The 115,343-nt window shown below is 38.9% G+C and carries 123 protein-coding genes, 1 tRNA gene, 1 riboswitch and 3 other annotated features (2 of these 128 running past the window's edge); of the genes, 55 read left to right on the forward strand and 69 right to left on the reverse strand.

Annotated features, from left to right (window positions below):
- Positions 1 to 302: the end of a DUF6574 domain-containing protein gene (locus tag BN1068_RS19050; RefSeq protein WP_077604411.1), read on the forward strand. The gene continues 571 nt to the left of window position 1, outside the view; only the last 302 of its 873 coding nucleotides appear in the window; the start codon falls outside the window, past its left edge; the stop codon is at positions 300 to 302.
- 133 nt (positions 303 to 435) lie between these two features.
- On the opposite strand, the gene BN1068_RS19055 is transcribed toward BN1068_RS19050, so the two are convergent.
- Entirely contained in the window at positions 436 to 1,047 is a 612-nt protein-coding gene (locus BN1068_RS19055) for a TraR/DksA C4-type zinc finger protein (RefSeq protein ID WP_077604412.1), read from the reverse strand.
- A 224-nt stretch (positions 1,048 to 1,271) separates the two neighbouring features.
- Here BN1068_RS19055 and BN1068_RS19060 point away from each other — a divergent pair, with 224 nt between their 5' ends.
- Entirely contained in the window at positions 1,272 to 2,168 is an 897-nt protein-coding gene (locus tag BN1068_RS19060) for an NAD(P)-dependent oxidoreductase (RefSeq protein WP_077604413.1), read from the forward strand.
- Between the two features lie 101 nt (positions 2,169 to 2,269).
- Here the strand turns inward: BN1068_RS19060 and BN1068_RS19065 are convergent, their stop codons facing one another.
- From BN1068_RS19065 to BN1068_RS19080, 4 genes are all read right to left on the reverse strand, one after another.
- Positions 2,270 to 2,470 (reverse strand): cold shock domain-containing protein, encoded by a 201-nt coding sequence (locus BN1068_RS19065; protein WP_204799054.1) that lies wholly within the window; start codon positions 2,468 to 2,470, stop codon positions 2,270 to 2,272.
- A gap of 628 nt (positions 2,471 to 3,098) precedes the next feature.
- Complete coding sequence (locus BN1068_RS19070; RefSeq protein WP_077604415.1) at positions 3,099 to 3,530, reverse strand: spore coat protein; 432 nt, start codon at positions 3,528 to 3,530, stop codon at positions 3,099 to 3,101.
- 34 nt (positions 3,531 to 3,564) lie between these two features.
- On the reverse strand, positions 3,565 to 4,098 hold the full coding sequence (locus BN1068_RS19075; protein ID WP_077604416.1) for a spore coat protein: 534 nt from the start codon (positions 4,096 to 4,098) through the stop codon (positions 3,565 to 3,567).
- A 258-nt stretch (positions 4,099 to 4,356) separates the two neighbouring features.
- Positions 4,357 to 4,569, reverse strand: a complete 213-nt coding sequence (locus BN1068_RS19080; RefSeq protein ID WP_077604417.1) for a spore coat protein — start codon at positions 4,567 to 4,569, stop codon at positions 4,357 to 4,359.
- Between the two features lie 227 nt (positions 4,570 to 4,796).
- On the opposite strand from BN1068_RS19080, the gene trhO reads away from it, so the two are divergent.
- A complete protein-coding gene (trhO, locus tag BN1068_RS19085) occupies positions 4,797 to 5,774 on the forward strand; it encodes an oxygen-dependent tRNA uridine(34) hydroxylase TrhO (RefSeq protein WP_077604418.1) in 978 nt (325 codons plus the stop codon).
- A gap of 56 nt (positions 5,775 to 5,830) precedes the next feature.
- Here the strand turns inward: trhO and BN1068_RS19090 are convergent, their stop codons facing one another.
- Positions 5,831 to 6,511: a GNAT family N-acetyltransferase gene (locus tag BN1068_RS19090; protein ID WP_175637232.1), complete on the reverse strand. Its 681-nt coding sequence runs from the start codon at positions 6,509 to 6,511 to the stop codon at positions 5,831 to 5,833.
- A 156-nt stretch (positions 6,512 to 6,667) separates the two neighbouring features.
- Between BN1068_RS19090 and BN1068_RS19095 the strand changes: the two genes are divergently transcribed.
- Positions 6,668 to 7,150, forward strand: coding sequence for a glutathione peroxidase (locus BN1068_RS19095; RefSeq protein ID WP_077604419.1), 483 nt, complete (start codon positions 6,668 to 6,670; stop codon positions 7,148 to 7,150).
- 79 nt (positions 7,151 to 7,229) lie between these two features.
- Here the strand turns inward: BN1068_RS19095 and BN1068_RS19100 are convergent, their stop codons facing one another.
- The 7 genes from BN1068_RS19100 to BN1068_RS19130 form a co-directional block, all read right to left on the reverse strand.
- Entirely contained in the window at positions 7,230 to 7,952 is a 723-nt protein-coding gene (locus tag BN1068_RS19100) for an amino acid ABC transporter ATP-binding protein (RefSeq protein ID WP_077604420.1), read from the reverse strand.
- Entirely contained in the window at positions 7,945 to 8,604 is a 660-nt protein-coding gene (locus BN1068_RS19105; protein ID WP_077604421.1) for an amino acid ABC transporter permease, read from the reverse strand. The genes BN1068_RS19100 and BN1068_RS19105 overlap by 8 nt, the downstream gene beginning before the upstream one ends.
- A gap of 30 nt (positions 8,605 to 8,634) precedes the next feature.
- Positions 8,635 to 9,408, reverse strand: coding sequence for a substrate-binding periplasmic protein (locus BN1068_RS19110; protein WP_077604422.1), 774 nt, complete (start codon positions 9,406 to 9,408; stop codon positions 8,635 to 8,637).
- Positions 9,408 to 10,583, reverse strand: a complete 1,176-nt coding sequence (locus tag BN1068_RS19115) for a M20 family metallopeptidase (RefSeq protein ID WP_077604423.1) — start codon at positions 10,581 to 10,583, stop codon at positions 9,408 to 9,410. The genes BN1068_RS19110 and BN1068_RS19115 overlap by 1 nt, the downstream gene beginning before the upstream one ends.
- Before the next feature lie 319 nt (positions 10,584 to 10,902).
- Positions 10,903 to 12,339, reverse strand: a complete 1,437-nt coding sequence (gene proS / locus BN1068_RS19120) for a proline--tRNA ligase (RefSeq protein WP_077604424.1) — start codon at positions 12,337 to 12,339, stop codon at positions 10,903 to 10,905.
- Between the two features lie 77 nt (positions 12,340 to 12,416).
- Positions 12,417 to 12,673: a binding site (T-box leader), on the reverse strand.
- Positions 12,674 to 12,766: 93 nt separating this feature from the next.
- Positions 12,767 to 13,249: a DUF456 domain-containing protein gene (locus tag BN1068_RS19125; RefSeq protein WP_254846835.1), complete on the reverse strand. Its 483-nt coding sequence runs from the start codon at positions 13,247 to 13,249 to the stop codon at positions 12,767 to 12,769.
- Positions 13,250 to 13,322: 73 nt separating this feature from the next.
- Complete coding sequence (locus BN1068_RS19130) at positions 13,323 to 13,943, reverse strand: glycerol-3-phosphate acyltransferase (RefSeq protein ID WP_077604425.1); 621 nt, start codon at positions 13,941 to 13,943, stop codon at positions 13,323 to 13,325.
- A 169-nt stretch (positions 13,944 to 14,112) separates the two neighbouring features.
- Here BN1068_RS19130 and BN1068_RS19135 point away from each other — a divergent pair, with 169 nt between their 5' ends.
- Positions 14,113 to 14,670: a M15 family metallopeptidase gene (locus tag BN1068_RS19135; protein WP_077604426.1), complete on the forward strand. Its 558-nt coding sequence runs from the start codon at positions 14,113 to 14,115 to the stop codon at positions 14,668 to 14,670.
- A gap of 203 nt (positions 14,671 to 14,873) precedes the next feature.
- Here BN1068_RS19135 and BN1068_RS19140 read toward each other — a convergent pair whose 3' ends face one another.
- From BN1068_RS19140 to ytzI, 3 genes are all read right to left on the reverse strand, one after another.
- The gene (locus BN1068_RS19140) at positions 14,874 to 15,182 is read right to left on the reverse strand and encodes a hypothetical protein (protein ID WP_077604427.1); all 309 of its coding nucleotides are present in this window, start codon (positions 15,180 to 15,182) and stop codon (positions 14,874 to 14,876) included.
- Positions 15,183 to 16,265: 1,083 nt separating this feature from the next.
- Positions 16,266 to 17,603: a right-handed parallel beta-helix repeat-containing protein gene (locus tag BN1068_RS19145; RefSeq protein WP_077604428.1), complete on the reverse strand. Its 1,338-nt coding sequence runs from the start codon at positions 17,601 to 17,603 to the stop codon at positions 16,266 to 16,268.
- 19 nt (positions 17,604 to 17,622) lie between these two features.
- Positions 17,623 to 17,805, reverse strand: a complete 183-nt coding sequence (gene ytzI / locus BN1068_RS19150) for a YtzI protein (RefSeq protein WP_077604429.1) — start codon at positions 17,803 to 17,805, stop codon at positions 17,623 to 17,625.
- A 343-nt stretch (positions 17,806 to 18,148) separates the two neighbouring features.
- Here ytzI and ehuB point away from each other — a divergent pair, with 343 nt between their 5' ends.
- From ehuB to ehuA, 4 genes are all read left to right on the forward strand, one after another.
- Positions 18,149 to 19,009 carry an ectoine/hydroxyectoine ABC transporter substrate-binding protein EhuB gene (gene ehuB / locus BN1068_RS19155; protein WP_077604430.1) on the forward strand — a complete coding sequence of 287 codons (861 nt, stop codon included), beginning with the start codon at positions 18,149 to 18,151 and terminating at the stop codon, positions 19,007 to 19,009.
- Positions 19,010 to 19,141: 132 nt separating this feature from the next.
- The gene (locus BN1068_RS19160) at positions 19,142 to 19,819 is read left to right on the forward strand and encodes an amino acid ABC transporter permease (RefSeq protein WP_077604431.1); all 678 of its coding nucleotides are present in this window, start codon (positions 19,142 to 19,144) and stop codon (positions 19,817 to 19,819) included.
- On the forward strand, positions 19,819 to 20,532 hold the full coding sequence (ehuD, locus tag BN1068_RS19165) for an ectoine/hydroxyectoine ABC transporter permease subunit EhuD (RefSeq protein WP_077604432.1): 714 nt from the start codon (positions 19,819 to 19,821) through the stop codon (positions 20,530 to 20,532). The genes BN1068_RS19160 and ehuD overlap by 1 nt, the downstream gene beginning before the upstream one ends.
- Entirely contained in the window at positions 20,532 to 21,302 is a 771-nt protein-coding gene (ehuA, locus tag BN1068_RS19170; protein ID WP_077604433.1) for an ectoine/hydroxyectoine ABC transporter ATP-binding protein EhuA, read from the forward strand. Before ehuD ends, ehuA begins: the two co-directional genes overlap by 1 nt.
- A 94-nt stretch (positions 21,303 to 21,396) precedes the next feature.
- Here ehuA and BN1068_RS19175 read toward each other — a convergent pair whose 3' ends face one another.
- From BN1068_RS19175 to BN1068_RS19195, 5 genes are all read right to left on the reverse strand, one after another.
- Positions 21,397 to 22,032 (reverse strand): queuosine precursor transporter, encoded by a 636-nt coding sequence (locus tag BN1068_RS19175; protein ID WP_077604434.1) that lies wholly within the window; start codon positions 22,030 to 22,032, stop codon positions 21,397 to 21,399.
- Between the two features lie 47 nt (positions 22,033 to 22,079).
- Positions 22,080 to 22,577 carry a preQ(1) synthase gene (gene queF / locus BN1068_RS19180; RefSeq protein WP_077604435.1) on the reverse strand — a complete coding sequence of 166 codons (498 nt, stop codon included), beginning with the start codon at positions 22,575 to 22,577 and terminating at the stop codon, positions 22,080 to 22,082.
- A gap of 75 nt (positions 22,578 to 22,652) precedes the next feature.
- Positions 22,653 to 22,699, reverse strand: a riboswitch (PreQ1 riboswitch).
- A 114-nt stretch (positions 22,700 to 22,813) separates the two neighbouring features.
- Entirely contained in the window at positions 22,814 to 23,737 is a 924-nt protein-coding gene (murB, locus tag BN1068_RS19185; protein ID WP_077604436.1) for a UDP-N-acetylmuramate dehydrogenase, read from the reverse strand.
- Positions 23,738 to 23,788: 51 nt separating this feature from the next.
- A complete protein-coding gene (locus BN1068_RS19190) occupies positions 23,789 to 24,595 on the reverse strand; it encodes an alpha/beta fold hydrolase (RefSeq protein ID WP_077604437.1) in 807 nt (268 codons plus the stop codon).
- Between the two features lie 251 nt (positions 24,596 to 24,846).
- Positions 24,847 to 25,893 carry a metal-binding protein ZinT gene (locus BN1068_RS19195; RefSeq protein ID WP_077604438.1) on the reverse strand — a complete coding sequence of 349 codons (1,047 nt, stop codon included), beginning with the start codon at positions 25,891 to 25,893 and terminating at the stop codon, positions 24,847 to 24,849.
- A 243-nt stretch (positions 25,894 to 26,136) separates the two neighbouring features.
- Here BN1068_RS19195 and BN1068_RS19200 point away from each other — a divergent pair, with 243 nt between their 5' ends.
- Genes BN1068_RS19200 through BN1068_RS19210 form a run of 3 tightly spaced genes read left to right on the forward strand, consistent with a single transcriptional unit; the run spans position 26,137 to position 28,623 of the window.
- Positions 26,137 to 26,928, forward strand: a complete 792-nt coding sequence (locus BN1068_RS19200) for a MerR family transcriptional regulator (RefSeq protein ID WP_175637203.1) — start codon at positions 26,137 to 26,139, stop codon at positions 26,926 to 26,928.
- Positions 26,921 to 27,856, forward strand: coding sequence for an ABC transporter ATP-binding protein (locus BN1068_RS19205; protein ID WP_077604440.1), 936 nt, complete (start codon positions 26,921 to 26,923; stop codon positions 27,854 to 27,856). Before BN1068_RS19200 ends, BN1068_RS19205 begins: the two co-directional genes overlap by 8 nt.
- Entirely contained in the window at positions 27,853 to 28,623 is a 771-nt protein-coding gene (locus BN1068_RS19210; RefSeq protein WP_077604441.1) for an ABC transporter permease, read from the forward strand. Before BN1068_RS19205 ends, BN1068_RS19210 begins: the two co-directional genes overlap by 4 nt.
- A gap of 79 nt (positions 28,624 to 28,702) precedes the next feature.
- On the opposite strand, the gene BN1068_RS19215 is transcribed toward BN1068_RS19210, so the two are convergent.
- Positions 28,703 to 29,137: a universal stress protein gene (locus BN1068_RS19215; RefSeq protein WP_175637204.1), complete on the reverse strand. Its 435-nt coding sequence runs from the start codon at positions 29,135 to 29,137 to the stop codon at positions 28,703 to 28,705.
- Between the two features lie 96 nt (positions 29,138 to 29,233).
- Positions 29,234 to 30,022: a histidinol-phosphatase HisJ family protein gene (locus BN1068_RS19220; RefSeq protein WP_077604443.1), complete on the reverse strand. Its 789-nt coding sequence runs from the start codon at positions 30,020 to 30,022 to the stop codon at positions 29,234 to 29,236.
- A 308-nt stretch (positions 30,023 to 30,330) separates the two neighbouring features.
- On the opposite strand from BN1068_RS19220, the gene hisZ reads away from it, so the two are divergent.
- The 11 genes from hisZ (at position 30,331) to BN1068_RS19275 (ending at position 40,673) form a co-directional block, all read left to right on the forward strand.
- Complete coding sequence (gene hisZ, locus BN1068_RS19225; protein WP_077604444.1) at positions 30,331 to 31,542, forward strand: ATP phosphoribosyltransferase regulatory subunit; 1,212 nt, start codon at positions 30,331 to 30,333, stop codon at positions 31,540 to 31,542.
- Positions 31,542 to 32,192: an ATP phosphoribosyltransferase gene (gene hisG, locus BN1068_RS19230; RefSeq protein WP_077604445.1), complete on the forward strand. Its 651-nt coding sequence runs from the start codon at positions 31,542 to 31,544 to the stop codon at positions 32,190 to 32,192. The genes hisZ and hisG overlap by 1 nt, the downstream gene beginning before the upstream one ends.
- On the forward strand, positions 32,173 to 33,477 hold the full coding sequence (gene hisD, locus BN1068_RS19235) for a histidinol dehydrogenase (protein ID WP_077604446.1): 1,305 nt from the start codon (positions 32,173 to 32,175) through the stop codon (positions 33,475 to 33,477). Before hisG ends, hisD begins: the two co-directional genes overlap by 20 nt.
- Positions 33,464 to 34,048 (forward strand): imidazoleglycerol-phosphate dehydratase HisB, encoded by a 585-nt coding sequence (gene hisB, locus BN1068_RS19240; RefSeq protein WP_077604447.1) that lies wholly within the window; start codon positions 33,464 to 33,466, stop codon positions 34,046 to 34,048. The genes hisD and hisB overlap by 14 nt, the downstream gene beginning before the upstream one ends.
- 36 nt (positions 34,049 to 34,084) lie before the next feature.
- A complete protein-coding gene (hisH, locus tag BN1068_RS19245) occupies positions 34,085 to 34,690 on the forward strand; it encodes an imidazole glycerol phosphate synthase subunit HisH (RefSeq protein WP_077604448.1) in 606 nt (201 codons plus the stop codon).
- On the forward strand, positions 34,687 to 35,409 hold the full coding sequence (hisA, locus tag BN1068_RS19250) for a 1-(5-phosphoribosyl)-5-[(5-phosphoribosylamino)methylideneamino]imidazole-4-carboxamide isomerase (RefSeq protein WP_077604449.1): 723 nt from the start codon (positions 34,687 to 34,689) through the stop codon (positions 35,407 to 35,409). Before hisH ends, hisA begins: the two co-directional genes overlap by 4 nt.
- Positions 35,399 to 36,160: an imidazole glycerol phosphate synthase subunit HisF gene (hisF, locus tag BN1068_RS19255; RefSeq protein WP_077604450.1), complete on the forward strand. Its 762-nt coding sequence runs from the start codon at positions 35,399 to 35,401 to the stop codon at positions 36,158 to 36,160. Before hisA ends, hisF begins: the two co-directional genes overlap by 11 nt.
- Entirely contained in the window at positions 36,160 to 36,792 is a 633-nt protein-coding gene (hisIE, locus tag BN1068_RS19260) for a bifunctional phosphoribosyl-AMP cyclohydrolase/phosphoribosyl-ATP diphosphatase HisIE (RefSeq protein WP_077604451.1), read from the forward strand. Before hisF ends, hisIE begins: the two co-directional genes overlap by 1 nt.
- Positions 36,785 to 37,843, forward strand: a complete 1,059-nt coding sequence (hisC, locus tag BN1068_RS19265; protein WP_077604452.1) for a histidinol-phosphate transaminase — start codon at positions 36,785 to 36,787, stop codon at positions 37,841 to 37,843. The genes hisIE and hisC overlap by 8 nt, the downstream gene beginning before the upstream one ends.
- Positions 37,844 to 38,340: 497 nt before the next feature.
- Positions 38,341 to 39,279, forward strand: coding sequence for an agmatinase family protein (locus BN1068_RS19270; protein ID WP_077604453.1), 939 nt, complete (start codon positions 38,341 to 38,343; stop codon positions 39,277 to 39,279).
- A 173-nt stretch (positions 39,280 to 39,452) separates the two neighbouring features.
- Positions 39,453 to 40,673, forward strand: a complete 1,221-nt coding sequence (locus BN1068_RS19275; protein ID WP_077604454.1) for an Nramp family divalent metal transporter — start codon at positions 39,453 to 39,455, stop codon at positions 40,671 to 40,673.
- Positions 40,674 to 40,764: 91 nt separating this feature from the next.
- Here BN1068_RS19275 and BN1068_RS19280 read toward each other — a convergent pair whose 3' ends face one another.
- The 13 genes from BN1068_RS19280 to fni form a co-directional block, all read right to left on the reverse strand.
- Positions 40,765 to 41,493, reverse strand: coding sequence for a SurA N-terminal domain-containing protein (locus BN1068_RS19280; protein ID WP_077604455.1), 729 nt, complete (start codon positions 41,491 to 41,493; stop codon positions 40,765 to 40,767).
- Positions 41,494 to 41,859: 366 nt separating this feature from the next.
- Complete coding sequence (locus BN1068_RS19285) at positions 41,860 to 43,365, reverse strand: tripartite tricarboxylate transporter permease (protein ID WP_077604456.1); 1,506 nt, start codon at positions 43,363 to 43,365, stop codon at positions 41,860 to 41,862.
- Positions 43,366 to 43,383: 18 nt separating this feature from the next.
- Positions 43,384 to 43,905, reverse strand: coding sequence for a tripartite tricarboxylate transporter TctB family protein (locus BN1068_RS19290; protein ID WP_368483298.1), 522 nt, complete (start codon positions 43,903 to 43,905; stop codon positions 43,384 to 43,386).
- Positions 43,906 to 43,919: 14 nt separating this feature from the next.
- Positions 43,920 to 44,930, reverse strand: coding sequence for a tripartite tricarboxylate transporter substrate binding protein (locus tag BN1068_RS19295; RefSeq protein WP_077604457.1), 1,011 nt, complete (start codon positions 44,928 to 44,930; stop codon positions 43,920 to 43,922).
- A gap of 184 nt (positions 44,931 to 45,114) precedes the next feature.
- Positions 45,115 to 45,789: a response regulator gene (locus BN1068_RS19300; RefSeq protein WP_077604458.1), complete on the reverse strand. Its 675-nt coding sequence runs from the start codon at positions 45,787 to 45,789 to the stop codon at positions 45,115 to 45,117.
- A gap of 7 nt (positions 45,790 to 45,796) precedes the next feature.
- A complete protein-coding gene (locus BN1068_RS19305) occupies positions 45,797 to 47,491 on the reverse strand; it encodes an ATP-binding protein (RefSeq protein WP_254846836.1) in 1,695 nt (564 codons plus the stop codon).
- An 89-nt stretch (positions 47,492 to 47,580) separates the two neighbouring features.
- The gene (locus tag BN1068_RS19310) at positions 47,581 to 48,636 is read right to left on the reverse strand and encodes an iron chelate uptake ABC transporter family permease subunit (RefSeq protein ID WP_077604459.1); all 1,056 of its coding nucleotides are present in this window, start codon (positions 48,634 to 48,636) and stop codon (positions 47,581 to 47,583) included.
- Between the two features lie 4 nt (positions 48,637 to 48,640).
- Positions 48,641 to 49,630 carry an ABC transporter permease gene (locus BN1068_RS19315; RefSeq protein WP_139344920.1) on the reverse strand — a complete coding sequence of 330 codons (990 nt, stop codon included), beginning with the start codon at positions 49,628 to 49,630 and terminating at the stop codon, positions 48,641 to 48,643.
- A 44-nt stretch (positions 49,631 to 49,674) separates the two neighbouring features.
- Positions 49,675 to 50,730 carry a siderophore ABC transporter substrate-binding protein gene (locus BN1068_RS19320; protein ID WP_077604461.1) on the reverse strand — a complete coding sequence of 352 codons (1,056 nt, stop codon included), beginning with the start codon at positions 50,728 to 50,730 and terminating at the stop codon, positions 49,675 to 49,677.
- A 464-nt stretch (positions 50,731 to 51,194) separates the two neighbouring features.
- Positions 51,195 to 51,965 (reverse strand): iron ABC transporter ATP-binding protein, encoded by a 771-nt coding sequence (locus BN1068_RS19325; RefSeq protein ID WP_077604462.1) that lies wholly within the window; start codon positions 51,963 to 51,965, stop codon positions 51,195 to 51,197.
- 418 nt (positions 51,966 to 52,383) lie between these two features.
- A complete protein-coding gene (locus tag BN1068_RS19330; RefSeq protein ID WP_077604463.1) occupies positions 52,384 to 53,100 on the reverse strand; it encodes a DsbA family oxidoreductase in 717 nt (238 codons plus the stop codon).
- 124 nt (positions 53,101 to 53,224) lie between these two features.
- The gene (locus tag BN1068_RS19335) at positions 53,225 to 53,674 is read right to left on the reverse strand and encodes a DUF2188 domain-containing protein (protein ID WP_077604464.1); all 450 of its coding nucleotides are present in this window, start codon (positions 53,672 to 53,674) and stop codon (positions 53,225 to 53,227) included.
- 94 nt (positions 53,675 to 53,768) lie between these two features.
- On the reverse strand, positions 53,769 to 54,818 hold the full coding sequence (gene fni, locus BN1068_RS19340) for a type 2 isopentenyl-diphosphate Delta-isomerase (RefSeq protein ID WP_077604465.1): 1,050 nt from the start codon (positions 54,816 to 54,818) through the stop codon (positions 53,769 to 53,771).
- A gap of 217 nt (positions 54,819 to 55,035) precedes the next feature.
- Here fni and BN1068_RS19345 point away from each other — a divergent pair, with 217 nt between their 5' ends.
- Positions 55,036 to 55,578 (forward strand): HD domain-containing protein, encoded by a 543-nt coding sequence (locus BN1068_RS19345; RefSeq protein WP_077604466.1) that lies wholly within the window; start codon positions 55,036 to 55,038, stop codon positions 55,576 to 55,578.
- Between the two features lie 73 nt (positions 55,579 to 55,651).
- On the opposite strand, the gene BN1068_RS19350 is transcribed toward BN1068_RS19345, so the two are convergent.
- The 3 genes from BN1068_RS19350 to BN1068_RS19360 form a co-directional block, all read right to left on the reverse strand.
- Positions 55,652 to 56,476 carry an aldo/keto reductase gene (locus BN1068_RS19350; RefSeq protein ID WP_077604467.1) on the reverse strand — a complete coding sequence of 275 codons (825 nt, stop codon included), beginning with the start codon at positions 56,474 to 56,476 and terminating at the stop codon, positions 55,652 to 55,654.
- 171 nt (positions 56,477 to 56,647) lie between these two features.
- Positions 56,648 to 57,214, reverse strand: coding sequence for a DNA-3-methyladenine glycosylase I (locus BN1068_RS19355; RefSeq protein ID WP_077604468.1), 567 nt, complete (start codon positions 57,212 to 57,214; stop codon positions 56,648 to 56,650).
- Positions 57,207 to 58,049, reverse strand: coding sequence for a sulfurtransferase (locus BN1068_RS19360; protein WP_077604469.1), 843 nt, complete (start codon positions 58,047 to 58,049; stop codon positions 57,207 to 57,209). The genes BN1068_RS19355 and BN1068_RS19360 overlap by 8 nt, the downstream gene beginning before the upstream one ends.
- 284 nt (positions 58,050 to 58,333) lie before the next feature.
- Between BN1068_RS19360 and pepT the strand changes: the two genes are divergently transcribed.
- From pepT to mnmH, 4 genes are all read left to right on the forward strand, one after another.
- Entirely contained in the window at positions 58,334 to 59,563 is a 1,230-nt protein-coding gene (gene pepT, locus BN1068_RS19365; protein ID WP_077604470.1) for a peptidase T, read from the forward strand.
- A 253-nt stretch (positions 59,564 to 59,816) separates the two neighbouring features.
- Entirely contained in the window at positions 59,817 to 60,845 is a 1,029-nt protein-coding gene (locus BN1068_RS19370; RefSeq protein WP_077604471.1) for a D-alanyl-D-alanine carboxypeptidase family protein, read from the forward strand.
- Between the two features lie 147 nt (positions 60,846 to 60,992).
- Positions 60,993 to 62,045: a selenide, water dikinase SelD gene (selD, locus tag BN1068_RS19375; RefSeq protein WP_077604472.1), complete on the forward strand. Its 1,053-nt coding sequence runs from the start codon at positions 60,993 to 60,995 to the stop codon at positions 62,043 to 62,045.
- Positions 62,046 to 62,068: 23 nt separating this feature from the next.
- Positions 62,069 to 63,121 carry a tRNA 2-selenouridine(34) synthase MnmH gene (gene mnmH / locus BN1068_RS19380; protein ID WP_077604473.1) on the forward strand — a complete coding sequence of 351 codons (1,053 nt, stop codon included), beginning with the start codon at positions 62,069 to 62,071 and terminating at the stop codon, positions 63,119 to 63,121.
- A 77-nt stretch (positions 63,122 to 63,198) separates the two neighbouring features.
- Here the strand turns inward: mnmH and BN1068_RS19385 are convergent, their stop codons facing one another.
- The gene (locus BN1068_RS19385) at positions 63,199 to 63,702 is read right to left on the reverse strand and encodes an LURP-one-related/scramblase family protein (RefSeq protein ID WP_077604474.1); all 504 of its coding nucleotides are present in this window, start codon (positions 63,700 to 63,702) and stop codon (positions 63,199 to 63,201) included.
- Between the two features lie 401 nt (positions 63,703 to 64,103).
- Here BN1068_RS19385 and BN1068_RS19390 point away from each other — a divergent pair, with 401 nt between their 5' ends.
- From BN1068_RS19390 to BN1068_RS24225, 14 genes are all read left to right on the forward strand, one after another.
- Entirely contained in the window at positions 64,104 to 65,717 is a 1,614-nt protein-coding gene (locus BN1068_RS19390) for a spore germination protein (protein ID WP_077604475.1), read from the forward strand.
- The gene (locus tag BN1068_RS19395) at positions 65,707 to 66,933 is read left to right on the forward strand and encodes a Ger(x)C family spore germination protein (protein ID WP_077604476.1); all 1,227 of its coding nucleotides are present in this window, start codon (positions 65,707 to 65,709) and stop codon (positions 66,931 to 66,933) included. Before BN1068_RS19390 ends, BN1068_RS19395 begins: the two co-directional genes overlap by 11 nt.
- Before the next feature lie 18 nt (positions 66,934 to 66,951).
- Entirely contained in the window at positions 66,952 to 68,043 is a 1,092-nt protein-coding gene (locus tag BN1068_RS19400; protein WP_077604477.1) for a GerAB/ArcD/ProY family transporter, read from the forward strand.
- Positions 68,044 to 68,095: 52 nt separating this feature from the next.
- On the forward strand, positions 68,096 to 68,314 hold the full coding sequence (locus tag BN1068_RS19405) for a YczF family membrane protein (RefSeq protein WP_139344891.1): 219 nt from the start codon (positions 68,096 to 68,098) through the stop codon (positions 68,312 to 68,314).
- Between the two features lie 257 nt (positions 68,315 to 68,571).
- Positions 68,572 to 69,120: a nitroreductase family protein gene (locus BN1068_RS19410; RefSeq protein ID WP_077604479.1), complete on the forward strand. Its 549-nt coding sequence runs from the start codon at positions 68,572 to 68,574 to the stop codon at positions 69,118 to 69,120.
- A 106-nt stretch (positions 69,121 to 69,226) separates the two neighbouring features.
- Positions 69,227 to 69,464: a binding site (T-box leader), on the forward strand.
- A gap of 37 nt (positions 69,465 to 69,501) precedes the next feature.
- Positions 69,502 to 69,758 (forward strand) — a binding site (T-box leader).
- 82 nt (positions 69,759 to 69,840) lie between these two features.
- The gene (trpE, locus tag BN1068_RS19415) at positions 69,841 to 71,241 is read left to right on the forward strand and encodes an anthranilate synthase component I (RefSeq protein WP_077604480.1); all 1,401 of its coding nucleotides are present in this window, start codon (positions 69,841 to 69,843) and stop codon (positions 71,239 to 71,241) included.
- On the forward strand, positions 71,225 to 71,821 hold the full coding sequence (locus BN1068_RS19420; protein WP_077604481.1) for an anthranilate synthase component II: 597 nt from the start codon (positions 71,225 to 71,227) through the stop codon (positions 71,819 to 71,821). The genes trpE and BN1068_RS19420 overlap by 17 nt, the downstream gene beginning before the upstream one ends.
- On the forward strand, positions 71,818 to 72,843 hold the full coding sequence (gene trpD / locus BN1068_RS19425; protein ID WP_077604482.1) for an anthranilate phosphoribosyltransferase: 1,026 nt from the start codon (positions 71,818 to 71,820) through the stop codon (positions 72,841 to 72,843). Before BN1068_RS19420 ends, trpD begins: the two co-directional genes overlap by 4 nt.
- A complete protein-coding gene (gene trpC / locus BN1068_RS23740) occupies positions 72,844 to 73,635 on the forward strand; it encodes an indole-3-glycerol phosphate synthase TrpC (RefSeq protein ID WP_077604483.1) in 792 nt (263 codons plus the stop codon).
- A 1-nt stretch (position 73,636) separates the two neighbouring features.
- Positions 73,637 to 74,257 (forward strand): phosphoribosylanthranilate isomerase, encoded by a 621-nt coding sequence (locus BN1068_RS23745; protein ID WP_077604484.1) that lies wholly within the window; start codon positions 73,637 to 73,639, stop codon positions 74,255 to 74,257.
- A 1-nt stretch (position 74,258) separates the two neighbouring features.
- The gene (gene trpB, locus BN1068_RS19440; RefSeq protein ID WP_077604485.1) at positions 74,259 to 75,470 is read left to right on the forward strand and encodes a tryptophan synthase subunit beta; all 1,212 of its coding nucleotides are present in this window, start codon (positions 74,259 to 74,261) and stop codon (positions 75,468 to 75,470) included.
- Entirely contained in the window at positions 75,457 to 76,233 is a 777-nt protein-coding gene (gene trpA / locus BN1068_RS19445) for a tryptophan synthase subunit alpha (RefSeq protein ID WP_077604486.1), read from the forward strand. The genes trpB and trpA overlap by 14 nt, the downstream gene beginning before the upstream one ends.
- Positions 76,234 to 76,609: 376 nt before the next feature.
- Positions 76,610 to 77,212 carry a TetR/AcrR family transcriptional regulator gene (locus tag BN1068_RS19450; RefSeq protein WP_077604487.1) on the forward strand — a complete coding sequence of 201 codons (603 nt, stop codon included), beginning with the start codon at positions 76,610 to 76,612 and terminating at the stop codon, positions 77,210 to 77,212.
- 76 nt (positions 77,213 to 77,288) lie between these two features.
- Positions 77,289 to 77,420, forward strand: a complete 132-nt coding sequence (locus BN1068_RS24225; protein ID WP_260051907.1) for a hypothetical protein — start codon at positions 77,289 to 77,291, stop codon at positions 77,418 to 77,420.
- Positions 77,421 to 77,493: 73 nt separating this feature from the next.
- On the opposite strand, the gene BN1068_RS19455 is transcribed toward BN1068_RS24225, so the two are convergent.
- The 5 genes from BN1068_RS19455 to BN1068_RS19475 form a co-directional block, all read right to left on the reverse strand.
- Complete coding sequence (locus BN1068_RS19455) at positions 77,494 to 77,916, reverse strand: VanZ family protein (protein WP_139344892.1); 423 nt, start codon at positions 77,914 to 77,916, stop codon at positions 77,494 to 77,496.
- A 183-nt stretch (positions 77,917 to 78,099) separates the two neighbouring features.
- Entirely contained in the window at positions 78,100 to 79,347 is a 1,248-nt protein-coding gene (locus BN1068_RS19460; RefSeq protein ID WP_077604489.1) for a hypothetical protein, read from the reverse strand.
- Positions 79,348 to 79,352: 5 nt separating this feature from the next.
- Positions 79,353 to 80,183, reverse strand: coding sequence for a hypothetical protein (locus tag BN1068_RS19465; RefSeq protein ID WP_077604490.1), 831 nt, complete (start codon positions 80,181 to 80,183; stop codon positions 79,353 to 79,355).
- Entirely contained in the window at positions 80,180 to 80,869 is a 690-nt protein-coding gene (locus BN1068_RS19470; protein WP_077604491.1) for an ATP-binding cassette domain-containing protein, read from the reverse strand. Before BN1068_RS19470 ends, BN1068_RS19465 begins: the two co-directional genes overlap by 4 nt.
- A complete protein-coding gene (locus BN1068_RS19475; RefSeq protein ID WP_077604492.1) occupies positions 80,862 to 81,254 on the reverse strand; it encodes a GntR family transcriptional regulator in 393 nt (130 codons plus the stop codon). The genes BN1068_RS19470 and BN1068_RS19475 overlap by 8 nt, the downstream gene beginning before the upstream one ends.
- 1,097 nt (positions 81,255 to 82,351) lie before the next feature.
- On the opposite strand from BN1068_RS19475, the gene BN1068_RS19480 reads away from it, so the two are divergent.
- Positions 82,352 to 83,116: an exodeoxyribonuclease III gene (locus BN1068_RS19480; RefSeq protein WP_077604493.1), complete on the forward strand. Its 765-nt coding sequence runs from the start codon at positions 82,352 to 82,354 to the stop codon at positions 83,114 to 83,116.
- A 265-nt stretch (positions 83,117 to 83,381) separates the two neighbouring features.
- Here the strand turns inward: BN1068_RS19480 and BN1068_RS19490 are convergent, their stop codons facing one another.
- Positions 83,382 to 84,323, reverse strand: coding sequence for an MBL fold metallo-hydrolase (locus BN1068_RS19490; protein WP_077605172.1), 942 nt, complete (start codon positions 84,321 to 84,323; stop codon positions 83,382 to 83,384).
- A gap of 256 nt (positions 84,324 to 84,579) precedes the next feature.
- Here BN1068_RS19490 and BN1068_RS19495 point away from each other — a divergent pair, with 256 nt between their 5' ends.
- Entirely contained in the window at positions 84,580 to 85,050 is a 471-nt protein-coding gene (locus tag BN1068_RS19495) for a YueI family protein (protein ID WP_077604495.1), read from the forward strand.
- Positions 85,051 to 85,187: 137 nt separating this feature from the next.
- Here BN1068_RS19495 and BN1068_RS19500 read toward each other — a convergent pair whose 3' ends face one another.
- Positions 85,188 to 86,285: a YkvI family membrane protein gene (locus tag BN1068_RS19500; protein WP_397334282.1), complete on the reverse strand. Its 1,098-nt coding sequence runs from the start codon at positions 86,283 to 86,285 to the stop codon at positions 85,188 to 85,190.
- Between the two features lie 223 nt (positions 86,286 to 86,508).
- Here BN1068_RS19500 and BN1068_RS19505 point away from each other — a divergent pair, with 223 nt between their 5' ends.
- The 5 genes from BN1068_RS19505 to BN1068_RS19525 all read left to right on the forward strand — a co-directional run bounded on the left by BN1068_RS19505 (position 86,509) and on the right by BN1068_RS19525 (position 93,112).
- The gene (locus BN1068_RS19505; protein WP_077604497.1) at positions 86,509 to 87,756 is read left to right on the forward strand and encodes a helix-turn-helix domain-containing protein; all 1,248 of its coding nucleotides are present in this window, start codon (positions 86,509 to 86,511) and stop codon (positions 87,754 to 87,756) included.
- Positions 87,757 to 87,877: 121 nt separating this feature from the next.
- The gene (gene ald / locus BN1068_RS19510) at positions 87,878 to 88,990 is read left to right on the forward strand and encodes an alanine dehydrogenase (RefSeq protein ID WP_077604498.1); all 1,113 of its coding nucleotides are present in this window, start codon (positions 87,878 to 87,880) and stop codon (positions 88,988 to 88,990) included.
- A gap of 147 nt (positions 88,991 to 89,137) precedes the next feature.
- A complete protein-coding gene (locus BN1068_RS19515; protein WP_077604499.1) occupies positions 89,138 to 89,668 on the forward strand; it encodes a type 1 glutamine amidotransferase domain-containing protein in 531 nt (176 codons plus the stop codon).
- A 23-nt stretch (positions 89,669 to 89,691) separates the two neighbouring features.
- Positions 89,692 to 90,858, forward strand: coding sequence for a conserved virulence factor C family protein (locus BN1068_RS19520; RefSeq protein WP_077604500.1), 1,167 nt, complete (start codon positions 89,692 to 89,694; stop codon positions 90,856 to 90,858).
- Between the two features lie 280 nt (positions 90,859 to 91,138).
- On the forward strand, positions 91,139 to 93,112 hold the full coding sequence (locus tag BN1068_RS19525; protein ID WP_077604501.1) for an acetoacetate--CoA ligase: 1,974 nt from the start codon (positions 91,139 to 91,141) through the stop codon (positions 93,110 to 93,112).
- Positions 93,113 to 93,130: 18 nt separating this feature from the next.
- Here BN1068_RS19525 and BN1068_RS19530 read toward each other — a convergent pair whose 3' ends face one another.
- From BN1068_RS19530 to mntA, 13 genes are all read right to left on the reverse strand, one after another.
- Positions 93,131 to 93,619 carry a GNAT family N-acetyltransferase gene (locus tag BN1068_RS19530; protein WP_254846837.1) on the reverse strand — a complete coding sequence of 163 codons (489 nt, stop codon included), beginning with the start codon at positions 93,617 to 93,619 and terminating at the stop codon, positions 93,131 to 93,133.
- A gap of 55 nt (positions 93,620 to 93,674) precedes the next feature.
- A complete protein-coding gene (locus BN1068_RS19535) occupies positions 93,675 to 94,145 on the reverse strand; it encodes a hypothetical protein (protein ID WP_077604502.1) in 471 nt (156 codons plus the stop codon).
- 260 nt (positions 94,146 to 94,405) lie between these two features.
- The gene (locus BN1068_RS19540; protein ID WP_077604503.1) at positions 94,406 to 94,741 is read right to left on the reverse strand and encodes a hypothetical protein; all 336 of its coding nucleotides are present in this window, start codon (positions 94,739 to 94,741) and stop codon (positions 94,406 to 94,408) included.
- 185 nt (positions 94,742 to 94,926) lie between these two features.
- Complete coding sequence (locus tag BN1068_RS19545) at positions 94,927 to 95,391, reverse strand: hemerythrin domain-containing protein (protein ID WP_254846838.1); 465 nt, start codon at positions 95,389 to 95,391, stop codon at positions 94,927 to 94,929.
- Positions 95,392 to 95,493: 102 nt separating this feature from the next.
- Positions 95,494 to 96,927: a sodium/pantothenate symporter gene (gene panF / locus BN1068_RS19550; RefSeq protein WP_077604504.1), complete on the reverse strand. Its 1,434-nt coding sequence runs from the start codon at positions 96,925 to 96,927 to the stop codon at positions 95,494 to 95,496.
- A gap of 42 nt (positions 96,928 to 96,969) precedes the next feature.
- The gene (locus tag BN1068_RS19555) at positions 96,970 to 97,245 is read right to left on the reverse strand and encodes a YhdT family protein (RefSeq protein WP_077604505.1); all 276 of its coding nucleotides are present in this window, start codon (positions 97,243 to 97,245) and stop codon (positions 96,970 to 96,972) included.
- 109 nt (positions 97,246 to 97,354) lie between these two features.
- Positions 97,355 to 97,465, reverse strand: a complete 111-nt coding sequence (locus BN1068_RS24370) for a pyridoxine 5'-phosphate oxidase C-terminal domain-containing protein (RefSeq protein WP_077604506.1) — start codon at positions 97,463 to 97,465, stop codon at positions 97,355 to 97,357.
- 129 nt (positions 97,466 to 97,594) lie between these two features.
- Positions 97,595 to 98,587 carry an LLM class flavin-dependent oxidoreductase gene (locus tag BN1068_RS19565; protein WP_077604507.1) on the reverse strand — a complete coding sequence of 331 codons (993 nt, stop codon included), beginning with the start codon at positions 98,585 to 98,587 and terminating at the stop codon, positions 97,595 to 97,597.
- A gap of 99 nt (positions 98,588 to 98,686) precedes the next feature.
- The gene (locus BN1068_RS19570; protein WP_077604508.1) at positions 98,687 to 100,063 is read right to left on the reverse strand and encodes a DHA2 family efflux MFS transporter permease subunit; all 1,377 of its coding nucleotides are present in this window, start codon (positions 100,061 to 100,063) and stop codon (positions 98,687 to 98,689) included.
- 39 nt (positions 100,064 to 100,102) lie between these two features.
- Complete coding sequence (locus BN1068_RS19575) at positions 100,103 to 100,537, reverse strand: GNAT family N-acetyltransferase (RefSeq protein WP_077604509.1); 435 nt, start codon at positions 100,535 to 100,537, stop codon at positions 100,103 to 100,105.
- Between the two features lie 187 nt (positions 100,538 to 100,724).
- The gene (locus BN1068_RS19580; RefSeq protein ID WP_077604510.1) at positions 100,725 to 101,912 is read right to left on the reverse strand and encodes a DUF4317 domain-containing protein; all 1,188 of its coding nucleotides are present in this window, start codon (positions 101,910 to 101,912) and stop codon (positions 100,725 to 100,727) included.
- Positions 101,913 to 102,115: 203 nt separating this feature from the next.
- Positions 102,116 to 102,532 (reverse strand): type VII toxin-antitoxin system HepT family RNase toxin, encoded by a 417-nt coding sequence (gene hepT / locus BN1068_RS19585; RefSeq protein WP_077604511.1) that lies wholly within the window; start codon positions 102,530 to 102,532, stop codon positions 102,116 to 102,118.
- Positions 102,522 to 102,908, reverse strand: coding sequence for a type VII toxin-antitoxin system MntA family adenylyltransferase antitoxin (mntA, locus tag BN1068_RS19590; protein WP_077604512.1), 387 nt, complete (start codon positions 102,906 to 102,908; stop codon positions 102,522 to 102,524). The genes hepT and mntA overlap by 11 nt, the downstream gene beginning before the upstream one ends.
- A 97-nt stretch (positions 102,909 to 103,005) precedes the next feature.
- On the opposite strand from mntA, the gene BN1068_RS19595 reads away from it, so the two are divergent.
- Together BN1068_RS19595 and BN1068_RS19600 are read left to right on the forward strand one after the other, a co-directional pair.
- A tRNA-Ala gene (locus BN1068_RS19595) sits at positions 103,006 to 103,076 on the forward strand.
- A gap of 322 nt (positions 103,077 to 103,398) precedes the next feature.
- Entirely contained in the window at positions 103,399 to 103,710 is a 312-nt protein-coding gene (locus BN1068_RS19600) for a hypothetical protein (RefSeq protein WP_254846839.1), read from the forward strand.
- Positions 103,711 to 104,062: 352 nt separating this feature from the next.
- On the opposite strand, the gene BN1068_RS19605 is transcribed toward BN1068_RS19600, so the two are convergent.
- From BN1068_RS19605 to BN1068_RS23750, 3 genes are all read right to left on the reverse strand, one after another.
- Positions 104,063 to 104,344: a hypothetical protein gene (locus BN1068_RS19605; RefSeq protein WP_077604513.1), complete on the reverse strand. Its 282-nt coding sequence runs from the start codon at positions 104,342 to 104,344 to the stop codon at positions 104,063 to 104,065.
- Positions 104,345 to 104,718: 374 nt separating this feature from the next.
- On the reverse strand, positions 104,719 to 105,189 hold the full coding sequence (locus BN1068_RS19615; RefSeq protein WP_077604515.1) for a peptide-methionine (S)-S-oxide reductase: 471 nt from the start codon (positions 105,187 to 105,189) through the stop codon (positions 104,719 to 104,721).
- A 205-nt stretch (positions 105,190 to 105,394) separates the two neighbouring features.
- The gene (locus BN1068_RS23750; protein ID WP_175637205.1) at positions 105,395 to 105,568 is read right to left on the reverse strand and encodes a DUF6440 family protein; all 174 of its coding nucleotides are present in this window, start codon (positions 105,566 to 105,568) and stop codon (positions 105,395 to 105,397) included.
- 310 nt (positions 105,569 to 105,878) lie between these two features.
- Here BN1068_RS23750 and BN1068_RS19620 point away from each other — a divergent pair, with 310 nt between their 5' ends.
- The 4 genes from BN1068_RS19620 to BN1068_RS19635 all read left to right on the forward strand — a co-directional run bounded on the left by BN1068_RS19620 (position 105,879) and on the right by BN1068_RS19635 (position 110,503).
- The gene (locus tag BN1068_RS19620) at positions 105,879 to 106,796 is read left to right on the forward strand and encodes an AEC family transporter (protein WP_077604516.1); all 918 of its coding nucleotides are present in this window, start codon (positions 105,879 to 105,881) and stop codon (positions 106,794 to 106,796) included.
- A gap of 824 nt (positions 106,797 to 107,620) precedes the next feature.
- Positions 107,621 to 108,229 carry an NADPH-dependent FMN reductase gene (locus BN1068_RS19625; protein WP_077604517.1) on the forward strand — a complete coding sequence of 203 codons (609 nt, stop codon included), beginning with the start codon at positions 107,621 to 107,623 and terminating at the stop codon, positions 108,227 to 108,229.
- Positions 108,230 to 108,247: 18 nt separating this feature from the next.
- Complete coding sequence (locus BN1068_RS19630; RefSeq protein ID WP_077604518.1) at positions 108,248 to 109,435, forward strand: NAD(P)H-dependent oxidoreductase; 1,188 nt, start codon at positions 108,248 to 108,250, stop codon at positions 109,433 to 109,435.
- 126 nt (positions 109,436 to 109,561) lie between these two features.
- A complete protein-coding gene (locus tag BN1068_RS19635; RefSeq protein ID WP_077604519.1) occupies positions 109,562 to 110,503 on the forward strand; it encodes an FAD:protein FMN transferase in 942 nt (313 codons plus the stop codon).
- Positions 110,504 to 110,633: 130 nt separating this feature from the next.
- On the opposite strand, the gene BN1068_RS19640 is transcribed toward BN1068_RS19635, so the two are convergent.
- From BN1068_RS19640 to BN1068_RS19665, 6 genes are all read right to left on the reverse strand, one after another.
- A complete protein-coding gene (locus BN1068_RS19640) occupies positions 110,634 to 110,939 on the reverse strand; it encodes a hypothetical protein (RefSeq protein ID WP_077604520.1) in 306 nt (101 codons plus the stop codon).
- A gap of 228 nt (positions 110,940 to 111,167) precedes the next feature.
- Positions 111,168 to 112,088, reverse strand: coding sequence for a hypothetical protein (locus tag BN1068_RS19645; RefSeq protein WP_077604521.1), 921 nt, complete (start codon positions 112,086 to 112,088; stop codon positions 111,168 to 111,170).
- Between the two features lie 103 nt (positions 112,089 to 112,191).
- A complete protein-coding gene (locus BN1068_RS19650) occupies positions 112,192 to 112,614 on the reverse strand; it encodes an NUDIX hydrolase (RefSeq protein WP_077604522.1) in 423 nt (140 codons plus the stop codon).
- 29 nt (positions 112,615 to 112,643) lie between these two features.
- Positions 112,644 to 113,192 carry a nucleotidyltransferase domain-containing protein gene (locus BN1068_RS19655; protein ID WP_077604523.1) on the reverse strand — a complete coding sequence of 183 codons (549 nt, stop codon included), beginning with the start codon at positions 113,190 to 113,192 and terminating at the stop codon, positions 112,644 to 112,646.
- 18 nt (positions 113,193 to 113,210) lie between these two features.
- Complete coding sequence (locus BN1068_RS19660; protein ID WP_077604524.1) at positions 113,211 to 114,125, reverse strand: phosphotransferase family protein; 915 nt, start codon at positions 114,123 to 114,125, stop codon at positions 113,211 to 113,213.
- A gap of 68 nt (positions 114,126 to 114,193) precedes the next feature.
- A protein-coding gene (locus tag BN1068_RS19665) for an MDR family MFS transporter (RefSeq protein WP_077604525.1) crosses the window boundary here: on the reverse strand, positions 114,194 to 115,343 show its 3' portion. Its footprint extends 272 nt past the window's final position; 1,150 of the gene's 1,422 nt are visible here — the last part of the coding sequence; its start codon lies off the right edge, out of view; it ends in the stop codon at positions 114,194 to 114,196.

Consider the following 115,343-nt stretch of genomic DNA (forward strand, 5'->3'; position numbering starts at 1 on the left):
TTAGTACAACTGCAAAAACCGGCGGTTATCTTCTTCCTTATACAGTGCTTTTTCTTGCAGTGTATTTGTTAGCAGGCATTGGGCTGGATTTCATGATTTATGTCATGTTTTTGGCTATTCTTGCACCAATTTTAATTATACCGACTTATGTATTAATGGAATCCCTCCCAAGAGAAATTGATAAGGTATACGCACTTATGGTTGTTTACTTAATACAGCTGATCTCCGGTTACTATTTGTTCCTGAGGACGTTTTTTGTTACTATATTTGAAAGTATGATGGGTTCCTTCCCTTTTTTCTAAATTGCCTTTATTAGTGAAAGCAGTCATTTATTTTTTTCATTTGTGAACAAAAACTGCTCCTCTACATATAAGTTGAGGAAGCAGTTTTTTTTGTGCACCTTCTAATCCAGCTGGTTTTCGGGCACTTTTCAGTTTATTCTTCATCGTCAATTCTCTGTTCATATGCCTCATGATTAGGCATCACACCTGTATACTTTCCTTCTATGTCTGCTGCCAGAAAGTCTTCTGGGTCAATTTCTTTTTCTTCTTCATCTCCAAATTCATTGAAATTCCCTGCATACTCTATAGAAGAACTGGATGTTCCATATTGTCTGACGTCTTCCCAGCTATTTTCTCCACCATCATCTCTGCCTTTAAATACTTCTTTGGGCGGTGTATCCCCATGATAAGCTGGCTTCTCTGCATGCTCCACACAACAATCAGCAGTCGGCAAGGCTTCTAAGCGCTCCGGGTCAATATTTCCTCCACACACCTTACAGATACCATATGTCCCTTCCTCCATTGCATGAAGAGAATTGTTTATCTCTTCCAGTTCTGATTCCGCAAGTCTTCGTAAAGCACTGTCCCTCTCTTTGTCAAAAAGCTCTGTTCCAGTATCAGCGGGATGATTATCGTAATTAGATAATTCTCCTGATACTTCTTGACTGAATTCATATATTGCCTCTGTCTCCTGGTTTATTTTTTCGATTAATTCCTCCTGCCTGGCAAGAATACGTTTTTTCAGCTGATTTATATTGATCTTCATTGTTCTCCTCCCCCTATATATATTCATAAGCAACTGCTGTTTTAATGTGAAATCATTTTATACTATATGTATCCTGCATGATTCAATGCAAGGCAATCGTTGCCAAGTTAAATAAGAATAATTTTATGTAAAGTTCTAAAATCCAATTAACTGAAAATAGTTGCGTTTCGCAAATTTTCGTGACAAACTCAAGGTAAAGCATCTATACAAAGGAGATGGATATAATGATAACTGCAGAAACAGCAACAATTGGCTTTATTGGTTTAGGTGTTATGGGGAAAAGCATGGTAAAAAATTTAATGGATGCCGGCTATCGCCTGCATGTTTACACAAGAACAAAATCGAAAGCGGAAGAGCTGTTAGAAATCGGTGCAAATTGGCACGAGGATCCGGCCAGCTTAGCAAAGGCAAGCGATGTCATTATTACGATGGTCGGTTATCCTGCAGATGTAGAAAAAGTCTATTTTGGAGATAACGGCATTTTAAAAAATGCGAAAAAAAATACTTATGTTATTGATATGACAACCTCCAAGCCCAGCTTAGCAATTGAAATTTATAAAGCAGCAAAAAAAGAGGGGCTGGCAGCTTTAGATGCCCCTGTCTCCGGTGGAGATATCGGGGCAAAAAATGGTACATTGGCAATCATGGCCGGCGGAGATAAAAAAGCTTTTGATGAAATTGCTCCAATATTTCGCGTTTTAGGTGAAAGAATTCATTTACTTGGACCTGCCGGGGCAGGACAGCATACGAAAATGGCAAATCAAATTGCTATCGCAACCAATATGATCGGAGTTTGTGAATCAATTATATATGCAAAAAAGGCCGGATTAAATACAGAAGAAGTACTCGCAACCATTTCTACCGGAGCTGCTGCCAGCTTTTCTTTATCCAATTTAGGTAAAAGAATGCTTGAACGGGATTATGAGCCCGGATTTTATGTGAAGCATTTTATTAAGGACATGGAAATCGCTTTAGAATCTGCCCATACTATGGGGATGCCGGCGCCCGGGCTGGAATTATCATTAAAGCTCTATAAAGAATTAGCTGACATGGGTGAAGCTGACAGCGGAACACAGGCCCTGATTAAATTACTTGCGCATGAAGCAGAGCTGACATTATAAGAAAGCTCATTTTCAACATTAAAAAACCTCGAATGTCTCTAGAAAACATTCGAGGTTTTTTAACAGGTTAACCCTGGCTTTTTATATTACTCATATTTGAATTAAATACGAACAACGTTTGCCGCTTGTGGGCCACGGTTGCCTTCAACGATTTCGAATTCAACATCTTGACCTTCTTCAAGAGTTTTGAATCCTTCAGCTTGAATTGCAGAGAAGTGTACGAATACGTCGTCTCCGTCTTCACGCTCGATGAAACCAAAACCTTTTTCTGCATTAAACCATTTTACTTTACCAGTCATTATCATGACCTCCTTATACAAGATATGCAAAGTCATTGAAACCTAAATACTTTTACACCGTCTTGGAAAAGAGATCGTAAAGTATTCTTGTAACTCCAATTACCTTTTGCAAGTATTATTTTAACCCCTTTCATAAAAAAATGCAAGTGAATATCAGTGAGTATTATTAAACAAAATTCGACGTTTTTCAATGGAAGAAGCGTTTTCATAAAACTGCAGCTACGGCTTCAATAAAATCCATATTCTCTTATAATTACCAAAAATAACAAACATATATTTTTTTCTGTTAAAAATGGGAGAAAATACTGATAGAGCGTGTTCAAAAAGTGCTATAAGTGCATTCTTGCTCGTATGATGTGCTGAAATACGAAGTTGATCCATTCGTGTGAATGGTAATTCACACGCCTTTCAGCAGAGCTGAAAGGTAGCAGTATAGTGAATCAAGAGCGCATCTAGATGAAAGAATAGTCATTTAGGCACTTTTTGAACACGCTCTAATATAAAAGGAAATTTATTCAACGGCAATCTTTCATCCAGTTCCATTACACTAAATTAAACTCCCCTTATATATTATATAAAGGGAGTTCGGATAAGTGACTTGCTTCTTTTTTTATTTTTACTGCAGCAGTTTTTATAAAATATCCAGACTTACTACAATCGCCAGCAGCAATTGAATTAACAGCTGAATATTAATTGCAATATCAACATCTGTTGTTGTTATATTAACATTTTTCGATTTTTCAACAATGGTTTTTTGACGGTTGCTTTGTTTCGTTTTCATCACTTGTTCTAAATCCTGGAAAACAGCCTTTGCCTTATCTGAATCACCTAATGAAATACTGAGGACTAGAGCAATAGCCACTTCAATACCTACCTGTAAGCTGATGGCTGCTTGTGTATCAGTTGTTGTTACAGTAACTCCCTCGGAGTCTTTAATAATTATCCATTCCTCGGAGGACTGCTTCGTTACGTTCTTTTGTTTTGCATCCTGCTCTACATCTGCTTGATTGTTACGGTCGTCATCACAGTAGTCTAAAGCTCTCCACTCTTTTTTGTGCATCATTTTATTTTACACTCCTTTCTATACCATATTGGGATTACAGAATATCAATCATGATTACCAGAGCAATGAGTATTTGTAAAAGCAGCTGAATATTTACCGAAATATCAGTGTCCGTTGTTGTAACAGTTGCATCTTTTGTATTATAGATAAATATTTTTTGTTTATTTACTTGACTGGAACTGATTGTTTGCATTAATTCTTGTTCGACTGCTTCTTCATCTGCAGAATCAGCAATAGATAAACGAATAACAATGGAAATAGCTAATTGTAAAGCGGCTTGCAGAGAGGCACTGATCTGAGTGTCTGTTGAGTTCACTGTGATATTGCATGATTCTTTTACCCAGATAACCTCTGCAGATTCCTGCTCCATATACGAATATTCATCGCCATCCTGAACAACACTTGCCTCACCAAAATTCGGGCTAAAGGAATTTTCAAAATAAGCTGGTGCAGATTGGTAATTATTTGTATCGCAGTCTGTTTCTTTAGGTTGACACGCATAATCGTCTCCATATAAATCTTCATGGAAACGATTTGTTCCTTCTGTTTTACTTCTGTAGACAGACATCAATTAACACTCCTTTCTAAAAGTACTAAAATAATTTATGGTATTGATAACTATACTTCCTGTACACCTGCACAAAGAACACGGAAAATAACAAAATCACCTAGTCCAAATTTAGGGAATATGCAATAAAAGAAGCCTTATAAAGAGAAAATTTCTTTTCATCTTTAATCTAATACAAACAGGAATAGCATCATGGCGTTTTTACTGCCACATAAAAATGTGAAGAAATAATTGATTTTCTCCACATTTTCAAAATCACTATTCTTCCGTTTTAGATTCGTTCCTTTTTTGCTGAAACTCCTCCACTTGCTGTTTTAGATCTGCAACCATTTCCTTCAGCATTTCGCGCTGCTTTTCAGAAAGATTATTTTTGACCTCTTCCGGTTTGATACCATTTTTACGAAAAACACTGTCTACCATTACCTCAACCAATTTATCCGGCATATTTACTTTTTTTGATGATTCACTCATTGTTTTATCCTCCTTCCATCATAGATACTTCATTTTATGGAGAGCAGGACCAGATTGATTATGCTCAAGTCCAAGGGCTTCTAAATAATGGTGGAGACATTTCATTGTTATAGACTGGAATCAAGCAGAAAAACATGCTAAAATAAAAAATTGCAAGACGAAAAATGAATAAACGAAACCAGACTCATTTGTATCTTGCAAATATAAATGAACAGGTGGTAAACCAAATGGAAACAAAACAAGATTATCAGGTTTTACTTTATTACAATTATGTACACATTGAGGACCCGGAAGCATATGCTGCGGAGCATCTTAAGTATTGTAAGGAGCTTGGACTGAAGGGGCGTATTCTGGTCGCTGAGGAAGGTATTAACGGAACAGTTTCAGGCACTATTGATCAGACAAATACCTACATGGAGCATATGCACGCAGATCCCCGCTTTGAAGATATGGTATTCAAGGTGGACGCTCATGATAAACATGCTTTCAAAAAAATGCATGTACGCCCAAGAAATGAATTAGTTACGCTTCGTTTAGAGGATGATATTAACCCGCTGGAAACAACCGGTAATTACTTAGAGCCGAAAGAATTCTATGAAGCATTAAAGGACGAAAATACTGTCGTATTGGATGCCCGCAATGATTATGAATTTGATTTAGGCCATTTCCGGGGAGCAATCCGTCCGGATATTCAGACCTTCCGTGAATTGCCGGATTGGGTACAGGAAAATAAAGAAATGCTCGAAGATAAAAAAATTGTAACTTATTGCACAGGAGGCATTCGCTGTGAGAAATTCAGCGGCTGGCTCAAGGATGAAGGCTTTGAAGATGTAAGTCAATTACATGGCGGTATCGTTACCTATGGAAAAGATCCTGAAGTTCAAGGCGAATTATGGGACGGCCAGTTATATGTATTTGATGAGCGTATCAGCGTTCCTGTTAACCAAAAAGAGCATGTTATTGTCGGAAAGGATTACTTTGACGGAGAGCCTTGTGAAAGATATATAAACTGTGCAAATCCAGAATGTAATAATCAAATTCTTGCTTCTGAAGAGAATGAACATAAATATTTACGCGGATGCACACATGAATGCCGCATCAGCCCGCGTAACCTTTATGTGAAAGAACATAATTTATCTGCAGAAGAAGTTAAAGAGCGTTTAGCGGCTATTGGCGAAACACTTCCGGAAACAACAACGGTTTAAATAAATATATATACGAAAACAGGCTGGAGACTTGAATTTCCAGCCTGTTTTATATTTTATTTCTGATAGATAACCATCCATTCATTTCCGACTATTTCCATTTTTGTACCAATATAGCCGGCTTCGATAAGTTTTATTTGGCCATCAATATCCTTCATATCAATTTCTCTTTGGTCTTTAACACTGACATTGCTTTTTTGTAGGTCTTTACAAAAAATATAACGCAGCTTCTTGCCATACTTTTCCTTCACTTTATAAATCCGCATTCCCAGAGCAAATTTATCCTTCATACTCGGAATATTTCCCGGGGCTACTGTAGCTAAAACATAGCGGTAGGCAGTTGCATCCAGCTGCTCCATAATAATTTTCCCCATTGTTGTTTGCAAATGATTCCCCCGAAAATCAGGATGTACATTAGAAATCTCCGAATAGATAATTTGCGCATAATCTTCTTCTGTCAGACCGATATCTCTTCCTAATCCTTCTTCATCAGCAGCCGGATTTAGAAAAGCTCGAAACGCGATCAGCTTCTTCTGATGGAAAATGCCGACCATCAGCGGATCTCCCTCTAATATGGTAAGGAACTCATCCTCGTCTAAAGGCTCGAGTCTATCTTTATCCTCCAGAGCTTCATAAACTGTCGTTTGCAGCTCTAAAATTTCGGGTAAATCGGTAGTAGTAAGGTAGCGTAAATAAGTATTCTTATCTTCCCCGTTTAAAGGGATATATTTTATCATTTCTGTCACAGGTAAACGTCCTTTCTTGCTATAATACAATTAAATCAGATGGAGCTATTCTTTTAGAGGGTGTTCAAAAAGTCCGATGATCAGGACTTTTTGAACACACACTTTTAGATGCATTTACATCTTATCATTTTTTTGAGGAGGAGTAATATGACAAGTATATACGATTTTTCAGCAAAAACAATTGAGGGTGAAGTGAAGCCACTGTCAGATTATAAGGGGGATGTGCTGCTCATCGTAAACACAGCCAGTAAATGCGGCTTTACTCCTCAATTTGACGGACTGCAGAAATTATATGACCAATATAAAGGGCAAAGCTTTGAAGTGCTTGGTTTTCCATGCAACCAGTTTGGTCATCAGGATCCTGGAGCGGATGAAGAGATTAATGAATTCTGTCAAAAAAAATACGGGGTTTCCTTTCAAATGTTTTCTAAAGTAAATGTAAAAGGAAAAAATGCACACCCTCTTTTTGCTTTTTTAACAAGCGAGCAAAAGGGGATACTTGGTGAACAAATTAAATGGAATTTTACGAAGTTTCTTATTGATAAGGATGGACAAGTTGTAAAACGGTTTGGTCCGCAAAAGAATCCGGATATAATAGAGAAGGATGTAGAAGCACTTCTAAAGGGATAAGCAATAAAAGCGCAGAGGATATATTAAGAACATGACTTAGTTTAAATCATGTCCAACCTATCCCTCTGCGCTTTTACCTTTAGAGTACTTTTTCCAAAAAGCTTTGTGCACGTTCGGTGCTTGGATTAGTGAAGAATGCATTTGGCTCCGTTTCCTCCAGCAATACACCATCATCTAAAAAGAGTACCTTATCTGCAACTTCCTTTGCAAAATTCATTTCATGCGTAACAATTACCATCGTCATGCCTGTCTCCGTCAAGCCTTTCATAACGTCGAGTACCTCTTTTACCATTTCTGGATCAAGTGCGGAAGTCGGTTCATCAAAAAGCATAATTTCCGGTTCCATTGCGAGCGCTCTGGCGATGGCAACACGCTGCTTCTGACCGCCAGACAGACGATTGGGATATGCTTTTTCTTTATCTGTCATGCCAACTCTTGCCAGCAGGTTTTTGCCAATCTGTTCTGCCTCTTTTTTTGACAGGCCTTTTACTTTTTGTGGTGCGTACATTACGTTCTCCAAAGCAGTCATATGGGGAAAAAGATGAAAATGCTGGAATACCATTCCGATATTCTTCCGTATTTCCATTTTGTTAACCCGTGGAGAAGTAATTTCCTCATCATTTATATAGATTTGTCCAGAGGTCGGTTCTTCCAATAGATTAAGACAGCGCAGAAAGGTTGACTTTCCAGATCCGGAAGGGCCGATAATTGTCACAACCTCCCCTTTTCCAACTGTTGTACTGATACCCTTTAACACTTCATTCTTACCAAATACCTTTGTTATATTATCTGCTTTAATCACTCTGTCTCATCCTCCGTTCAACATACCTTCCAGCCAAGGTCAGTATCGTAACCATCACCCAATAAATTACTCCTGCAAAAAAGAGCGGTTCGAAGTTTCTGTAAAGATCGGCTCCGGCAATCTGTGCACGGCGCATTAAATCCAGATAGCCAATGGTAGAAACTAATGCCGATTCTTTTGTTAACGTAATAAATTCATTCATGAGTGCAGGAAGTATATTTTTAAAAGCCTGCGGCAAAATAATATTCAGCATCATGGAGCGATAAGGAACACCTAACGCTTTGGCCGCTTCGGTCTGCCCTTTGTCCACTGCCATAATACCCGCACGGATAATTTCAGATACATACGCGGCTGAGTTCAAGCCGAATGCTAAGACAGCAGATAAAAATGCTGATATATCGTATCCAGTTAACTGGGGGATTGCTAAGTATATAATCATTAATTGTAAAATTAACGGTGTACCGCGAAAGATTGATGTATAGATATCTGCTATTGTCTTCAGCGGCCAAAATTCAGTTATTTTAAAAATTGCCAAAATAGTACCCAATATAAATCCTGCCAAAATGGATACACTAACAAACTTTAATGTTGCACCTATTCCTTCCAGTATAAAAGGAATATAAGGCACGATTTGGGAAAAATCCAAATTCATGCCCTATCACCTCGTTTCTTTATGCTATTTTTATTCCACAGATCCTGGTATCCATTCTTCTTTTAAGCTCTTTAACGTGCCATCTTCTTCTAGTTTTTCTAATACAGCATTAACATCATCTACTAGATCACTGTCTTTAGGAAAGGCGATTGCCATACCCTCAGTTGAAGAGTTAGGGTCATCAAATCCAAAGAATCCTTGAGAATCCATATATCCCAGAGCAACTTCTTTAGACAGATAGACAGCATCAATACGGTTTGCATTTAATTCCTGTGCTAAAATCCCGGCGTCATCTACCTTTTTCACTTCAATGTTATACTCCTCCGCCAAAGCATCTGCGCCATTTTCCTGAATAGAGCCCAGCTGTACACCAAGTGTTTTTCCATCAAGCTCATCTAGAGATTCCATCGCTTTATCTTTAGTAACAAACATTTGTCCAGTATCATTATAAACATTAGAAAAGTCTACATTCTTTTTACGGTCTTCGCTGGCGTTCATTCCTGATATAACCATGTCCACACGATTTGCCTGCAAGGAACCGATAAGACCTTCAAATTTCATATCTTCAATTTCTAATTCCATACCCAGTTCTTCCGCGATAAGCTTTCCTAATTCAATATCAAATCCTTCAAACTCCCCTTGAGGATTTCGTGATTCATATGGAGGGAAATCAGCTGATGTTCCCATTTTTAATACATCTTTATCCCCGCCGGATGCTTCTGATTCATTATCATCTGATCCACAGGCAGCTAAAAAAGCTGTAAATAGTAATGTGCTGAAAAGTAAAATGAGCTTCTTTTTCATTAGACGTTTACCTCTTCTTTGTTTTTATTAAATTCTTCCTTCATTGCCTGAACTGCTTCTTCATTTGTTAATAAATCATAGCCTGTTTTCGCTAAAGAAAGCGCTCCTTCATACAATGCCAGATGCCCATCCTCTGTAATAGTCTGATCGGCAAATTCTTCCGTATGAGCGATTAATCCTTCTTTATTCAGACCGATATACGGATGGATAGCCGGAACTACCTGGCTGACATTTCCCATATCAATTGAGCCGTAAGATTCTTTTGCTCCAAAAACAGGCAGCCGGCTCGTCTCTTTTAAATTTGCAGTAAACAAATCAGATAAAACCTGATTCGTTGTCATATCATCATAACTTAATTCATAGTTGGATATATTTAATGTTGCTCCAGTCATTAAAGCTGCTCCTTCAGCAATATGCTTTACCTTTTCCACTACTTCATTAAGATAAGGACGATTATTTGCCCGGACATAGAACTGTGCAACTGCTTTATCAGGAACCACGTTCGCAGCCTGTCCCCCATCAGGAATAACTCCATGAATACGGACATCTGATTTCACATGCTGTCTCAATGCATTAATACCGTTAAACAATTGGAGCACTCCATCTAAGGCATTAATCCCTTTTTCCGGAGCTGCTGCAGCATGTGCTGTTTTTCCATGATACTCAAATTGGATGGCATCCATAGCAAGTGATTCTCCGCTTACCTGGGATGTATCACTAGGATGTAGAATCATTGCAGCATCTATACCGTCAAACACTCCCTGCTCACTCATTGGTACTTTAGCTCCGTTTGTTTCCTCTGCCGGAGTCCCGAATACATGAACAGTGCCGCCAATTTCATCAATCACTTTACTTAATACAACTCCTGCACCGACACTCATTGTTCCAATTAAATTATGTCCGCAGCCGTGCCCTACACCTGGAAGTGCATCATATTCGGCCAAATATGCAATTTGGGGACCAGGCTTTCCGCTGGAGTAGGTTGCTTTAAAAGCTGTATCACGACCGACAATCCCTTTTTCTACTTTAAAGTGATGTGTCGTTAAATAATCTGTTAAAAGCTTCATAGATTCATATTCTTGATCCCCAAGCTCTGGGTTATCAAAAATAGTATCACTCAAATTGGTTAAATCACTGATTACTTTATCTAGTTCTTTTTTTAAATTTTCCTTCATAATTTATTCCCTCATTCAATGTATAATTATTAATTAATATGTATATTTATAACATGATTATGCATGCTTATGCAATAGGCAAAATAAAAATTATATTTTCAGATAATTTCCAGGCTTATATATTGTTATTTATAAGAAGTATATCCCTCAGCCCAGGATCGTATTTTGACTAAGAAAGGTTACTCTTACTCGCCAATAAACCAAATTTCACCTTCATAGCGGTATCCATCTTCATCTGTAATTAAGCCCTTTATATATTATCTTTAATACATAAAAACAGACTGAGCTGTAAAACCCAGTCTGCTTCTTTTTTCAATTATTAATACGCTCTTGCCCAGTAAACTAATTCTTTTGCCGGCTTTCCACAGCATACGCATGTATCAGATATACTTTCCGGTTCAAATGGAATACAGCGGGAGGTTGCTGTTGTTTCTTCTTTAATTTTTTCTTCACAAGCCAGGTCTCCACACCACATTGCTTTGACAAAGCCGCCTTTTTCAATTTCTGTTTTAAATTCATCCATATTTTTAGCTGTATGTGTCATCTCTTCACGATGCTCTAATGCACGTTTATACAGATTTGCCTGTACCTCATCCAGCAATGCAGCAAGACGCTCTTCCACATCTGCCAGAGCAACGAATTCTTTCTCACCGGTATCACGGCGGACAAGAACGACCTGCTCTTTTTCAATATCCTTTGGTCCCATTTCAACGCGGACCGGGATACCTTTCATTTCATATTCATTAAATTTCCAGCCTGGCATTTTATCACTGCCGTCAATATCGACTCGGGCAACTTTCGCTAATTTATCGCGTAAAGCATATGCTTTATCCAATACGCCTTCTTTATGCTGGGCGATTGGAACAATCATTGCCTGTGTCGGCGCAACTTTTGGAGGTACGACTAGTCCGCGGTTATCACCATGCACCATAATTAAAGCTCCCATAATCCGGGTAGACAAGCCCCATGAAGTTTGATGAACATACTGGCTTTCTCCCTTTTCATCCAGGTAGGTAATATCAAAAGCCTCTGCAAAGCCGGAACCAAAATGATGGGAAGTAGCAGATTGTAATGCTTTTCCATCATGCATCAATGCTTCGATCGTTAAGGTAAATTCAGCCCCTGCAAATTTTTCTTTATCTGTTTTCTTTCCTTTTAAAACAGGAATGGCTAAATACTCTTCAACCAGCTTGGCATAAATTCCAAGCATGCGGTTTGTTTCTTCAGTTGCTTCTTCATCTGTTGCATGTGCTGTATGCCCTTCCTGCCAATGGAATTCAGAAGAACGCAGGAACGGGCGTGTTGTTTTTTCCCAGCGGACTACATTGGACCATTGATTATAGAGCTTTGGCAGATCACGATAAGAGTGAATATTATTTGAATAATAATCACAAAACAGTACTTCAGAAGTTGGACGTACTGCGATACGTTCTGTTAATTCCTCATCTCCGCCATGCGTTACCCAGGCAACCTCAGGAGCAAATCCCTCTACATGATCTTTTTCCTTTTGCAACAGACTTTCAGGAATAAACAGCGGAAAAGCAACGTTCGTATGACCTGTTTCCTTAAACATACGATCTAATTCATCTTTAATATTTTCCCAGATTGCATAACCATAAGGTTTGATAATCATTGTTCCGCGCACTTGACCATAATCAACAAGCTCTGCCTGCTTGACAACGTCTGTATACCACTGTGCGAAATCGTCCTCCATCGCTGTAATTTTTTCTACAAATTGTTTATTTTTCTTACCCAATTGTAAGCACCTCTTTCTTATTTAACTCTTCTATTGTTTGAAACTCCATATAAACGCAAAAAACCCTCCATCCTTATGAAAGGGACCGAGGTTAAACAGGTGGTACCACCCTTGTTTATATATAAGCTGCTGTCTATTATTTTACAGACATGCCCGGCAAATATATACACTTCATTTGATAACGGCCTAAAACCGCGCCAATTTCAGAGCTGTATCTCCTTATATGGCGAACTCGGGAGGCAGGTTCCCTTGTGTGTCTACGAAAAAGTCTCAGCGCCCTTTTTCTCTCTGTATCAGACAATAACAACGTACTATTCTCCGTCAATATTTCAACTATGCTTTTAATATATAGTTCTCAATGATGAAAGTCAAGAAGCAGACGATTTTTTACAGTTAAGAAAATGGGAATAAGGTATTTTCTTCCTGATTATAACCAGACCGCTATAAAGAACCAGACAATCATAATCAGCTGCAGGACTACTTTCGCAACAGAACCTCCCAAAAACCCTAAAAAAGAACCGATGGAAGCCCTAAATGCTTCTTTCACTGTTCTTCGCTGCATCATTTCAATAGCAAGAACAGTTAAAAATGGAACATAAATAATTCCAAATGGCGGAGTAATAAAGGAGCCGATAATAACAGCTACCGCAGCGCCTCTTTCTCCTGCTTTACTGCCCCCGAATTTTTTCACAAAATAACTGTTGGCGATAATGTCCGCAACAAACAGAACAACTGTGATAACAATCATGCCTGTCCAGAACCACCAGGTCAGGGAGTCACTATTTATAAAGAAGTAATAGATTAAAAATCCTCCCCAAATAGCAATAACAGACGGGATCATCGGAAATATAATTCCCAGAAAGCTTGCGATAAATAACAGGATAATAATTATCCATAATAAAATATCCAATTCTTGCACACTCCTTAATAAAAAGCTTACTTTTTCAGTATACCCTATAATATAAGTCCAAAAAGCCTCTCCTCTAGGCACTCTTTTTAAACATACTGGATAACTTTGTCTCTTCCTTTAATATAATCCGGCGATAATTCTCCATATGCTTGTATATACACAGCAGTGTTAAAAATATCACCACCAGCGCAGGTCCATTTCCGAAGAAATAATAGGTTGTGATAAGAAAAGATACATACATAAACAGGACACCGATAACGAGATAGTCTGTTGCAAAAGTAAAAAACAATAAAATAGCAATTCCAATTAAAGCAACCCGCCAGTCAATGGCAATTAATGCACCGACCAGAGATGCGGTACCTTTCCCGCCGCTGAAATTCATCGTTATAGGATAATTATGCCCAATAATAACAAATAAAGCAGTCAAATAAATATATAAGGAAACCTCCCCAGCCGGGATCCCAGCTTCTCCCAAAATAAATAAAACGAGTAAAATGGCAAGTGTAGCCTTAAAAATATCAATCAGCGCAACCACAATACCGTATTTCCAGCCTAACAGAATCGTCGTATTCGATGCTCCGGCATTTTTGACACCTTCACTCTTAATGTCTCTCTTCTTAATTTTCCCGACGATTTGCGATCCATGAATACATCCAAAAATGTAACCTATTAAACAGCTAATGAGGTAATACATTATTTCCCCTCCATTTCTGCCCAGTTTCTCTTATTATATGTTCATAATGATGAAGAAATCAATTTGTTACACAACCATATTTATCTAGTTGTTCAACTCTTCATCAGAATCTTGTTCATGTTATCATTGCTATTATAGAGATATTATTTAAAGGAGTCAGAAATAACGGATGAAAGCTTTAAAGCATTTTACGCTTTCCTGGATCGCAATTATTCTTTTTATAGGTTTGCTGTTCTGGCTTTACCAGCAGACAAATTCTTCTTATGAGAAAGTAGATGGAGAAGAAACGATATCAGAACTTCATCCCGCTGTCCAGGAAGCTGTCGATACGTTAATTGATCGTGCTGATAATATAGATATTGAGGTTGTTATTACAGATGGCCTGCGTACGGAAGAAGAACAGGAAACACTTTATGCAAGAGGAAGAGAAAATGAAGAAGATATTGTTACCCATGCCAGAGCCGGTGAAAGCTATCATAATTATGGTCTGGCTGTGGATTATGCAATACGGAATAACAATGGAGAAATTATCTGGGATATCCATTATGACGGGAATAATAATGGAGAATCTGACTGGTTTGAAGTCGCGGAAATCGCAAAAGATTTAGACTTTGAATGGGGCGGAGATTTTAATGGCTTCACAGATTACCCGCATTTGCAGATGACATTTGGGTTGAGTATTTCTGAACTGCAGCAGGGATATCGTCCTCCTGTAGAAGAAGAATAGAATGGCAGTTATAACATTTATTCCACGTAAATATTTTTCATTGGAAAACCTCGTATTCGTTTGTCCTTTTAGCAAATCCATAGTTTTTCTTCTACTCCCCTACCGTGTAAAAAAGAAATTCAGGCAGAAGCTTTTATTGTCTGAATTTCTTTTTGTTTACCGAGATATCCAGCAGTTTTAAAAGACTTTTTTAGCTCCCTCTATTAAAACAGATGAAGCTCTTGTATTTTTTTCTTTGTTTCAACCGTTCCCAGCTCATACAATTTGCGATAAATGGCAATCAGATACTCCTCATAGTTATCCCGTTTTGCATCAACTGGCCGCTCATCAAAAGGTTTTCCTACGAATTTAACTGCATCTTTTGCATTTTTTTCTTTTTCCGCAAACAGAACTTCCATTTCTTTTACCTCTTCCGGTGTTGCATATATTTCATACTCAATACCGTTGTCAGGAAGCGAAACCTCGCTAACTTCTTTCGTATCAACTGTTACAAAGTATTTATTTCGTACCATTATTGGAAACCTCCCTTTTCTTATAAAACTTTACCCTTTTTAGCCGTGTTAAAACTTCTCTTTAACTCAACTTTCGCACCTAAAAAAATAACTTGCATATCACTGGGATGTGTGTTGATCGTCCTTCCACCTATCCCTTGACAAAGCATAAACTCTAGCTAGAAAGAAGGTAACGTGTAAGGCCACCGCTGCAGAGGCCTAACTGAGCGCAGACCAACCACGGAGACTCCTATGGGAACAGGGCGAGCTGAAGATCCACTTGAAAAGCGGTTTTCTTTTCAAGTTAGCTGAAGCCGTCCCCATGGAAAGCGGAGTGGTTGGTCGGAGCGGCGCTATACACAATCCTCCTTTCAATAAAAGATGATTTAATAAAACGCAAGCGGGATAATGAAGAACATGTTACCCGGATTGTAATAATGCTTGAAAAAATCGTTTAAAAACCGAAAAAAAAGACCATCATTTGATCTCGCTTTTCATTTCTTGAATTTAATAGATTAACATTTCCTCCATCCAATAGCTTTTATCCTTTATGCTTCTGTATTCTTTTTATTTGCCAATGTGTCTATCAGCCAGAAAAAGACACTTGGATAAATAGATAGAAATATAAAATTAGCTACTATTTCTCTATTATTAAAATCAGGAAATCTTTCACCTAAAACGAAATATGCCAATAAAGCAATTATTATCCCCGCTAATGCATGCAGAACCGCTCTTAACGTATTTCCGGCTTCTGTATTCGTAATCCCTGCTGTTATTTTATCAATCCCGGCAGAAGCTGGAATCCCTGCAAGAAAAACAATTGGGGCTATATACCAAAGAGAAAACCAAAAAGAAAATAATAAAACTTCCGAAGCAACGGTAAAAAAGCTGCATTAATTTCCTCGCCTGTAGATTCCGTTAAAATAATAAATACAAACCCCATGTTGAAAGAAGTAACACATGCTGCTAATAACTTACTTTTTGAAAAAATATTTTTTAACATAACAACGCCCTTTATCTTTTACCGAATTCCAATTAAATCAACAGGCTATTCGGCTGACCATATTGATATCTTCTTTTATTAAAAACAGATTATAACTCACTTTATTCCTCTTCATCCGCATAAATATATTGCGACGTTTCATCACTGCCGGAAGCATCTATAAATGCAGAAAAAGAAGTATACTCCTCATCCTTCCAAATCCAGATTCCCTCTTCTCCCTGTTCTTTATAGTAGATATTTTCTGTCAGAAGATTATCTCGATTTTCCTGAAAGAAATTCGCAATAAAAATACGTGAGGCACTGGCAGTAAATTTATTATCCTTAATCTCATTATCATGCACATTATACTGCAGCAGAAGCTGTCCGCCATCTAACTCTTTTGTGTCATTTTGATATAGGGTATTTTCCGAAATCAACGTATCACGGGTGCCGCCTCTATCCTCATCATATCCGCCAATTGATATCCCGGTATAATAATTATGTGAAATCAGATTGTCTGTAATTTGAATATCCTCTGCATATTTCCCTGCATGTTCTGACGTAGCTTCAATCCCAATATCGTTCTCATACAGTTCATTCTTCCCGATAAGAATATCTTTCCCGCCATCTACATAAATAGCTGCTGCACTGTACTCACCGCCATACGCCGGATTAGAAAAAGAAGATATATGGTGCACTGTATTATTTTGTACATTCCCGTTCCGGACATAATCTGCAGCAGGATTATCAGCAACACCTTCATATCCTATTAAATCAATTCCAATATTATCACTGTACCGAACCATATTTTCTTCTACTGTAAATCCATCAATATCTCCATTTAATACAATCGATTCACTGGTACCCAGCTTTAAATCCTCAACAATATTATGTACGATATTTATATCCTTCATCGGACCTGTTCCATATACAGCAATTCCATGGCCGTTTCCTTCCTCATGCCATGTCTTTATTCCTTTGACGGTATTATCCTTCACTGTAATATGGCTGCTCGAGCCGCTGATAAAAATGCCCATTACTGTTTCATCCATTAAATCTGTTGTTACGTTTTTGATTGTTAATCCTTCTATATTTATATAATTCTTATCCTCCAGAACAACAAGTGCCTGGTCTCCATCTGCAGAATCCAAGTTCTCGCCATCCAGGATAACCTCTTCCTCTTCATATGCCTGAAAAGTGACTGGCTTATGCTTTGTACCGCTACGCTGAACAATCAGCGGCTCCTCATACGTTCCTTCACGGATATATACTGTTGTGCCAGCCTCTGCTTCCGAGCCGGCTTTAGCAATTGTTTGAAAAGGGTGTTCCAGCGTCCCTTCATTCTGATCGTCTCCATCCATTGCTACATAAATGACCTGATCGGCAGGATGATGCGAGCAGAAAGCAAATAACACTCCAGCAGCACATCCTAATACTATAAATAATCCAATTTTCTTCATGATTTTCTCCTAAGCCAATTTATTTCTTTTCTTCTTTTCGATTCTCATTATCCCTGTCGTTATCCTTTTTCTCTTCTTCATCAGGAAGTGGATCGATTTTATGCTTATAACCATATCCTTTTGATAAAGTGACCAAAGATAAAATAATAACCATTGCAACCACAATGACTGAAACAACAATTACTGCAATATAGGATCCCATGGTATACCTCCATCATTTCTTCTTATCTTCTATCCTATTAAACTATACATACCTTTTCAATAAATTTCTATTCCCCCGCTAAAAACGATGATTTTGAGTTATATAGAGCTTAAGCAATTATATTGCCGTATATATTGGTATTCTTAAGTTATTTCCCAATCATGCCATTAAACGGCAGTTAAAACAAATTCTTGCTAAAATATGCCGTTTGAGAATCTTTCCCTTTCTCTGTAACATATTTGTTATCTTATGTTGATTTCATGTAATATTCTTTTTTTAGAATAGCGGCATTGTTAATCAGCATTTTTTATTATCTATTAATCTTGTAAGGGGGAGCATTTAGTTGAGAAAAAAAATAATACTTATTGGCCTGACACTGTTTCTATCGCTGCTGGCTGCCTGCGGAGGATCAGATAATGGTTTAGAAAGCATCCAGGATTCCGGCACGGTTGAAGTCGGTTTCGCTAATGAATCACCTTATGCGTATGAAGAAGACGGTGAATTAAAAGGAGCAGCCGTTGACATTGCTACAGCAGTTTTCGCTGAGCTTGGCGTTGATAATGTAGAAGGTAAATTATCCGATTTTGGAGAACTTATTCCGGGGTTACAGGCAGGACAGTTTGATGTTGTCACTGCAGGCATGGCTATCCAGCCGGACCGCTGTGAAAATGCACTGTTCGGCGAACCGGAAATGGTATATGGTGAAGGACTTGTTGTCGAGGCCGGCAACCCATTGTCTATTGAAAGCTACGAAGATATTGCTGATAACCCGGAGATAACAGTAGTTGTTATGGAGGGTGCTACAGAAGTTGAATTTCTAAAATCTGAAGGTGTAGCTGATGACCAGATCATTACTGCATCTGACATTCCCGCAACCTTCTCTGCTATTCAGGCAGGACGCGCTGATGCAACAACTGGCACGGAAATGACAGTACGGATGGCTTTTGAATCTGCAGACACAGAGGATTTAGAGATTATCGAAAGCTTTGAACAGCCAGATATAGATGGTGTACCAAGCTATGGAGCCGCTGCATTCAGTCTGGAAAACGAAGAGCTTCGTGATGCATACAACGAAAAACTAGAAGAGTTAAAAGAAGATGGCACTGTTGCAGAATTATTGGAACAAAATGGATTTCATCCGGAAAGCAATTTTGTTGAAGCAGGTTCTGTAACAGCAGAACAGGTATGTCAGGGTGAATACTAATCTTGAAAGTGGATGAAACAGATATTTTTCAGACTCCATAGGGCGGTTCCTTCACGCAAGGAGCGCCCTATCTTTCTTTTTTAATAGAAAAATAGAAAACAAGACATCCCATTTATCCTGCACATAACGATTATGAAGGAGGTATTTACCATTAGTGCAATATTAGAAATTGCCCCGCAGTTATGGCGGGGTGTTCAAATAACTGTATCCATATTAATTGCTGCTGCACTATTTGCGTATATCATGTCATTTATAGCTGGACTGTGTCGGCTTTCCAATAATTTTATATTACGAAAATTGACCGGATTTTACGTAGAAGTATTTCGCGGGACATCCTTGATTGTTCAATTATTCTGGCTTTACTATGCTATCCCGATGTTATTCGGGATTAACCTGGGTTCCAATTGGTGGATTGGTGTCATTGCAATTGGCTTAAACTATGGCGCATATCTTTCAGAAGTTGTCCGCAGCTCCATTTTATCTGTAGTACAGGGACAGTATGAAGCTGCAACTGCGTTAAATATGTCTTCTTTTCAAAGGATGCGCCTTATTATTTTCCCACAGGCAGTACGTATGATGCTTCCTGAATTCGGTAACTATACGATTCAAATTTTAAAGGGGACCTCTCTTGTTTCTTTAATTGGCTTAACGGATATTTTATATTACGGAGATGTGATGCGAAGCACCAGCTTATCCTTATCACCATTGATTTATCTCACTGCACTTGTATTCTATTTCATTTTGGCACTTCCGTTAATTTTCCTTACCAGGAAGGCTGAAAAAATTGCTAAAAAGGGGGTAGCCAGCTGATGAATCTGAATTATTGGAACTGGGATACGTTTTTTGATGCGTTACCAGTGATATTACAAGGACTTGGAATTACGATTGGGTTGACGATAGCAAGCTATCTCTTTGCCTTGATTTTTGGTTTCTTATGGACATTCCTGCGTCGTATTCCAAATCGTTTTATTTATTTTATTATTACTTGGATAATGGAATTTATCCGTTCTACTCCTCCACTTGTCCAGTTATTTTTCATTTATTATGCGCTGCCGGTGATACCTTATATTGGTATATCTCTCCATCCATTCGCTTGTGCTGTATTGGGACTTGGTATACACTTTAGTACGTATATTGGTGAAATTTATCGTTCCGGAATTGAAAATGTGGATAAGGGACAGTGGGAAGCTTCCACCGCATTGAATATTTCCACATGGGATAAATGGCGAAAGATTATTTTGCCACAGGCGATTCCGCCAACCATTCCGATGCTTGGAAACTACTTTATTATTATGTTTAAAGAGGTGCCGCTCGCATCTACCATTGGAGTAGCGGGAATAATGCTGCTTGCCAGATCATATGGTGCCGAAAACTGGTCCTACCTTGAGCCGTTAACTATTGTAGGAATCATTTTCTTAGTATTAAGCTATCCTTCTGCAGTGTTGATAAAAAAGGTAGAGAATCGATTTAATAAAAAATTCAATAAAAATCAAATTATAAAAGACAAAGGAGCAATGCAATAATGGCCGAACCAATCGTTACCTACAAAGATGTTCATAAATCTTTTGGCGATGTAGAGGTGCTGAAAGGAATTGATTTAAATATATATCCGGCTGAAAAAGTTGCTGTCATCGGCCCTAGCGGCTCCGGGAAAACAACGATTATCCGGATGCTGATGACATTGGAGCAGCCGACCGCCGGTGATATTATCGTCGATGGGCATAATCTGTGGAAAATGGAGAAGAACGGAAAAATGGTCCATGCTAATGACAAACATCTGCGCTCTATTCGCGGGGATATTGGAATGGTGTTTCAGCATTTCAATCTGTTTCCACATATGACCATTTTAGAAAATTGTATGACGGCACCGATTCATGTCAAAAAGGAAGAAAAAAGCGATGTAAAAAAACGCTCGATTGAAATGCTTGAACGGGTAGGACTAGGTGATAAACTGGATAACTATCCAAACCAGCTTTCCGGAGGTCAGAAGCAGCGTGTAGCAATGGCCCGAGCGCTTGTAATGCGGCCGAAAATTATGCTGTTTGATGAAGTTACCTCTGCACTCGACCCAGAACTTGTCGGTGAAGTGCTGAATGTTATCCGTGATATTGCAGAAAATGATGATATGGCAATGGTTCTTGTCACACATGAAATGGACTTTGCCCTGGATATAGCGGATAAAGTACTCTTTTTAGATGAAGGGGTTATCGCAGAGCAGGGAACAGCAAGTGAGGTTATTGAGCATTCCAAAAATCCTCGTGTTCAATCTTTTCTGCAGCGTTTTAGAGGATAAGAGAAAAATAATTATTACTCCCCAGCCAAATTTTATGGCTGGGTTTTGTATGTTTTGTATGTCCTATAACTTGAGAAAAATAGCTGACTCTTTCTTAAGAAGCCTCCGCTAACTCTGTTTGATGTTTGTCCTCATATTTTCGTGCCCAGCGGACAAGCAGATATGCAAATGGCGTATCAACCGCTGCAACGGTAAACTTCCATATATATTGCGATACAATCATTCCCAGTAAAACGGCTGTCGGAACCACGCCCCAAAAAGCAATGATAATAAACAGAACGGTATCAAAGAGCTGACTGGTCATCGTGGATAAATTATTACGCAGCCACAGCTTTTTCCTTCCATGCCGCTGTTTTAGAGTATGAAAAATCGTAACATCCAGATGCTGGCTGACAAAATAGGAAACCAGGCTGGCCAGGATTATCCGGAAGCTCCCGTTGAAAATTTCTTCAAAAGCAGGCTGCGATTGAAAATCCGCTGCCGGTGGAAGCTGAATCGAAATATAGATGAATACCATGGCAAGCACTTGTGTTAAAAATCCGGCCTGGACCGTTCTCCGGGCTGCTTTCTTTCCATAAACCTCACCAATGACATCCGTCATCAAATAAGTGATTACATAAACAATTGCTGCGGCGGGCAATACAATACTACCAATTTCAAATAATTTAACTGACAAAATATTCGACAATAATAACAGGCCAACAAAGATGGCGGTAAAATAAATATACATTATCCTCTTCCCTTCTCTCCAAAGGTTCAAGGACCTAACGTTTCCCTCTATCGGTTATCTACCTTTTCCGGATACATATCATGCTGCATTAGCCGGTTTTCTGCCATCTTTTCAAATTTTGTCCCCTGTTTTCCATAATTACAATATGGATCAATGGAGATTCCTCCGCGCGGTGTAAACTTCCCTCTCACCTCAATATAACGGGGGTTCATCAGCTCAATTAGATCATTCATAATGATATTGACACAGTCCTCATGGAAATCACCATGGTTCCTAAAACTGAATAAATATAATTTTAAAGATTTACTTTCTACCATTTTAATATCAGGAATATAACTGATATAAATGGTTCCAAAATCGGGCTGATTTGTCATTGGACAAAGTGTTGTAAATTCCGGACAGTTCAGCTTTACAAAATAATCCCGGTTCGGATGCTGATTATCAAACACCTCTAAAATCTCTGGTGTATAATCAAATGCATATTTCGTCTCTTTATTCCCCAGCAATTCAATTCCCTGAAGATCCTTTTCACTTCTTCCTGCCATTGCTGCTCACCTCCTTTTAATGTTTTAAAAACAAAAAAGCCATGCTCCCAAGGAACATGGCTCGATAATCGCAAGTTGTCCTTAGTTTTTTATAGAGGGTTAACGCTAAGAACCTCTGCCTATTGGTTAAAATAACACTTCATATTATAAGAATGAATAATATGATTGTCAATCTTTCTTTTTATATGAAGAAGCTTCCAGCATTTTCTTTTACACCCAGAACTAACTTCATTATCCTATTCCTCCATATCCTCACCAATAATCCGCACTTCCCGCTCTAACTGCACAGCAAATTTCTCTTTCACTGTTGCCTGCACAAATTGAATTAATGAAATATATTCGGATGCTGTGGCATTATTTTTATTGACAATAAAGCCGGCATGCTTCGTAGAAACCTCCGCTCCGCCAATCTGGTGACCTTGAAGATTACTGTCCTGAATCAGCTTTCCTGCAAAAAAACCGGGCGGACGTTTGAACACACTGCCGCAGGATGGATATTCCAATGGCTGCTTGGACTCTCTTTTATATGTAAGATCATCCATTACTTCTTTAATTTCTTCTTTGCTTCCAGGTTTTAGAGCAAAGGTTGCTTCTAAAACGATATAGCCGTTATCCGGGATATTACTTGTGCGGTAACTGAGATCCAGCTGATCCGCAGTTAATGTCAGCAGCTCTCCATCTTTCGTTACAACTACTGTGCTTTCCAGCGCATCTTTAATCTCTCCGCCGTACGCACCTGCATTCATATACAGAGCTCCCCCGACAGAGCCTGGTATTCCACATGCAAATTCCAGTCCTGTAAGCTTTTCTTCCAAAGCAAAGCGGGAGGCATCAATAATTCTTGCTCCGCTTTGAGAGATCACCTTATCCCCGTCTCTCCAAATGGACGCCAGTTGTTGAAGGTTCATAACAATTCCCCTGATTCCGCCATCCTTCACAATTAAATTAGAACCATTTCCCAGCATTGTAAACGGCACATTTTCCTGGTTGGCAAAACGGATAATTGCCTGGACTTCCTCATAAGAAGATGGTGTGATATAAAAATCTGCTGCACCGCCTAATTTTGTATACGTATGTTCTCTTATCGGCTCATTGATTAATACATTTTCTTTATCTGTATGTTGAATTAATTGATCATAGAGATGATGGTATTTATTCATGCTATCATTCCTTTAATTTGATGAATCCTATACTATTGTAGTTGAATCCAATTAATCTTGCCACAAAAAGCTATAAATCAATTTATCAATTTGCTGGCTTTCATGCATAGCGCTGTGTGTCAGCTGTGGATCATCAATGATTGTCTCTTTATAATTTTGTTCCGGTATCATATTCCTTAGCGTTTTTACACTTTCTGGCACAGCAACAGTATCTCCTGTACTGGCTATACTGTACACATTAACATCTGCCGGAAACATATTCTCCCGCAGTACATTTAAAGCGCGGGAATCGGGTTTTAAGTCATTTGCAGCTTCATCCTGATGTAACTCAAAATAAGCTTCATTATAAATACCATCAAACGGACTGCCGATTGCAACAAGCTTATTTACTGTTGGATAACCATTCAGCGGATACTCCATCGTATATTTTACTGCCAGAATACCGCCCATAGAATGGCCAACCAGATTAACCTCTTCCACACGATAATTTTCCTTTAAGTGGAGAAGCACATTCGCAACCCATTCTGTACTGTCCTGGAAGCTTGCACGGTTGTCTTCCAGAACAATCTGGACAAACGTCGGCGCGTATCTCCCCTTATTTAAATTATAATCAATGATATTCCCGTCCTTTTGAACATAGTAAACAAAACCCTTATTTCCCCATTGATACGTATTTTCAAAGCGGTCAAGCATATACCCAAATGAATTTTCCGTACCCTTGTAACCATGTATAAAAATAGTCGGTGCGCCGGTATACTCTTCTGCCTGTGTTTGATTCTGCTGATAAAAATAAAAACCAGCAGCAATACCGGCCACAATTACTATACTTAAAACAAAACCTGCTATCTTCTTACTCATGTATTTCGTTCCCTCGATTTCTTTTATAAATCTGTGTTTGTATCATTGTCAAAAATACATAGCTATTATAACATCCTTATCTTGTTAAGACACCTTTTCAGATGAAGAAAAATTGCAGGCTTGTCCTAACTCGAACCGCGGGCGCAATTACGCATCCCATCAAAAATATACGCTGTCATGCTATTTTTTGCAGTACAAAAAAAGCAAATAGAATCTGCTTTTATAAACAGCATTCTATTTGCTTTCAATCATTAATGAGCAATCAGTTCATGAACAATCTCATCGGTATCTAAATCAGATGGATAATATGTCGGCCAATTATCCATTTCCTCTAATAAGTCGGCATTGTCATCTCCCATATACAAATGGAAGTGCCATGATTCACCAGGAGCAATTGCATGGTCGCTGAATTGAATATACGCCGGAAAATGTTCATCTGCTTCTCCCTCTAATTTGAAAATATAGCGGACTCCACGGTTTCCAGCCTCATATTCAAGAATTTCATAGCTGTCATAAGCGTACGTTCCTGTGTACTTTTCCCCGTTTTGGTAAAAAGTGATTTCATCTCCGTCGATAACGATACGCTCTATATCTGTTTCGTAGCCGGTGGTATAGTAATCTTTATATTCTTCTGCTGTCATATCGTCGCTATCTTCTGCTTTATGCTCAAATACTTCATCTAAAGAACCATCCTCTAAATATGGATAGATGGACTGCCAGTCACCTTCCCAATCAGTCAATGGACGATCTTCTACCTGCTCGTCTTCAAAATATCCTTCATAGATTTGCTGACTCTCTTCATCATCTCCATGATGGTGATGATGTCCATGTTCATGATCGTCGATTGTAATTTGCGTTACAGGAGACTTGGCAACAGGCTCATGATCCTCATCATAAAGAACTGCAATAACCTCCTGTCCATCTACTTCTGCATCGCCAATATAAGAGTCCTCATACTGGTCTTCTGCCACTGCCCATTCCTCTTCAGAAGAATCGCGTATGTACCAATGCCAATGATCCAAGTCCTCTTCTGTTACTGCTTCTAACTTAAAGACATCGCCTGTATGGTAATGGTCGGATAAACCTTCAATTTGTATATTTTCTGGTACATCATCAAAGGAAACAGCTTCGTCCCCGTGTTCGTGATCATGCTCTTCCTCATGATTCCCTTCAGCCTCTTCCTGATTGTCTGTTCCTTCCTCCTGGCTGTCTGCTTCGTCATTTCCCGATTGACAGCCGGCTATAAATAGAAAACTAAATAAGCCTAAAATAATTCCTAATTGCCAAAACTTCTTCATATAGACGCTCCTTTCATTATACGTAATGATTACGTTTCGTAATGATTACGATTTGAATTATACATAGGTGCCTATTAATGGTCAAGAGATTTTTTACCTTTTTAAAAATACAAATTTATTTCTAATAGATTTACAAGGTTAATTACATGCTAAGGAGGATTGATATTTTTATAAAAATTTTTATCCAAGGTATTGATGACGACGTAACGTCATGTGATTTAATGATAATGAGGAGGTGCTATCGTGGAAAAAGAAAGCAGATTTTCAATCGGTGAAATCTCCAGGCTTACCGGTGTCACCGTCCGGACGCTACAATATTACGATAATATCGATTTAGTTCCACTGGAGAAAGACGAAGAAAATGGAAGAAGATACTACAAGGAGTCAGATTTAACAAGACTGCAGCAGGTTTTATTCTACAAGTCTTTAGGGTTAAAAATTAAAGATATTAACAAGCTGCTGGAAGAAACCACCAAGGCAAAGCAGCTTATTAGCGTATTGGAAAAACAAAGAGAGGTCTTCTACTATAAGCTGCATGATATCAAAAGTAATATTGCTATGATTGAAGCAAGTCTCGCAGGAATGAACGAAAATGAATCACTTCCTTTAGGAAACCTCGTGCAATTAATTATCTCTTTAAACAAGGACACTATCTATCAATATAAAGATGTTGCATTTGACAAAAAAGCAGAAAATACCTTTATGGAGCATTATCAGAATTGGGAAGAGGTTTTAGAAATATATTGGAATTGGAAAGCGCTTATACTGGAAGCTGTTGCTCACATACTAAACGATATTGAACCGGATAGTAAGCAGGGGCAGGCTTTCGCAAAAAAATGGATAGAGATGGTTGTAAGTATTTCGGAAGGAAATCAGGATTTACTCGCAGCGCATAAGAATTCCTACAAAAACCGGGAACAGTGGCCGGAGGAAGATCATCGGCTGATGGATTTTACAGATTCGTTTATCGATAAGTCTGTAGACTACTATTTATCCTCTGGCAAATCTGATGTTTGGAGGAATAAAAATGATTGAAATGAAAAATTTAACGAAAACCTTTAAGGGGAAAATCTCTGTAAATCAATTATCACTGGTTATTCATCCCGGCGCTGTAACAGGCTTTTTAGGCCCTAATGGCGCAGGGAAATCAACAACGATGAAAATGATTTTGGGATTAATGAATCCGAGTGAGGGGAGCGTAACAATTGATGGACAGAGCTATAAAGAGCTAAAGCAGCCTATTTCCAAAGTAGGAGCCTTAATCAACGGGAATGCTGTAAACCCACAATTAACTGCAAAACAGCATTTAGAATTAATTGCTGCAGCAAGCGGTATCCCCAAAAAGCAAGCAGAAAAAATGTTAAGGACAACAGGATTGGAAAATGTAAGGCACAAGCAAGTCCATACATTCTCCTTAGGAATGAAACAACGCTTAGGGATAGCGACTGCACTTTTAGGCAATCCGGAAACAGTTATCTTAGACGAACCTTTTAATGGATTGGATGTAGATGGCATTCATTGGTTACGTGAATTAACAAAGAAGCTGGCACAGGATGGAAAAGCAGTACTAATATCCAGCCATCTGATGAGTGAAATGCAAATGATAGCAGACAGAATGATTATTCTTGCTCAAGGAAATTTAATTGCAGATATGACAGTAACTGAACTGGCAGAAAAAAGCCTCGGCTCTTATGTGAAAGTAAGTTGTGAAAATAACGAAGAATTAATATCCTTATTAACAGAAAAAGGTGCGGATATCAAACAAAGTAAAAATGAAGAATTGCATGTTCACCATTTGGAGATGAAACAAATTGGGTTGCTGGCAAAGGAAAAGAATCTGGCTTTATACGAATTAACCAAAATACAGCCTTCATTAGAACAATTATTTGTAGAATTAACAGAAGATAAAATGGATTACGTATCGGCCGGCACTCCTCCTGGGAAAGGGAGGAAATTAAAATGAAAAATATTATTCAAGCTGAACATAAAAAAATTTTCTTTCTTCGTTTTTCAAGAGTATATTTACTTTTTACAATTGGAATCAGTTTAGTAGCAGGATTTATTTTTTCCGTAACTACCCATGTTACACAAGGAAGATCCATCACAGATTTATCCGTCCTGGAGGTGGTTTCAGCAAATATGCTGGGGATGGATTTAGCCAGTATTCTGCTGATTATTTTTACAGGATTGTCTGTATCCAGAGAATTTACTGCAGAAACGATTTATTCCTCTTTGGCTGTCGTTCCAGATCGAAAAAAGTTTTTTATGGGAAAATATATAACCTTTTTCCTCCTGTCTATTGTACTGAGTGTGCTGCTTATTACTCTCATTTATTTAAGCAGTCAAATCATTCTAATGATGAATAATATGGATGCTGCAAATCTTGCAAATACTGATATCAGACAATTTGTTCTGGGCATAATGGTGATGCCGGTGTTTTATTGCCTGCTTACCGTTGCAGCGACTATTTTTTTCAAGAGCAGCGGGGGAGGTATGGCTTTCTCCATCATTGTTATGGCAGTTCCGGCACTTATTAATATGTTTCCAGATACCGTTCAAAAAATATTGCTGCCATTTATGCCTCAGTCAGCAATACACAGTTTATCTGGTACTGCTGCTGAAGGATCCTTTGAAGCATTGGGAACTGGCACGAGTATCGGTCTGTTATTACTTTGGTTAGTAATTACAGCTCTGATAGCCATTATTTCATTTCAAAAAAGGGATTTTTAATTTATTATATAGAAAAAGAAAATCTAAAGCAGCCCTGATCAACTATCAAAGTCAGCTTTAGATTTTCTTTTTCCTATTATTATTTAACAACCAGTACTTTACACTGTGCCTGATGAACAATTTGACTGCTGACACTTCCCAGGAAGAATCTTCCTACTCCTCCCAGACCCCGGCTGCCCAGAACAATCAATTCTATTTCATTTTCTTTCGCATAATCAATTAATTGTGAAGCTGGATTACGGAAGGTATAATCCATCAGAATATCTGCTTTACACGCAATCCCTGCTCCTACTAACTCCTCACGAATACTTTCAATAGCAGGACGGGCCTCTTCGGCCAAATCATTCATAAAACTGCGGGCAAGAGCTACATTTACAGTTGGCCCGCCATTCGAAATAACGGTTACGACATGCAGCACAGCGTCCTCCGCAAGCTTCACCTGTTTTTTTGCTTCTTCTACTGCTTTTCTGCTAAGGTCGGATCCGTCATAAGCTACTAAAATATTAAAACTCATTACTATTCCTCCCCAATTCATATTTTCTTCCTATTTATATCGTAACATCTCCCTTTAAAAAGTTTACAGATTTATAATAATGTTGAAAAAGCGTCATTATTTAATGGAATGATATTGAACCTCTTCTCCATTGATACTGCATATATAGGAGAAACCGGCATCTGTCAGTATTTCCTTTGCTTCCTTAAAATGAGCAGCAATTTCTTTCGGGCGATGTGCATCCGATCCTAAAGTGATAATCTCTCCGCCAAGCTCATGATATATCCGCAATATATTTTTACTTGGCAGCGGAGCATCCATGCCGTATTTATAGCCGGACGTGTTTAACTCAATTCCTTTACCTTCTGAGATAACCAGTTTTAATATTTCTTCGATGATATCCGTCGGCAGGTGCTCCAGTCCTCCTGACGCATATCTGCTGACTAAATCAAGATGCCCCAGAATATGATAATTTTTAAAATTCTTTAAGCACGCATAGTATTCTTCAAAATAAACACGGTACGCTTCATCGATGGTTCTATCCTCAAAAAATTCACCTGAGTGTAAATCCTGTCCATTCGTTGCATGCATAGAGCAAATGATAAATTCCGGATTTAACCGGTCAATAAATCCGGATGTTTCCTTTAGCACATGCGGCTGTACACCAACTTCAATCCCTTTGCGTATTTGAATTTTATCTTTATATTTCTCCCGTAAACCTTCTAATTTTTTTTGATAAGCTTCCGGATCAAAACTGAAATCCCATTCCTCATCCGGATAGTCCACATCTAAATGCTCGGTAAATGCAATTTCTTTAAGCCCTTTTTTAATCGCTTCCTGAATCATATCCTCCATTGGTGCTTCACAATCTGCCGAGAAGGTTGAGTGCATATGAAAATCATACATAAAAGTTGAACTCCTTTCATTGACTTTTTTTCTGAACATTATTATAATACTAAATAACTTTAATTAGATAAAGCACTAAATTAATAAAGCATTAAAAGTATGTGTTCAAAAAGGCCGATAAATAGGACCAAGAAGTTCAAGGCGACGTGCTTTTTACGAACGGAGCGTATGCTTTATAATACGTGAGTAACGTTCTTGGTGGGGCGAGTAATCGCAGTCCCATCGGAAAAAGCACGTCAACGCAGAAATTCACCGAGTCATCTTTATTGGACTTTTTGAACATCCTCTAAAAATAGAAGGAGAATTTTATGAGAAATAAACAATTGCTTCATTCCATGTTCTACCCGAAACAATACGCTAAAAAACGTCATGTTATCCATAAATTAACCAGCCGGTTCTCAAAATTCGGCTATCAGCAGGTAGAAACACCTGTTTTTGAAGATTATGATTTATATAATGATGTCCAGGGAACGGTTAATACAGCTGACATGCTAAAGCTGATTGATCCATCTGGAAAAGTGCTTGTCCTGCGTCCGGATGCAACCATTCCAATCGCCAGGCATTATACCAACCTGCAGGAGAAGGTGGCATCCGGACGTCTGTCTTATGTGCTCGATATTTTTCGTTCAACTTTAGAGGAACGTTCCCGTACTCAGGCAGGTGTCGAGCTGTTCGGAGAGCGTACACCTGAAGCAGATGCTGAACTGATTGCATTAGCTGTTACAAGTTTAAAAGAATTAGCCATTCCTTCTTTTAAAATAGAAATTGGCCATGCGACTTTTTATAAAGAATTATTACGTGAAGCTGACCTTAATGCCATACAGCAAAAACAGCTTGATCAGTATATTCAATCCAAAAACATTTCTGAAATTGTTCCTTTTCTAAAAGACTTGGATCTGAATGCTTCTCTAATTGAAAAAATCCGAAAAATTCCTATGTTATATGGTGATGCAAGTCTTGTTATCGATGAAGCAGAGAATATTATCACAACAGACCGCATGCGGGAAGAGCTGGACTATCTGTCTCAAGTTTATCAGCTTCTCAAAGACTATCAAGTTGATTCCTACATTTCAATTAACCTTGGGCTGATTAACCATATGAATTATTATTCAGGGATTATATTTCAGGGATTCGCAGAAGGCCTGGGACAGCCAATTATGATGGGAGGACGCTACGATTATCTGAGCCGCTCCTTTTACCAGGAAATGCCTGCCATCGGATTTGCCTTTGAGATTGATTTGCTGGTTAACTTACTCTCCGCTGCTTTTATAGAAGAAGAGATTATCGAGCTTCGTTATGAACCTTCTGAACGCCAGCGTGCATTTCAGCTTGCTGAAGCATTAAGAGCTGAAAATTATACAGTCGTTGCCAGAATCGCCAAAGAGAATAAAGAACTCTCCGATTCACCGGAGATACTCGTAAAATTCGAAAAATTAGTATATAGTAAACAAAAACAGCTGAAGGACTTCAAAACTGATCAGGAATTACTAGATTGGTATTTAAGAAAGGACGTTGAATGATGCAGCCAGTTACCATCGCTTTAGCAAAAGGACGTCCTGCTAAGCAATCCATTGATTTATTAGAAGCAGCAGGAATCCATTTTGAAGATTTCCATGAAAAGACACGCAAGCTTGTTTTTTTCAATAAAGACAAGACACTGCGCTTAATATTTTTAAAAGGGATGGATGTCCCGATTTATGTAGAAAAAGGTGCGGCCGATATCGGTATTGTCGGAAGAGATAATATTATCGAAACAGAAGCAGATGTTTATGAAATCCTTGATTTAGGGATTGGAAAATGTAAATTCTCTGTCGCCGGAAAAAAAGGGACCTCCCTTCCTGATAATCAATCTTTGACGATTGGCACCAAATATCCGAATATCGCTAAAAACTTTTTTGATAAACGCAATCAGACGATTGAAACCGTACATCTCAATGGCTCCGTTGAGCTGGCGCCATTGATTGGTCTTGCGGATTATATCGTTGACATTGTCGAGACAGGAAATACGCTGCATGAAAATGGATTGGAAATACTAGCAGATATCGAAACTATCAGCACGAAATTCATTGTGAATAAAGCAAGCTTTGTAACACGTTCAAAAGAAATTCAAGACGTATTAAAAAAATTGGAACAGGTTGTGAGTGAGGAAAATGCAAATTCTCCGTTATGAAACATATAAACGAAATTTAGCAAATACAGAAAAAGCAACGCAAACGATACAACAAAATTTAGATGAGCAGGTTTTAGAAATTATTCGCGCTGTGCAAAAACGCGGTGATGAAGCAGCACTTGCATATACTAAGAAATTTGATAAGGCTGATATCTCCTCCCTCCCCGTCTCAGAGGAAGAGTGGAATAATGCTTTTAACAGGATAAAAACAGAACAGCCTGCCCTTTTTGAGGCATTAACAGCTGCTGCTGAAAATATTCGGCAGTACCAGCAAAAAACAAAAGAAGATGGCTTTCAATTCAGTCCGCAGCCAGGTATTCGGCTGGGGCAAAAAATTACACCGCTGGATCGTGTCGGTGTCTATGTACCAGGAGGAAAAGCCAGCTATCCCTCAACTGTATTGATGGATGTTATTCCAGCTGTCGTTGCCGGTGTAGAGCAGGTTGTCATTACTACCCCGCCCCGCCCGGATGGAAGCCTGGATCCTGCCGTTCTTACAGCAGCAAAAATTGCCGGCGCGACCGGTGTTTACAAAATCGGTGGAGCACAAGCCGTGGCTGCTTTAGCCTATGGAACAGAGAGCCTTCCTAAAGTAGATAAGATTGTCGGTCCGGGAAATGCCTTTGTCGCCCGCGCGAAGAAATGGGTGTTTGGCGATGTAGCCATTGATATGATTGCAGGTCCAAGTGAAATCTGCGCCTTCGCTGATAACACTGTCCCTTCTTCCTATGTTGCGGCTGATTTATTGTCACAGGCGGAACATGCAGAGGATGCCACCTCGATTTGCGTGACTACAGATGCTGACTATGCAGAAGAAGTCCAAAAAGAGGTCGAACGTCAAATTCCATTACTGGAACGTGCGGAAATCATCCGTGAATCCATTCAGGCAAATGGAAAAATTATTATCTGTGATGATGAGGAACAGGCAATCGAGCTAATTAACTCCATTGCTCCGGAGCATCTCCAATTAATGGGAGAAAACGCAGAAGAACAGGTTGAGAAAATCAAGCATGCCGGGGCTATCTTTATCGGGCCATATTCCAGTGAACCCTTGGGTGATTATTTCGCAGGCCCTAATCATACCTTGCCGACAAACGGGACAGCACGTTTTTCTTCCCCGCTTGGTGTATATGATTTCATGAAAAAATCAAGCACCATTCATTATTCCAAAGAACGGCTGCTCGATTATGCAGATACGATTATTACGATTGCAGAAGCGGAAGGCCTTACTGCCCACGCGAATGCTATTCGGATTCGAAAGGAGAATAACCATGCGTCAAGCTGAAAAAGAACGGCAAACAAAAGAAACGAGTATATCTCTTGCTCTTAACTTAGATGGAGAAGGTAAATCTGAATTGAAAACAGGAGTCGGTTTTTTAGACCACATGCTTACTCTCTTCACCAAACACGGTGGACTGGATTTGCAGGTGGAATGCGATGGAGATTTAGAGGTGGATCAGCACCATACGGTAGAGGATATCGGCATTGTGCTTGGCCAGGCATTTAATGAAGCATTAGGAACAAAAGAAAGCATTAAACGCTATGCTACAGCAACAACACCGATGGATGAGTCTCTCTCTTCTGTTTCTATCGATATCAGCGGCCGTTCCTTTTTAGTTTACCGGGTAGACGGCCTTAAGGATAAAGTAGGGAATTTTGATACAGAATTAGTTGAAGAATTCCTGATTGGTTTTACCAGCCACGCAAAAGTAACACTTCACGTCGAGGTTTTGTATGGATCAAATACACATCATATGATTGAATCAATTTTTAAAGGATTGGGACGGGCAATCCGCGAAGCCGTATCCATCGATCCGACAATAAAAGGCGTACCTTCTACCAAAGGGAGTCTGTAACAACGCTTATCTATCTTTTTTAAAGGAGCCCAGCATATGATTGCCATTATTGATTACGGTGCAGGAAATATCAAAAGCCTGCAGTTTGCATTAGATAAATTAGGAAAAACCTCCAAGCTGACCATGGACCCACAAGAAATCCATCAGGCCGATTCCATTATTCTTCCCGGTGTCGGCGCCTTTAAGGATGCAATGGAAGCATTACAACGCTATCAATTAGATACTATTTTGAAAAAAGAGGCAGCAAACGGCAAACCTATTTTAGGAATCTGTCTCGGCATGCAGCTTTTCTATGAATTCAGTGAAGAAAATGGCGGCTGTACAGGTCTTGGCTTCCTTTCCGGCTCTGTTAAACGTATTTCTGACAAAGTAAAGGTTCCACATATGGGCTGGAATATTCTCCAGGCAGATCAGCCCGGCGCATTGTTAAATAATCTTGGGGATAAGCCCTATGTCTATTTTGTCCACTCTTATGCGGTGGATGATCCGGATGAGAATACACTGGCAGCAAGCGCAGATTACGGTGGACGCGTGCCAGCGATTGTACAGGATAAAAATATAACAGGCATGCAATTTCATCCGGAAAAAAGCGGCGATGTCGGAATTGCATTATTGAAAAATTATGAGGAGTCGATTTCATGATTATTTTTCCAGCAATTGATGTAAAGGATGGGAACTGTGTACGTTTAAAACAAGGGGATTATAATCAGCAGACTACGTATAACAACTCCCCTGTGGAAACAGCAAAAAAATGGCAGGAGGCTGGCGGATCCTTCCTTCATATGGTTGATTTAGACGGTGCTAAAACCGGTGATGCAAAAAATAAAGCCGTCATTTTAGAAACCATTCAGGCTTTATCCATTCCTGTAGAGGTCGGCGGCGGTATTCGCTCTTTAGATACTATTAAAGAATATGTAGAAGGCGGCGCTGCCAGGGTTATTCTAGGCACCTCGGCCATCACGGATTGGGATATGCTTACAGAAGCAATCAGGTTATACAGCGATAAAATCGCTGTGTCTCTCGATGCGCGTAATGGCTATGTTGCAACTGACGGCTGGACAAAAAACAGCGATACAAAAGCAGCTGACCTTGCTAAAAAATTGGAAGCAGCCGGTTTACAAACCATTGTATATACAGATATTTTAAAGGATGGCATGCTGCGCGGACCAAATCTCGAAGAATTAAAAGCAATGCAGGAAGCAACCAATATGAATATTATTGCTTCTGGCGGGGTTTCCCAAAAAGAGGATGTTGCCAATCTTCAGGCGCTCGACCTTTACGGAGCTATTATCGGGAAAGCACTGTATGATGGAACCATCCAGCTGGAGGATGTTGTAAAGGAGGATAATCATGCTCGCTAAACGAATTATCCCCTGCCTCGATGTGGATAAGGGCCGAGTCGTAAAAGGAAAGAAATTTCAAGATATCAAGGATGTTGCTAATCCGGTCGAATTGGCTGCACGCTATAACCGGGAAGGGGCAGATGAACTTGTATTTTATGATATTACTGCCTCCAATGAAGAGCGGAATATTTTCTTAGATGTTGTGGAGCAGGTTGCCCGTGAAATCGCAATACCGTTTATGGTCGGCGGCGGGATCCGCACAATAGAAGATATTCACAGTGTCCTTCATGCAGGCGCCGATAAAGTATCCGTGAACAGTGCTGCCGTACAGCGTCCAGAGTTAATTAAGGAATCTTCGGACAAGTTTGGCAGCCAATGTATTGTTCTTTCGATTGATGCAAAAAAAACAGCAGATGGCGATTATCATGTATTCATTAATGGCGGCAGAAAGGACACGGGAATGGATGCAATTGAATGGGCAAAACAAGGTGAAGCACTCGGAGCGGGCGAGCTTGTTATCAATGCCATGGATTCTGATGGTGAGAAGAACGGCTATCAAATTGCATTGACAAAGAAAATTGCAGATGCCGTAAATATACCTGTTATCGCCAGTGGCGGGGCGGGAAAATATGAGCATTTTTCAGAAGTTTTTGCAGAAGGAATTGATGCAGCACTCGCCGCATCCGTCTTTCATTACGAGGAGATTCCAATTCCGGAATTAAAAGAATATTTATCCTCACAAGGAATTCCAATGAGGAGGAGAGCATAATGGAAATTGCAATAAAGTACGATGAAAATGGACTGGTTCCGGCTATCGTTCAGGATTATACAACTGGAGAAGTGCTGACCTTAGCCTACATGAATGAGGTTTCTCTGGTAAAAACATTAGAAACCGGTGAAACATGGTTCTATTCCCGCAGCCGCAAGGAGCTGTGGAATAAAGGAGAAACCTCCGGTAATAAACAGCTGGTTAAAAGGATAAAGGTTGATTGTGATCAGGATGCTTTAGTAGTTCAGGTTCAGCCGTTGGGGCCAGCCTGTCATAAAGGGACAATCACTTGCTTCGAAAATACATTATTAGAAAACGAGAAACCTTTATTCTCTATGATTCATGAGCTTACCGGCAAGATTAAAGACCGCAAAGAAAACCCGCAGGAAGGTGCTTATACTACTTACCTGTTCAATAAAGGGCTGGATAAAATCCTGAAAAAAATCGGGGAAGAATCAACAGAGGTAGTTATCGGGGCAAAAAATAATGATAAAGAGGAATTAACAAATGAATTAGCTGATTTATTATATCACTCGCTTGTCTTAATGGAAAATCAAGGAGTTACTGCTAAAGACATTAAACAGATATTAAATGAGCGTCATATTGAAAAAGAGGGACAGCACCGTGAGTAAATTCTGGAATCCATTAATCAAACAGCTGGAGCCTTATGTTCCAGGAGAACAATTAGATGACCCTGCCATTATCAAATTAAACACAAATGAGAATCCCTTTCCGCCATCTCCTAAAGTATTGGAAGCTATTCAAGAAGAGACTGCAAAATTACAGCTCTACCCTTCCCCTACCGTGGATGATCTTAGAGAGGAAATCGGCAGTTACTATGATTTGAATAAGGATCAGGTTTTTGTCGGTAATGGATCCGATGAAGTGCTTGCTTTTAGTTTTATGACATTTTTTGAACCGGGCAAAACGATAAAATATCCGGATATCACCTACAGCTTCTACCCGGCTTTTGCAAAGCTTTATCAGCTGGATGTCGAAGAGGTTGCTTTAGAGGACGATTTCAGCCTGCCTGTTGAAGCCTTCTTTCAATCTGAGGGCGGTGTTATTTTTCCTAATCCAAACGCTCCAAGCACTCTTTATGTAAAAATGGAGGCAATGGAAGAAATTTTAAAAAATAACCCGGATCAAGCGGTTATTGTTGATGAAGCCTATGTCGATTTCGCTGAAGCTTCCGCTGCTTCGCTGATTGACAGTTATCCAAATCTGCTTGTTGTACAAACCTTATCCAAATCCCGTTCCCTTGCCGGATTACGTGTCGGGTTTGCCTTGGGTCATCCAGATCTGATTGAAGGATTAACCCGGGCAAAGGACTCCTTTAACTCCTATACGATGGATCGGTTAGCGATCGTTGGAGCAATGGAAGCATTTAGGGATACAGCTTATTTTGAAAAAACAAAGCAGGAAATTATTACAGTAAGAGATTATTTTCGTCAGGAATTAGAGAAAAGGAATTTTTATGTCCTCCCTTCTCAAACCAATTTTGTCCTTGCTTCTCCCGCAGATAATGAAGCTGAAAAGCTGTTTACTCAATTAAAGCAGGAGGGTTTTCTTATCCGTTATTTTAATCAGCCAAGGCTGGAAAACTATGTGCGGATTTCAATCGGGACAAAAGAACAAATGAATAAGCTTCTGGAGGCAATTGATAGAATTGTTGAGAAGTAATCTATCTGCTCGAATTAAATAGATTAGCAGAAAGCTGTTAGATATTTCTAGCAGCTTTCTCTACGAAATACTACTTTTTGAACACGCTCTTATACAAAAATTTCATAAAATGGTTGTATAAATTTTCGCAATAATTATAATGAAACTATGACCATACTCACTTTTTGAATATGATCATGCTGCAGAACCTGTAGAAAAGTCCTGGTTTTTATGTATGAAATTAGCATATGCTTATACGTTCACGCTATATCTATTTTAGCTCATATCATTTAAAATCAGCTGATTTAACATGTCAGATTTCTTGAGATGAATCTATTATTTCAATTATTATTAGAATAGATTCCTTTACAGGAATGCAGAAATAAATGAGGTTCCATGGTGGATAATGTACATTTATTAGTTGTCTGACATGTAATGAATGTATCATGAAGAAGATTGATTATCCCGAAATCCCACCAGGGAGAGTTCGCAAACATATCAGATGAGGAGGAGCATAAATGAACTCGAATATTTACGGTAACACACCGCCTTTGCTAGGCGCAAAAAATCTGACAAGTACAAAGGACTATGATACAGATGTATTAATTTATGGCGTTCCATGGGAAGGCGCCTGTACATGGGGAGACTATACCGGCTGCGAGCTAGGTCCAAAACAGATCAGACTGTCCTCAGCCAGATACAGCACATATCTGCCGGAGTTAGACCATATTAATGTAGAAGACCATTTATGCCTAGGGGATGTCGGTGATGTCAGCATCGTCCCTCATGATGTCCCGGAAACAATGAACCGAATTGAGGAGTTTGCAGAAAACCTGTGGAAGAGCGGAAAGTTTCTTGTAGGACTTGGCGGAGACCATGGCGTTACTTACCCTATTGTCAAAGGTCTGACTAATACCGGTAAGAATGTCGGCATTATTCATCTTGATTCTCACTATGACAATATGCCGCATCATGATGGAGATAAATTTGCACGAAGTACTCCTTTTATGCGCTTGTATGAAACAGAAGGTGTACGTAATGAAAGCTTAATTCATACCGGTATTAAAGGTCCGAGAAACAAGCCGGAAACAGGAAAGCATGCTAAAGAAGCCGGGGCCGTAACAATAACGATTAATGACATCCGGGAGCAAAAGGATTTAAAGAAATATGCGAATGAAATATATGAGATGGCTTCTAAAGATGTAGACGTTGTTTATCTGACCATCTGTAGTGATGTACTTGATTTTGCATTCAATCCAGGCGGTCCGGTTGATGGAAACGGGTTGACTTCCTATGAACTCCTTACCATGATTTATGAATTTGGTAAGCGCGGACTTTGTGGAATGGACTTTGTGGAAGTATATCCTCAACAGGATTTCAATCAAAATTCATCCCACTTTGTATCCACAGCAGTGTTGTATGTGCTGGCAGGACATGTCCATGGTGGGCATGCATAAAAATCTGGCGTTACTAAGCTTTTAATTGAATACTTTAGCCGCGGGCTGCGATTACTTACCCATGAATGAAAAACATTGGATTTGTATAAACCGGAAAGCTTCCTACTTTCCGGTTTACTAAATAAATAATAAGGGAACTCTCCTTATTAATTACAGACAAAGGAGGAGTTAACTTGGCTCAGTCAAAATTTGTTGAGAAGCTTAAAGTCATCGGCCCAGGTGCTATTATTACCGCTTCTTTTATCGGACCAGGTACAGTAACTACAGCAACACGAGCGGGGGCTGGATTCGGATTTGCACTATTATGGGCAGTTATTTTTTCAATTGTAGCTACTATTATTCTGCAGGAGATGGTAGCCAGAATTGGAATTGTAACACAGCAAGGACTAGGGGAAAACATCAGGGAATTATTTCAAAATCAAATTCTAAAATTCGCGGCGGTATGGATTGTCCTTATTGCAGTTTGTGTAGGTTGTGCTGCATATATCAGCGGTGACTTATTAGGAACCTCGCTGGGTGTTTCTTATTTAACCGGTATATCTGAAAATCATGTTGCTCCAATTATCGGAATTATCATTCTAATTCTTAATCTGATTGGCGGATATAAATTTATAGAAAAAGTAATGATTGTATTAATTGCTGTCATGAGTGTTACATTTATTACCACTATGTTTGTAGCCGGTCCCGATATTTTAGGTTTGTTTAAGGGAGCTTTCGTTCCTTCTATTCCAGAAGGTTCTATTCTGATGATTATTGCTTTAATCGGTACGACGGTTGTTCCATATAACTTTTTTATACATGCATCGACAGTTGGACAGAAATGGAACAATATCAATGATTTAAAAGCAGTCAGAGCAGATACGATTATCTCCATTACCGTAGGAGGAATTATTACAGCTGCCATTCTAATTACGGCTGGTGCATTAATTCAAGGCACGGAAGTTACCAGCGTGGTTCAGCTTGCATCGCCTTTACAGCCTCTGATGGGAGATTTAGCACCGATATTTATCAGTATTGGCCTTTTTGCTGCCGGTTTTTCTTCAGCAATTGCTTCCCCGATGGGAGCTGCTGTTACGGTCAGCAGTTTTATGAGATGGGAAGGCGGATTCTCTAATAAAAAATATAAAACTGTTTTCAGTGCGGTTATTATTTTCGGTATCATCACTTCAGGACTCGGCTTTGAGCCTTTAGAGGTTTTGCTTGTCGCCCAGGCACTGAACGGCCTGATTTTGCCACTTATTGCAATACTAATTATGATTGTTGTCAATAAGAAAAACGCTATGGGTAAATACGTCAATGCGCTTTGGTTAAATATTATCGGCTGGCTTGTAACAGCTGTGGTAATATTCCTCGGTACATACAGCCTTGTAGATGCAATTCGCAGCTTTTTATAAAGTGAAGCTTTCTTAATTCAGGTTTTACAGATAATTCTTCATAGAAAAATCCAGTCATCTTTTGAAAATGACTGGATTTTTCTATACTTTTTTATATTAATTCTTCGATCTCTGCAGATTCTCTTAGTTCATTTACTTTCTCTGCATATTGCTCCCGCTGTTTATTCTGTGCAATCATTCCTTCAAGCTGAGCTCTGGTTTCATCATTCAGTTCTCCTGCCTCCTGATCACCAGACTGCTCTGCCATTTGATCATACATCTCTTCAACTTCTTCATCTGTCACTTCCACATCAAATTCTTCTTCCATATATTTTCCGGTTGCAAGATCAAACTTTAATTGCTCTGCATACTGCTCTTCGCTTAAATGTAATTGATCGAGTGTAGTTTGAAATTGTTCTTCATCTGTTTCTTTCATTGCATCTAACTCTTCCTGAACCTCCTCATCTGTTACTTCCACACCAGCTTCATTTGCTTCTTGCATAATAAGCTCCTGCTCCACCAGGAATTTAATTGTCTCATCCTGCAATGCCTCTGTATCTTCTACATCTTGTCCAGATTGAAACATGACTGATTTAACTAATGGATAGGCTCTATTATAAGCAGAACCCTGAACCTCTTCTCCATTTACAGAAACAACAGGTTCTTCTTCGTCAAGAAATTCATCATCTTCGAATTCAGGTGTTGCCTGTTCTTGCTGCTCTGGAGTACCCTCTTGCTGCTGGTCTCCTTCCTCTTTTTGTTCTGTATTATTATCGTCATTTCCACATGCTGCTAAGAGCATGGTTATAATCATCATTATCGTTAATGACAGTTTCTTCATTTAAACATCCCTCACTTTAAAATTTGTTATGTTCCATTCAATCATACATCGTTATCTTGTTTCAAGTTTACGAGCTTTTAATTTATTCCAGATAACCAAGTGTAAATCTTCATCTCCTAACAGGAAACGGAAATTTCCCTTTAATAATAGTCTCTATCACAGTTTCATTTTTTATACTTGAAAGATAAAAGGGCTTCTTGGACAGGATAAATAAAAAATGGTTACGCAAGCTGGTAAAGCTGCCGTATCCTCTAAATGCGGACTGTTTTACTTGCTAAATATAGAAAACCTGCCCAGGAGCAGTATAAATGCAGCTCCTGGGCAGGTTCATTATTCCGAAATTATCAATGAAATGCTACCTGTTTTTTAATGTTTTTTCTTTGCATTGTTATTCCCTTTTCTTAATTTTGAAATCAATGGCACGAATAAGGATAATGCCGCTACCGCTAAAATGCTGACAGCTATCGGATCCTGGAAAAAAATAGAGAAACTTCCGTTTGATATCGTCAAAGATTGACGGAATGACTGCTCTAGCATTCCTCCAAGGATAAACGCCAGGATAAACGGCGGTGCAGGAAAAGAAAATAATCGCATTAAAAACCCAACAACACCAAATAATAATAACATGTATAAATCAAATGTATTGAAGCTGATGGCATAAACTCCAATCATACTAAACATGATAACCAATGAAATCAACATTGGTCTCGGTACCATTAATATCTTTGCTATGTAAGGAATTAATGGTAAATTCAATATAAGCAAAAAGATATTGCCAATATACATACTGACAATTATACCCCAAAAAATTTCCGGCTGATCTGTCATCAATAATGGCCCTGGCTGTACCCCCAGCACTAAAAATGCTCCTAATAATACAGCAGTTGTTCCAGAACCGGGTATTCCCAAGCTTAAAAGCGGTACAAAAGCACCACTGGTTGCTGCATTATTCGATGTTTCAGGAGCTGCCAATCCTTTTACAGAGCCTTTTCCAAACTCTTCTGGGTTCTTAGAAATTCTTTTTTCCGTAATATAGGAAATAAACGATGCGATTGTTGCTCCAGCACCAGGAAGTACCCCTAAGATAAACCCGATAATAGAGTGTCTGGACATAGGTCCGGTCATCTCTTTCCAATCCTGTTTGCTTAATTTTAAACTGCCGATTTTATGTGCGTTTTGAATCGATTTATCCTTCCTGTTTAAAATCAATGTACAAACTTCTGCTAAGGCAAATAACCCCAGGGCAATAACCAAGAAATCAAGTCCATCTAATAAGTTGGTATTTCCAAAGGTAAACCGCTGCGTACCTGATTGTGCATCTATTCCTATTGTAACAACCATGAAGCCCGCTACCGCGGATATTAACGCTTTTACCGTTGAACCTTCAGATAAGCTCGATATAGCAGTCAATCCCAATAACATCAAAGCAAAATAAGCAGCCGGAGAAAAAGAAATGGCCACACTCGCAAGCATCGGCGCCAGCAGCATAAGCAGCACCACACTCACAGTCCCGCCAACAAAGGATGCAATTGCTGCTATTGCCAGAGCTTTGCCTGCTTCTCCCCGCTGTGCCATTGGATACCCGTCAAAGGAAGTCGCTACCGTTCCAGATACACCTGGAGCGTTTAGTAAAATAGACGATGTAGATCCTCCAAAAATAGCACCGTAATAAACGCCGGCCATCATAATCAAAGCGACTGTCGGATCCATTCCAAAAGTAATTGGTATCATAACAGCTATCGCACTAATCGGGCCCAGACCGGGCAGCATCCCTATAAATGTTCCTATAAAAACTCCTATCATTACGAAAAAAATACTTTGCAGACTAAAAGCCGTTTGAAATCCAGTAATAATTCCTTCTATAGCTCCCATATAATTTCCCCTCCTTCTCTATAAAGGTAAGATTCCTGATGGTAATGATATCTGTAATAACGATGTAAATATAAAATAAATAAAAGCTGAGAATGCAACCGAGACAATGCCATTCACAATATGGCTTTTATAGCCTAAAAATATAGAACAGAAGAAAATAAAAAGCGCAGATACCACGATAAATCCAAGTATTTCCAAAAGGAAAATATACAAAAATATAAGTGCTCCAACTCCCAGCAACATTCCGATTTCTTTTTTAGGGATATTTCTCTTTTGCCGCTGTTCTTCCGTTTCGTTATCTTTTGAAAAAAATAATAATATTGCTAAAAAGACTAACAGCCATCCTAAGGCTTTCGGGATGGCATCCGCGTCTACTTCTGTATAAGCGTATGACGGCAGCTGATAGGAGAGAATTAAATAGACAACAGCAATAACCAGTAATATTAAACTAATCCGGCTGTTCATTGACTTTAACAATGCAATCACCTCTATTCGATTAATTGGCGGCAAAGCCAATGAAACAGATAGATACCGAATCATTGGCTTTGATCACCTTATTCGTTATTTAATCCTAAATCATCTAACAATACTTGAACCTGTTCTTTTTGTTCATCAAGGAACGCTTTGTATTCCTCATGTCCCATATATTCTTCATCCCAGCCAAACTGGTCGCGAATTTCTGCAAATGCTTCGGAATCACTTAATTCCTTAAACTTGTCTTCATAGTAAGCAATAGAAGCCTCATCCATTCCCGGAGCTCCAAAGAAACCTCTCCAGTTAACAAAAGTTTCATCAATTCCCTGCTCTATGGCAGTTGGGAAATCCTCTATAACCTCTCCTTCCAACCTTTCAGGAGCAGTAATTCCTAACACCTTAATATTGTCTGCCTTTACCTGTTCAACTGTTTCAGCCATTCCTGTGGAATAAACATCTACACTCCCGTTCAGCAATTGTGTAAGAGATTCTCCATCTTGTGCAGAAACATATCTGATTTTCGTTATATCTACGCCTGCTGCTTTGGCAATTTGAACAAATTGAATATGATCCATACTTCCCGGAGCTGATTCACCGACAACTGTTACACTGTCCGGGTCATCTTTCATATCCTCAAACAATTCATTCAGATCATCCCATTCCGCATCCTCACGTACCGCAAATGCACCATAATCAGCAATCAGATTCGCTAAAGGAGTAAAGTCTTCGTGGCCGTATTCTGACTGACCGTTCAACGGAATTAATATAATTGGCGGTGAAGCAACAAATAACTTATACGGGTTTCCCTCATAGTTAGCGATATAGGACCAGCCTACTGCTCCCCCTCCTCCCGTTTTGTTCACAACACCGATATTCTCTTCAATCATTCCTTCTTCACCCAACACTTTGGCAACCATTCTTGCAGTTGTATCCCAGCCTCCACCTGCTCCAGCCGGTGCTACAATTTCTATGCTTTCTTCCGGCTCCCAGCTTCCATCTGATGCCTCTGATTCATCCGCGTTATTACCGTTTCCACAAGCAGCTAGTACGACACTAAAAAAGAATAAGGCAATAAGTAACATTTTTTTCATTCTTATTTCTCCCCTTTTATATGTTTATTTCCTATCTTAAAAACACTATAGAGGATTAAAACTATAAATGTAAACGTTTTCAAAATTAATCTCAATAATTTCTTTCTGTTTATTTTATTCATTTTGTTCACGCTTTTTATCAGCAGCAAAAAAAATCGCAGGGAAGAAAGCTCTCCCTGCAATTTTATAAACGATAATATCTTCGTTCTGGTCTTCCAACTGCACCATATGCCAGATCAGCTTTTATTTCTCCCAGAGAAGTAAGATACTCCAAATAACGTCGGGCTGTTGTCCGTGAGACTCCTATATTCTCCCCCATTTTCTCTGCAGCCACCCCATCCTTTGTCTGATCGATCATTTTTTTTATTTTATTTAATGTTAAAGGATCAATTCCTTTTGGCGTCCGCTGCGCTTCTATTTCTACATTTCTCATCAAACCAAAATGATTATCTAAAAATTTCTGATTAATGTTTTCCTCGTTACTAAAACGCTCATTAAATAACTGATAACGCTTGATAGACTCAATGAGCCTTTCCCGCTTAATCGGCTTAATCATATAATCAAATACACCCTTACGAACCGTCCGGTGAATCATATTTTTTTCAGATGCAGCTGAAATAATAATCGCATCCATATCTCCCTGGCGCCTTCGTAATTCATCTAATATCTCTAACCCGGAAATATCTGGAATATATAAATCAAGAATTACCAGGTCAATAGTAAATTTCTCCGCAAATCCAATCGCTTCTTTTCCATTTAATGCTTTTCCAACTAATTTTATATTGTCGAGACGCTCTATGAATTCACTATGAATCTCAGCGATACGATAATCATCTTCTACTATTAAAGTCTGTATCATACACTTATCACCCCGTCTTTTTTGACTGATGCTTTGGAATAAATATTGTAAAAATTGTACCCTCATCCAGATTACTTTTCACTTCAATTCTGCCGTGCAGATTATCAATTGTATCCCTGACCGTCGCTAAGCCATATCCACGTTTCACTTTGTCTTTTGTAGAGAATCTACGGTGAAAAATGCGATTTATATCTTTCTTGTCAATACCAAGTCCATTATCCGCTACTTCAAAAATATAGTCATGACCAATATCCGTTGAGAAAAAATGAACTGTTCCATTTTCCTGATTTCTTACAGCATCCAGTGCGTTATCAATTACGTTCCCTAAAATAGTAATCAGGTTGGTCGGTTCAACATAATCTGTCACCTCAGACAATGAACTATAATCATCTATTAAGAAATTAATTTTCAACTCTGACGCTTTTCCAATCTTCCCTAATAAAATAGCCTGTACCGTTTTATCACTGATCTGGTCATAAACTATTTTATTTTGAATTTCTACCGTTTGCGTTTCTTTTTGGATTAATTCAATTGCTTCTTCAAAATTACCAAGCTGCAGCATCCCTGAAAGTACATATAGACGATTCGTATATTCATGTGTCTGTGCCCGAAGCTCTTCCGAATAACTTCTTACCTCACCTAATGTATCAATCATTTCCTTTAATTCTGTCTTATCACGAAAGCTTAATACGGCGCCTTTCATCTGATTCTGATCGTAAATGGGAATCATATTAAATATGATATGTCTGTCATTTACCTCCATCTGTTTATTACGGTATGCTTGTCCGCTTTCAATAAGCGAAGATAATGGAAGCTCGGGCAGAATTTTTGAAATGGGTTGATTAAAAAAGGCTTTTTGCTTCCCATCTAACAATTTCTCAGCAGACTGATTCATCAATTGGATAATACCGTTTGCATTAACTGAGATTATTCCCTCATGGACTGTTGAAAGGATAGCATTTCTCTGCCGGTATAAAGAAGTCATCTTATGAGGCTCAAATCCCATTAATTGACTGCGGATATTTTTTGTCAGCAGCAATCCGCCGATGGCTCCAATAATTAATACGATAATAGAAGGGATAAGTAATTTTTTAATATTATCAAAAATAATTGCATTAATATCTTTTATCATATAGCCAACGGAAACAACGCCTACAATCTCTCCTTCATAATTCCAGACAGGTGTTTTTCCTCTTAAAGAAGGGCCTAAGCTTCCTTCTGCACGCGAAACATATGACTCTCCATCTATTAGTGCTGCATCATTATCGCCTCCTACCATATGTTTCCCCAGCTTATTTTTATCCGGATGGGAATAACGGATCCCTTCCGTATTTCCAATAACAATAAATTCAGCCCCTGCTAATTCTCTCATTTCTTCGGCAACCGGCTGGATTGTTTCTTCAGGATCCTCTTGTGAAAACCCTTCACGGATAGAAGGCATATTCGCTACCATTTTTGCTGTTTGTAAAGCATGTTCACCAATCTCCTCCTCCGTCGTTTCTGCTTCCATATAGCTATAGAATCCGGTTAATAATATGGTTACAAATAGGATTAGTCCAATAATAAGTACCAGAATCTTAGTCAGAAGATTTACTTGATTTAACCATTTTATTATAATAATCACCTCCCAGTAAGCGCTTACTGCTATATTTATTATACTATCTTTCTTCATTCTATCTACATTTTCTAAAAATTTTACCAAATAAAAAAATATCCCCCAATCTGTTGAAAGCAATCATACATGACTCTTAACAGATGGAAGGATATAGAAATATAGATAAACTTGAAGGATCATAACGTCTTTCTCTTTAAGATGATAATTAAGAATGTTACTCCACCAACGATTTCAATTATAATTGAAACAACACCTTGCGCGTTGAATACATGATTCATAATAAAATATGCACCCGTTAGTATCAGGAATCCGATAGCAAGCGCCATTGGAAAAATATATCTGTGATCATACGTTCTTGCCAGCTGATAACTCAACGTTGCAACCAAAAAACCGAAGAAAGTAAGCGGTCCGACTAAAGCAGTTGAGATGGACATCAAAATAGAAACTAATACAAGAACATAAATAATACTAAACTTATGATTAACTCCTAATGAACTGGAAATCTCTTTTCCGAGTGACAATACATTTAATTTCTTCGCATAAGCAAAGAGAAGGAATGCTACAACAATTACTATTGGAATTGCGATAGGAAAATATTCTACATCCGCATTATTAACAGAACCAAACAGCTTTGCCTGCAGGATATCAAACTCAGAAGGGGCAAGCAGTTTTCTCATAAAGGTTGATAAAGACCTTAGTCCCGTTCCAATAATAATTCCAACCAAAAGCATAAGCTGTAAATTTCCATACTTTCCAGAAAGTAACCATCCATAAAGGATTAAACACATCGCGACCATAATAGCCACTTGAAATAAAAATGATCCAGTACCCATATAACCTATAAATGCGCTGGCACCAAAGAAAAACATGGTACTCGTATGAATCGTGGAATAAAGTGCTTCAAACCCTAAAAGCGAAGGAGTTATAACCCGATTATTTGTAACCGATTGGAAAGCAACGGTCGCCAAGCTTTGACAAACTGCAGCAATAATCATGGAAACAATAGCTACCATTCTTCTTTTAGCAACTGGGATAAAGGAAGGGGAGTCTACTGGAACTGGATTGTTATAAACTAAAAGTCCGTATGAAGAAAGAATACCCAAACCAATCAGCGCTATCAATAATATCCAATAACGCCTTTCCTCCTTTTTGGAACGAAAAGCTTTAGAAGGTTTATCTTTATTAAGAAGGCCGGGATCCGTTTTGACATTTTTTTCATTAGTATATTCCAATTTGTTATCCCAGCCTCCTTCTTCTTAACAAAATAACAATAAATACGACTGCCCCCACTGTTCCAAGTATCAAAGAGACAGGCACTTCAAACGGCATAATAATTGTTCGCGATATTATATCAGAAATGGTTAAAGCAGCCATTCCGGACACACATACCCAAGGCAGATTGCTCCTGAGATCATCGCCTCTAAACATAGAAACAATATTGGGGACAATTAAACCCAGAAACGGTAAGTTCCCGATAACAGCTGCAACAATTCCAACTGCAACAGCAATAAGAGCAGTACCAATAAGAACAATCTTATTATAACTCACTCCAAGACTTGTTGTAATATCTTCTCCTAATCCAGCTAAAGTCAATCTGTCAGCATAGATAAAAATAAGAACAGTAATGATAACAATCAGCCATAAATATTCGTATCTGCCAACTTGAATCGATGCAAAAGAGCCTACAAACCAGGTTTCAACACTTTGCGACATTTGAAAAACGAGACCGACAAATGTGGAAACTGCAGAAATAACCGCTCCAAGCATTATCCCGATAATCGGTACAATTAAAGACGATCGAAGCTTCACTCTTCTTAAAAACAAAAAGAAAACCATCGTTCCTATAAAGGAAAAAATGATTGCTCCAGTCATTCTTTGGAATAAAGTCGGTGCAGGAGATAATAAGTAAACGACAACCAGACCTAAGCCTGCCCATTCAATCGTTCCTGTTGTGGTAGGTTCAACTAAACGATTCTGTGTAATAAGCTGCATCACAAGCCCGGACATCGCCATGGCGGCTCCGGTAAGCATTAATGCGGCTGTTCTTGGAATACGGGTGATGAAAAACATATCCATTCCATCTTCTTTTCCCCGTATATCATAAACTCCTACAAGCATGGAAATAATACCTAAAATAATAACAATGATGACTGCTAATATAAAAGGCTTTGTCCATATTTTTTGATGATTTGAATGCAGGGGCTGAGAATTCCCAGCCCCGAACATTTTTTGTATTGTATTTTTTAGCACTATAGTTATACTCCTCTATACTATTCAGCTAAAGTATTTGCAAGATCTTCAAATAATTTAGTAAATGTTTGTATGGATTCATTTGTATAGGTATCTGCCGGTGCATAAACTATTTGTCCTTCAGTAACAGCAGTTGTGTTTTGAAGTGCAGGTGCATTATCAATGACATCCTGAGCAGGGGTTGCCTCCTCTTCAGATGATATAGCAGCATCACGGTCCATTACGAAAATCCAGTCAGGGTCTGTTTCTGCAATAGCTTCAACAGAAATATCATCGCCTTGGTGGTCTGCAGAAGCCTGGTCAATTTCTAATGCCGGAGTCCAGTCAAAAATGTCGTATAATGGTCCCCATACACGGCCGGAATGAGGAGCTGCAAAATTAATGTCTCCACCAGATACGATAACACTCATTATTGTATCCGTTCCGTTATAAGCAGCTTTAGCATCTTCAATCGCTTGATCAAAATCAGCTGTCAATTGTTCAGCTTCCTCATTTTTATCAAAAATTTGTCCAAGAGAGTTTGTAACATCCTTAAATCCGTTTTCTAAGTTTTCTCCAGGTGTGTCAGCTTCTTCGGAAACATCAAAGTTAAGATCAATAACAGCTGCATTTGGCACTAATTCTTTTATATCTTCGTAATAATTGCCAAATCTTTGTCCGACAATGACAAGATCAGGGTCTACCGCTGCGATAATTTCAAGGTTTGGTTCACGGTGGTTCCCAATGTTTTCAATTGATTCATCAGTTGCATAAGCAATATTTTCAGGTATTAAATCTCTTGGAGCAGCTGCTAATTCAATGCCCCAGTCAGATAATGTTTGAAAAGTTCTACTATCTAAAGAAACCACATTCTTTGGATTTACTGGAACTTCAACTGTTCCATGAGCATCCGTAATTTCAACCGTTGTATCTTCAGCAGAATCCTCTGCTCCTTCATCCGTTTCAGCAGAATCGCTTGTCTGGTCATCAGCATTTTCATTTTCATCCCCTGAATTTGAACAAGCTGCCAGCATCAATGCAAAGATAGCGAAGATTGCTATAATAAACGTTGACTTGAAAAAATTTGATTTTCTCATTCTCCTACCTCTTCCTTTATGTATATTTTATTAATGATTAGACTATTGAATTGATCAAATGAATATCTGCGTTATATTTGTAGCGCATGATTTAAATAATAATTATTATTTCTATTTTTGTTATAACATAACTTTTTTTGATAATGATAATCAATCTCAATTAGTATGTTTAAAGTATATCAAATTAAGAATCGTTGTCAACAGTATTTTGAAATTTATATATTATACAATAATCACTAATTCGAATGTTCCTTTACTCTCGTTTTATCATGAGCAGGCCGGGAAAATACATGTTCCACATCATAGACATGCGTGCTTCCTATACAAGAAGCACGCATGAATTAGAATAGTCGTTGTCAGTTAACTGTCACAAAGAAGACGAGTTCTCAGGCAGGTGTTTATTGAGAAAACCATCACCTGACCAACTTGTTGGCATTCGGAAGCTCCAAACGGTTCATTTTCATTTAACTTATATGCGAATCAAAGTATACACAAAAACGGCAGCCGTTTTGCATGTGGACTGGAATATGCATATCATAGACTTCGTTTAATGCCTCTGAATTAATAATTTCGTGTGTTGGACCATCTTTTATCAGATGTCCATCTTTTAAAGCTACAATGTAATCCGAATAAACAGAAGCAAAGTTAATATCATGCAATACAATTACAACCGTTTTACCCAGCTCATCAACAAGCTTGCGTAATATTTTCATAATTTGTACAGAATGCTTCATATCCAGATTATTCAATGGCTCATCCAGTAGAATATATTCTGTATCCTGGGCAATAACCATGGAAATAAATGCCCGCTGCTTTTGACCTCCGGACAGTTCATCCAAGAATTTATGCTGGATATCTGTTAAGTTCAGATATTCGATTGCCTGATCAACGATTCGGTTATCCTCCTTATTTAGACGGCCTTTTGAGTAAGGATAGCGGCCAAATGATACCAATTGCCGGATCGTCAATTTTACGTTAAAAAAGTTTGATTGTCTTAAAATGGCAATGCGCTTGGCAAAATCATTAGATTTCATATTCTTTATATTGTTTTTATCAAGTAATACATCTCCAGTGTCTGCATCAAGCAGACGGCTTACCATGGAGAGCAGCGTTGATTTCCCTGCACCATTTGGTCCAATAAACGACGTAATTTTGTTAGGCTTAATTTGAACCGATACATCTTTTATAATAGGTTTATTTCCAAACCTCTTTGTCAATCCTTTAATTTCGATCATCTCGCAGCCCCTACTTTCTTTAAGTATTAACTAGCAAATAGAAGTAAGTGAAAAAGCATTAGTATGTAACCGAATGCTAAATCTTCCATATATGCAATGCCTTTCTCTGCATGAATTCATCAAACTTCCTTATTTTTAAAATTCATTCAAACTTCATGCAGATAATAATCATTATCAAATTCCAATCATTCTAAATAATAATGATATTCATTATCAATTAGATACCAATACCTAGTATATCAAATTTTCAGCCATCGTCAATGGAAGTTTCATATTAATTAGAGAATAACAAAAAAAACTGCCCTTATTGGCAGTTTTTTTTGATTTACGTTCAATTTTTTGTCATATTCATCATCGTTAATGCTAAATAAAGGAAAGTTCCCTTTCATTTACAGCGACACGGATAATCGCTTCTTCTTTATTTATTCTCACATCCATCACCAGTACAGTAGGATGTTTTATTCTCATTTGGGTTTAATGATTGCAAAACAGGCTTTTCCTGCTCCTCCTGCCAAACCTTTTCAAGTACTTGAGTAAAGGTCTCTTGCGGCTGTGCGCCAGAAACAGCGTATTTTTCATTAAATACGAAGAAAGGAACTCCCTGGACACCAAGCTGTTTTGCTAAATCTATATCTTCATTGACTTTATTACGAAATTTACAGCTGTCTAATACATTTTCAGCATCTTCTCTATTTAAACCTGCTTCTTCAGCCAGCCGGATCAATGTATTTTTATCACTCAGCAGCTCAGAATCGGTAAAATGCGCTTGAAATAAACGTTCCGTTAGCTCAGCTTCTTTTTTATTTTCAGTAGCCAGCTTAGCAATTCGATGCGCATCAAAGGTATTACTATACTTCATCGTATCAAAGCGGTAAGTTAAACCAACCTCTTCAGCTTGATCCGCTACTTGTTTATTCATTACAGATACCTGCTCTAAAGGGATACCCTTCAGCTCAGAAAATGTCTCATCATACTTTTTATCTGGGACATGCTGCGCAGCCGGGTCGAGCTGATAGCTTCTAAATTGCACAGCTACTTGATCACGATGTGGAAAATTCTCCAACGCGTGTTCAAACCGGCGTTTTCCAATATAACAAAATGGGCATACAAAGTCAGACCATATTTCAACTTTCATTTATGTTCACCTCAATTTCCTCACTTATTTTAGCACAAGGAAACCTGGGAACAAAGTAATCTGCATTCATCCTCGTCAATGACAATACTCACATCTAAAATATCAGGGAGATAGCGCGGAAGAATCAGTAATTTCTTTTATCCTCTATTGCCCCATCCGCCCGATAAATGGTTAAGGATGTCCCTTTATTTTTGGCAATTTCCGCTGCTCTTTTCACTGCTTCCTCTTTGTTATCAAATATTTGACTTGCCTGGCTGGAGCCTGCAGACGCTATAGCCCAGCCTTCATCATGGCTATAGACCTCTTCTCCTTCTTCCAGCCGTTCCGGGTTATTTGTTTTTTCTTTCCCTTCTTTAGAGCGCTGTGTTGGTTTTCCGCTTTTTTCATAGCTGCGAATCTCTTCTTTATCGGCATTATCATACCATTCCTTCGCCTGCTCAATGGCTATAGGAATAGCCCGTCCTTCCTGATAGCCGTCATCAAGCATAGAATTAGCAATATCAATGGCTTTTTTAAGAACAGGTTTTTCAAGATTTTTCATAGAGCTTGGATAATCATTCATTGTCCAAACCATTAAAAACGCCTCCTTTTTATATGGAGTTTTCCCGTTTCGCATAGCATAAAACATCTTTATCCATAAAAAAGCACGGGATTACTCCCGCGCTTTTTCACGTATCTAATAGCGACCTTCCATTAATGGAGACACGCTTCGTATTTTTCAGTTCATCAAGATTGACAGCGCCAATGCCGAACATCGTCATTTTCAGCTCTAATTCTAATTGCTCCATTGTTTGAACAACAGCTTCTGCTGATTCAGTCGCTGCCTGAAGCAGATGTCTTGCATAACCGATAATATCTGCACCGATTGTAATTGCTTTTGCAGCATCTACTCCTGTTTTCATGCCGCCGCTTGCGACAAGCGGCGAATCGGGAAGCTGGCTGCGTACAGACACCAGACAATCCTTCGTTGGATTTCCCCAATTATTAAACGCTTCTGCGGCTGCTTTCTTTAATGGGTCCTTGGAACGTAACTTCTCAACCTGACTCCATGACGTCCCGCCAGCTCCGGCAACATCAATGTATGCTATTCCTGCATTATAAAGTCTTTTGGCAGCTTCTCCATCAATCCCGAAGCCTACTTCTTTCACGCCGACTGGTGCATTTACCTGCTTACAGACCTGTTCAATCTTCGGCAGCAAGTCTTTAAAATTTAAATCGCCGCCATCCTGTACTGCTTCCTGCAACGAATTTAAGTGCAGGACAATAGAATCGGCCTCTGTCTTATCTATAATACGCTGACATTCTTCTGCTCCGTAGCCGTAATTTAATTGAACAGCTCCAATATTTACAATTAACGGCACTGTTGGAGCCTGCTGACGGATAAGGAAGGATTCTTTATGCTGATCACTTTCTAGAAATGCCCTTGTTGAACCGATTGCTAAAGCCCATCCTTTTTGTTCCGCAGCCAAAGCTAAATTTTGATTGATGGTTGTCGCCAGCTCTGAACCGCCTGTCATGGAACTGACAAGAAATGGCGCCTGTAAAGCTTTGTTTAAGAATGACGTTGCAAGTGAAATATCAGCAAAGTCAATCTCCGGCAAAGCATTATGGAGAAAATGAATTCCTTCCAGCCCAGTTGATTTATTGACGCCCTCTACCTCTCCCTCAAGGCAAAGACGGATATGTTCTGTTTTACGTTGGTTGATTCCTTTTTCCATAAATGTCCCTCGCTTATCTCAATTTAGTACTATATCTAGTGTACTTGTTTCGTGAAATAAATGAAAGATAAATGATGCTGTCCCTGCATACTTACGAAATAAAAATAAATATTTCTGAACAGCTCATTTTTCAGGAACTTTTATCATATAAAATTCAGATTATACTCTTATTTTCTGTTATAATAATACTACTTATTTATGTTTTTGGGAGGAAATAATGAAAAGAAACCACGCAAAAGCTTTTGCCACAAAAGCACATCAAGGACAAGTACGAAAAAATTCAAGTGAGCCTTATATTACCCATCCTATCCGCGTAGGAGAACGCTTGGAAAAAGAAGGCTGTTCGGATGATTTAATCAGCGCAGGCTATTTACATGATGTTGTCGAGGATACCAATGTCAGTATAAAAGATATTGAACAGCAATTTGGAAAACAGGTTGCGGATCTTGTTGCTTCTCATACAGAGGATAAATCAAAATCCTGGTGGGAAAGGAAAAAGGCAACGGTAGATCATTTAAAAGATGCTCCAAAAGAAGTGAAATATCTGATTATTGCGGATAAACTGGATAATCTCTTAGAATTGGAGAAAGAGCATAAAGTGATTGGTGATGACATTTGGAAAAACTTCAATGCCGGGTACAGCCAGCAAAAATGGTATAATGAAGAAATTGCTAAACAAATGTATGCTCACTTATCCCCTCAAGAAATTCCTCCTTATTTTAAAGAGTTTGAACAGGCTGTAAAGCGTTTTTTCAAATGATTAGAAAACACCTTCTCTCTAACTAAAAGAAAGAAGGTGTTTTAAAATTATATAACGCTTCTCATGTTCGAGATTAGCGTTTGTTCATTTCATTTGGATGTGTTCCGCTTCGGACATTGCGATCCAGGCCGTCAATTGTTTTCAGTTCTTCTTCACTTAACTCAAAATCAAATACGTCCAGATTTTCTTCAATGCGGGAAGGTGTTACTGATTTTGGTATCACAATCAAATCTGATTGCAGGTGCCAGCGAAGAATCACTTGCGCAATTGTTTTCCCTTTTGCTTCAGCAATTTGCTTAAGAGCTTCATCTTCTAAAACATCTCTGCCGTTCATAAGCGGGCTGTAAGCTTCTACATGGATGCCTTTTTCTTTACAAAATGCACGCAATTCTTTTTGCTGAAGATATGGGTGGCATTCCACCTGGTTCACAGCAGGAACAACTTCACATTCATCTAATAAACGTTGTAAATGCTCCACTTCAAAGTTGCATACGCCTATAGCTTTTGCTTTGCCATCCTTGTATATTTTTTCCAAAGCTTTGTACGTATCAATATACTGGTCATATTCCGGAGTCGGCCAGTGAATCAGATATAGATCTACATAATCAGTTCCAAGTCTTTCTAAGCTTGCATCAAATGCTTTTAAGGTTTCATCATAACCATGGTCTGCATTCCATACTTTGGTTGTAAGGAAAATTTCTTCGCGTGCTACACCACTATTGGCGATTGCCTGTCCAACGCCTTCTTCGTTTCCATAAACCTTCGCTGTATCAATCGAACGGTAACCAGACTTTAACGCGTGCTCCACAGCAGGAGTCGCTTCTTGATTTTCTACTTTCCAGACTCCAAAACCAAGCTGCGGCATTTCCAATCCATTATTAAGTGTCACGTATTTCATATTCTCAAGTCTCCTCCAGCAAGTAATTTTATTTCTGTTTGGTACTATTAGATTGTGTCTTTTTCAAGTAATTCATTTTGATTTTACAATAATAGACAGACAAAACAAAGAAAAGTGCTTCGTACTATTAAAGAATATCCTCACTACATGGAAAATCCGCAAGCTGTTAAATTATTTTTTTCCGCTTAAAAAACAATTTGTCGTATGGTCATTTACCATGCCGGCTGCCTGCATAAATGAGTAACAGATTACCGGCCCGACAAAGGAAAACCCTCTCTTTTTCAAATCCTTGCTTATTTGCTTTGACAAGTCTGTCTGAGCAGGCACATCTTCATGCTTTTTCCACTGATTTACAATAGGCTTTCTATCGACGAATCCCCATATATATTGATCGAACGAGCCGAACTCTTCCTGAACCTGTTGGAACGCCTTCGCATTTTTTATTACCGATTCAATTTTTCGTCTGTTGCGGATAATTCCCTCATCCTGCATCAATGCTTCTACCTTTTCATCTGAATAAGCAGCGATCACATCTACTTCAAAGTTATCAAAAGCCCGGCGGTAATTTTCCCGGCGTTTTAGAATTGTAATCCAGCTTAATCCTGCCTGTGCACCTTCCAGGGTCAGCATTTCAAATAGATAGCGGTCGTCGCCGAAGACCGGAGTCCCCCATTCTTCATCATGATAAGCAATATAAATAGGCTCCTCACTCACCCAGGCGCAGCGTTCCTTACTCATCCTCTTCACCAACAGTTACTTCATTCTTTTCATAGGAAATCCAGTCACTGAAGCTCCCTGGATACAGCTTCACATTTGTAAATCCGGCACTATCCAGCGCAAGAATATTCGGACATGCCGAAACACCTGACCCGCAGGAAACAATAATTTCCTCATCCTTATTCAATTGAGAAAAATGCTCCTTCAGCTGCTTCTCATTTTTCCAGGTGCCATCTTCTTTTAAAACACCCTTCCAAAAATAGTTCACTGCTCCTGGAATATGACCGGCGCGGGAATACATCGGTTCCTCATCTCCTAAGTATCTGGCGCTTGCCCTCGAATCAATAATTGTTGTTGCCGGCGAGGCAAGCTTTTCCTTTACTTCTTCCATATCAACATAGCGATTTTCCTTCTCATTTCTTTGGAAGGTTTTAGGCTGCAGATTGGGAACCTCTGTGGTAAGTTCTCCCCCCTCTTCTACCCAGCGGTCTAAGCCGCCGTCCAGAATATACACCTTCTCATGTCCTAAGTAGTCAAGCAGCCACCAAAAACGTGGAGCAAACATATCGTTTCCCTGGTCATATACCACAACCGTTGTATCGTTTGAGATACCTAGTTTTCCAAGTTTATGAGCAAACAGCTCCCATTCGGGTAAAGGGTGATTTCCTCCATGCTTCCCCGCCTTGCCAGACAAATCTCTATTTAGATCCATATAGACAGCACCGGGTAAATGACCTCGTAAATAGGCCTTCCGTCCAGCATCATCATCCATTAAATCAAACCGTACATCAACAATGACAATATTATTTTGTGTTAAGCGATGCTTCAATCTTTCTACGCTAATGATGTTTTTCAAAATCATACCCTCCCAAATTCTATTTTTACTAATCATATCATTTCTTGTTTATTTTAACAGAAATAATATAAGTTCAGTTATATGTCAGCTGTTATTGAATATATGCTATATTTGAGATAATTTAATTATAAGAGGATTTTTTTCAATGATTGAAAAATACTCTAATACGGATTTTTATTTACACTATGGTAAACTATACAAAGAAACGTGGAATGAGCATTGCATTCATTTTCACGTCAAAACAACTTTAACGAAATAAAATTTACTTAGAAGGGGTCTTTTTAATGAAGGAAAAACTAATCAAACGTCTGGAAACTTATGCAAAAATAGATACCCAATCAGACATGAACTCGGAAACAACACCTTCTACACCGGGACAATGGGATTTAATTAAGCTGTTGGAAAATGAACTGAAGGAGGTTGGATTGGAAGAGGTATCCTATGATGAGAATGGTTATTTAATGGCTACGCTTCCGGCTAACACAGATAAGGATATTCCGGCAATCGGATTCCTGGCGCATGTAGATACTGCAACAGACTTTACTGGAAAGAATGTATCGCCAAAAGTTATCAATTATGAAGGCGGAGATATTGTATTGAATGAGGATTTACAAGTAATTCTTTCTCCGGAAAAATTTCCAGAGCTTTCAAATTATCAAGGTCATCAGCTGATGGTTACGGACGGAACAACTTTGCTTGGAGCTGATGACAAGGCGGGTATTGCTGAAATTATGACTGCAGTGGAATACTTGATAAATCATCCGGAAATCGAGCATGGAAAAATTCGTGTTGCTTTTACACCAGATGAAGAAATCGGCCGCGGTCCGCATAAATTTGATGTAGAACGCTTTGGCTGTGACTATGCCTATACCGTAGACGGCGGACCATTAGGCGAGCTGCAGTTTGAAAGCTTTAACGCGGCAGCTGCCAGAGTAACTTTTTATGGAAATAGTGTACACCCGGGAACAGCAAAAAATAAAATGGTAAACGCCGGCAAAATGGCTGCACAATTTATTTGCAAATTTCCTGATGAAGAATCTCCAGAGCATACAGAAGAATACGAAGGCTTCTATCACCTGATTTCTGTAGAAGGAGATGTGGAAAAAACAACTGTATACTATATCATCCGGGACCATGACCGGGAAAAATTTGAAGCCCGCAAAAATACACTTACACAGTATGTTGAGGAAGTAAGGAGCGTATATGGCGAGGATGCTGTTCAATTAGAAATGAATGATCAGTATTACAATATGCGGGAAAAAATCGAGCCTGTAAAGCATATTGTGGATATTGCTGAACAAGCTATTAAAAATCTTGATATTAAGCCAGTTATCCAGCCTGTCCGCGGAGGTACAGACGGATCACAAATTTCCTTTATGGGATTGCCGACACCGAATTTATTTACGGGCGGCGAGAATTTCCATGGCAAGTTTGAGTACATTTCTATCGATAATATGGAAAAAGCAGCAAAAGTAATTGTGGAAATCAGCCGTTTGTTTGCATCAGCAAAATAATATATCCTTTCACTGCCTAAAACAAACCGGATAAAATCAGCCTATTGATTTTATCCGGTTTGTTTTATATAAAATTTTATCTCTTTCTGGCTTTCATTCTCTGTTAAAATTACATATACTAAATATAAAATAAAACTTCTATTCACCGGAGGTTTACGAACACGCCTACTGGGGTAAATTTATTCCACAAAGCACTGCTGAAAACATAAATTATCAGTTTATAAAACTTTATTTAAAGTAAGGAGATTTCTAAATGCAATTACTTAGCTGGATTATCTTCCCGGCCGTCTGCTTAATGCTTATCACCTGTCCATCTCATGAATCCCTTAAAGAAGATACAGATTCGAAAGCTTTTAAACAGCTTATCACGCAAGCAGAATCATATGTCAAAGAAGAGACAGCTCCTCCTGATGCCTATCTGCAGAAGTTTGACCAGGACGAGAATGTACAGCTGTTAAAAGCGGCTTTAAACCAAATCGGCTATGATTTAGAGCTATCTGATTTTTACGATGAAGAGCTTACCTGGGCTGTTACAGACTTCCAGATACAGTCTGAAAATGCTTCTATTTCAGGCATTTATGATGAAGCAACGAAAGAGGAATTATTAGCTTATTTTGAGGAAGATAAAAATATTGAGCCGGGAGAGGGCTTAGCTCATCCTCCTGAAGAACCTGAAGTAACAGAAGCCGGGACAGAGGTTGTCGGCAATCCATATGATGAATTAGCACTGGTAAACAAAAGCTTTGCACTTCCTGAGGATTATATTCCCGAAGACTTGATGGTGCCAGATGTGCCATTCCCTTTCACAGAGGACTTACCTAAAAAATACATGCGCGAAAATGCAGCACATGCACTTGAAGATTTATTTGATGCTGCTGAAGATGCCGGGCTGGAGTTATTTGCCCAATCCGGATACCGTTCTTATGACCGGCAAGTTGAGGTATTTTCATCAAATGCATCACAGCATGGCGAGGATTATGCAAATACCTTCAGTGCACGACCAGGAGAAAGTGAACATCAGACCGGGCTGGCTATGGATGTAACCAGTGCAGAAGTAAATTTAGACTTAGTAACAGAGTTTGGTGATACAGAGGTCGGTAAATGGCTTGCTGAAAATGCACCGGAGTTTGGTTTTATTATCCGATTCCCTGAAGGCAAGGAAGATATCACCGGATATCAATATGAGCCGTGGCATGTTCGTTATGTCGGGGAAAAAACGGCTAAATATGTAACCGAAAAAGGCATTACTTTCGAAGAGTATGTAGAAAAATTTGATAAATAGATTTATGGAGAAAACACGCTGGAAATTCTGTACATTCCAGCGTGTTTTCTTATACTGTAAAACTTATACAGAATCTCAACAGGACATCCCTCCCCGCAGGATATGTTAAAATTGATATTGAAAATTAAATTAAGAAGGGTTGATCATATGAATAATAATGAGTCTATTAAACTAACCGCTTTATCCTCCAAAGGTGGATGCGGCTGTAAAATCGGGCCGGCAGATTTACGACAGGTATTACAGTCCCTTTCCCCTGCAACAGATAACCCTAATTTATTAGTTGGTCTGGGTACCAGCGATGATGCAGGTGTCTATAAATTAAATGATGACACGGCGATTGTTCAGACACTCGACTTTTTCACACCAATTGTAGATGACCCTTACTCCTTTGGGCAAATTGCTGCTGCCAATGCAATCAGTGATGTCTACGCAATGGGAGGAAAGCCGATTACAGCTTTAAATATTGTCGCTTTTCCAATTGCTGATTTAGATAAACAGATTCTTTCCCGCATTTTAGAAGGTGCAGACAGCAAGCTGAAAGAAGCTGGCGTAGCCTTGGTCGGCGGCCATTCCATCGATGATAAAGAACCCAAATTTGGATTGTCTGTTACCGGAACAATCCATCCTGATAAAATCCGTACAAACAGTGGTGCACAGCCAGGTGATGTTCTTATTTTAACCAAACCAATCGGTGTAGGCATCTTAACGACTTCTATTAAAAGAGGCCTGGTAAACGAAGCAGAAATAGAGCGCGTAACAAAGGTAATGGCGACATTAAATAAAACTGCCGCAGAAACGATGGATAACTATGAAATACATGCCTGCACGGATGTTACCGGATTTGGTTTACTTGGACATGCCTCTGAGATGGCAAAAGGAAGCAATGTCGAAATCGGGATTTCGAATCAGCAGGTACCTGTTTTATCAAGAGTGAAGGAGCTTGCTGAAAATGGTGCAGTTCCTGGTGGTACGAAAAATAATTTTAACTATTTACAAAAAGATGTTACCTTTGCAGAGCCATTGGATCAGATCGATCAATGGATACTATGTGATGCGGTAACCTCAGGCGGTTTATTGGCTGCTGTGAAAGAAGCTGACGCTGAAAGCTTACTTGCAGATCTTCATGATAAAAACATTGAAGCTGCAATTATTGGCAGCGTCGCAGATGGGAACAATGGTCATATAACTGTGGAAGAATAATTCGTTTATTAGGAAGTGAAAGTATGTTTCAGGATATTGAGTTACATGATTTATTAAAGAGAAAAAAGGAAGAACCTATCGCATTAGTTGATGTACGTTCCCCGCAGGAATTTGCTGAATTCCGTATTCCGGGAAGTATAAACATTCCTGTCTTTAATAATGAAGAACGCGCAGAGGTAGGCACCATTTATAAACAAATCAGTCCGGAAGCAGCGAAGGAAAAAGGGTTAGAGATTTTTTCTGCAAAGCTGCCACAGTTTATTGCCGAGTTTCAATCACTTGGAAAAGAAAAGGTTGTCTATTGCTGGCGCGGCGGGATGCGGAGTAAAACTGCTGCCACAGTTGTTGATTTAATGGGACAGAAGGTTTTCAGATTAAGCGGCGGTATCCGCTCATACAGAAAATGGGTGGTAAACAAATTAGAACAGCAGCAATCTTTCCCAAAAATGTACGTGTTAAATGGATATACGGGATCTGGAAAAACCATTTTGTTACACCGCTTAAAACAGCTGGGCTACCCTGTCCTTGATTTAGAAGGGATGGCAAATCACCGTGGATCTATATTTGGCCAAATCGGATTGGATCCGAATAATCAAAAAACCTTTGAATCTTTATTGGTTCAAGAACTGGAACGCTATAATCATGCTCCATTTATTCTGCTGGAAGGAGAAAGTAAACGTATCGGCAAGGCAACACTGCCTCTCTTTTTACATGAAGAAAAAGAAGCAAGTGTGCAGTTGTTTATCCATTTGCCTTTGGAAAAAAGAATTAAAAATATATTGCACGAATACAATCCGGAAGAACATCAGATGCAAGTAATAGAAGCTTTTCAAAGAATTCAAAAGCATATTCACACACCTGCAGCTAAACAAATTGCTGATGACATAGAGCATGGAAATTTCTCCTCCGCTGTAGCACTTTTACTGGAGTATTATTACGACCCAAGATATGAGCATACGCTCCATCACTATCCGGCAGACAAACAAATTCATATCCATGCCGATGATCTTGATGAAGCTTTGAACGCAGTTGTCAGCTTTATCAAGCAAGAAGAAAATATAAATATGAAGCTGTAATCAGCTGTTTTATAAGCTCCCATCCCTTTGATAATAGGGATGGGAGCTTATTTTATATATGGAACTGAAACTGCAAATTAATTCGTAAATGTTGTTGCTGAAGCAGCCCCATTCTCATCAGCCTTTACACAATCAATGGCGACAACAAGTGCAATAATGGTTGTTTCCATATCTTCATTCACTACTTGCACCTTGTAGCTGTCTCCCCAGGTAAACCACTCCTTGCTCACTTCTCCAACGAGTTCACCATGCTGGTATACCTGAAAGCGCATATCCCACCAGTTGCCACGCACCCCAATACCTGCCGCATCAATTGAATAGCGCGCTTTAAAGAAAGAAAATCCCTTCTTAATTGCTAATACTTCCCGCCCGTTTACCTCCACAAAAAACTTCGGTAAAAAGCTGATTGTTTTTTTCGTAATCAGCGCTACTTCCTCTCCGCTTGCATTCTTAATAGAGAACGTCTTCGGAATTCGCATAAAGCTGCCTGCCACATAGTAAACGTCTTTTTCCTGCTGGTCCTTCACTGTGAACTTTTCATTTAAGCTGAATACCTTTTGTTTTATATATAGTTGTTTCATGCTTTTCCTCCTTTGATATACTGCTTCTATTTACATTTAAATGCTCTTGTCTTATATCCTGATTCAAGTGAAGAAGGTATTATCTAATACTAAAATTCTCCCAATAAGGTTTCATTCTTATAGTAATTTTATCAAATTATACTTCCTGACTGGACTTTAAAAAACTAGTGCTCTTCTTTTTTCGAAGAGATGAGCTCGGGCCCATGGAAGAGTAGTGTATTTCTGGGGCCTAAGGTTACTCACCCCATGAAAAACATTGCAGCGGCTGACTTCAGCATTTTTATATACTTCTTATCTTAAAAAAACGTAACTACTGTACACAGCCCAAAGTCCATATTGTGCATAAAAAGTTATTTTCTGAACAAATTAGGAATAGTCAAAACAACGAGGTGTCCGATGCTATGTCTTATCGTAAATTTCTAAAAAAAATGAAGCCTAAAGAACAAAGGGAAGATTTTAAAAAAGGGGAACCAAAAAGCATTGGCACTTCGATTACCGAAAATCTGAATATCATCAAACAAAAAACCGGAAATAGTCCAGATATCATTATCCGCATGCTTACTTTTAGTCATGATCCCGGGGTGTCTACTGCTATCGTTCATGTAGACGGGCTGGTAGACAATCCCACAATCAATGAATTTCTGGTGCAATCTATGGAGGATAGCGTTCAAGAAAAACTGGAGGAAAAGGATCTTTTCAAGGTTTTTTCTGAAAAAGTTGTTGCCGTCAGCAGCTTGGAAACACTGAAAGATTGGGATTCCTTGTTTCTAGCTTTGCTTTCCGGGGATACCGTTATCCTCGCAGATGGAAAAAATGAAGCACTGATTGCCAGTACCCGAGGCGGAGAAAGGCGTCTCGTTGAACAGTCTGATTCAGAAATAACGTTACGCGGGTCCAAAGAAGGGTTTACGGAGTCCATTAACACCAATACTGCGCTTGTACGCCGGATTATTAAAAACCCGAATTTATGGGTAGAATCCATGAACCTCGGAAAGCAGACGAACACGGATCTGTCGATTATGTATATCAATGGGATAGTTGATCCTGATACGGTGAAAGAAGTCCGCCAGCGCTTGGGACGGGTAGATCTCGATGCCATCCTTGATTCAGGTTATATTGAACAGGTAATTGAGGATGAGAGCTCCGGATTGTTTCCAACAGTTACTCATACAGAAAGACCTGATGCTGTTGCCGGTAATCTTTTAGAAGGCAGGGTCGCCATTTTCGTCAGCGGAACTCCTCATGTGCTGGTTGTTCCTGCTGTCATGATTCAATTTTTTCAAACACCGGAAGACTATTACGTGCGCTTTCCGATTAGTACCCTGATTCGGATGCTGCGCGTTTTCATGTTTTTGATTTCGTTGATTGGTCCTGCTTTTTATGTAGCAGCTACCACCTTTCATCAGGAAATGATTCCAACAGACCTGCTCGTTATTATTGCTTCACAGACGGAATCCGTACCTTTTCCTGCGATTGTAGAAGCCCTGATCATGGAAGTCACTTTTGAGATTTTGCGGGAGGCCGGTTTAAGGATGCCGAACAAAATCAGTGCGACCATCTCGATTGTCGGAGCACTTGTCATTGGACAAGGGGTCATCCAGGCCGGAATCGTCTCTCCGGCCATGGTTATTGTCGTGGCAACTACAGCGATTGCCAGTCTGGCTACTCCAAATTATGATATCGCTATTTCTGCCCGTTTGCTGCGTTTTGCTTTTATGCTGAGTGCCGCAATTGCTGGATTTTATGGCATCATCCTCGGCTTGATTATGCTGATTGTCCATCTCACCAGCTTGCGCTCATTTGGGGTTCCTTACCTGGCCCCATTTGCACCATTGGAATTGAAAAGTTTAAAGGATACTATTATTCGCGGTCCGATCTGGTCATTCAATGAAAGACCAGAATCCCTTCATCCACAAAACCCTGTTCGCCAGGGTAAGCATCAAAAACCCTTGCCGCCATTAAAACGGAGAATGGTCAGAGCGGACACGAAAGAAGGAGATAAAAATGAATCGTAAATGGATAATCCCTTTTTTCATGGCAATCTATCTCCCTCTGCTTTCAGGATGCTGGAGCAGCCACGAATTAAAAGATTTAGCTATCGTTTCGGCTTATGCGCTGGATAAAAATGAAGACGGCACATATGTTGGTACGTTTCAGCTGATCAATCCGATGAATGTGCCGGGAGCGCTTCAAGGAGGAGCATCCGGACAAAATCCAAGTATTGCTACTTATACAGCAACAGGAGGAAATCCGCTGGAAGTATCTGATAATGCATCCACAAAGGTTTCGAGAGACCTCTATTTTGCACATACCAGCCTGTTGGTTATCAGTGAAGAGCTTGCCAGAGAAGAAGGACTAGCCACTATTTTAGATGCGATGGAGCGCGGTCTTGAATTCCGGACTACGACGAAGATAGTGATTAGCCGGGATATGAAAGCAGGCGATTTCGTTCAGGTTTTAACAGCGATTGATCAGGTCCCGGCTGAAAAAGCAATTAAGTCCTTAGAATTCACGGAGAAACTGTATGGAGAAAATGTAGCTACTGATCTGCAGAAATTTATCAAGGCTGCTGTTTTAAAAGGGAAAGAGCCACTGGTCAGCGGCTTTACTGTAGAGGGGGATATTGAGAAAGCGAAAACCATGGAACAGCTTCAATCATCGGAGGGAGAAGCGACAATAGAAGTAAACGGTATTGGTGTATTTAAAGAAGGGAAGCTGATGAACTGGATTGAGGGCGATAAGAACGAAGGAACACTGTGGGTATTAGATCAAATTCAGCAGGCTCCAGTAAATATTGATTGGGATGACAAAAAAGCAGCTATCTCCTATAAAGTAGTACGCCAAAAAACAAATGTAGAGGCACAAACAAAGGATGAGAAACCAGTAATTTCAGTACACATCCGTGCAGAAGGAGACCTTCGCGTGATAGAGGTGCCGGTCAATGTAACTGATCCGCATGTAATATTCCGGATTGAGCAAGCATTGCAGCAGAAAATTAAGGATGAAGCAGAAGCAGCAATCCATGAAGCACAGAAAACGAAAACCGATATCTTTGGTTTTGGAGAAAAGCTGCATCAATCCGATCCTGACAGCTGGAAGAAACTTGAACCAAAATGGCAGGATGTTTATTTTCCCGCATTGGATGTCGATGTGACGGTGGAAGCCTTTATTCGCCGTACAGGAATGAGAAACAACCCGTATCTTTTTAATTTGAACAAGAAAAGCGATTAGGAAGGAGGGGATTTATTTATGGAAAAGGCAAAAATCAGCACTATCCAATTGTTTATCCTTATGATTTTATTTCAGCTGAGCAATTCGCTGCTGATTCCGCTTGCCATGAAAGCAGGCCGCGACAGCTGGTTAGCTATTCTGATTGCGGCAGCGGTAAGTATCTTCTTATTTTTTATCTATCGGGCGCTTTACCTGTATTATCCTTCACTCTTGCTGACAGACTATACAGAGAAGATAATCGGCAAGTTTTTAGGGCGAATACTGGCATTCCTGTATATTCTCTTCTTTTTATACTGTGCTGCGAGAGTATTGCGGGAATTTGGTGTTATGCTGCTGTCTTTTGCCTTTCCGGAAACACCTCTATTCGTTGCATGCGCCCTGATGATCCTTGTGGTTATTTATACTGTGTTTAAAGGTATTGAAGTCGTTGCCAGGACAGGAGAATTGCTGTTTGTCATCATGATTATGCTGGCGTTCTTTCTGTTTCTCCTTATTGCTATCTCAGGTTTGATTGATATCTCCAATTTAAAGCCTGCCTTTGAGGATTCGTCAAAGGTATTAAATACGGTATTTACAGAAACACTGTATGTTCCCTTTGGTGAAATTATCGTATTTACAATGATTTTCCCTTACTTAAATCAAGCAAAAAAAATGGGGAAAACAGGGGTAGCGGCAATTAGTATAACCGGCGCCGCTCTCGCTCTCACCACCATTTTGAATATCAGCGTTCTCGGTGTGCCTCTTATTGAACGTTCTCTATTTCCTTTATTAACAACCATTCAATCTATTCAAGTCGGCGGTTTTTTACAACGTCTGGACGTTATCTTTATTCTTGCCCTGGTAATTGGAGGATTCTTTAAAGTTACAGTATATACATACTGTGCTGTCATTGGCACTGCCAGCTTATTTAATATTAAAGAACCCTCTAAACTGGCTTATCCGATGGGGTTGACGGTTTTATTTGTATCTATGATTATTGCGAGTAATTACTCTGAGCATATTCAAGAAGGGTTAAAGATATTCCCGCTCTATGTACAGCTCCCTTTTCAAATTATTCTTCCTGTTTTCCTGCTTACCATCGCCTTTATCAAAAACAGAAAAAAAGAATAGCGTGCCGGAATTAACGGAAAGATATTTAAATACTATTGGAGAGTGTAAAAAAGTGAAAATCATTGGTATTTGTTTATCCATGTTCATCGTTTTAGCTGGCGTTTCCTTAGGGATTGATTATTTGAATAAATATGAATTACCGACTTTTAGATCCCTTAATCCTCTATATGTGATGGAAATTCCAGAATTAGCAATCATGTATCTGCTTCTTCTCTTCTTATTTATTGACCCTTTATTTTCCTTTTTACAAAAAAGGCGAAATCGGAAATAAATAAGAATAAAGAATACCCTCCCCTGCCCTCCAAAATAATATTTTATGATTTGTGATTTCTCAACTTTCGCACATGGGGATACGCATCTTTACCTTTCTATCTTTAAGAAATGATCACCTCCTGTTCCTGTAGATAGGAAGTTACTTTTTTAAGTGCGAACGTTGAGTGCATTTAAAATCCATTTGCAAAGATTTTATAAATTCGTTACAATTTAATTGATAACTATTATCAATTAAATTGTATAGGGGTTTATTTCATGAGTCGAACAGAGCTTGCAAAATTAATTCGTGAACGTCGTGCCATCAAAAAAGGATACAATGATAAGAAAGTAACCAAAGAAACTGTGATGCAATTATTGGAGGAATCCATCTGGGCTCCAACCCATGGAATGAGGCAGCCGTGGCGCTTTCTGTTTGTTGATAAAGATCACCTTCCCGGTTTTGCTAAAAAAATTGCTGCTACATATCCTGAAGAAAGACAAGAAAATCGTGAAAATTACTTAAATGAGCCAAACGCCATCCTTGTTGTCATCATGGAGACTTCCGATATTCCAAAGCAGTGGGACGAAAACTTTGGTGCTGTCTCCGCCATGATTCAGAACTTTTGGTTATTGGCATGGGAAGAAAAGCTTGGTATCGTCTGGAAAACGAATCCACATATCTATGATGAGAAAGTAAAAGAGATTCTCCATGTGAAGGACAACGAAAAAATCGCCGCCTTTATTCACATGGGTTACTTTGATGAAACACCTGAAGAGAAAGAACGCATCCCTTTGGCAGATAAATTTGAAGTATTTAAAGGATAAAATATTACTTTTGAACATCTTCTGAAATCAGATAATTTGATTTTTTTCTAAAAATCTATTGACAACTGCCCGTCTCTTCGTTTAGTATTAATCTCAATAATTAAATGATGTGGCGTTGATGAAGAATAGTAATTACAGGTGAACTCTCAAGAGAGCTGATGGCCGCTGTGAATCAGTGAGTATCCTTGTAATGAATGGACTTCGGAGCTCCAAACCGAAACATAATCGGAGTAGGCTTTGGCGGAATGGTTTCCCGTTACGGAAACTTAGAAGATAGTAATCTTCTTATAGAGTGAGCTGCATGTCAGCTAATAAAGGTGGTACCACGGTCCCTCGTCCTTTTTATATGGATGAGGGGCCTTTTTGTATTTATTTGTTATAAAATAAACGATGATGAAGAGTAGTAAATAATCTGCACTGCATAACAGAGAGCTGATAACTTGGTGGAATATCAGTATGCAGGGATTATTGAATGGACTTCAGAGTGTTTTTCTTAAATGGTGCATCTGCACCTGAGTAGGAAAAAACGTATTTCCGACGTTATACGGATAGGGTATCTGATTTTTTCTGTACCTGATAAAGATAGAAAGAGTATTCTTTCTAAACAGAGGTGGCACCGCGGCCCCATCGTCCTCTATAAGCACATAGCTGTGTTTATAGAGGACTTTTTTATTTCAAAAAATTGATCACAGAATCTTCAAATATAAAGGAGAGATAATCATGACGGCACATTTAACACATCAAACCTGTTCCATAGATGGATTAATCCCCATTCAAGTTTTTCAGACCTTGCCAAAAGCAAAAAAATACCTGCTGGAAAGCAGCTTCCCACATGAAGAAAAAGGACGCTATTCCTTTATTGGTCTTCATCCTTATCAGGAAATTATCGGCCGCGGGAAAGAAACCATGCTCATCAGCGCTTCTCATGTAGAGCCGCTTGTTGTACACCAGCACGCGCTGCATTTCTTACAGGAGATTATGCCGAAAATTGAATTATCTCTCCCTCTCCCCTTCTATGGCGGAGCAGTCGGGTATATCGGCTATGATACCATTCAAGCTTTTGAAGATATTGGTTCAGCCCCATTCGATGATCGGAATATGCCGGATATTCATTTGATGCTTTTTGAGGATACGATTATTTTCGACCATGAAGAAAATAAATTGCATTTTATCGCAATCGACCGGAACGGCGGTACAGAAGAAAATCGGGCCCAGCGTATTCAAAAACTGAAACAATATGTAGAACAGGCCAAACGTACTGTACTTCCAGAACCGCAAAAATATGCTTTCACACCGGAAATCGACCAGAGAAAATTCGAAGAGAACGTCCAGATTGCCAAGGATTACTTACAAAAAGGTGACATTTTTCAGGTTGTTTTATCCCAGCGTTTTTCAAGAGAGATTGAAAATGAAAGAGAGTTCGGACTTTCCTTTTACGAGCAATTGCGGAGACATAACGCCTCCCCTTATATGTTTTATATCGACTTTCTGGACTATACCGTACTCGGTGCTTCCCCGGAAAGCCTGATAGAAACAAACGGAAGCCGTGTTGTCACCAACCCGATTGCCGGAACTAGAAAACGGGGACAGAACGAGCTGGAAGATCAGGCACTTGCTGAAGAGCTGCTTGCCGATGAAAAAGAACGGGCAGAGCACCGGATGCTTGTGGATTTAAGCAGAAATGATTTAGGCCGTGTCTGCGAGGTTGGCAGTATCGAAATTCCAGTCTATATGACCATTGAGCGTTATCAGCATGTCATGCATATCGTTTCAGAGGTAACAGGGAAATTACGTTCCGATTATTCAGGGATTGATGCTCTTATCTCCTGTCTCCCCGCTGGAACAGTATCGGGAGCACCGAAAATTCGGGCGATGCAAATCATTAATGAACTGGAAACAGTAAAACGCGGCCCTTATGGCGGTGGAATCGGCTTTATCAACTTTGAGCATGATGTGCATATTGCACTTGCCATCCGCTCCATTGTTATCAAAAATTATAAAGCTTATTTCCAATCTGGAGCAGGCATTGTATATGACTCTGTCCCATATAACGAATACATGGAAACCATTAACAAAGGAAGATCTTTTATGGAGGTGCCCGAACTTGATTCTATTAATTGATAATTATGATTCTTTCACGTATAACCTGTATCAATATGTCTCCGAATGCGGCGTACACGTTGAAGTAATCCGTAATGGTGAAGTCACTCTGGAAACCATCCAATCATTAGAGCCCGAAGCTATTATTATTTCACCCGGGCCGGGTTCTCCAAAGGATGCCGGAAACTGTATTGATATCGTGCAGGCTTTTTATAAAGAACTGCCGATACTTGGAATCTGCTTAGGGCATCAGGTGATTATGGAGGCGCTGGGCGGAAGAGTTATTCAGGCCTCTACCATTAAGCACGGAAAAACATCGCTGATTCACCATGATGGCTCCGGGCTGTTCCAGGGTCTCTCGAATCCGGTTGAAGTGATGCGTTATCACTCTCTTGCCGCAGAGCAAATCTCGGTACCGTCTGAATTACGTATCACTGCAACTGCTTTAGATGATGATGAAATTATGGGGGTAACACATCAAGCGTATCCGGTTTATGGATTGCAGTTCCATCCTGAATCAATCGGAACACTGGATGGAAAACGAATTATCTCTCATTTTGTTGAGAAATTAGCAAAGCAGAAGGAGGAACTAATCCAATGAAACCACATTTTAGTCAATTACTCGAAGGAAATAACTTATCATTTGAAGAAACAAAGGCTTTATTTAACGCCTGTTTCCAGGAGGATGTTTCAGATACTGAGCTTGCTGCCATCTTAGTTGCATTAAAAATGAAGCAGCCGACAGCTGAAGAGCTGGCCGGTCTGGCGGAAGTAATTCATACCAACTCCCCTTTCCAATTTGAATTGGGCATTCCTGCAATGGATAACTGCGGAACAGGCGGAGATCGTTCTAACAGCTTTAATATCAGTACCTGCTCAGCATTTGTTTTAGCCGGCGCCGGTATTACTGTTGCTAAGCACGGGAACCGCCGTATTTCCAGCCAGACTGGGAGCGCAGATGTATTGGAGGAGCTGGGGGTCTCTCTGAATCTGACAAAATCGCAGCTCAAATATATGCTGGATGAAAATCAGATTGCCTTTTTATTTGCACAGCATGTTCATCCGACCCTGAAACAAATCGCCGGCGTACGTCAGAAGCTTCGTACACCGACCATTTTCAATTTAGTCGGTCCTTTAACCAATCCTGTTGCTTTAAGCTCACAGCTGGTAGGTGTTTATTCCAATGAAGCATTGCCGATTGTGGCAAAGTCTTTAAAAACACTTGGCAGAAAGCGGGCACTGGTCGTTCATGGTGCCGGTGGAATGGATGAAGCCTCTCTCCAGGGGGAGAACAATTATATTTTATTGGAGAACAACGAATTAAAAGAAGGAGCTATCCATCCGGAAGAAGTTGGTTTATCCGTATATGACAATAAAGAAATTGAGGGCGGGGATGCCAAGGCCAATGCGAAAATTCTTCTCTCTGTGTTAAATGGAGAATCCGGTGCATATCTGGATACGGTTCTGTTTAATGCAGCAATCGCTTTATTTGCCACCGGAAATGTTGATTCCATTAAAGATGGCGTAGAAGTTGCTAAAGACAGTGTGTTCTCGGGAAATGCAAAAGCAAGATTGGACGCATTGGTTCAATACAGCCAGGAAGTAAAACGTGAGGTGGTTTAAATGACTTTTTTAGAAAAAATAATTGATAAGAAAAAACAGGAAGTTGCTAAGCGAAAATTACAGGCAGACGGGAAATATACTCGAAATAATCCGATATATTCACTGCATGAAAACGTCCAGGCAGCTGATCATATATCCATTATTGCAGAAATCAAACGGGCCTCCCCTTCCAAAGGGCCGATTCAAATGAACGTGGATATACTGGAGCAGGCAAAACAATATGAACAATCCGGCGCAGCAGCAATTTCTGTTTTGACGGATGAAAGCTTTTTTCATGGTTCATTGGAAGACCTTCAGCAAGTCAGTGAAGCTGTTTCCGTGCCAGTTCTGTGCAAGGATTTTATTATTGATGAGATCCAAATCGATGATGCCAAAAATGCAGGGGCATCCATTATTCTGTTAATTCTCGCTGCGTTGCCGCATGAACGGTTTCAGCGTCTTTACAGCTATGCGACAGAGCAGGGACTAGAAGTACTTTGTGAGGTCCATAATACGGATGAATTAAAAGACGCACTGACAGTCAGCCCAAAAATTATCGGGATTAATAATCGTAATTTAAAAACATTTGAAGTGGATTTGCAAACAACTGCAGAGCTTGTTCAACAAATAGATAAAAAAGGGCTGACAATTATATCTGAAAGCGGTATGCGCACGAAAGAAGATGCAGAGCTGGCAAGAGATGCCGGTGCTAATACCATTCTGGTCGGCGAAACACTGATGCGCTCAGATAATGTGGAAAAAGACATGCAGGCGCTGCAGGTACCACTCTCCTCTGCGAAAGGGGCTTCCTGATATGCTTGTCAAAATCTGCGGGATTACATCTCCTGAAATTGCACAGGTTGCTGTCCGTGCCGGCGCAGATTTTTTAGGATTTGTTTTTGCGAAAAGCAAGCGTGAAGTCTCTATAGATCAAGCACGAGAAATTATTGCAGCCTTGCCTGAACATGTAAAAAGTGTTGGTGTTTTTGTAAATAAAGATGTAGAGGAAATAAAAGAAACCGCTCAGGAAGCAGGACTTGATTTTATACAGCTGCACGGGGAAGAATCTGCTCAAGCTGTCTCCCAGCTCACATATCCTGTCATTAAATCACTTCCCGGTACAGAAGAAGGATTAAAGAAGACAGTGCAATTTGATGCTGCTTCTTACCTGCTGATGGATAGTCCTCCCCTGCCTCATGCACACGGAGGTAATGGAATAACATTCAACTGGTCCATCTTAAAAGGAAATGCTTTTTCAAACAAGCTGATTTTAGCAGGAGGACTGACACCGGAAAATGTCGCTGAAGCCATTAAACAGGTGAACCCAATTGGCGTAGATGTTTCCAGCGGTGTTGAAACAAACGGAAAAAAAGATCCGGATAAAATAAAAGCCTTTATCCACGCAGCAAAAAGAACTGTAGAAAGGAATCGATAATATGCAAACATACACATTCCCAGATGAATCAGGAAAATACGGCAAATTCGGCGGCAGATATATTCCCGAATTACTTATGCCGGCTGCCTTGGAGCTTGAAGAAGCTTATGAAGCAGCAAAAAAAGACCCTTCTTTTCAGGAGGAATTAAATAACTATCTGACAGAATACATTGGCAGAACGACTCCGTTATATGAGGCAGAACAATTAAGCAAGCATTTAGGTGGACCAAAAATTTATTTAAAACGGGAGGATCTTAATCATACCGGGGCTCATAAAATTAATAACACCATCGGGCAGGCGCTTTTGACTTTACGGATGGGCAAAAAGAAAGTTGTCGCTGAAACAGGAGCCGGCCAGCATGGTGTCGCTACAGCAACCGTCTGTGCTCTGCTTGGTTTAGAATGTATCGTTTTTATGGGAGACGAAGATATTAGAAGACAAAAGCTCAACGTCTTTCGGATGGAGCTTTTAGGAGCAAAGGTTGTCGGGGTCTCTCAAGGCAGCGCAACATTAAAGGACGCCGTGAATGAGGCTCTGCGCTATTGGGTGAATCATGTTCACGACACCCATTATATCATCGGTTCTGTTGTCGGGCCTCATCCCTTCCCCCGCATCGTCCGGGATTTTCAATCGGTTATTGGTTCCGAAACAAAGCAGCAGAGTCTTGAAAAACAAGGAAAACTGCCGGATGCAATCATTGCCTGTGTTGGCGGCGGAAGCAATGCAATGGGAATGTTCTATCCTTTTGTGGAGGATAAAGAAGTTGCCTTATATGGTGTCGAAGCAGCAGGTAAGGGCGTTAACACCAATGAGCATGCAGCTACTTTAACTGGCGGGTCTCCCGGAATGCTGCATGGCACATTTACTTATTTATTGCAGGATGAAGCCGGTCAGATTCAGGAAGCAGCCTCTATATCTGCCGGATTAGATTACCCTGGTATTGGACCGGAACACAGTCACCTGTATGATACCGGCCGGGTTACCTATCCTTCCATTACAGATGAAGAAGCATTAGAAGCCTTTCAGCTGCTTGCCAAATTAGAAGGAATTATCCCTGCACTGGAGAGTGCGCATGCCGTTGCCTATGCCTGCAAGCTGGCAGGAGAAATGTCCTCTGACCAGTCATTGGTTATCTGTCTGTCCGGACGCGGAGATAAGGATGTAGAACAAGTCAAAGCAAAACTGGAGGAGGATTCCAATGGGAAAGCATAAGCTGGAGAATACATTAAATCAGATAAAAGCAACCGGAAAGCCTCTTTTCATTCCTTACATGATGGCGGGTGACGGCGGCATTGATCAAATCAATGAACGGATTAACTTTTTGGAGGAATGCGGTGCATCTGCTATTGAACTGGGCATCCCCTTCTCCGATCCTGTAGCAGACGGCCCTGTCATTCAGGATGCCGGACTGCGTGCATTACAGCATGGAACAACATTAAAGCTGGTTCTGGATGAGGTACGTAAGCAAAAAGAAACGCGGGGCATCCCGATTATTTTAATGACCTACATTAATCCTATCTGGAACTATGGCTATGAACAATTCGCAAAAGACTGCGATGCTGCTGGAGTAGATGGCATTATTATCCCGGATATCCCAATGGAAGAGGAAGGAGAGATTGCAGCACAGCTTTCCGCTAATGGTATCGCCTTTATCCGCTTAGCTGCGATGACAAGTCCAGATGAACGCCTGAAGAAAATTGCCCGTATGTCCGAAGGTTTTTTATATGCTGTTTCTGTCAGCGGTACTACCGGAGAACGTGCACAGCATGAAGAAAGCACACTTAACTATTTAGAAAAACTGACTAAGTTGAGCTCTGTACCTGTTCTGGCCGGCTTCGGAATTTCTAATCCGGACCAGGCAAAATACTTAGCCGCTTATTGTGATGGTGTTATTGTAGGCAGTAAGATTGTCCACTTGTTTGCAGAAGGAAAACAAACAGAAATTAAGGAATTAATTGGTGAGACAATTAAATAAATGTATGTTTGCATTGATATAAGTGACGAGACAACCATTTTTAAATTGCATAAACTATATTAGAATCTAGACAACGTTGTCACTGATTCAAACCATCACAACAACCCATGCCTTGAGGGAGCTGTAAGCCATACACAGCTCCTGTTTTTTTTGTCTTCTTATTCAAATTTGCACCGTCACAATTCCTACATATATTTTCAAGCAAAACACTTGTCAATCCGCTCAGAATGATATATCATCTAAAAAGACTAACCAGTCAGTTTTAATAAATAGACTTTTAACCTGAACTGAAATATACAGGATATAATAAAATGTTCATTAACTAATCTGACGTATAGGATAGACAATTTATCTGTGCGGAAAAGAAGGTGAAAAGATGGCGCCGCGAATTTCTGAGGAAGCGAAAAAAGCAAGGAGAGATCATTTGTTGGAAGCAGCACTTGAATGTTTCTCCTCCAAAGGATATTATGCATCAACTATTGATGATATAGTTCGTTACGCTAATCTGAGCAAAGGCTCTGTTTATAATTACTTCGAGAGTAAAGAAGATATATTTATCCATTTACTTGAAAAGAAACGCACAGAGTCCATGGAGCATTTAAAAGAAAAGCTGGATAAAATAGATAGTCCGACGAAAAAGTTACAGCACTGGATTCATGAAGATATTCCTTACAGCCAGGATAAGAAGAAATTTATGCGAGTACACATTGAATTTTGGCTCTACTCTGCTGATTCACCCAAGCTGAAGGAAATTCTGTCAAAACGCTTTGATGCAATGGTTGATATGACAAAAGCCATCATCACAGAAGGTAAAAAAAGAGGCGAGTTTAGACAGGATTTAGATGTAGAACAGGCAACTGCCATGTTTTGGTCCTTACATGATGGAATATGGCTGCATGCAGTAATCGGCTATGATGTTAAAAAGCTGGAATCTCATATCAGAGAGATGGAAAATGTGTTTATCACTTATATTCAGTAAAAGTACACATCTTTTCTTCCTGCTTCACATACATTAAGAAACTGACCGGTCATTTTTAAAAAGGAAGGTGAAATATATGTTAAAGAAACTTTTTGGACGTAAACGTAAAGCACAACAGGATATTTATATGCAAAATGAAGAGCATTTACTACGTGAACGCTTAACTTTAGAATATGATACCATTCGCTCTGGCACTGGTATTAGATAATTCATAAAGAACGCCTCAGTGCTTCCGGTTGGAGCGCTGAGGCGTTCTTTATGTATATTACCATAGTAATCACCTAATCTATGTACTTTGATTTTTTCACAAACTTACATTTCTTTGCCAGATAATAACCGATAAGAACCCCAATACAGTTTAGAATAATATCATCTATATCCACTGACCTTGCAGCAAATCCTATATAATGGAGCAAAAGCTGTCCCAGTTCAATAACGACTGGAACCAAAATTGCTATGGCTATTGTTTTTTTAAAAGAAACGCGGTTAAAACACAGATAAGCTCCCATCGGTAATGTAAGCAGAATATTTCCCAATAAATTAACCCCGGCAATCCGTATGGAAATGTCCCCTGTAAAAACAGCTTTTACATATCCGCCGATAGTATAAAAAGGAATTACATTTATATTTATATACCCTAATGCCAAGGGCAGATAAAACCATACGATGTAAACTAATATAAAAACATAAAATATAAACACCATATGGATAATTTCTGTAGACAGATAATCAAATCTCTTCCTGATTAATTTATAAACTATGTAAAAGATGAAGATGGGAATAAAAATAAAACTAAGCTGTATAACGCCCGACCACAAAAGACTCACCACCCTATTTCTTTCGTAAAATGCAGAATAAAGGCGCTCCCTCTATTCTGCATTTTATTTTTACTCCTCATCAAATTCCATCTGATTTAAATTAAAATACTGATATTGCTTCATTGAATCTGCCGCTTGAATAATGCCTTGATAAACGTTTTCCCCTGTCTCTAAATCAAACACGTTGATGGAAACGTCAGTCGCAGTTAAGTTAGAAAACGCAGGAAACGCAATATAAAAGTACCCATTACGGATGTCAGTTAATGGATAAACATCCTCTGGAATAATTTCGGAGTCTCCATTTAATACATTTTCATCAAAAATAACTTCCTTTTCCTCCAAATTCTCATCAAACCTCGTTAAACTGTAATTCTCTCCCTGAAGCGAACCTGCATAAACTTCCCCATCATAAATTCGGAGAAATTCCCCTTCATATAAGCTGTCTCCCAGAAGATCAACCGATTTGAAACTATCTTCCTCTACATTATATAGCCGCAATTCATATTTAAGCGAAGAATCTCCAACATAACCGCCGTTCTGATCTACTTTATATTCATCATAGATATAAAGATAATTCATTTCTCCGTTAATCAGACCGCTGTCCTGATAGATTAAAGTAGAATATATCCCTTCTTTTGGCTCAATATCTTTTGCCGGGAACTTTATATCTTCTATAGTTTGATTATTTAAATCAATGACCAGAATCGCATCCTCATCATAATAAATGTCAGCCGTCCAACCTTGCTGCCCTCCCATATATACCTGGGCATATAATTTATTATCATTGACGCTTATAGAACTCACTCCATAGATCTCTTGATTTTCTTCGACAGGCAGTTCAAATGCGTTTACCTCATCTGTTTCTTTATCAAGTATTTCTACATGAATATCATTCGACTCATCAATTCCCCAGCCTAAATTGTCTCCATCTACATAAATAAGCTGGTTTTCTGTTTCTATAAAGTTCTCACTCCAAGCGTTTTTCCCGCGCATAAAGCTTTTATACTCTTTAACATACTTTTCCATCTGTGAATCCTGATAGTACCAGCCATAATACATTCCTCTTTGCAGCTCCATCCGCTTTGATTCTTCTAAAGATAAACGGAAAGGATCTGGTGCTACATTATAATATGGTGAGTAGTAGCTGAATTGTGCATCACCATAGATGAAAACATCTTTTACAGTCTCTTCATCCCCTGATACTGTTTTCCAATTAAAATCAACCTCTTCCTTATCTACTAAGTAAAAGCCGATGATGATAACGGAGATGAAAATTAATGCAATATATATAGTTAAATAGCGTTTTACATGATTCATCTCTATCACACCCTTATCTTTCTATTTAACAAATGATTACTAAGGAAAACCGATATGATGGAAAGAACAATTGCAATGGCAAATTGCATCCACAAAAGCTCATTATCATAAAAATAATCCTTCATGATTACCTGCAAAATATATGGTGAGAACACCAGAATTAATGCTCCGATTCCATAAAAAGCAGCCATAAATACACCGCGGAAACGATAACTGCGTTCAATTAAAATCATGGTGAACAATAAAATAACAAAGGCTATACCAAAACCGTAATTAATAATAAAATCAATAAAATTCTCCGGAAGCAGGAATCTCAAATAATATAAGCTTCTAACCATGCCCTGGGTGGTTAAATCCAACCGGTAATCAACTGGAATAATCAGCTTTAATATGACTTGCAATACAGGCAGAACAGCTACCTGAAAAGCAACTAATCCAAATACTAACATCAGGATTGTTACCCCTTTTGAGAAAAATAACTGGATACGCTTCACCGGCAGCATCAGCAGACGGTAAATAAAGGTATTCTTTCCCAGCCAATCCCGATACCAAATAAATAAAATGTAAATAAATATAGTCACTGCAGCAATAACTATAGGCAGGCTAAACATAAAGCTGGACAATATATTTACCATCGAAGCATACCCATTGTCCTGAAGGAACTGTTCTTTGGATAATCCGTGCTTAACGATGCTTTCCGTAATTTCAGATTTCACCATAAAAACATAAAATATTACACTGGCAGCCTCTATCAAAAATACAACTGCAAGCAAAGTAATATAAATTGGTAAAAAACGCATAAATTCAAAGTTTACCAGCTTTCCAAAAAGCTTCATCCCTGATATACCTCCCTCATCACATCGATAACGGATTTACCCTCTTCTTCTCTTATCTGCTCCGTCATAAACTCTTTTCTCACAACGCCATCAGCTAATAGAACAGCCTTATCAATTAAATGCTCAATATCACTGATTTCATGTGTGGTTATAATCACACCGCGGTCCTCTACCAGATGGCTGGAAAATACGTCTGCAATCTGCTCCCGGCTGAAGATATCTATTCCAGAGAATGGCTCATCCATTAATATGTAATCTGCATCCATCGCCAGCCCCATTAATAAATTGACCTTCGCTGTATTTCCTTTAGACAATTGCGAAATACGTTCTTCCTCTTTGAGCTTAAAGAATTTTAATATTTCTTTTGCCCGCTCACCATTCCAATTTTGATAAAAATCTTTCATAAATTGAAAAGCATCTTTTATACGCATTTTAGGCAAGAGAGTCATCGCATCCGGAATATATGTTACTTTCTCCATCACTGCCGGAGATAATTTTTCACCATCAATCGTAATCTCTCCTTTTTGATAAGGAGTCAGGCCCATAATAGATTGAAGAATGGTCGTTTTCCCGGCGCCATTAATCCCGATAAGACAAGTAATCTGACCTTTATCCGCTTCAAAAGTAATTCCATTTAAAATGGCTTTTCTTCCATACCTTTTCTCTACACCGGTTAATTTAATCATGCTTCACTTCCTCCTCCCCGCCCAGTTCATTTAATTTTAACTGTACAAGCTCAAAAACCTGTTCTTTTGGAATTTGCAAAGAGGTGATACGATCTACAAACTGATCAATCGCTTCTGTTATTAAGGTTTCACGAATTTCTTTAATACGTTTTGTTTCTTCTGTAACAATACTTGGTTTATTTCCATCCGTATATATCAAGCCTTCCTCCTCCATTTCCTTATAAGCTCGCTGTACGGTATTCGGATTTATTTTTAATTGCTGCGCTAATTCTCTGCGTGAAGGAATTTCTTGACCAGACTTCAATTCTCCAATTGCAATCTGTTCTTTAAAATACCTGATCACCTGAATATACACTGCTTCACGCTTATCAAAATGAATAGCCATCCAATTTCTCACCTCATTCTTCTAGTGCATATATATCTGCTGTATTAATACATTGATACACCTTGTAAGTGTATTATATGTATAATACACAAGAAAGACAACTATTTTCTTTGTTAAATTTAAATTTTTCAATTCACATTAGATTACCTTTTATAATTTAGAGCTAAGGAGGGTTTTAAAATGGAGAAATTACTATTTATTAATAACTCCACTTTCGCACCTGAGAATAAATATCTATATCTTCCTATTCCAGGGTGAACATGTTCTTCATTATCCTGCTTGTATTTTATTAAACCGTCCTTCTATTGAAATGGAGATTGTGTATAGCTCCGCTCCGACCAATCACTCCGCTTTCCATGGGGACGGCTTCAGCTAACTTGAAAAGAAAACCGCTTTTCAAGTGGATCTTCAGCTCGCCCTGTTCCCATAGGAGTCTACGTGGTTGGTCTGCGCTCAGTTAGGCTTCCACAGCGTATGAAAGGAATCATATCCTAATGGAGTTGGATGAAATAATTGCTTTTTACTTAATGAAAAAATCATTTTAGTGTTTCAAATAGTTAATGTGGTAATTGAAACGATGACCCACCACAAAGCATGAATAGCAAATATCGGGAATAGCTTTTATGAACAGAAAGTAATCGTGACGGGACATTTTTATATGCACCACGAGAGATATGTTTTTTACTAATCCAATTTCTATTGGCTCCGTTGTATTAAACAGTATAGAACTCCCTTCTAACGGAGGCGGACCGTTTTGACTCCTGAGGGATTAGCACCATCTGAAGATCCACTTTTGCCAAGTGATCTTCTTGGCAAAAGTTAGCTGAAGAGCGTGCCCCTAGGAAAGCAAAACGGTCCGTCGCAGCGGCGCCTTACACGTTACTTTCTTTCTAGATAGAGTTTATGCTTTGTCAAGAGATAGATGGAAGGAATGATCAACTCCAGTCTCTATGATAAGCTTGTTACTTTTTAAGGAGTGAAAGTTGAGTTAATAATCCCTCTCTCACAAAAACAGCTGATACAAAAGAAATTTCTTTTTCAAACATATATGATAGAATGACTAACAGGATTATGTTAATGGGAAGGAAGAATTTTAGATGAAGCTAGTTACGTGGAACGTCAATGGAATCCGGGCCTGTGTCCGCAAAGGTTTTTTGGATTTCTTTCATGAAATAGATGCGGATTTTTTCTGTTTACAGGAAACAAAGGTGCAGACAGGCCAAATTGAATTGGACTTAGAAGGTTATTATCAATACTGGAATTATGCACAACGAAAAGGATATTCAGGAACAGCCATTTTTACAAAGCATAAACCGCTGCGTGTCTCCTATGGTTTTCAAGAGGGAGAGATAGAGCCGGAAGGAAGAATAATCACATTAGAATATCCTGGATTTTATCTTGTCAATGTCTATACACCAAACTCAAAACGGGATTTAACAAGACTTGAAGATCGTCTGGAATGGGAAGACAGGATGTTTGATTACTTGAAGGAGCTTGATGCTGAAAAGCCTGTCATTTATTGCGGGGATTTAAATGTGGCACATCAGGAAATCGATTTAAAAAATGATAAAACAAACCATGGCAATTCAGGCTTTACGCAAGAGGAACGTGATAAAATGACACGAATTTTAGCTAATGGATTCACAGATACATTACGCTTTTTCTATCCTGAACGTGATGATATTTTCACCTGGTGGTCTTACATGAAAACAATCCGTGAAAGAAATATTGGCTGGCGTATTGATTATTTCATTGTTTCCAGTCAATTGGAAAAAAATTTGAAAAACTTAGAGGTTTATCGATATACTCTTGGCAGTGACCATTGCCCGGTATGCCTGGAAATCAATTTGGAAGAAAATTAAATTCATCCAGACAATGGTTTAATCAAAGATTTTAAAAAACTCGATGTCAAATGCCCGAAACACTTCAGGGATTAAAAAAAGCCCGATAATTAAACCAAACAAAAATACAGTAATAATAGTTAATTTTTTTCGCATTCCCCGTAGCCTCTCTTTCATAAAAGAAGAAAAGGAAGTGTTTAACTGCCTCTTCTTCTTTTGTTCTTCAGAGGATGCTCTCTTCCTCTTTTCAGCTGATATATATGGAAGAAGATCCTCTGTATATTCTTTATTTCTTTTGCAAATAATCAACCATGCCCAGCGCACTTATTTGTAAATCCACATTAATCATCTGATAAACTTCATGCTCGTCATTGATTCCCTGTTCACGGAGCCCGGATTGTACATATTGTAACAAACGTTTCGCAATCTCATCATAGCCATGCCCTTCAGCAACTGCAGCTTCTGCTTCCTTAACAAATACATCCAGCCATAGTTCAGCCTGCTTCAAGGCTTCCTCTACTAAATCAGTTCCACCAAAATGTCCAAAATAGATATAATCCAGCTGTTTTTCGCGGAATCTCTGTATAGACTGCTTCATTGCTGCCGGGTCAAAGTGGTTGGGAGAAGTCGATGGTAAAAAGAAGTTCACTCCATGCGGAAACAATTGTTCATATTGAATTCCTGCAGTGTCTCCCGTAAACATGCCGTTACTTAATGGATCATAGATGCCCAGATGATGTCTGGCGTGCCCGGGCGTGTCCCAAAACTCCAATATCCTCTCTTCCCCAATTTGTAAAATATCTCCCTCTGTTTTTTCCACAATTCTTTCTTCCTCAGCCGGAACAATCGGATCATATAGCTCGGAAAAACGCTCTCCATAAATCGCCCGTGCTCCAGCGGCCAATTTCTTTGGATCAACAAGATGCCTTTTACCTCTTGGATGAACATATAAAACAGCGTTGGGACAAAGAGCTAATAACCGGCCTGCCCCGCCTGCATGGTCTAAATGAACATGTGTCACAATAATATGCTTCACATCAGCTAACGAATATCCCAGCTCTTCTAATCCTTTTTTAATATACGGTACGGCAGGACTTGGACCTGTCTCAATAATGGTAAGTTCGTCCCCTTCAATGATATACGAACCAGTTCTGCCGCTCACACCAAAATCAAACCCATCAATAAGCGAAATACCGTGATGAAGTTTCATCGGCTTTCTGGAATGCAGCTTCATAATAATCCCCCATTTCCACAAAATATTTCTATTTAACATATTCTTATCTTAACATTTTTAAGAAACCCTCCGTATGATTTTGTATTCTAATCATTTCTCGTTCCTCATTTTAAACAAAATAGGAAATTTGAATGATTTTCTTTGCTTGATATTCAACAATAGGGTACATTAGATGGAGAATAAATAATACAATATTTACTGGTACAAAATATAACAGTAAATTGAAAATGGATTAAAAGGATGAAACAAAATGAGTAAAAAAAATGTGGATGATTACCTTCAAGAAGGAATGTATGGAACACGCCTGCCAAATGAAAGCGAGCGGAAAATGTATCTCGGCACATTACGTGAACGCATCGCCTTTGTTTTAACAATTGGAGAGGTTATGTCTAATAAAGGGCTTGCTGAATTAGAGCGCCAATTAAAAAAGCATCCTAAAGCAAAGCTGCTATTGAACGGGAATATTTCATATCAATTTTTAAAAGAAGAAAAGTCACTCGCCGATCGGCTTTCCATTCCTCATACAACTGTAAGTAACCAGGAAAATGATACAGAGATCGGTTTAGTTCTCACATACTCTTATGCTGTGGATATAGAACAGATTTATCTCAAGGATATAGAAGACATATCAACACAGAAAAAAGAAGAGGAAAAAGAAGAGGAAAAAGACAGCGATCCTCCGAAAGGAATCGTTTCAAAGCTCAAAAATTTATTCCATTAATGCTGTTTTTAGATGTATTATAAAAAAGCATATTAGATTAAGAAAGATGCCGGTCACCGGAAATCAGATTATTTATACTGACTCCCGGGTGATCGGCACTTCTTTTCACTTTAAATTCCTTACTATTTCATACTGTATTATTCACCTTTGTCTTCAAAATCAATATTTTTCATTCGGAATGGTGTGATAATCAGTACGACAATCAATGCCAGTCCCATATAACCAATCAGTGAATAGAATTTAGAAACTAAATCTGTAAAGCCGACAAAGCTGAGGATAAAGCCGGCTGCCAAGGTTATCATTAAAATAATATTAAATTTCTTCGTTTCTACTTTTGCAAACCGGGCAACAAATGCAAAGAACATGCTGATGGCTGTATTAAAAATCATTCCAAATAGAACAATTGACATGATCACACCTAAAACTGGCGAAATATTATTTACAATACCCAGCATCGGCATTTCGAAACTCCCAACCTCTTCTACCTTAGCAAAGATTGCATAATAACTCAGTATAATTAGCACACCCAGTCCTATCCCGCCTACCAATCCGCCGATTGCAGCGGTCTTTCTATCCTTTACTGCACTTCCCATAACAATAGACATTGCTGCACCAACAGATGTATTAAAGGTAGCATAGTTCAACCCTGCTACAAACCAATTTGGAAAATTCGGTCCATGACTCTGTGCAGTACTATTTAACACTGCAAGCGATCCATCCGCCGTAACAAAGCTGTAAATGGAAATAAAAATAACAAACAAAATTAAGAACGGCGTAATACTGCTGATGACAGCAACAACTTTATCCACTTTTAACATACCTGTCAGCAGTACCAGTACCGTCATCAATATAGCACCTGCAACATGAGGCAGCCCAAACTGTTGATTAAGATTTGATCCGGCTCCAGCAATCATTACCACACCTACGCCAAATAACGTAAATACAAGCACAGCATCTACAATCACACCAATAAGGTTAAAACGAATGAGCTTTTCAATAAACTTGAAATGACTGATCTTATAAATTACTTCATTATAGGATGATGTCTGTGATCTGCTGCCCAGCCAGACGAGCATCATACCGACATATGCAAAAAGCACTGTGGAAACAAAGGCAGCCAGAATCCCCAATGTCCCGAAGCTGGTAAAATACTGCAGCACTTCTTGTCCCGAAGCAAAGCCAGCGCCTACAATCACACCTATGAATGCGCTTGCAATAACAAAGATTTTCATAATTCTTTTCATGTTTGTCCTCCTATTGTTACCTTTTTCGTCACATAAGTATTAGGTGAAATCTTTCTATGTATATACTAAAATAAAGATAGATATATTTTTTTAGTATACAAAAAGATTGCTTATGCAAAATGATAATTTTTTTAACAATAAAAAGCAAGTATACAAATTATTTATTTTATTCAAAATATTGTAAGCATCGCCTTCATATAAAGGAGTGCATTTCATGAATCGTTCTAAGACAAATAATAATAAAATATTAAATCTTCAACAGCCGTTTTCCGATTTAGATACTCTCGCTGATATGATTAGCGAAGCGTTGGCGTGTCCAATTACGATTGAGGATGCCAATCATCATGTTTTAGCATATAGTAAGCATACTGAAAACATTGATGAAGCGAGGATCGGCACCATTATGAACAGGAAAGTCCCTGATAAGGTAATCAACGGATTATGGAAAAATGGAGCAATGCCCAAACTGATTGATAGTAATCAGCCGGTCATTATACCTGAAATTCAAGAAATTGGGCTGGGGAACCGGATAGCCATTTCCATCTGGAAACAGAATGAAATATTAGGATTTATTTGGGCACATACAGGAGAAAAGGAATATTCTGCAGATGATTTGGAAATCTTAAAAGAAGCTGTCCGGCAAGTGAAAAAATTTATATTGCAGAAGCTGCCCGGCAGAAAAAATACAGAGCAGGCTTACAAAGATTTTTTCTGGCAGCTGTTAACAGCAGACTTTGTCAGCGCAAGTACCATTCAATCCTATGAAAAACAATTCAATATAAAACTTCAGGACGGCCTGGCTATTGTCGTTTTCCATTTTGAAGATGAAATTACACCGCAAATTGAAAAACATGCCTACTACCTTTCTGAAACAGTCATGCAGGTCAATACGATTTTCCGTTTATTTGATGATCAGGATTTCATTCTATTAGTACGCTTGTGGAAAAACGACGACACATCGGATAAGATTTATCAATTCATTAGGCAGCTTCAGGAAAAAATAAGTACACAGCTGCAGCTGACCTCCATGCAGGGCGCTGCAAGTCAAATTTATCATTCGGCTAAAGATATGACACAAGCCTATGAAGAAGCACTCCAGACTATTTCCTTACAGAAGCAATTCCCGGATAAGCTGTCTTCTTGTTTTCTTTATGAAGATTTAGGCATATTTCAGTGGGTAGACATATTAAAGAAGCACCGTCAAAAACGGCATCATACAAATAAATACATCCAACGGCTCCAAAAATATGATGAACGCCAGCAAAGTAATTTATTATACACTTTAGAAGTATATTTGGAGCATGATTCAAACGTACTTCAGACAGCAAAAGCACTGTTTATCCACCCAAACACAATGAATTACCGTTTAAAACGGATTCATGAAATCAGTAAGCTCGATCTGAAAAATCCGCATCAAAAAATAGCGGTTTATTTAGAATTATTAGCTGAAAAGCTGGAATAACAGCAGCGTTTGTGTAAATACACAAACGCTAATGGTCCAATTCATTTATTTTCATAATGTTTTCCCACAAAGAAAGCGTTAACATATTAGTTATAAACAATAAACAAAGGAGCGAGTAAATATGATTATCGGGGTTCCTAAAGAGATAAAAAATAATGAAAACCGTGTTGCCATGACGCCGGCCGGAGTGGTTAACCTTATACAATCCGGGCAAACCATCCTTATTGAAAAGGAAGCTGGTCTTGGCAGCGGCTTTACAGATGATGAATATAAGCAGGCAGGAGCAGAAATTATTACGGAGGCCAAGGAAGTCTGGAATCGCTCTGATATGATTATGAAGGTAAAAGAACCGCTTGAATCAGAGTATCATTATTTCCGGAAAGGATTAGTATTGTTCACTTATCTTCATTTAGCTGCTGACAAGAGATTAACAGAAGAGCTGGTAGAAAAAGAAGTAACAGCTATTGCCTATGAAACCATTGTTGTAGGCAAGTCTCTTCCGCTTCTAACACCAATGAGTGAGGTAGCCGGACGTATGGCTACACAGATCGGCGCACAGTATTTAGAGAAATCAGAAGGCGGAAAAGGGATTTTACTTGGCGGAATTCCCGGAGTTAAACGAGGAAAAGTCACCGTTATCGGTGGTGGTGTCGTTGGTACAAATGCGGCGCGGGTAGCTATCGGTCTTGGAGCGGATGTGACGATTATTGATTTAAACCCGCAGCGCCTCCGCGAGTTAGAAGAAATTTTCGGCGCAAGCATTCAGACATTAATGTCTAATCCATTAAATATCGGGGAAGCCGTGAAAGATTCTGATCTTGTTATTGGTTCCGTGCTAATTCCAGGCAGAAGAGCACCAAAGCTTGTCACAGAAGAAATGATTCAATCCATGCAGCCGGGCAGTGTCATTGTCGACGTGGCAATTGACCAGGGCGGTAACTTTGAAACAGTTGACCATCCGACAACCCATGAAGATCCAATCTATGTGAAGCATGATGTCCTTCATTATGCCGTAGCAAATATTCCCGGAGCTGTTCCGCGTACTGCAACAGTCGGGCTGACAAATGTAACTGTGCCTTATGCCGTTAATATTGCGAAACAAGGTGTAGAAAAAGCTATTCAAAACAGTGCACCTATTGCCAGCGGCGTGAATGTAATGCATGGTCATGTAACAAATGAGGCTGTTGCAAACGACTTAAATTATGAATATGTTCCTGTAAAAGATACTTTATGAGGTATGAAATAAAATCTAAAAAGTCATCACTCCCAATAAAAGAGCTGATGGCTTTTTAGCGTACCAGTATATTTGATAGAAGCCTTTCTAATCGTCATTTTCATACCATTCTGTTACACTTATCCTATACAGAACGGAGGGATTATTTTGCGTTTACAGAATCAAAAAGTTATCGCACTTGTCGATCATGATTTTGAAGATTTGGAACTATGGTACCCTGTTCACCGTCTGCGTGAGGAAGGCGCTCAAGTAGATTTAGTCGGACAGGCTCCCAATCAAAAATATATTGGAAAATACGGTGTTCCTGCTGAGTCTGACTATGCTTTTTCAGAGGTTAACCCCGAAGATTATGATGCCATTCTGGTTCCAGGAGGCTGGGCTCCGGATAAGCTTCGCCGTTTCCCTGAAGTTATCCGCTTTGTTCAGCATATGAATGAGCATAAAAAACCTATCGGTCAAATTTGTCACGCCGGCTGGGTATTAATATCAGCAAATATTTTAGAAGGCAAGACCGTAACCAGCACACCGGGAATTAAAGATGATATGACCAATGCCGGTGCAACATGGGTTAATGAGCCGGTTGTTTCAGACGGACATCTTGTTTCAAGCAGAAGACCCCCTGATTTACCGGATTATTTACGTGAATTAATCAAAGTAATGGAAGAATACAGCCGTTAAAATTCACTTAAGGGAGTTTTTAAATGAAAATTGTTTCTATAGAACCAACACCCAGCCCACATTCTATGAAAATCAATGTGAGTGAGACTTTACCCCCTGGCGAGACGTATAATTATAGTGACAAGGACGATTTAGCTCAAGCACCGAAATATGTGCAGGAGCTTTTTGCTCTGGAAGGGGTTAAGAATATCTATCGTGTGATTGATTTTATCGCCTTGGCACGAAATCCAAAAACACCTTGGGAGGAGCTCCTTCCCCAGGTACGACATGTTTTGGGAGCGGATGAAGCATTTGACCAGACAAATGAATTATCCGATGCTGCTCAGAAACCGTCCGAGGCGTTTGGAGAGATTCATGTTTTCATTCAGATGTTTTTAGGAATTCCCATGCAGATAAAGCTGGAAGAGGGAGACATAGAGAAACGTTTCGGATTGCCGGAACGCTTTTCCAACGCTGTAATGGAGGCTTCTCCTGCATCTGAAAATATCATGATGGATCGTAAATGGGAGGAGCAGCTTCCTCGCTATGGAAATTTAGATGAGATCGGGCTTGATGTTGTGGAAGAGTTAAAAGCAAGCTACGATCAGAATCGTCTGGATACACTTGTGAAAATGGCCTTGCAAACAGATGAAAGTGCGGACAGCGCAACAAGCTATTATCAGCATGTGCCAATTGAAAAACTGGATAATCCCGATTGGCGTGAACGCTATGCTGCACTGGACCGTTTAGATCCGACATTGGACGATCTTGCCCTTTTGGAAAAAGCGGTCCACGATGAAAAAGCATCTATCCGCAGGCTGGCAACAGCTTATTTAGGAATGCTGGAGGTTAAAGCTGCGCTGCCATTGCTATATGAAGCTTTAGCTGATAAAGCAGTAAATGTACGGAGAACTGCCGGAGATTGTATTTCAGACTTAGGCTTTACAGAGGCTATTCCTTATATGATTGAAACATTAAAGGATAAGAGCCGGATTGTCCGCTGGCGTGGAGCAATGTTCTTATATGAGGCTGGAGACGCCTCCGCTGTCCCTGCCCTTCGAGAAGCTGCTGATGATGAACCGGAATTTGAGGTTCGTATGCAAATGAATTTAGCTCTGGAACGTATTCAGGGGGGCGAGCAGGCTAAGGGGTCCGTTTGGCATCAAATGACACAAGCTGTAAAATCAAAAAGGGACATATCTACAAACTAATATAAGCTAATTCAGAGGCTCCTGCTCTGAATTAGCTTTTCCCATTAATCTATAGGAGAGCGAAACAGAAAATATATTCTGCCAGCCCTGCATATTATTAATATGAATTGGTTCCTGTACAAAATACATGCTTTCTTCGAGTTGATTTGGAAATGTATTTATACCTTGTCAGACTTGGATATCCGTTTAAAAACATATATTTTCCATTTCAATTTCTTTACGTATTGAAAGCGTTTTCTTATAATAATAGTATTGGAGTACTTGAAGGAGGACTTTACGAATGGATACACGAGAAGGTACTTTACTTTTTGAACCAGATAAAGCACAGGTGGAACAGGCAAATATCACTTCTTACCGGACCTGGTTGCAAGAATATAAACAAATTCAAACAAAAGATTATCATACTTTATGGAAATGGTCTGTGGAGGATTTCGATACATTTTGGGAATCCATTTGGGAATATTTTAAAATTCAGTCGCATCAGCCTTATCAAACCGTCCGTTCAGGCAATCAGATTATTGGAACAAATTGGTTTCCTGAAGCAACCATCAACTATACAGAGCATGTATTCCGGAATAAATCACTAAACAGTCCGGCCATTATTCATACATCTGAAAACCGGGAGCGACAGGAAGTTTCCTGGGAAAAACTCTACCAGGATACTGCTGCGCTTCAACAGACATTGAAAAAGCAAGGTATCCAAAAAGGAGACCGCGTTGTCTGCTATGCACCTAATATTTATGAAACTGTTGTTGCTTTCCTGGCAGCCGCGAGTATAGGAGCTGTCTGGTCCAGTGCTTCTCCTGATTTCGGAACCCAAAGTGTGATGGAGCGTTTTCAGCAGATAGAACCTAAAGCAATGATTACTGTGGATGGCTATTCTTATAATGGGAAGAAGTTTCATAGATTAGATATCGTCAAAGAGCTGCAGTCTGCCCTTCCTTCCTTAAAAACGACGATAACCATTCCCTATCTGAACAAGCAGGCAGACTTTAGTGCATGCGTTCATCCAATTTCCTGGAATGATGCAACGTCCTCCAAGGAAAAGCTGGAAATGACTTATACACCAGTTGCCTTTAACGATCCGCTTTGGGTATTGTATTCCTCGGGAACAACCGGGAAACCAAAGCCGATTGTGCACAGTCAGGGCGGCATTTTATTGGAGCATTTAAAGGCGGTCCACCTGCATATGAATTTGAGTCAGGGCTCCCGCTTCTTCTGGTTTACAACAACCGGATGGATGATGTGGAATTTCCTTGTCGGCGGATTACTGACCGGAGCCACGATTATTCTTTATGACGGCAGTCCGGCATATCCGGATAAACAGGTTTTATGGCGGCTGGCAGAGCAGACAAAAATGAATGTATTTGGCACCAGCGCCAGCTTTATAACTGCCTGCATGAATGAAAATCTGACGCCGGGGAAAGATTTTGATTTATCCCATTTGAAAAATATCAGTTCAACAGGTTCACCACTTTCTCCAGAAGGATTTGAGTGGTGCTACACACATGTAAAGGATGATATTTGGTTATCGTCTGTAAGCGGCGGCACAGATGTATGTACAGCATTTTTATTAGGTTCACCTACTCTGCCGGTATATGCTGGTGAAATTCAATGTGCTGGCCTGGGTGCTAAAATAGAAAGCTTTGACGTAGACGGCAACGCTTTAACAAATGAAATTGGAGAGCTTGTCTTAACTGCCCCATTTCCAAGTATGCCGATTTATTTCTGGAATGACGAATCTGGCTTGCGGATGTATCATAGTTATTTTGATACTTTTTCGGGAATCTGGTGTCATGGAGACTATATAAAATTAACAGATAGAAATACAGCTATTATTTACGGAAGGTCTGATGCTACCATTAACCGGGGCGGTATCCGGATTGGCACGAGTGAGATTTACCGTGCCACAGATCATATTACAGCAATTGAGGACAGTTTAATGGTTGACCTGCCTCAAGGAAATGGAAATTCCATTACGCCCTTATTTGTTGTTATCAAAGAAGGAGAAGAGCTGACCGAAAATCTTAAACAGGAAATTAATCAGCAGCTGCGGACACATTGCTCGCCAAGACATGTACCAACACATATTTATAAGGTGAAAGAGCTTCCTAAAACGCTAAATGGCAAGAAGGTTGAAATTCCTATTAAAAAAATCCTGATGGGGCAGGATGCAGTAACAGTGATTAATAAAGGCTCTCTGATTAATCCTGAAAGCCTCGATTATTTTATTGACCTGGCTAAAAGAATATAAAAAATGCTGATTGAGGGGCTACTCTTCAATCAGCATTTTTTTCATTTTAAACCGGGTTAATAAAATTCCTTTTCTCTCTACATTTTCTTCTCTAATTAATTCAAAACCAAATCTTTCAAAAAAAACCTTTGCTGTAATGCTTGAGAAGGTCCAAATAAGCGGGAGGTCTTCCTTCCTTGCCCACTTTTCTATCTCCATTAATAAATCGGAAGCAATTCCCTTACGCTGTTTATCCTTATGTACATATAGGCGGTCTACATATCCGTCGGCACGAATGTCAGCAAAGCCTGCAATCTGATCCTTCATTCTTGCAACGAAGGTTTGGTTTTCCAGTAGAGAAGGACTCCACTCATTTAATATATTCTCTTTCCCTTCTTCAGGAGCCCAGGCGGCAATTGCTTCCTCACTGTAATCTGCTCTATTTACTGCCCGTACAGTGTCATAAAATAAATCAACAATCTCTGCTGTATCCTTCTGTTGAAAAGGCATTATATGTATTTCACTCACAAAACTCCCCCCCCCCCTCTGAATGATTTGCACACTATGATACTGGATACAGATACTATTCCGTACTGTTCACCACTTCGACATCAATGACTTCACCGATTTTCATCGGATGCGTTTCCATTATACCTCCCTTAAATGTCACCTTCACATATTCTCCATTGTTCAAGTCATATTTATTCTGAAAAGAAACAGGTCTTACCGGCTCATCCAATTGCTCAAAATAATGGATAAAATCTTCATCCTGTTCAGTGTTCTGCACCATAACGGATTGGTTCAAGTAGTCTTTTAAATGGTTGTTCATATAATACATATACGTGGTTGCTTCATCAAAATCTTCGAACGGTTCGCGTATATCAATGTACCCGTTAAAATAATACCCTTTCAATGTGCCCTGCTCATCTGCAGGCGAATCGCGGCTATCTTCTTTTTCATCATCCGATGGACTGAGAGGCAAGCGGGGAAAAACAACTATACTAATAAAAAATAATAACATTACTGTGATAATCGGGAGGATAATCTTTTTCAATATAACCATCCTCTACCTTAAAATAAGAATGTTCATGCTGATTCTTCAGCAAAAGCAGATTCTCTTACTTATTAATATACTACTGAACCATACACAATCACAACCGAATACCTGTCAATAGCTGGGATGAAAAAAGATTTAAAGGATGATACAGCTGATGATAGCGTTCAGCATTGAGTAATAAAAATACTGATAGAAGAGAGACCACCTTCCATCAGTATTCTTAATCAAGTCAGCTAAATATCTTATTCTCTATTTCATCACATAGATAGTAATATAATAATTGACGGGATAATCAATACTAATGAAATAATCATTAAAATCCCCATGATTAATAATAAGTTCCCGTATTTACTTAACAGCTCATTCACGTTACCTGTTGTTAAATCGTCTGAAGCTATAATATTGGAAGCTTCCACGCCTGTCTGATAAAAAAGATAGCCCGTTATAATTCCCGTCACACCACCGAGAACCCCTTCAAGGCTCCCAAAAAAACTGGCAATAATAGTTATTGAGCTAAATATAATAGACGTTACACCAACTATTTTCCCCCATTTTGCTATCCTTTTCAAATTATCTCTTTCTAAATACTCCATAAGATATCCTCTCCTGATAATGTCTTTAGTACTTTATTCACCTTTTATTGATTTGTTAAACATTTCCCAGTTTATTATTTACCACTCATTCCATGCCATAGATGAAAATTTATGATTCCTGTACGATAAACAGAAAAATGCTGATTGCAGGGTAACCTTCCCGCAACCAGCATTTCTTCAATTATTTAAAAACCGCTATAAGAATCACGATGGAATTTTCCATATACCTGATGCAGATATTTATCTGGAATTGCTTCCTCAATCATTGGAAAGACTTCTCTTTCTTCAAATCGGACATTGTTTTCTAATAATTCGCCAAGACGATTCATCTTTTCATATGGATCCTCTCTGTTTTCACGAATTGCATAAACAAGACTACGGATTTGTATGTGCTGGTAGAGCATTTCTTTGATTAATTCAGTATTTGGTTTTTCAGCAAATACTTCATAAAGCGGCAGCAGAATCTCTTCTTCATCCCGAAAATGATCCGCCGCATCCCTCTCCCAATATTCAATTAGATCTCTAATCGATTCTCCTAATGATTTATCTGTCTTTTCTGTCCCGGCCTGCTTTAATTCCATTGCTTGTACTAATGCATGATGATGGTGATGCGATAATGGTTTCAGAGCATCATGCCTCTGCTTTTTCACAATAAAACACCTCCGACACTCTCTGATAAGCTCTCCCGGTTAAAATAAGAGGAGACGCTTCTCTTCAAGTATAAACCAAAGCCTGTCTGCTTTTATACTATTTTACGTTGATACAGTCTCTTTTTTTAGCAATAAACTCCCCGAAACATAAGCGATCAGAGCTATAAGCATAGATGTCACAACAGAGTGCATCCCGAACGGCTGCGGATAAAATGTTTCAAAAATAATATAGCTGATGACACCGGTGAGCATCGAAGCAATCGCTCCATGCCTGGTTCCACGTCTCCAATATAGTCCCAGGATAATCGGCCAGATAAAAGCAGCCTCCAACCCTCCCATGGAGAATAAATTCAGCCAGATAATTAAATCAGGCGGCTGCAGCGACATCAAAACAACAATGACTCCTATGATTGCAGTTGCGCCCATACTCCATTTGCGAATCGTCTTATTATTCGCATCAGGACGGATATAATTAAGATAGACATCCTTGACAATTGTGGAGCTCACCATTAGCAGCAGCGAGTTTACCGTCGTCATAATCGCCGCCATTGGAGCAGCTAAAACAATCCCTGCAACCCATCCAGGTAACACTTGCTGCGCTAACTCCGGCATTACGGTATCACCAATTTCAATACCAGGAAGCACTGCTTTTCCAAACACCCCAATTAGATGCATATTCAGCATAATAAAACCGACTACAAAGGTACTGATAATAATACCGCGATGCAGCGCCTTTGTGTTTTTATAGGACATCGCACGAACAGCAATCTGCGGCAAGGCAACCACACCGACACCGACTAATACCCAGAAGGAAGAAACATAGGCAGGTGTCAAGCTCCCGTCTGCACCGAATGGCGTAATCAGATTGGGATTCTCTGCGGCCAGATCATGCATAATCTGAGATACACCGCCTCCTGCGATAATAACTGCCACAAGTAAAATAAGCGTTCCCAGAAACATAATAATCCCCTGGATCCCGTCTGTGATGGCCACCGCCCGAAATCCGCCAACGACAACATATACTAAAACAGCCAACGAAAAAATACATAAAGCTGTAAGATATGAGATGCCTGTCAATGATTGAACTAGACGTGCTCCACCGATCCATTGTGCAGACATCGCCGAGAACAGGAAAATCAAAATACTTGCAGCAGAAAGAATTACAACCCATTTTGACTGATATCTTTCCTTTAAAAAATCAACAATCGTAACTGCCTTATACTTTCTTGTGACAATGGCAAAACGTTTCCCGAGCACCATCAATACAAAATAGCCTGTTGCCAGCTGTGTCATGGATAACAGCACCCAGCCAAGTCCTTCATTATAGGCTGTTCCCGGCCCGCTCAAGAAGCTGCTTGCACTTCCATATGTAGTTACCAGTGTCATCGCCAAAATAAATCCGCCAAGACTTCTTCCGCCAAGAAAATATTCCTGTAAAAACGAGTCGGAGCGGCTGACGAATTTACCTGCCCAGATTCCAATCATAAAAACAATCACAATAAATATAAATAATGGTAAAACTGCTTCCAAATTCATGACCTTTCTCCTTTGATATATCTGAAATGAAATATCCTTCCGCTATTCTTCCTCTTCTGCTTCTAAAGACATATCTTTAAAAAAGAATTTAACTACAAACACCGTCAAGGCCATCATCACTATAAAACCAAGAATACAGCTGAAGAAAAACCACGCCGGAAATCCGAATATATAATGATAAGATTCCGGTGATTTACTTCCAAGTCCATAAGCAAATCCAAACCACCAGATAAAATTAAAAATAACAAGACCTACGCCAATCCACGCTTCCCGATTAGCTGTTTTATAGCGTTTATCGCTCCATTCTTTTTCTTTCATACAAAAAGCTCCCATCCACCCAGAAAAGATTATGATCCTTTTTACTATAATAATAAAAATTCCAAATGATATACAGCAGAAAGCATATCATTTGGAATTTTTTAGCAGTTCATGGCCATAACAGAGATTTCTCCCAATGCCCATTGCGTAATTGATATTTTAAGCGGGAAAGCTTTCTGCTGTCAGCAGCCTGCCAAAACTCAACTTCACTGGAGTCCACCCGCTACTGCGTCCAAACAGAAGAAACTGTATTTGGATTCTTCTCCAGCTTGCTGGTTTCTTCTTTTAAAGCCTCATCCAGTTCTTCCTCCCTCAGAAGCTACTTATTTTATTAGATCATGCTTCTCTTTTAGAGTATTATCTCAGCCAGCAGACGATACGATTTTTTCTTGGCTTCAAAATCAAAAATATTATTGATAACCATAAATTCATTCGTCTGGTATTTTTCTTGTAATTCTAATAACTGTTGTTTGACAGATTCAGGTGTACCGATAATACACCGTTTTCTATTTTCCCTGATAATCTCTCTGTCTTCCTGACTCAGCCTGTGCCTGCGAATATCTTCTATAGCAGCTACTTTTGTTCCCAGCCCTTTGCTCACATTCAATAACCACTTATCCTGCGTAATCGCATGCTCCTCTGCTTCCTCTTCTGTCTCTGCACAGACAATAAAAATACAGACAACAGACTCCGGTTCTTTCATAATAAAAGACGGAGAAAAGTTATCCTGATACGCTTGGAGAGCTTTCACACCATTTCCCGGGTAAATAAAATGGCCAAACACAAAGCCGGTTCCCAGTTTCGCTGCATGTTTTGCACTTCGCTCTGATAAGCCTAACATCCAAAGCGGCGGTACCCGCTCAATGCGCGGACCAGCTTTTACTAAACGAAAATCATGATCACGCGACAATGAATTATGCAAAAATCCTTGCAGATCAGCAATTTGCCTTGGAAATTCAGTCGAATTCCTGTCTGGATTATCTATAAGCGCAGCTCTCGTCTCCGGAGAGCCCCCCGGAGAATTACCGATACCAATATCAATTCGATTTGGAAAAAATGCCGCCAATGTTTTGGCAATCTCAGCAACTTTATAAGCACTGTACTGCGGAAGCAGAATACCGCCGGAGCCTACACGGATACGGCTTGTTACAGAAGCAATTCTCGTCATGACAATTTCCGGAGCAGAAATAGCCAATCCATTCGTATTATGATGCTCCGCCACCCAGTAACGGTGATACCCAAGCTTTTCTGTCCATTTTGCCAGCTCCAGCGTATGCTGTAATGCCGTTTCAGGAGTTTCCCCCATAGCAATCGGGGATTGGTCTAATACACTTAATTTCATATTGAACACGTTCCTTTTCCAGTTTAAGAAGCTTCTATAAATAATTAAAAAGCATAAATGCCATCTATACAACATTTATGCTTTTTAACCGCTCTGCTGCTATTCTTTTTTCTCCTTAATACGTATTGACAACAGCACACCAAGCAACGCCGTCACAGCCATAATAATAAATGCGTACGTGGTTCCCCAGTAAGTTCCTGCCCGTTCCGGTGCATCTATCACAGAAGTAGTTATACTGATAACAGTTGTTAAAATCACCACGCCAAAGGCCATCCCTAATTGGCGTACTGTATTTACAATGGCTGAATTATGAGCCATTTCCTTCTCATCCAATACATTTACACTGACAGAAACCAGCGGCATCAGCGATAAACCAAACCCTGTCATAAAAAAGCAAAAGTAAACCATAATCAAAAATGGAGAGCTGTCGATGTGCATCGTAGACATAAGCACCAGGGACAGCAGGGTAAAAGCAAAGCCGATTACAGCTAAAATTCTGCCGCCATACCGATCGTATAAATTTCCCGATACAACTGAAACAATACAAAGCAGAATCGTACCGGGGACTAATAAAAATCCGGATAGAAAAGCACTTGTTTCCAGAACGTTTTGAGCAAACATCGGCAGGATGGTTTCTGCGGATAACAGGAGCATCATATCCATAAAGATGAGTACCACTGCCAGCAGAAATGTCCGATTTTGAAATAAGCGGACATTAAGAACGGGCACATCATCTGCCAGCTGTCGCCGTACAAATAGATATAATAAAACTGCACTGATAAAGAATGGCAAAATAACTAAGTAAATATCCAGTCCGGCGACACTTATATTGCTGATGCTAAAAATAAACAAAGAAAAAGCCCCTGCTGAAAGAATCACAGAGAGGATGTCCAGCCGTGCCTCATGTTTTTTCAATACATCCTTCATATAAAGAACAGCTAAAATGAAAAGAATCAGCACCAGCGGCAGCATCAACCAATGGAGGATACGCCAATGAAAAACATCAATAATCATCCCGGTCAAAGATGGCGCGCTTGCCGGCGCAACATTAACCACGCCTCCGAGCAGCCCCAGAGCAAATCCTCTTCTCGATTTTGGGAACACCGTAATTAAAATCGTTTGAATCACTGGCAATATCACGCCTGTCCCAACCGCTTGAATCGCTCTGGCAAGAATTAATTGGATAAAGCTTTGTGAGAAGGCCCCAACAATAAGACCGGCAGCCATGCAAAGCAGCGCAAAAATTAACAGCGCCCTGGTTGAAAAGCGATTAGACAAATAACCGGTCAATGGGATAAATACAATAGTCGTTAATAAATAAATTGTCGTTAACCACTGAACCTCCGTTGCATTAATCTGAAATTCTCTCATAATTGCCGGATAGGAAGTAATTAATAGAAATTGGCAAAATGTTAATAAAAATGCAGTCGCCATCGTAACAATAATAACACCTTTATTTTCTATTTTATGCTGCATGGCTCCTCCTTATTTGTTGTGACGTTGCATATCATCCAATTAATTAAACTGCTTTACCATTAAATAATGCGGAATCCCGTCTTCCATAAATTCATCCGAAGCAGTTTCATATCCAAGCTTGTGATAAAACCCTTCTGCATGTGTCTGCCCATGCAGCTTTGCCTGAGTCAGCCCTTTTTCTAAAGCAATTTCCTCTAAGGACTTCACAACAGTCTTCCCAAGACCATATTTACGATAAGGCTTCAAAATACAGATCCGCTCCAGCTTCCCTACTCCCTCTACAGCTCTAATTCTTCCTACTCCTACAGGTTTATTTTCGTAATATACTAAAATATGATTGCAGTCAGCATCCAGCGAGTCAAATTCATCAAACTCCTCTTCCTCTGCTACCTCCTGCTCCTTCACAAAGATTTCCTTTCTAATTTCAAAAACTTTCTGTAAATCCAGCTCATCTGTTACTATTTTATATGTCATTATTGTGCTCCTCTCCAAATTCATTTATTAAATGGCAGCTATCCATAGTAGCTATCATTATAAGGTAATCTATTATTGTTGTAAATGCAACAATAATAAATTGTTTGATTTAAAAGCTTTGAAAAAGCCCCTTAGTCTAATTTCGACCAAGAGACCTCTTTCTTTCCCATAATGAAAACATTCCTTTTTATTCTTTATCTTCTACCCTATTGAAGATTGCTTCCGGAATCATTTCAAAGCCTTCAATCACGGTGTTCTCTTCCACTTCAATCATTAGACAGAGCTTGCCGTCAAGTGTTGTCTGGCGCACATAACGTAAATCCTGCGGGCATACTTTAATATCAGCTACTTTAGTTTTAATTTTAATGGACTTAGACGTATATTTCGGAACAATACTTGTTGCCTTCAACTCATATTTCTCGTCATCAATTACCTTTTTAAACGCGGACTCAACCTTTTCAGGATCAATATCCTGCACACCGCTGCTGGTTAATACCTTTTCGACATCCTTATAATCCAGCTTTGGTGCGTCAGGTTCTTCATTTTCTTCCACAACACGCTGGATCTCATCATATACATTCGCCAGTGTCGTCGTATTAATCTGCTCTCCAGCTACATCTTTAACTATTTCTTCAAAAACGATTTTATCATCCTCTGCGGTCATTGCTTCTTCAGCATTCAGAACTTCCTCAATCAGATGATAATCCAGCTCATATGGTTTAGAGGCGGAATAAAGCACATGATTCACATCTGCTGCACCACCAGTAAAGGACGGAAACAAGAAACCGCCAATCGGTGCTTTTAAATTAATCACCGGATCCACGACAAAATGGTATTTAAATTCCTTCTCCACATAATCAAAAAGCAGCTCTTTTTTCGGGTCCATTGTTTTGTTGATGCTGCATAAAATAAAAGGACTTGAATAAACTCTGTCCCTGCTGCTTTCTTCTGCTTCTTCATTACTTCGTTTCGTAGGCTTCGCATATTCCCCATGAATAAATGTAACGACAATATCCATCTCATACTGCTTATCCTTCAGCATTTTCGCTACCAGCTCCAGCATCTGCTCCTTCCATTCCTCTGTATCTCCAGAGAGCATGGCCTTATGAAGAATAAGCTGACTGCTGTCTTCCACATCACGCTGAAACTTAAGCTCAAATAATTTCTGATCTAACTGACCTGTCAGCACCTTTTTAAAATTCGCCATAAACAAGTCCTTCTGCTCGTCCTCCAGCAATTCAAACGGCGTGCTTTCGTAATGGTAGATTTCACTTGATTCCTTCATAATATATACATTAAAAATATCCTGGATTTTTAATAAATCATTATTTACTTTGAATTGTTTTTTTATATCTGCAATATCTTTTTTATTCAAAATGGATTCTCCTCTGATTCTTAATCGGCCTATCATTTTTCTGCCGGATTTTCAGCAGCGTCTATCTATTTTATCATAAATTAGTAGGAGGTGTTCTTCTATTCCTCTAAGTTTTTCAGGAGCAAAAATAACAAATAAATAAGCCTTCTGATAACAGAAAGCTCCTTCATTTGGATTCCTTTATTTACTTATATTTTCTTCGATTACTTACTATGTTGATAGTTTAGAATCTCTTTTTTATAAGCTGTAAAGTCATCTAAATGTTTCACTATAATAGATTTCATAATATCAAGATTTAACGCTTGATAATCATGCACAGCAATATTTATAAAACCAACCATCGCTTTTAACCGGCTTGCAATCGGTTGACTGATGATATGATGCATTTCCAACATATCAAAAGCATCTCTGCTCGTTTGAGGCAAACCCAGCTTTTCTGTTGAGATAATATGCATAGCTAAGTCTATAGCTGCCTCACAGACTCTTTGAATATTTAATATAATAAAGTCCTGTTTCGTGCAATCTTTTAAATTAGCAGTATCTTCCTTATAGACTTCTTTTACACGAATAAGGCACCTTTCTATAATCGCTACCTTATTAAAAATAACATCACTCTCCATACACAGATCGCCCGTCTTTTATCTTCTCCAAAATCGGTTGACGTGCTTCATTCAACTTTACATAAGAACTTAGGGCTGTCATTCGCTGTTGATAAAAGTAATCTTTATCATCCGTATAAATCAGTATACCCGAATCATAAATTTGTGCTTGAAATACTGTCGAAGCATCCTTTAAATGAATCAAGTCTACATCTATATTTAATACGTCTGCCAATTCCTGAGCGGCCATAAATATATTGTAAGCAGAGGGGGAACCATTTTTACACTGAAAAGCAATATCCAAATCACTTTCTTTATGGTTTGTTGCTTTAGCATAAGAACCAAATATTAAAATAAATGATGGACTAAATTTCGCAACAAGAAAATCTTCAACTATTTTAACCTAAATGTATCATAAAAGCCTTGATGTACCCTCAACAAAAGTATATAATATTATTGTTCGTTGATTTCTAATACACCATTAAAATATTTTCGGGGCCTTGGTATAATGGGATTACGTTTGACTGGCAGTCAAATAATACGGGTTCGATTCCCGTAGGCTCCATTTAAAAAGCAGGCTTCTCATTCTAGTTTTAGAATGAGAAGCCTGCTTTTTGTTAGGTTGTAGAGCCTCCATTTTTTTATGTCAGCCTGCAAATCCATGTTTTACGTTAAGTTAAATTCAAAGAAACCCGTTTTGAAAAAGAGTGATCAAATTCGAAACGAAAATACGGCTGGGTTGACAAATGGGCCAAGATGACCGGTGAGCGGGCCAGAATTGATGCTAAGGTTAATAACACATATATTATATACGACAAAGATGGCTTGCTTGTAAAGGAGTACCCCAATGATGAAATTGTACCCTTCCATAACGTTGGTGAATCTTAATGCATATGCATCAGCCAATATTATTTGTATTTGCAGGCAATAACGGCAGTGGAAAAAGCACTATTCGCAATCTGATTATCGACAAAATTGGTGTTGATATTAACATAGATGCGGATGCTATAGCACGACGATTGGATCTAGAAAATCCGACTGCAAAAAGAGTTTCTGCGGGAAAAGAAGTTATCAAATCAGTCAATCAATATATAAAAGAAGGTAAAGACTTTTCAATTGAAACAACTCTTGCCGGAAAGAATGCGCTTAGACAAATAGCGAAAGCCCAATTTAATTACATTCCTTCCTCTTTTCAGTAGCAAGTATCAAACCACCACATACACCACCAATAATTATGAAGATAAATCTTGAAAATATATTGTCAAATATAACAAAGCCAACAACTGCCATCACGATAAAAAGTGTAAAAAACAAAGTCCAATTTATGTTCATAAGTTATTTCCTCCTTTGTTAGGTTTATTACTTAACAATCCTGCCTAATATGTATAGAGCGGGCGCCAAGTCTTTATTCCGTTCTTGCGCCCAAATATGAAAGATTATTACTTTTTTTGTGTCCATTTAATAATGCTTATTTTAACATACAAAAATTAATTCTAAATGATATTTTGAATACCAATTATTTAAAAAGGCCTGAAACATCAATTATCCAATTTATAATAAGCCTTCAATATAAAGAACTATCTGCGGTAAAAAGTAGATTAAAAATACAACTAACCCAATTACAGTTATTAAAAATAGCCATATTTTTCTTATCCTCAGCTGTACAAAAACAGATACTATGACAAGCACATTAAAAATAGCGATAGCTGAAAACCAAACTACATAGGATTGATCTGGTTCCGGAGAAGCAGGATTATATTTTCCTCCCAAACCAATAATAGCTGTTAATAAAAATATGAATACGTGCACTAAAATCACTGTGAACCGAAACAATCAAAACACCTGCTCTTTTACTTTTTCTTTTTTTCATATATTTTTATGGAAATATATGAAATGATGGAAATAGCCAATACAGTAATTCCAATTACAAGTGTAAAATTTACTACAGAAAATAGGGGGGAATCATTGCTTTGATAACCAATATAGAATACGATTGTTAATAATATAAAGGTCACTATATTTGTAATAAAATATCTTTTTAGCGATTTTATTGAAGGCTTCATGATTTGCATCCTTTCAAATCAAACTAGCAGACTTCTTCATCTTTCCAGGTCAATTCACTATCGTATGCCTTTTGTATCTTCCATTGTTAACTCCCGTATACTCATCAATTTGTCTTTAATGCAGGGAACATTTTATTTTCTCCCTTACTTATACTTCTGTAATATTTCTTCCGGGATATGGCAATAATCATTTGGGCACCTGGCTAATCTGTCCTGATGCTCTTCCGCACTTCTCACATAATTGGTAAGAGGCAATATTTCCACCACGATACGGTCATAATCCATTCTATTCTTAAGGAAAGCTTTCGCCTCTTTTAAATGCTCAGGATTTTCACTATATACTCCAGTTCTGTATTTCATACCAATGTCCTGTCCCTGCTTATTCAAGCTGTATGGATCAATGATTTCAAAAAAATATCCCATTAACTCTCTAATTGACACAGCCTCCGGATCAAAGCCTGTTTTTACACATTCGGTGTACCCGTCATAACCACCCTCGAGTGTTTGACTTGTTCCATTAGCTCTTCCTGCTTCTGTAAACGTAACTCCAGGTAATGTTTTTATAAACGCCTGCACTCCCCATAAACACCCGCCTGCGAAATAGACTACTTCCATATTGACTCTCCTCTTTATGTTAAAATAACACTAAAAATTTAATTCTAAGTAATTAAAAAGCTGCAGTTGCTAAATTGATACATATTTAATGAATGATACTTTCTCACTTACCATCATTACTGATAAAAACAGGATAGCATTTTCAAACTCTGTATGCTACCCTGTTGTTTCACAGCCTCTCCAGGCTGTTTTAAAAATCTCATCTTTAAAAATTCTTGTCTACTAAGGGTTTGCCATCCTGATCAACCATAACAGTTAGTCCTGCCCCATAGCCTTCCTGATGCAGCATGTATAAAACACCTGTTTCATTATCACGAAGGACCTTGGTGACCTTCATTTTCCCTTGAGTATAAACTTCTTCAAAACGGTTGTCTGCCATTATTACACCCCTTATTCGTTTTTTCTGTTTCAAGTTTAACACGGATTACTTTAATCTTATTTTAACATACAAAAATTATTTTCCTTCCTTAAATTACTTTAAATAACCATTATCAGGAAGATTGTAAAGAATCTTCTAGTAATTTCGCAAATTGTCTCATTTATATAAGTATTTCTTATTAAAGCAGATAACTTTTTGATATTTTCCTTATTTTTCTTGCTATGGTAAGATAAAGTCATCTTTGAATTAACGATCCCATATCTAGTAAATAATATAATCCAACAATGAAATATGTAGATTGAGGTATGAAATGTTTATATTTATTCTCTTAGATGTAATATTACCAATATTAATATTGACCCTGATTGGTGCCGTTTTACAAAGAAAATTCCAATTTAACCTGAAGCAGCTGTCTACTCTGATTACTTATTGCTTGATGCCGGCGGCTGTGTTTGTAAATATATATCATATTAGTATAGAATTAGATTTATTTTTCCAAATAATATACTATCTGATACTGTATAGTTTAGCCTTGATCATCATAAGTAATATTATTTCAAAAATATTAAAACTAGATCGGGGAGAAAGCGCGGCTCTGAAAAATAGTATTTCGTTAATGAACTCCGGCAACTATGGCTTACCGGTAAGTCAATTAGTTTTCAGCCACAATCCCCTAGGCTTTTCTATTCAGGTTTTCATTTTAATTTTTCAGAATCTTTTAACGTATTCTTACGGAATCTATAACTTATTATCAGCAACCAAATCCATCGGAGGTATTATTAAATCCTTTTTAAGGCTGCCTGTATTTCATGCGCTGATATTAGGGATTCTCTTTCAAGCTTTCACCATTCCAATCCCTAAATCTATCATGATACCTCTCGACCAGCTTGCAGATGGTTTTGTTGCCATAGCGCTCTTATTACTGGGAGCACAATTATCCAACATTAAACTTCACTTTTTTCATAGAGTCATCACATGGTCTTTAATTGGAAGGTTATTGATAGGGCCATTATTAGCACTTGCTGTTATATATCTTCTGAACATCGATGGCGTTGTTGCACAATCATTATTTATTGCAAGCTCTTTCCCAACTTCCAGAAATACATCAACAATTGCTATGGAATACCAAATAAAGCCGGAACTGCATGCACAAATTGTTTTATTCTCAACACTTTTCAGCATCATTACTGTAACTGTCGTTATTTATTTATCATATATTTTGTTTTAGTTTATTTATATGCAGTATGAAATACAGTCTGAGAAATTCTATTGCTAAAAAAATATTATGTTTCATTTAACAATGCCAGGAATCTATATAAATATAGCAGGTTTTTGGCATTGTTCTATTATGTAAAACAGCATCATCCATTTAAAAAATTTACCAGAGGTATAAAGCCCGCTTTAGATAATCTTTTTTTGTTTATTTTTCCAAATCCATATCTCCTCATGTTCATTTAATGATAACCTTAAAATACCAATATTTAATAAATTCGTAAGTTTTATAATAAAGGGAAAGGGTATATCAAAAATATACTGGTTACTATGTACATATGATTTGGAAGCAGAAATCGGTGATTATCCTTTACTAATAATCTGCTTTTCTTTAAGAGCGTGTTCAAAAAGTAGCTGTAAGTACATCCTTGCTCGTATGATGTGCTGAAATACGAGGTTGATCCATTCGTGTGAATGGTAATTCACACGCCTTTCAGCAGAGCTGAAAGGTAGCAGTATAGTGAGGTAACAAGAAAATAAATGCATTTATTTTCTTGTTACCTCACTATACTGCGTAAATGGATCGAGAGCACATCTAGATGAAAGAGCAGTCATTAGGCACTTTTTGAACATGCTCTTTAACTTCATAAATTTAATTTAGATAATTCTGAATAAAAAGGAGATTTTGTTGTATTAGATATGTTTAACTATCTGAAAAAATCTTATAATTTTAAATTATTTAGCATAATACCCTTGTATTTTTCACCTAAGCGTATTACAATTAAATTGTGATATATTTCACAAACTTTTCTATTTTATTATTAAGAAAGGAGCAGTAAAATGAAGAATTTTATAAGTATACTAGGAACAAACTCGGATCATTCAACAAATCGTCTCTTGCTGCAATTTATTCAAAAGCATTTTAAAGACCAGGCTAACATTGAAATTTTCGAAATTAAAGATTTACCAGCTTTTAACAAGCCGGAGGACAGGAAAGCACCTCATGGAGTACAGGAGCTGGCGGACAAAATAAGGGAAGCTGATGGAGTGATTATCAGTTCTCCGGAGTATAACCATTCCGTACCTGCCGCATTAAAAAGTACATTAGAATGGTTGTCCTATACCAATCAGGCATTAATTGATAAACCCGTAATGCTGACTGGAGCTTCCTATGGAAAATTAGGATCTTCCCGTGCGCAGAGTCATTTACGGCAGATGCTTGATGCACCTGAATTGAAGGCACGTATTATGCCAAGTTCTGAATTTTTAATCGGTTATTCCTTACAGGCTTTTGATGATAATGGTAATTTAACAGATCAGCGTAAAATAGAAGCCCTTAAGCGGATTTTTAATGACTTTGTACATTTTGTTGATATTACTAATCAATTAGTTAATGCGAAGGAATCTCAGCAGAAACAAGCACCAAGCTACTCATGGGAAGCGAAATAATTACTAGGAGGTATACAGATGAAACTTGTCGGAATCGTAGGATCAAATGCTGCATTTTCTTATAACCGTCTGTTATTAAATTTTATTGCAAAAAATTTCAAGAAATTAATTGACGTTGAAGTTCTGGATATTAAAGATGTTCCAATGTTCAACCAGTCGGATGATCAAACGAATAGTGAAGTGATTCAAAATTTAAATAAAAAAATTACTGAAGCAGATGGTGTCATTATTGCTACACCGGAATATAATCATTCCATCCCGTCTGCATTACAAAGTGTCTTAGAATGGCTGTCATTTAAAATACATCCTCTTGATGGAAAACCGGTAATGATCGTGGGGGCTTCTTATGATGTTCAGGGATCTTCCCGGTCTCAATTACACCTACGGCAAATATTAGATGCGCCTGGCGTCAATGCTGTCGTTATGCCGGGGAATGAGTTTCTATTAGGCGAAGTGTATGAAGCATTTGATGAAAATGAAGATCTGAAAGACGCGCAAACAGTCCAATTCTTAGAAACCTGTATAAAGAAATTTATCCGTTTTATCAATGTTGTCAATGTCCTGCAATCCCCTGAAGGTATGAAGGATCTATCTGATACAGAGGATTTATATGCTACCGGAGCAATTGATACAACTGTTGAAGGGATCGACATGTCAGCCGATGACTGGCTCGAACAGGCTGCCGAAGCAACACAGGCAGTGGAAGGTAATACTTATGTTAAATTAAATCGCGGGCTTTTAACGGTTAATCAGCTCAATTACTTCTTGAATTCCATGCCGGCGGAATTGACTTATGCAGACAGCAACAACCAATTCTTATACTATAACCACCATATGGAGAAGGAAGACATGCTGGCAGGACGCAGGCCGGAACAAGTAGGAAGCCCATTAGCAGAATGCCATCCCGAAAGAGTGTTCAGCGGCGTTTCCTGGGTTATTCAACAATTGCGCAGCGGAAAACAAGATGTGGTACGGACGCAGGTGCCTACACATGGCCCGGATAAATTTGTAGTCCACAGCTATCAGGCCGTACGTGATGACAATGGGAATTATCTTGGAATCAATGAATATGTCCAGGACATTCAACCGGTTATTGACTGGTATTTAGAACAGACAGGCCAACAGTTAACCGGAGGCGGTGTAGATGCCGTATCCGGAGCGACTTCAAAAGTAGACACTGTATCTGGAGCAACGGCCAAAGCTTAAAGATAGTTAATAGAAAAGAGGCCATAATGGCCTCTTTTTCGAATTGCCTTCCAGCATTTATTTTCTAAGGTAAATAATAATTTATTAGAGGATGTTCAAAGTATTGGAATACAAAAGGATGATAATATGGCAATGCAAACGCGTGAAATACATATGATGGGAACAATTATTCAATTATCGGTTCAGCATGACTATGCAGATTTTGTTTTGGAGGAGCTGATTCTTCGACTGAAGGAATATGAGAAACGCTTTAGTGCGCATGATCCTGCTTCAGAATTAATGGATGTGAACAAAAATGCCGGGATTAGACCGGTAAAAGTAAAGACAAGCCTATACGAATTAATCAAAATTGGCAAGAAGCATAGCACTGCGGCGGACAGTTCCTTGAACATTGCCATTGGTCCGCTTGTTCAAGCTTGGCGTATCGGATTTGAGGACGCGAATGTTCCCTCCCAAACATCCATTGAAGCTTTACTCAGCAAAACAAATGCCGGTGATATCATTCTGGATGACCAGGATCAAACCGTATTTTTAAAGCATACTGATATGTTTATTGATTTAGGGGCGTTGGCGAAAGGGTTTATTGCCGACCTGCTTATTCATGATCTGGAATCGATGCAAATAACGGAAGCGCTCATTAATTTAGGCGGGAATGTCATAACGCATGGAGCTTCTTCCAAACATGAGGATGGTTATTGGCGCATAGGAATTCAACATCCTTTTCTTCCACGTGGAAATTATATCGCCGTTTTAAGAGCATTCAATCAATCTGTCGTTACATCCGGGATTTATGAAAGAAGCTTTACTAAGAATAACAAAACATATCACCATATTTTGAACCCTCAAACCGGATATCCGATTACATCAGAAATTGTCGGTTTAACAGTAGTTTCAAAAAAGTCCGTTGATGGAGAAATATGGACGAGCCGTTTATTTGGAAAGACACCCCGGCAAATTATTGATACGCTGAATCAACTGGAAGATATTGAAGGGATCGTCGTTACGACAGATAAGGAGATTTGTTATTCAGATTCTCTTAAACCATATATCAGTGAAGTGATTTCATAGTTCTGTGTCTAAAAAAAGCAGAAACACGGCTCCTTTATCCTAATCAAAACATAAAAAACACTCTTCTGATTTCAAAATAAGAAGAGTGTTTTTTAACCTGAGAAAGAACGTTTAAAATTATTTAAATCCGTCAGCTCCACCACATGATTAAAACAAATAGAGACCACCAAGAGGTGAGTAATCCGGCAATTACAAACAGCGCAATATATATGCCAAGCTTTTCCTTATTCATTCTTTGTTTCTTATACTGAAAACAGATCATAACTAAAGAATTTAAAAATAAGATTATACTTATTAATGTTAAAATAGTTAAATTATATATCGGGTATGATCCTGGGAAAATTCCATTCAAAAAATAAGCAAAGTCCTGTCCGAATATACCTAGTACAACCGCCAAAATGAAGCTTCCTAATATAATCATATTACTTTTCTTCATCAATGCATATCCCTTCCCTTCATTCCTAACAATATTATTTTCAACTATCTGTTTTGTTCAAGTAATGACCAGATTCCATGCAATTGGTTCTAATTTCTTAATAAACTATTATAAAAGCCCTCTTCAAAGGCAGCTGTTAACATAATGAGATATATTCATTTAATTCTACTATAAAGCTAAACCAGAATTTTTTATTTCCTTCGAATTAGTGTATTCAGCATTCCAAAGCTACTCATCCAGGGAATCAATTTCATTTTGCTTTCTTTTCTTTTTACGCCATGACCTGATCATGGCAAATAAAGAAAATATATAAATACCGATAAATATGGTATATAAATTTATAAAAGCAGGCCAGATTTCTTTTGCACTTTCCGTTAAAACAAAGGTATCATATACATTATTATTGCGATAAATAAGAGGAATAGGCTCTTCAATTTTATATTTACTGTATGTTGTACCGGTTACTGCCTTTCTAGTTATGTAATCTTCTCCCTGCTTATCTTGATAACGGAGAAATAACTCATATGTCGTGTAAGAAGCTCCTTTTTGTGTCCGTACCTCGTTAAAATCACCACCTAAAATGGTAGCTGTTACTTCTGTTTGATTCCATGTGTTCAATTTATGGAATATATTTGTTGCTGTCAGTGCTACGAAGGTCGTTCCAATAAGGAGATATAGTGTTAACATAGTGTATATGCTTATTTTATATAGTCTTTGCACAATTTTTTGATACAATTGATTGTTTTTTATAAATTTCGTACTATTTAATAGAATCAGGCCAACTGAAAACGTCGAAAGATATAAGAAGAGAAAAATCGGTATCGCCAAGGTTTTTTCAAAGCGAATATCCTTTTCTGTGACAAATGTATCTGCGTTTTTCATATATCCTGATATTTTATCCCCTGCTTGAATCGATTCAAATTGCTCTTTAGATACCTTACTTGGCCGTTCCGAATTTGAGACAAAAACTTCAAAACGCGGGTATAAGTATAAACCTTTTTTACTGTATTTGAATTCAACTGTTTCCACTGCAGGTTCATCTTTTATGGTTAAACTGAAATGAAGATAAAGACATGTAAATCCCAAAGTCATTACCGCTATTAATAAGAGAGTGCTGACATTCTTGGAATTGATTGGCCTTTCTTGCATACACCAGCCTCCTCTATATTAAAATAATTTTTAATTCTAGCTTTAATATACATTTTATTACGGCAGTAAAGAAGCCTGCGGATTAGCCAACTCTACAGCTTTTTTAGCTCGTTCTCCCCTGAAACACATATGGAACTGCCTTTTCTAATAGGCTTCTAATGCCAACCTTATGATACGGCATTCTTTTATCCGCTTCTTCTATGCTCACCCATGCTGTATCCGCAATCGTTTCTGTATCCTGTATCGAAATTTCCCCATCAATGACCTTTGCCATAAACGTAAAAAAGATTGCGTGATGATTGAACCTTTCCATAAATGCTTCATTTACCGAAAGTATATCTCCAGCTTCAATCGTCAAACCCGTTTCTTCTTTTGCTTCCCGGACAACTGCTTCCGATAAGATCTCTCCCTTTTCCACTGCTCCACCAGGCATTGTCCAATCATCATGCTTTATATTTTTCACCATTAAAATCTTTTCTTCCTTTTCATCTAAAATCAGTGCATAAACCACATCTACTCTCTCCATTTAAATAGCCCCCTTATAAATGTATTTCCCTAGCATTTTTCCTTATCCCATTCTGATAAAATACTGCGTAATATCTTTTGGCTTTCTTCATCCTTTTGTCGATATGGTCGTCCAATTTCCTTATACACTTCTTTTTCCTCTAAAAGCTGTTTGGGATGAATAGCCTTTGCAGTGATATTATCCAAAAGAAAATTCTCATCTAATAGCGAATCAGCACGCCAAATCCACTCGGGCAAACCATTCATAATAAGACTGCCATCACTATGATAAGTAATGTAGCTAATGGAAAGATCTACATTATCTTTTTGAAAATCAGATTGCCTGTTACAGAAAGGTTCTTTCACAGCTATCCGTTTATATCCTGCTTTTACCAGCTCTGCTTCTATACATTCCCTATTTTGAATCCAGGTAACTAAGTCGATATCTTCATGAGGACGAGTCACCTTACCAAGCAGAAAATCAATTGCCCATCCGCCTTTCACCCACATTTGCAGCTTATGTTCTTCAAAAAGTGTCTGCAGCTCCCTCAGAATTACTAATTGGTTCTTTGTTTGTGTATTTAGCTGATTAAAATCCATAACTTCTCCCTCTGCTTCCTATTCTTCATCTGTTTTCTCCAGTAGCGAAACCGCGTAGCAATCCATTCTCTCCTTCATCATTTTCACAGTAATATCCTTCTTCCCAAATACTCCCCATCCAGGATAAACATCCGGCTGTCCTTCCAAAACATCCATTAACGATACAATATCCCAGTAAACGTCATAGGAAAAATCGTCTTTAAATTTCTTTTGGTAGGCAGTTAAAAAAACATCCGCAGCTTCTACACCATACAGCATAGCAAGGTTCCAGCGGCAGTGTCCTACATCAATACCAGCATGACCTACGCAGCCATTCGCCCAATCTACCACACCACTTACCGCATTATTCTTCCAAAGTACATTCACCGGATGAAAATCCCGATGAATAAATCTTGGTGTATAGCTTGGATCCGGCTCCATCACAATCTCCTTTAAAGCCCTCCATACTTCCTGTTTACCAGACCAGGCTGGAATTTCGATTTCATCCGCTTTTTGATAGCGTTCATGCTGCCAAGGGAAATCCATAATTGAATTATCGTGAATCTGAGCTAATGTTTCTGCGAGCTTGCTTAACCATTCCGATTGATTTTCCGGCAAAATATTTATCTTACCTTCTACTTTGCTCATTAAAAGAAGCGGTTTGCCGGTAATCTCTCCACCAGGATCAGCTGCAATATATTGCGGCGTTTCAACAGCTAATGATGCTGCCGCCTTCAGGCTGTCTGCCTCCTGTTCAATATCTTTCGCTGTAAAGCTGCTCTTTTCATATTGACGCAGTACCAGTTCCCTCTCTTCACCGGAAGATAACTGCAGGCCGATTGTATACATAACGGCGGTCGTACTGCCTTTTAACGGATGAACATGATGAATAACTGCCTCGTTTGAAAAATGAGAAATAATCCAATGCTTTATTTTTTCGGAAATATAAGCCATACAACCTCTCCTTCTTTATACAAAAATCCCCGTCTTACTAAAAAAGCAAACGAGGATTTTTAATGTTTTTATGATACATGATTTTCCTTCTCCAATTTTACCTGTTCAGCAGGAGATGGATCAAATTTAATAAAGAAATAAGCGATGAATGTACATAATGCTAATACAGCAATAACTGCAAAGGCTATATTCACCCCAAAAATATCAGGCCGGGCAATCGTTTCGCTGCCTTCTGTCATCGTGGCAACAGATGTCATAATCGTTACAAGGATTGCTGTACCGACAGAAGCAGCTACCATTCGCATCGTTCCATCCAATGCAGCACCGTGCGGAATAAGCTCTTTCGGTAACTGATTCAACGCTGCTGTCTGGATAGGCATCATAATCATTGCCAATCCAAGCATCCGCACTGTATACATAACAATGACAAAGGTAAAGGTTGTATTCACATCAAGAAACATAAATGGAACAGTTGCCAAAGTGATAATTATCAATCCCGGCAGTACAATCCATCTTCCGCCGATTGTATCAAACAGCCGGCCGACAAATGGCCCCAATAAACCAGTGATTAAAGCGCCCGGAAGCATGGATAGCCCTGCTTCAAATGCAGTAAAGTCCCGCATATTTTGCATGAAGAGCGGAATTAGTGTCTCCGTTCCAATCAGTCCCATAAACGTAATTGAACCAATAAATACACTGAATGGGAATATAGCATACTTAAATACTCTAAATTCAAGCATCGGATGTCTTAATTTAAGCTGACGCAAAATAAATAGAAACAGAGAAAGAATACCGACAGCCAGCGTAATCAGTGTAATTGGCGCTCCCCAGCCAAAGTTACCTGCGTTGGTAACACCATAAAGAATTCCTCCAAAACCAAATGAGGATAAAATAACAGAAAGAACATCAAACTTGGTTTTCTTCACTTCTGTTACATTACGTAAAGCGAAGAAGGCGATAATAATATCAATAATAGCAATCGGTAAAATAATGTAGAACAGTACGCGCCATGTGTAATGCTCTGTCACCCAGCCTGAAATAACTGGCCCGATTGCCGGTGCAAAAGAAATCACCAGACCGATCAGCCCCATGACGGAGCCTCTTTTATTAATAGGAAAAATTAATAAAAATACCGTTGTCATTAATGGCATCATAACTCCTGCTCCCAAGGATTGGATTACTCTCGCCATAATTAAAAATTCAAAATTCGGTGCAATT

Source organism: Oceanobacillus sojae (assembly GCF_900162665.1).
In the GTDB taxonomy this organism is placed as follows: domain Bacteria; phylum Bacillota; class Bacilli; order Bacillales; family Amphibacillaceae; genus Oceanobacillus; species Oceanobacillus sojae_A.

Excerpts from the sequence above, each read along its gene's own strand:
- BN1068_RS19095 (WP_077604419.1), top strand. The coding sequence starts at position 6,668 with ATGACAAGTATATACGATTTTTCAGCAAAAACAATTGAGGGTGAAGTG.
- BN1068_RS19600 (WP_254846839.1), top strand. The coding sequence starts at position 103,399 with ATGCATATGCATCAGCCAATATTATTTGTATTTGCAGGCAATAACGGC.
- BN1068_RS19160 (WP_077604431.1), top strand. The coding sequence starts at position 19,142 with ATGAAGGAGGTATTTACCATTAGTGCAATATTAGAAATTGCCCCGCAG.
- hepT (WP_077604511.1), bottom strand. The coding sequence starts at position 102,532 with ATGGAGAGTGATGTTATTTTTAATAAGGTAGCGATTATAGAAAGGTGC.
- BN1068_RS19195 (WP_077604438.1), bottom strand. The coding sequence starts at position 25,893 with ATGAAGAAGTTTTGGCAATTAGGAATTATTTTAGGCTTATTTAGTTTT.
- BN1068_RS19570 (WP_077604508.1), bottom strand. The coding sequence starts at position 100,063 with ATGCAGCATAAAATAGAAAATAAAGGTGTTATTATTGTTACGATGGCG.
- BN1068_RS19630 (WP_077604518.1), top strand. The coding sequence starts at position 108,248 with ATGAAACTTGTCGGAATCGTAGGATCAAATGCTGCATTTTCTTATAAC.
- BN1068_RS19460 (WP_077604489.1), bottom strand. The coding sequence starts at position 79,347 with ATGAATCATGTAAAACGCTATTTAACTATATATATTGCATTAATTTTC.
- BN1068_RS19455 (WP_139344892.1), bottom strand. The coding sequence starts at position 77,916 with ATGGTGTTTATATTTTATGTTTTTATATTAGTTTACATCGTATGGTTT.
- BN1068_RS19640 (WP_077604520.1), bottom strand. The coding sequence starts at position 110,939 with ATGAAGAAAAGTAATATGATTATATTAGGAAGCTTCATTTTGGCGGTT.
- BN1068_RS23750 (WP_175637205.1), bottom strand. The coding sequence starts at position 105,568 with ATGGCAGACAACCGTTTTGAAGAAGTTTATACTCAAGGGAAAATGAAG.
- BN1068_RS19655 (WP_077604523.1), bottom strand. The coding sequence starts at position 113,192 with ATGGATTTTAATCAGCTAAATACACAAACAAAGAACCAATTAGTAATT.
- BN1068_RS19410 (WP_077604479.1), top strand. The coding sequence starts at position 68,572 with ATGAGTCGAACAGAGCTTGCAAAATTAATTCGTGAACGTCGTGCCATC.
- BN1068_RS19330 (WP_077604463.1), bottom strand. The coding sequence starts at position 53,100 with ATGAAAGTTGAAATATGGTCTGACTTTGTATGCCCATTTTGTTATATT.
- BN1068_RS19615 (WP_077604515.1), bottom strand. The coding sequence starts at position 105,189 with ATGGAAGTAGTCTATTTCGCAGGCGGGTGTTTATGGGGAGTGCAGGCG.
- trpC (WP_077604483.1), top strand. The coding sequence starts at position 72,844 with ATGACTTTTTTAGAAAAAATAATTGATAAGAAAAAACAGGAAGTTGCT.
- BN1068_RS19300 (WP_077604458.1), bottom strand. The coding sequence starts at position 45,789 with ATGATACAGACTTTAATAGTAGAAGATGATTATCGTATCGCTGAGATT.
- BN1068_RS19220 (WP_077604443.1), bottom strand. The coding sequence starts at position 30,022 with ATGTATGATTTTCATATGCACTCAACCTTCTCGGCAGATTGTGAAGCA.
- BN1068_RS19555 (WP_077604505.1), bottom strand. The coding sequence starts at position 97,245 with ATGAAAGAAAAAGAATGGAGCGATAAACGCTATAAAACAGCTAATCGG.
- ehuA (WP_077604433.1), top strand. The coding sequence starts at position 20,532 with ATGGCCGAACCAATCGTTACCTACAAAGATGTTCATAAATCTTTTGGC.
- BN1068_RS19190 (WP_077604437.1), bottom strand. The coding sequence starts at position 24,595 with ATGAGTAAGAAGATAGCAGGTTTTGTTTTAAGTATAGTAATTGTGGCC.
- BN1068_RS19060 (WP_077604413.1), top strand. The coding sequence starts at position 1,272 with ATGATAACTGCAGAAACAGCAACAATTGGCTTTATTGGTTTAGGTGTT.
- trhO (WP_077604418.1), top strand. The coding sequence starts at position 4,797 with ATGGAAACAAAACAAGATTATCAGGTTTTACTTTATTACAATTATGTA.
- hisA (WP_077604449.1), top strand. The coding sequence starts at position 34,687 with ATGATTATTTTTCCAGCAATTGATGTAAAGGATGGGAACTGTGTACGT.
- BN1068_RS19320 (WP_077604461.1), bottom strand. The coding sequence starts at position 50,730 with ATGAGAAAATCAAATTTTTTCAAGTCAACGTTTATTATAGCAATCTTC.
- BN1068_RS19210 (WP_077604441.1), top strand. The coding sequence starts at position 27,853 with ATGAAAAATATTATTCAAGCTGAACATAAAAAAATTTTCTTTCTTCGT.
- BN1068_RS19400 (WP_077604477.1), top strand. The coding sequence starts at position 66,952 with ATGGAAAAGGCAAAAATCAGCACTATCCAATTGTTTATCCTTATGATT.
- BN1068_RS19175 (WP_077604434.1), bottom strand. The coding sequence starts at position 22,032 with ATGTATATTTATTTTACCGCCATCTTTGTTGGCCTGTTATTATTGTCG.
- ytzI (WP_077604429.1), bottom strand. The coding sequence starts at position 17,805 with ATGGGATCCTATATTGCAGTAATTGTTGTTTCAGTCATTGTGGTTGCA.
- BN1068_RS19575 (WP_077604509.1), bottom strand. The coding sequence starts at position 100,537 with ATGACATATAAAATAGTAACAGATGAGCTGGATTTACAGAAAGTTTTT.
- BN1068_RS19385 (WP_077604474.1), bottom strand. The coding sequence starts at position 63,702 with ATGAAACAACTATATATAAAACAAAAGGTATTCAGCTTAAATGAAAAG.
- BN1068_RS19625 (WP_077604517.1), top strand. The coding sequence starts at position 107,621 with ATGAAGAATTTTATAAGTATACTAGGAACAAACTCGGATCATTCAACA.
- BN1068_RS19525 (WP_077604501.1), top strand. The coding sequence starts at position 91,139 with ATGGATACACGAGAAGGTACTTTACTTTTTGAACCAGATAAAGCACAG.
- BN1068_RS24225 (WP_260051907.1), top strand. The coding sequence starts at position 77,289 with ATGTTAAAGAAACTTTTTGGACGTAAACGTAAAGCACAACAGGATATT.
- BN1068_RS19540 (WP_077604503.1), bottom strand. The coding sequence starts at position 94,741 with ATGGAGTATTTAGAAAGAGATAATTTGAAAAGGATAGCAAAATGGGGG.
- BN1068_RS19660 (WP_077604524.1), bottom strand. The coding sequence starts at position 114,125 with ATGGCTTATATTTCCGAAAAAATAAAGCATTGGATTATTTCTCATTTT.
- hisIE (WP_077604451.1), top strand. The coding sequence starts at position 36,160 with ATGGAAATTGCAATAAAGTACGATGAAAATGGACTGGTTCCGGCTATC.
- BN1068_RS19505 (WP_077604497.1), top strand. The coding sequence starts at position 86,509 with ATGAATCGTTCTAAGACAAATAATAATAAAATATTAAATCTTCAACAG.
- BN1068_RS19345 (WP_077604466.1), top strand. The coding sequence starts at position 55,036 with ATGAAAAGAAACCACGCAAAAGCTTTTGCCACAAAAGCACATCAAGGA.
- BN1068_RS19650 (WP_077604522.1), bottom strand. The coding sequence starts at position 112,614 with ATGGAGAGAGTAGATGTGGTTTATGCACTGATTTTAGATGAAAAGGAA.
- BN1068_RS19635 (WP_077604519.1), top strand. The coding sequence starts at position 109,562 with ATGGCAATGCAAACGCGTGAAATACATATGATGGGAACAATTATTCAA.
- BN1068_RS19145 (WP_077604428.1), bottom strand. The coding sequence starts at position 17,603 with ATGAAGAAAATTGGATTATTTATAGTATTAGGATGTGCTGCTGGAGTG.
- queF (WP_077604435.1), bottom strand. The coding sequence starts at position 22,577 with ATGGCAGGAAGAAGTGAAAAGGATCTTCAGGGAATTGAATTGCTGGGG.
- trpB (WP_077604485.1), top strand. The coding sequence starts at position 74,259 with ATGCAAACATACACATTCCCAGATGAATCAGGAAAATACGGCAAATTC.
- pepT (WP_077604470.1), top strand. The coding sequence starts at position 58,334 with ATGAAGGAAAAACTAATCAAACGTCTGGAAACTTATGCAAAAATAGAT.
- ald (WP_077604498.1), top strand. The coding sequence starts at position 87,878 with ATGATTATCGGGGTTCCTAAAGAGATAAAAAATAATGAAAACCGTGTT.
- BN1068_RS19565 (WP_077604507.1), bottom strand. The coding sequence starts at position 98,587 with ATGAAATTAAGTGTATTAGACCAATCCCCGATTGCTATGGGGGAAACT.
- trpE (WP_077604480.1), top strand. The coding sequence starts at position 69,841 with ATGACGGCACATTTAACACATCAAACCTGTTCCATAGATGGATTAATC.
- BN1068_RS19355 (WP_077604468.1), bottom strand. The coding sequence starts at position 57,214 with ATGAGTAAGGAACGCTGCGCCTGGGTGAGTGAGGAGCCTATTTATATT.
- BN1068_RS19285 (WP_077604456.1), bottom strand. The coding sequence starts at position 43,365 with ATGGGAGCTATAGAAGGAATTATTACTGGATTTCAAACGGCTTTTAGT.
- BN1068_RS19140 (WP_077604427.1), bottom strand. The coding sequence starts at position 15,182 with ATGGTACGAAATAAATACTTTGTAACAGTTGATACGAAAGAAGTTAGC.
- BN1068_RS19110 (WP_077604422.1), bottom strand. The coding sequence starts at position 9,408 with ATGAAAAAGAAGCTCATTTTACTTTTCAGCACATTACTATTTACAGCT.
- BN1068_RS19075 (WP_077604416.1), bottom strand. The coding sequence starts at position 4,098 with ATGTCTGTCTACAGAAGTAAAACAGAAGGAACAAATCGTTTCCATGAA.
- BN1068_RS19480 (WP_077604493.1), top strand. The coding sequence starts at position 82,352 with ATGAAGCTAGTTACGTGGAACGTCAATGGAATCCGGGCCTGTGTCCGC.
- BN1068_RS19520 (WP_077604500.1), top strand. The coding sequence starts at position 89,692 with ATGAAAATTGTTTCTATAGAACCAACACCCAGCCCACATTCTATGAAA.
- BN1068_RS19280 (WP_077604455.1), bottom strand. The coding sequence starts at position 41,493 with ATGAAGAAACTGTCATTAACGATAATGATGATTATAACCATGCTCTTA.
- BN1068_RS19645 (WP_077604521.1), bottom strand. The coding sequence starts at position 112,088 with ATGCAAGAAAGGCCAATCAATTCCAAGAATGTCAGCACTCTCTTATTA.
- BN1068_RS19135 (WP_077604426.1), top strand. The coding sequence starts at position 14,113 with ATGAAAGCTTTAAAGCATTTTACGCTTTCCTGGATCGCAATTATTCTT.
- BN1068_RS19215 (WP_175637204.1), bottom strand. The coding sequence starts at position 29,137 with ATGAGTTTTAATATTTTAGTAGCTTATGACGGATCCGACCTTAGCAGA.
- BN1068_RS19130 (WP_077604425.1), bottom strand. The coding sequence starts at position 13,943 with ATGTATTACCTCATTAGCTGTTTAATAGGTTACATTTTTGGATGTATT.
- hisD (WP_077604446.1), top strand. The coding sequence starts at position 32,173 with ATGCAAATTCTCCGTTATGAAACATATAAACGAAATTTAGCAAATACA.
- hisB (WP_077604447.1), top strand. The coding sequence starts at position 33,464 with ATGCGTCAAGCTGAAAAAGAACGGCAAACAAAAGAAACGAGTATATCT.
- trpA (WP_077604486.1), top strand. The coding sequence starts at position 75,457 with ATGGGAAAGCATAAGCTGGAGAATACATTAAATCAGATAAAAGCAACC.
- BN1068_RS19475 (WP_077604492.1), bottom strand. The coding sequence starts at position 81,254 with ATGGCTATTCATTTTGATAAGCGTGAAGCAGTGTATATTCAGGTGATC.
- BN1068_RS19105 (WP_077604421.1), bottom strand. The coding sequence starts at position 8,604 with ATGAATTTGGATTTTTCCCAAATCGTGCCTTATATTCCTTTTATACTG.
- BN1068_RS19055 (WP_077604412.1), bottom strand. The coding sequence starts at position 1,047 with ATGAAGATCAATATAAATCAGCTGAAAAAACGTATTCTTGCCAGGCAG.
- BN1068_RS19390 (WP_077604475.1), top strand. The coding sequence starts at position 64,104 with ATGTCTTATCGTAAATTTCTAAAAAAAATGAAGCCTAAAGAACAAAGG.
- BN1068_RS19395 (WP_077604476.1), top strand. The coding sequence starts at position 65,707 with ATGAATCGTAAATGGATAATCCCTTTTTTCATGGCAATCTATCTCCCT.
- hisG (WP_077604445.1), top strand. The coding sequence starts at position 31,542 with ATGCAGCCAGTTACCATCGCTTTAGCAAAAGGACGTCCTGCTAAGCAA.
- hisF (WP_077604450.1), top strand. The coding sequence starts at position 35,399 with ATGCTCGCTAAACGAATTATCCCCTGCCTCGATGTGGATAAGGGCCGA.
- BN1068_RS19295 (WP_077604457.1), bottom strand. The coding sequence starts at position 44,930 with ATGAAAAAAATGTTACTTATTGCCTTATTCTTTTTTAGTGTCGTACTA.
- hisH (WP_077604448.1), top strand. The coding sequence starts at position 34,085 with ATGATTGCCATTATTGATTACGGTGCAGGAAATATCAAAAGCCTGCAG.
- mnmH (WP_077604473.1), top strand. The coding sequence starts at position 62,069 with ATGTTTCAGGATATTGAGTTACATGATTTATTAAAGAGAAAAAAGGAA.
- BN1068_RS19370 (WP_077604471.1), top strand. The coding sequence starts at position 59,817 with ATGCAATTACTTAGCTGGATTATCTTCCCGGCCGTCTGCTTAATGCTT.
- BN1068_RS19465 (WP_077604490.1), bottom strand. The coding sequence starts at position 80,183 with ATGAAGCTTTTTGGAAAGCTGGTAAACTTTGAATTTATGCGTTTTTTA.
- BN1068_RS19470 (WP_077604491.1), bottom strand. The coding sequence starts at position 80,869 with ATGATTAAATTAACCGGTGTAGAGAAAAGGTATGGAAGAAAAGCCATT.
- BN1068_RS19205 (WP_077604440.1), top strand. The coding sequence starts at position 26,921 with ATGATTGAAATGAAAAATTTAACGAAAACCTTTAAGGGGAAAATCTCT.
- hisZ (WP_077604444.1), top strand. The coding sequence starts at position 30,331 with ATGAGAAATAAACAATTGCTTCATTCCATGTTCTACCCGAAACAATAC.
- murB (WP_077604436.1), bottom strand. The coding sequence starts at position 23,737 with ATGAATAAATACCATCATCTCTATGATCAATTAATTCAACATACAGAT.
- panF (WP_077604504.1), bottom strand. The coding sequence starts at position 96,927 with ATGAATTTGGAAGCAGTTTTACCATTATTTATATTTATTGTGATTGTT.
- BN1068_RS19325 (WP_077604462.1), bottom strand. The coding sequence starts at position 51,965 with ATGATCGAAATTAAAGGATTGACAAAGAGGTTTGGAAATAAACCTATT.
- BN1068_RS19620 (WP_077604516.1), top strand. The coding sequence starts at position 105,879 with ATGTTTATATTTATTCTCTTAGATGTAATATTACCAATATTAATATTG.
- BN1068_RS23745 (WP_077604484.1), top strand. The coding sequence starts at position 73,637 with ATGCTTGTCAAAATCTGCGGGATTACATCTCCTGAAATTGCACAGGTT.
- BN1068_RS19350 (WP_077604467.1), bottom strand. The coding sequence starts at position 56,476 with ATGAAATACGTGACACTTAATAATGGATTGGAAATGCCGCAGCTTGGT.
- BN1068_RS19270 (WP_077604453.1), top strand. The coding sequence starts at position 38,341 with ATGAACTCGAATATTTACGGTAACACACCGCCTTTGCTAGGCGCAAAA.
- BN1068_RS19070 (WP_077604415.1), bottom strand. The coding sequence starts at position 3,530 with ATGATGCACAAAAAAGAGTGGAGAGCTTTAGACTACTGTGATGACGAC.
- BN1068_RS19290 (WP_368483298.1), bottom strand. The coding sequence starts at position 43,905 with ATGATTCGGTATCTATCTGTTTCATTGGCTTTGCCGCCAATTAATCGA.
- fni (WP_077604465.1), bottom strand. The coding sequence starts at position 54,818 with ATGGAAAAAGGAATCAACCAACGTAAAACAGAACATATCCGTCTTTGC.
- BN1068_RS19315 (WP_139344920.1), bottom strand. The coding sequence starts at position 49,630 with ATGTTCGGGGCTGGGAATTCTCAGCCCCTGCATTCAAATCATCAAAAA.
- BN1068_RS19335 (WP_077604464.1), bottom strand. The coding sequence starts at position 53,674 with ATGGTTTGGACAATGAATGATTATCCAAGCTCTATGAAAAATCTTGAA.
- BN1068_RS19115 (WP_077604423.1), bottom strand. The coding sequence starts at position 10,583 with ATGAAGGAAAATTTAAAAAAAGAACTAGATAAAGTAATCAGTGATTTA.
- BN1068_RS19495 (WP_077604495.1), top strand. The coding sequence starts at position 84,580 with ATGAGTAAAAAAAATGTGGATGATTACCTTCAAGAAGGAATGTATGGA.
- BN1068_RS19450 (WP_077604487.1), top strand. The coding sequence starts at position 76,610 with ATGGCGCCGCGAATTTCTGAGGAAGCGAAAAAAGCAAGGAGAGATCAT.
- ehuD (WP_077604432.1), top strand. The coding sequence starts at position 19,819 with ATGAATCTGAATTATTGGAACTGGGATACGTTTTTTGATGCGTTACCA.
- trpD (WP_077604482.1), top strand. The coding sequence starts at position 71,818 with ATGAAACCACATTTTAGTCAATTACTCGAAGGAAATAACTTATCATTT.
- BN1068_RS19080 (WP_077604417.1), bottom strand. The coding sequence starts at position 4,569 with ATGAGTGAATCATCAAAAAAAGTAAATATGCCGGATAAATTGGTTGAG.
- BN1068_RS19090 (WP_175637232.1), bottom strand. The coding sequence starts at position 6,511 with ATGATAAAATATATCCCTTTAAACGGGGAAGATAAGAATACTTATTTA.
- selD (WP_077604472.1), top strand. The coding sequence starts at position 60,993 with ATGAATAATAATGAGTCTATTAAACTAACCGCTTTATCCTCCAAAGGT.